This is a genomic window from Streptomyces echinatus (assembly GCF_014203595.1).
In the GTDB taxonomy this organism is placed as follows: domain Bacteria; phylum Actinomycetota; class Actinomycetes; order Streptomycetales; family Streptomycetaceae; genus Streptomyces; species Streptomyces echinatus.
The window spans coordinates 226,645-339,741 of sequence record NZ_JACHJK010000009.1; the positions used below are offsets into that span (position 1 = coordinate 226,645).

Annotated in this window: 105 protein-coding genes, 1 tRNA gene and 4 pseudogenes (2 of these 110 cut by a window edge); 40 read left to right on the top strand and 70 right to left on the bottom strand. The window is 72.8% G+C overall.

The window, feature by feature from the left end:
* The 4 genes from FHS34_RS25260 to FHS34_RS25275 all read right to left on the bottom strand — a co-directional run.
* Positions 1–440 carry the 5' portion of a class I SAM-dependent methyltransferase gene (locus FHS34_RS25260; protein ID WP_184969636.1) on the bottom strand. It extends 547 nt beyond the left edge of the window, so the window shows 440 of its 987 coding nt (coding positions 1–440); its start codon is at positions 438–440; its stop codon lies beyond the left edge, outside the window.
* Between the two features lie 305 nt (positions 441–745).
* Positions 746–1,927: a glycosyltransferase family 4 protein gene (locus FHS34_RS25265; protein WP_184969327.1), complete on the bottom strand. Its 1,182-nt coding sequence runs from the start codon at positions 1,925–1,927 to the stop codon at positions 746–748.
* Positions 1,924–2,322, bottom strand: coding sequence for a 6-pyruvoyl trahydropterin synthase family protein (locus FHS34_RS25270; protein WP_184969329.1), 399 nt, complete (start codon positions 2,320–2,322; stop codon positions 1,924–1,926). Before FHS34_RS25270 ends, FHS34_RS25265 begins: the two co-directional genes overlap by 4 nt.
* A 125-nt stretch (positions 2,323–2,447) precedes the next feature.
* Positions 2,448–3,422 (bottom strand): zinc-dependent alcohol dehydrogenase, encoded by a 975-nt coding sequence (locus tag FHS34_RS25275; protein WP_184969331.1) that lies wholly within the window; start codon positions 3,420–3,422, stop codon positions 2,448–2,450.
* A 107-nt stretch (positions 3,423–3,529) separates the two neighbouring features.
* Between FHS34_RS25275 and FHS34_RS25280 the strand changes: the two genes are divergently transcribed.
* On the top strand, positions 3,530–4,303 hold the full coding sequence (locus FHS34_RS25280; protein ID WP_184969333.1) for a CDP-alcohol phosphatidyltransferase family protein: 774 nt from the start codon (positions 3,530–3,532) through the stop codon (positions 4,301–4,303).
* 133 nt (positions 4,304–4,436) lie between these two features.
* Here the strand turns inward: FHS34_RS25280 and FHS34_RS25285 are convergent, their stop codons facing one another.
* The 19 genes from FHS34_RS25285 to FHS34_RS25375 all read right to left on the bottom strand — a co-directional run bounded on the left by FHS34_RS25285 (position 4,437) and on the right by FHS34_RS25375 (position 27,502).
* Positions 4,437–4,664: a hypothetical protein gene (locus FHS34_RS25285; RefSeq protein ID WP_184969654.1), complete on the bottom strand. Its 228-nt coding sequence runs from the start codon at positions 4,662–4,664 to the stop codon at positions 4,437–4,439.
* 133 nt (positions 4,665–4,797) lie between these two features.
* A complete protein-coding gene (locus tag FHS34_RS25290) occupies positions 4,798–6,033 on the bottom strand; it encodes a L,D-transpeptidase (protein ID WP_225817728.1) in 1,236 nt (411 codons plus the stop codon).
* 187 nt (positions 6,034–6,220) lie between these two features.
* Complete coding sequence (locus tag FHS34_RS25295; RefSeq protein ID WP_184969335.1) at positions 6,221–8,137, bottom strand: discoidin domain-containing protein; 1,917 nt, start codon at positions 8,135–8,137, stop codon at positions 6,221–6,223.
* Positions 8,138–8,350: 213 nt separating this feature from the next.
* A complete protein-coding gene (locus tag FHS34_RS25300; RefSeq protein ID WP_184969337.1) occupies positions 8,351–9,715 on the bottom strand; it encodes a GH1 family beta-glucosidase in 1,365 nt (454 codons plus the stop codon).
* Between the two features lie 29 nt (positions 9,716–9,744).
* Positions 9,745–10,584 (bottom strand): carbohydrate ABC transporter permease, encoded by an 840-nt coding sequence (locus FHS34_RS25305; protein ID WP_184969639.1) that lies wholly within the window; start codon positions 10,582–10,584, stop codon positions 9,745–9,747.
* A gap of 34 nt (positions 10,585–10,618) precedes the next feature.
* Complete coding sequence (locus FHS34_RS25310) at positions 10,619–11,605, bottom strand: carbohydrate ABC transporter permease (RefSeq protein WP_184969338.1); 987 nt, start codon at positions 11,603–11,605, stop codon at positions 10,619–10,621.
* An 8-nt stretch (positions 11,606–11,613) separates the two neighbouring features.
* Positions 11,614–12,930 (bottom strand): ABC transporter substrate-binding protein, encoded by a 1,317-nt coding sequence (locus FHS34_RS25315; protein WP_184969340.1) that lies wholly within the window; start codon positions 12,928–12,930, stop codon positions 11,614–11,616.
* A gap of 175 nt (positions 12,931–13,105) precedes the next feature.
* Entirely contained in the window at positions 13,106–14,119 is a 1,014-nt protein-coding gene (locus FHS34_RS25320; protein ID WP_372478615.1) for an MFS transporter, read from the bottom strand.
* A 210-nt stretch (positions 14,120–14,329) separates the two neighbouring features.
* Positions 14,330–14,851: a TetR family transcriptional regulator C-terminal domain-containing protein gene (locus FHS34_RS25325; RefSeq protein WP_184969344.1), complete on the bottom strand. Its 522-nt coding sequence runs from the start codon at positions 14,849–14,851 to the stop codon at positions 14,330–14,332.
* Positions 14,852–15,040: 189 nt separating this feature from the next.
* Entirely contained in the window at positions 15,041–17,092 is a 2,052-nt protein-coding gene (gene fusA / locus FHS34_RS25330; protein WP_184969346.1) for an elongation factor G, read from the bottom strand.
* A gap of 360 nt (positions 17,093–17,452) precedes the next feature.
* Entirely contained in the window at positions 17,453–18,736 is a 1,284-nt protein-coding gene (locus FHS34_RS25335) for an MFS transporter (protein WP_184969348.1), read from the bottom strand.
* 208 nt (positions 18,737–18,944) lie between these two features.
* On the bottom strand, positions 18,945–20,039 hold the full coding sequence (locus FHS34_RS25340) for a polysaccharide deacetylase family protein (protein ID WP_184969350.1): 1,095 nt from the start codon (positions 20,037–20,039) through the stop codon (positions 18,945–18,947).
* Positions 20,036–21,412 (bottom strand): condensation domain-containing protein, encoded by a 1,377-nt coding sequence (locus FHS34_RS25345; protein WP_184969352.1) that lies wholly within the window; start codon positions 21,410–21,412, stop codon positions 20,036–20,038. The genes FHS34_RS25340 and FHS34_RS25345 overlap by 4 nt, the downstream gene beginning before the upstream one ends.
* A gap of 161 nt (positions 21,413–21,573) precedes the next feature.
* Positions 21,574–22,713 carry an acyl-CoA dehydrogenase family protein gene (locus tag FHS34_RS25350; RefSeq protein WP_184969354.1) on the bottom strand — a complete coding sequence of 380 codons (1,140 nt, stop codon included), beginning with the start codon at positions 22,711–22,713 and terminating at the stop codon, positions 21,574–21,576.
* A gap of 136 nt (positions 22,714–22,849) precedes the next feature.
* Complete coding sequence (locus FHS34_RS25355; RefSeq protein ID WP_184969356.1) at positions 22,850–23,599, bottom strand: class II aldolase/adducin family protein; 750 nt, start codon at positions 23,597–23,599, stop codon at positions 22,850–22,852.
* Complete coding sequence (locus FHS34_RS25360) at positions 23,596–24,312, bottom strand: dihydrodipicolinate reductase C-terminal domain-containing protein (protein WP_184969358.1); 717 nt, start codon at positions 24,310–24,312, stop codon at positions 23,596–23,598. Before FHS34_RS25360 ends, FHS34_RS25355 begins: the two co-directional genes overlap by 4 nt.
* A complete protein-coding gene (locus FHS34_RS25365; protein ID WP_184969360.1) occupies positions 24,305–24,568 on the bottom strand; it encodes a phosphopantetheine-binding protein in 264 nt (87 codons plus the stop codon). The genes FHS34_RS25360 and FHS34_RS25365 overlap by 8 nt, the downstream gene beginning before the upstream one ends.
* 28 nt (positions 24,569–24,596) lie before the next feature.
* Complete coding sequence (locus FHS34_RS25370; RefSeq protein ID WP_184969362.1) at positions 24,597–26,036, bottom strand: class I adenylate-forming enzyme family protein; 1,440 nt, start codon at positions 26,034–26,036, stop codon at positions 24,597–24,599.
* A gap of 5 nt (positions 26,037–26,041) precedes the next feature.
* The gene (locus FHS34_RS25375; RefSeq protein WP_184969364.1) at positions 26,042–27,502 is read right to left on the bottom strand and encodes a nitroreductase family protein; all 1,461 of its coding nucleotides are present in this window, start codon (positions 27,500–27,502) and stop codon (positions 26,042–26,044) included.
* An 835-nt stretch (positions 27,503–28,337) separates the two neighbouring features.
* Between FHS34_RS25375 and FHS34_RS25380 the strand changes: the two genes are divergently transcribed.
* The 8 genes from FHS34_RS25380 (at position 28,338) to FHS34_RS42705 (ending at position 34,325) form a co-directional block, all read left to right on the top strand.
* A complete protein-coding gene (locus tag FHS34_RS25380) occupies positions 28,338–28,547 on the top strand; it encodes a hypothetical protein (RefSeq protein WP_078870908.1) in 210 nt (69 codons plus the stop codon).
* On the top strand, positions 28,531–29,043 hold the full coding sequence (locus FHS34_RS25385; protein ID WP_184969366.1) for a DUF6879 family protein: 513 nt from the start codon (positions 28,531–28,533) through the stop codon (positions 29,041–29,043). The genes FHS34_RS25380 and FHS34_RS25385 overlap by 17 nt, the downstream gene beginning before the upstream one ends.
* The gene (locus FHS34_RS25390) at positions 29,040–29,873 is read left to right on the top strand and encodes a helix-turn-helix domain-containing protein (RefSeq protein WP_184969368.1); all 834 of its coding nucleotides are present in this window, start codon (positions 29,040–29,042) and stop codon (positions 29,871–29,873) included. Before FHS34_RS25385 ends, FHS34_RS25390 begins: the two co-directional genes overlap by 4 nt.
* Before the next feature lie 552 nt (positions 29,874–30,425).
* A complete protein-coding gene (locus tag FHS34_RS25395) occupies positions 30,426–30,563 on the top strand; it encodes a hypothetical protein (RefSeq protein WP_169748831.1) in 138 nt (45 codons plus the stop codon).
* A 14-nt stretch (positions 30,564–30,577) separates the two neighbouring features.
* Entirely contained in the window at positions 30,578–31,765 is a 1,188-nt protein-coding gene (locus FHS34_RS25400; protein ID WP_184969370.1) for a cupin domain-containing protein, read from the top strand.
* 29 nt (positions 31,766–31,794) lie between these two features.
* Positions 31,795–32,667 (top strand): aldo/keto reductase, encoded by an 873-nt coding sequence (locus tag FHS34_RS25405; protein ID WP_225817730.1) that lies wholly within the window; start codon positions 31,795–31,797, stop codon positions 32,665–32,667.
* The gene (locus tag FHS34_RS25410) at positions 32,648–33,502 is read left to right on the top strand and encodes a hypothetical protein (protein ID WP_184969374.1); all 855 of its coding nucleotides are present in this window, start codon (positions 32,648–32,650) and stop codon (positions 33,500–33,502) included. The genes FHS34_RS25405 and FHS34_RS25410 overlap by 20 nt, the downstream gene beginning before the upstream one ends.
* A 37-nt stretch (positions 33,503–33,539) precedes the next feature.
* Positions 33,540–34,325 (top strand): site-specific integrase, encoded by a 786-nt coding sequence (locus FHS34_RS42705; protein WP_225817731.1) that lies wholly within the window; start codon positions 33,540–33,542, stop codon positions 34,323–34,325.
* On the opposite strand, the gene FHS34_RS25420 is transcribed toward FHS34_RS42705, so the two are convergent.
* The 3 genes from FHS34_RS25420 to FHS34_RS25430 all read right to left on the bottom strand — a co-directional run bounded on the left by FHS34_RS25420 (position 34,304) and on the right by FHS34_RS25430 (position 36,407).
* Positions 34,304–34,391 (bottom strand) — tRNA-Leu (locus FHS34_RS25420). The genes FHS34_RS42705 and FHS34_RS25420 overlap by 22 nt on opposite strands.
* 207 nt (positions 34,392–34,598) lie before the next feature.
* Positions 34,599–35,276 (bottom strand): GntR family transcriptional regulator, encoded by a 678-nt coding sequence (locus FHS34_RS25425; protein ID WP_184969376.1) that lies wholly within the window; start codon positions 35,274–35,276, stop codon positions 34,599–34,601.
* 183 nt (positions 35,277–35,459) lie between these two features.
* Positions 35,460–36,407 (bottom strand): beta-ketoacyl-ACP synthase III, encoded by a 948-nt coding sequence (locus FHS34_RS25430; protein WP_184969377.1) that lies wholly within the window; start codon positions 36,405–36,407, stop codon positions 35,460–35,462.
* Between the two features lie 246 nt (positions 36,408–36,653).
* Here FHS34_RS25430 and FHS34_RS42710 point away from each other — a divergent pair.
* Together FHS34_RS42710 and fdhD are read left to right on the top strand one after the other, a co-directional pair.
* A pseudogene (locus FHS34_RS42710) lies at positions 36,654–36,794 on the top strand (2Fe-2S iron-sulfur cluster-binding protein); the annotation flags it as partial.
* Positions 36,795–36,801: 7 nt separating this feature from the next.
* Positions 36,802–37,650, top strand: a complete 849-nt coding sequence (fdhD, locus tag FHS34_RS25440) for a formate dehydrogenase accessory sulfurtransferase FdhD (protein ID WP_184969381.1) — start codon at positions 36,802–36,804, stop codon at positions 37,648–37,650.
* A gap of 65 nt (positions 37,651–37,715) precedes the next feature.
* Here the strand turns inward: fdhD and FHS34_RS25445 are convergent, their stop codons facing one another.
* Both FHS34_RS25445 and FHS34_RS25450 read right to left on the bottom strand, forming a co-directional pair.
* Entirely contained in the window at positions 37,716–38,237 is a 522-nt protein-coding gene (locus FHS34_RS25445; RefSeq protein WP_184969382.1) for an isochorismatase family protein, read from the bottom strand.
* Positions 38,238–38,256: 19 nt separating this feature from the next.
* A complete protein-coding gene (locus FHS34_RS25450; protein WP_184969384.1) occupies positions 38,257–38,694 on the bottom strand; it encodes a MarR family winged helix-turn-helix transcriptional regulator in 438 nt (145 codons plus the stop codon).
* A gap of 127 nt (positions 38,695–38,821) precedes the next feature.
* Here FHS34_RS25450 and FHS34_RS25455 point away from each other — a divergent pair, with 127 nt between their 5' ends.
* Positions 38,822–39,739: a quinone oxidoreductase family protein gene (locus tag FHS34_RS25455; RefSeq protein ID WP_184969386.1), complete on the top strand. Its 918-nt coding sequence runs from the start codon at positions 38,822–38,824 to the stop codon at positions 39,737–39,739.
* Between the two features lie 111 nt (positions 39,740–39,850).
* Positions 39,851–41,728 carry an exo-alpha-sialidase gene (locus tag FHS34_RS25460; RefSeq protein WP_184969388.1) on the top strand — a complete coding sequence of 626 codons (1,878 nt, stop codon included), beginning with the start codon at positions 39,851–39,853 and terminating at the stop codon, positions 41,726–41,728.
* Here FHS34_RS25460 and FHS34_RS25465 read toward each other — a convergent pair.
* On the bottom strand, positions 41,678–42,763 hold the full coding sequence (locus FHS34_RS25465; protein ID WP_372478616.1) for a bile acid:sodium symporter family protein: 1,086 nt from the start codon (positions 42,761–42,763) through the stop codon (positions 41,678–41,680). The two genes, FHS34_RS25460 and FHS34_RS25465, sit on opposite strands and share 51 nt — an antisense overlap.
* A 141-nt stretch (positions 42,764–42,904) precedes the next feature.
* Between FHS34_RS25465 and FHS34_RS25470 the strand changes: the two genes are divergently transcribed.
* Positions 42,905–43,774: a LysR substrate-binding domain-containing protein gene (locus tag FHS34_RS25470; RefSeq protein ID WP_184969390.1), complete on the top strand. Its 870-nt coding sequence runs from the start codon at positions 42,905–42,907 to the stop codon at positions 43,772–43,774.
* A 41-nt stretch (positions 43,775–43,815) separates the two neighbouring features.
* Here the strand turns inward: FHS34_RS25470 and FHS34_RS25475 are convergent, their stop codons facing one another.
* Positions 43,816–44,793, bottom strand: coding sequence for an Lrp/AsnC family transcriptional regulator (locus tag FHS34_RS25475; protein WP_184969391.1), 978 nt, complete (start codon positions 44,791–44,793; stop codon positions 43,816–43,818).
* A 112-nt stretch (positions 44,794–44,905) separates the two neighbouring features.
* Between FHS34_RS25475 and FHS34_RS25480 the strand changes: the two genes are divergently transcribed.
* The 3 genes from FHS34_RS25480 (at position 44,906) to FHS34_RS25490 (ending at position 49,617) form a co-directional block, all read left to right on the top strand.
* Positions 44,906–46,411 (top strand): MFS transporter, encoded by a 1,506-nt coding sequence (locus FHS34_RS25480; protein ID WP_184969393.1) that lies wholly within the window; start codon positions 44,906–44,908, stop codon positions 46,409–46,411.
* Between the two features lie 394 nt (positions 46,412–46,805).
* Positions 46,806–48,632, top strand: a complete 1,827-nt coding sequence (locus FHS34_RS25485) for an AMP-dependent synthetase/ligase (protein ID WP_184969395.1) — start codon at positions 46,806–46,808, stop codon at positions 48,630–48,632.
* Positions 48,633–48,780: 148 nt separating this feature from the next.
* Positions 48,781–49,617, top strand: coding sequence for an aldo/keto reductase (locus tag FHS34_RS25490; RefSeq protein ID WP_184969397.1), 837 nt, complete (start codon positions 48,781–48,783; stop codon positions 49,615–49,617).
* Between the two features lie 170 nt (positions 49,618–49,787).
* Here FHS34_RS25490 and FHS34_RS25495 read toward each other — a convergent pair whose 3' ends face one another.
* Entirely contained in the window at positions 49,788–50,399 is a 612-nt protein-coding gene (locus tag FHS34_RS25495; protein ID WP_184969399.1) for a hypothetical protein, read from the bottom strand.
* 204 nt (positions 50,400–50,603) lie between these two features.
* Between FHS34_RS25495 and FHS34_RS25500 the strand changes: the two genes are divergently transcribed.
* Entirely contained in the window at positions 50,604–51,299 is a 696-nt protein-coding gene (locus FHS34_RS25500; RefSeq protein WP_184969402.1) for a glycoside hydrolase family 75 protein, read from the top strand.
* Positions 51,300–51,551: 252 nt separating this feature from the next.
* Here the strand turns inward: FHS34_RS25500 and FHS34_RS25505 are convergent.
* The 4 genes and pseudogenes from FHS34_RS25505 to FHS34_RS25520 all read right to left on the bottom strand — a co-directional run.
* Positions 51,552–52,130 (bottom strand): annotated as a pseudogene (locus tag FHS34_RS25505) (glycoside hydrolase family 6 protein); the annotation flags it as partial.
* A 110-nt stretch (positions 52,131–52,240) separates the two neighbouring features.
* Positions 52,241–52,927: a hypothetical protein gene (locus FHS34_RS43505; RefSeq protein ID WP_184969404.1), complete on the bottom strand. Its 687-nt coding sequence runs from the start codon at positions 52,925–52,927 to the stop codon at positions 52,241–52,243.
* 178 nt (positions 52,928–53,105) lie between these two features.
* The gene (locus FHS34_RS25515; RefSeq protein ID WP_184969406.1) at positions 53,106–53,882 is read right to left on the bottom strand and encodes a class I SAM-dependent methyltransferase; all 777 of its coding nucleotides are present in this window, start codon (positions 53,880–53,882) and stop codon (positions 53,106–53,108) included.
* Positions 53,883–53,887: 5 nt separating this feature from the next.
* The gene (locus tag FHS34_RS25520; RefSeq protein ID WP_184969408.1) at positions 53,888–54,193 is read right to left on the bottom strand and encodes a 4a-hydroxytetrahydrobiopterin dehydratase; all 306 of its coding nucleotides are present in this window, start codon (positions 54,191–54,193) and stop codon (positions 53,888–53,890) included.
* Between the two features lie 266 nt (positions 54,194–54,459).
* On the opposite strand from FHS34_RS25520, the gene FHS34_RS25525 reads away from it, so the two are divergent.
* The 5 genes and pseudogenes from FHS34_RS25525 (at position 54,460) to FHS34_RS25545 (ending at position 57,475) form a co-directional block, all read left to right on the top strand.
* Positions 54,460–55,281, top strand: coding sequence for a helix-turn-helix domain-containing protein (locus FHS34_RS25525; protein WP_184969410.1), 822 nt, complete (start codon positions 54,460–54,462; stop codon positions 55,279–55,281).
* A 98-nt stretch (positions 55,282–55,379) separates the two neighbouring features.
* The gene (locus tag FHS34_RS25530) at positions 55,380–56,243 is read left to right on the top strand and encodes a Sco1979 family transcriptional regulator (protein ID WP_184969412.1); all 864 of its coding nucleotides are present in this window, start codon (positions 55,380–55,382) and stop codon (positions 56,241–56,243) included.
* A 349-nt stretch (positions 56,244–56,592) separates the two neighbouring features.
* A pseudogene (gene narY, locus FHS34_RS25535) lies at positions 56,593–56,763 on the top strand (nitrate reductase subunit beta); the annotation flags it as partial.
* Positions 56,763–57,257, top strand: a complete 495-nt coding sequence (gene narJ / locus FHS34_RS25540) for a nitrate reductase molybdenum cofactor assembly chaperone (protein ID WP_184969414.1) — start codon at positions 56,763–56,765, stop codon at positions 57,255–57,257. The pseudogene narY and the gene narJ, both read left to right, overlap by 1 nt.
* Positions 57,254–57,475 carry a hypothetical protein gene (locus FHS34_RS25545; protein WP_184969416.1) on the top strand — a complete coding sequence of 74 codons (222 nt, stop codon included), beginning with the start codon at positions 57,254–57,256 and terminating at the stop codon, positions 57,473–57,475. The genes narJ and FHS34_RS25545 overlap by 4 nt, the downstream gene beginning before the upstream one ends.
* Here the strand turns inward: FHS34_RS25545 and FHS34_RS25550 are convergent.
* The 3 genes from FHS34_RS25550 to FHS34_RS25560 form a co-directional block, all read right to left on the bottom strand.
* Positions 57,450–57,875 (bottom strand): OsmC family protein, encoded by a 426-nt coding sequence (locus tag FHS34_RS25550; protein ID WP_184969417.1) that lies wholly within the window; start codon positions 57,873–57,875, stop codon positions 57,450–57,452. The genes FHS34_RS25545 and FHS34_RS25550 overlap by 26 nt on opposite strands.
* A 175-nt stretch (positions 57,876–58,050) precedes the next feature.
* Complete coding sequence (locus FHS34_RS25555) at positions 58,051–60,150, bottom strand: phage holin family protein (protein ID WP_184969419.1); 2,100 nt, start codon at positions 60,148–60,150, stop codon at positions 58,051–58,053.
* 136 nt (positions 60,151–60,286) lie between these two features.
* Complete coding sequence (locus tag FHS34_RS25560; protein ID WP_184969421.1) at positions 60,287–60,718, bottom strand: hypothetical protein; 432 nt, start codon at positions 60,716–60,718, stop codon at positions 60,287–60,289.
* Positions 60,719–60,802: 84 nt separating this feature from the next.
* Here FHS34_RS25560 and FHS34_RS25565 point away from each other — a divergent pair, with 84 nt between their 5' ends.
* Together FHS34_RS25565 and FHS34_RS25570 are read left to right on the top strand one after the other, a co-directional pair.
* Complete coding sequence (locus tag FHS34_RS25565; RefSeq protein WP_184969423.1) at positions 60,803–61,576, top strand: MBL fold metallo-hydrolase; 774 nt, start codon at positions 60,803–60,805, stop codon at positions 61,574–61,576.
* A complete protein-coding gene (locus FHS34_RS25570) occupies positions 61,573–62,202 on the top strand; it encodes a DedA family protein (RefSeq protein ID WP_184969425.1) in 630 nt (209 codons plus the stop codon). The genes FHS34_RS25565 and FHS34_RS25570 overlap by 4 nt, the downstream gene beginning before the upstream one ends.
* 81 nt (positions 62,203–62,283) lie before the next feature.
* Here FHS34_RS25570 and FHS34_RS25575 read toward each other — a convergent pair whose 3' ends face one another.
* The 3 genes from FHS34_RS25575 to FHS34_RS25585 form a co-directional block, all read right to left on the bottom strand.
* A complete protein-coding gene (locus FHS34_RS25575) occupies positions 62,284–63,345 on the bottom strand; it encodes an MBL fold metallo-hydrolase (RefSeq protein ID WP_184969427.1) in 1,062 nt (353 codons plus the stop codon).
* Positions 63,342–64,613, bottom strand: coding sequence for an aminotransferase class I/II-fold pyridoxal phosphate-dependent enzyme (locus FHS34_RS25580; protein WP_184969429.1), 1,272 nt, complete (start codon positions 64,611–64,613; stop codon positions 63,342–63,344). The genes FHS34_RS25575 and FHS34_RS25580 overlap by 4 nt, the downstream gene beginning before the upstream one ends.
* 212 nt (positions 64,614–64,825) lie before the next feature.
* Positions 64,826–65,617: a hypothetical protein gene (locus FHS34_RS25585; protein WP_184969431.1), complete on the bottom strand. Its 792-nt coding sequence runs from the start codon at positions 65,615–65,617 to the stop codon at positions 64,826–64,828.
* Positions 65,618–65,947: 330 nt separating this feature from the next.
* On the opposite strand from FHS34_RS25585, the gene FHS34_RS25590 reads away from it, so the two are divergent.
* From FHS34_RS25590 to FHS34_RS25600, 3 genes are all read left to right on the top strand, one after another.
* Positions 65,948–67,744 (top strand): thiamine pyrophosphate-requiring protein, encoded by a 1,797-nt coding sequence (locus FHS34_RS25590; protein WP_184969433.1) that lies wholly within the window; start codon positions 65,948–65,950, stop codon positions 67,742–67,744.
* 73 nt (positions 67,745–67,817) lie between these two features.
* Positions 67,818–68,195 (top strand): DUF2795 domain-containing protein, encoded by a 378-nt coding sequence (locus tag FHS34_RS25595; RefSeq protein ID WP_184969435.1) that lies wholly within the window; start codon positions 67,818–67,820, stop codon positions 68,193–68,195.
* An 85-nt stretch (positions 68,196–68,280) separates the two neighbouring features.
* Positions 68,281–68,823 carry a type 1 glutamine amidotransferase domain-containing protein gene (locus FHS34_RS25600; RefSeq protein WP_184969437.1) on the top strand — a complete coding sequence of 181 codons (543 nt, stop codon included), beginning with the start codon at positions 68,281–68,283 and terminating at the stop codon, positions 68,821–68,823.
* Positions 68,824–68,963: 140 nt separating this feature from the next.
* Here FHS34_RS25600 and FHS34_RS25605 read toward each other — a convergent pair whose 3' ends face one another.
* The 3 genes from FHS34_RS25605 to FHS34_RS25615 form a co-directional block, all read right to left on the bottom strand.
* Positions 68,964–69,251, bottom strand: a complete 288-nt coding sequence (locus FHS34_RS25605; protein ID WP_184969439.1) for a DUF6158 family protein — start codon at positions 69,249–69,251, stop codon at positions 68,964–68,966.
* Between the two features lie 139 nt (positions 69,252–69,390).
* Positions 69,391–71,010, bottom strand: a complete 1,620-nt coding sequence (locus tag FHS34_RS25610) for an ABC-F family ATP-binding cassette domain-containing protein (RefSeq protein ID WP_184969441.1) — start codon at positions 71,008–71,010, stop codon at positions 69,391–69,393.
* Positions 71,011–71,202: 192 nt separating this feature from the next.
* Complete coding sequence (locus tag FHS34_RS25615; protein ID WP_184969444.1) at positions 71,203–71,859, bottom strand: histidine phosphatase family protein; 657 nt, start codon at positions 71,857–71,859, stop codon at positions 71,203–71,205.
* An 81-nt stretch (positions 71,860–71,940) separates the two neighbouring features.
* Here FHS34_RS25615 and FHS34_RS25620 point away from each other — a divergent pair, with 81 nt between their 5' ends.
* On the top strand, positions 71,941–73,434 hold the full coding sequence (locus FHS34_RS25620; protein WP_184969446.1) for a bifunctional phosphatase PAP2/diacylglycerol kinase family protein: 1,494 nt from the start codon (positions 71,941–71,943) through the stop codon (positions 73,432–73,434).
* Between the two features lie 151 nt (positions 73,435–73,585).
* On the top strand, positions 73,586–74,407 hold the full coding sequence (locus FHS34_RS25625; RefSeq protein ID WP_184969448.1) for a methyltransferase domain-containing protein: 822 nt from the start codon (positions 73,586–73,588) through the stop codon (positions 74,405–74,407).
* A 58-nt stretch (positions 74,408–74,465) separates the two neighbouring features.
* On the opposite strand, the gene FHS34_RS25630 is transcribed toward FHS34_RS25625, so the two are convergent.
* The 13 genes and pseudogenes from FHS34_RS25630 to FHS34_RS25690 all read right to left on the bottom strand — a co-directional run bounded on the left by FHS34_RS25630 (position 74,466) and on the right by FHS34_RS25690 (position 84,101).
* Entirely contained in the window at positions 74,466–74,747 is a 282-nt protein-coding gene (locus FHS34_RS25630) for a gas vesicle protein K (protein WP_184969450.1), read from the bottom strand.
* Positions 74,744–74,932: a gas vesicle protein gene (locus FHS34_RS25635; protein ID WP_184969452.1), complete on the bottom strand. Its 189-nt coding sequence runs from the start codon at positions 74,930–74,932 to the stop codon at positions 74,744–74,746. Before FHS34_RS25635 ends, FHS34_RS25630 begins: the two co-directional genes overlap by 4 nt.
* Complete coding sequence (locus FHS34_RS25640; RefSeq protein WP_184969454.1) at positions 74,929–75,705, bottom strand: GvpL/GvpF family gas vesicle protein; 777 nt, start codon at positions 75,703–75,705, stop codon at positions 74,929–74,931. The genes FHS34_RS25635 and FHS34_RS25640 overlap by 4 nt, the downstream gene beginning before the upstream one ends.
* Complete coding sequence (locus tag FHS34_RS25645; protein WP_184969456.1) at positions 75,702–76,052, bottom strand: gas vesicle protein; 351 nt, start codon at positions 76,050–76,052, stop codon at positions 75,702–75,704. The genes FHS34_RS25640 and FHS34_RS25645 overlap by 4 nt, the downstream gene beginning before the upstream one ends.
* Complete coding sequence (locus FHS34_RS25650; protein WP_184969458.1) at positions 76,049–77,260, bottom strand: SRPBCC family protein; 1,212 nt, start codon at positions 77,258–77,260, stop codon at positions 76,049–76,051. Before FHS34_RS25650 ends, FHS34_RS25645 begins: the two co-directional genes overlap by 4 nt.
* Complete coding sequence (locus FHS34_RS25655; protein ID WP_184969460.1) at positions 77,257–77,937, bottom strand: DNA primase; 681 nt, start codon at positions 77,935–77,937, stop codon at positions 77,257–77,259. The genes FHS34_RS25650 and FHS34_RS25655 overlap by 4 nt, the downstream gene beginning before the upstream one ends.
* A complete protein-coding gene (locus tag FHS34_RS25660) occupies positions 77,934–78,197 on the bottom strand; it encodes a gas vesicle protein GvpG (protein WP_184969462.1) in 264 nt (87 codons plus the stop codon). Before FHS34_RS25660 ends, FHS34_RS25655 begins: the two co-directional genes overlap by 4 nt.
* Positions 78,198–78,227: 30 nt before the next feature.
* Positions 78,228–78,998, bottom strand: a complete 771-nt coding sequence (locus FHS34_RS25665; protein ID WP_184969464.1) for a GvpL/GvpF family gas vesicle protein — start codon at positions 78,996–78,998, stop codon at positions 78,228–78,230.
* Positions 78,995–79,420 carry a gas vesicle structural protein GvpA gene (locus FHS34_RS25670; protein WP_184969466.1) on the bottom strand — a complete coding sequence of 142 codons (426 nt, stop codon included), beginning with the start codon at positions 79,418–79,420 and terminating at the stop codon, positions 78,995–78,997. Before FHS34_RS25670 ends, FHS34_RS25665 begins: the two co-directional genes overlap by 4 nt.
* 65 nt (positions 79,421–79,485) lie before the next feature.
* On the bottom strand, positions 79,486–79,863 hold the full coding sequence (locus tag FHS34_RS25675; protein ID WP_184969468.1) for a gas vesicle protein GvpO: 378 nt from the start codon (positions 79,861–79,863) through the stop codon (positions 79,486–79,488).
* Positions 79,864–79,967: 104 nt separating this feature from the next.
* Positions 79,968–80,676, bottom strand: a pseudogene (gene ligD / locus FHS34_RS25680) (non-homologous end-joining DNA ligase LigD).
* Positions 80,673–82,520, bottom strand: coding sequence for a transketolase (locus tag FHS34_RS25685; RefSeq protein WP_184969470.1), 1,848 nt, complete (start codon positions 82,518–82,520; stop codon positions 80,673–80,675). The pseudogene ligD and the gene FHS34_RS25685 overlap by 4 nt, the downstream one beginning before the upstream one ends.
* Positions 82,521–82,553: 33 nt before the next feature.
* A complete protein-coding gene (locus FHS34_RS25690; RefSeq protein WP_184969472.1) occupies positions 82,554–84,101 on the bottom strand; it encodes an NAD(P)/FAD-dependent oxidoreductase in 1,548 nt (515 codons plus the stop codon).
* Between the two features lie 215 nt (positions 84,102–84,316).
* Here FHS34_RS25690 and FHS34_RS25695 point away from each other — a divergent pair, with 215 nt between their 5' ends.
* On the top strand, positions 84,317–85,273 hold the full coding sequence (locus FHS34_RS25695) for an LLM class F420-dependent oxidoreductase (protein ID WP_184969474.1): 957 nt from the start codon (positions 84,317–84,319) through the stop codon (positions 85,271–85,273).
* A gap of 94 nt (positions 85,274–85,367) precedes the next feature.
* Here the strand turns inward: FHS34_RS25695 and FHS34_RS25700 are convergent, their stop codons facing one another.
* Entirely contained in the window at positions 85,368–85,814 is a 447-nt protein-coding gene (locus FHS34_RS25700; RefSeq protein ID WP_184969476.1) for a phage holin family protein, read from the bottom strand.
* 80 nt (positions 85,815–85,894) lie between these two features.
* On the opposite strand from FHS34_RS25700, the gene FHS34_RS25705 reads away from it, so the two are divergent.
* Positions 85,895–86,245, top strand: coding sequence for a VOC family protein (locus FHS34_RS25705; protein ID WP_184969478.1), 351 nt, complete (start codon positions 85,895–85,897; stop codon positions 86,243–86,245).
* Positions 86,246–86,251: 6 nt separating this feature from the next.
* On the opposite strand, the gene FHS34_RS25710 is transcribed toward FHS34_RS25705, so the two are convergent.
* From FHS34_RS25710 to FHS34_RS25760, 11 genes are all read right to left on the bottom strand, one after another.
* On the bottom strand, positions 86,252–88,213 hold the full coding sequence (locus FHS34_RS25710) for a DUF5107 domain-containing protein (protein WP_184969480.1): 1,962 nt from the start codon (positions 88,211–88,213) through the stop codon (positions 86,252–86,254).
* Positions 88,214–88,253: 40 nt separating this feature from the next.
* Positions 88,254–89,153: an arginase family protein gene (locus FHS34_RS25715; protein WP_184969482.1), complete on the bottom strand. Its 900-nt coding sequence runs from the start codon at positions 89,151–89,153 to the stop codon at positions 88,254–88,256.
* Positions 89,154–89,177: 24 nt separating this feature from the next.
* On the bottom strand, positions 89,178–89,729 hold the full coding sequence (locus FHS34_RS25720) for a GNAT family N-acetyltransferase (RefSeq protein WP_184969484.1): 552 nt from the start codon (positions 89,727–89,729) through the stop codon (positions 89,178–89,180).
* A gap of 62 nt (positions 89,730–89,791) precedes the next feature.
* Entirely contained in the window at positions 89,792–90,715 is a 924-nt protein-coding gene (locus tag FHS34_RS25725; protein ID WP_184969486.1) for a S66 peptidase family protein, read from the bottom strand.
* Positions 90,712–92,667 (bottom strand): S9 family peptidase, encoded by a 1,956-nt coding sequence (locus FHS34_RS25730; RefSeq protein WP_184969489.1) that lies wholly within the window; start codon positions 92,665–92,667, stop codon positions 90,712–90,714. Before FHS34_RS25730 ends, FHS34_RS25725 begins: the two co-directional genes overlap by 4 nt.
* Before the next feature lie 14 nt (positions 92,668–92,681).
* The gene (locus FHS34_RS25735) at positions 92,682–93,986 is read right to left on the bottom strand and encodes a M20/M25/M40 family metallo-hydrolase (protein WP_184969490.1); all 1,305 of its coding nucleotides are present in this window, start codon (positions 93,984–93,986) and stop codon (positions 92,682–92,684) included.
* Positions 93,979–94,812, bottom strand: a complete 834-nt coding sequence (locus FHS34_RS25740) for a M55 family metallopeptidase (protein ID WP_184969492.1) — start codon at positions 94,810–94,812, stop codon at positions 93,979–93,981. The genes FHS34_RS25735 and FHS34_RS25740 overlap by 8 nt, the downstream gene beginning before the upstream one ends.
* A gap of 72 nt (positions 94,813–94,884) precedes the next feature.
* A complete protein-coding gene (locus FHS34_RS25745) occupies positions 94,885–95,604 on the bottom strand; it encodes a class I SAM-dependent methyltransferase (RefSeq protein WP_184969494.1) in 720 nt (239 codons plus the stop codon).
* A gap of 79 nt (positions 95,605–95,683) precedes the next feature.
* Complete coding sequence (locus FHS34_RS25750; protein ID WP_184969496.1) at positions 95,684–98,143, bottom strand: ATP-binding SpoIIE family protein phosphatase; 2,460 nt, start codon at positions 98,141–98,143, stop codon at positions 95,684–95,686.
* A gap of 153 nt (positions 98,144–98,296) precedes the next feature.
* Complete coding sequence (locus FHS34_RS25755; protein WP_184969499.1) at positions 98,297–100,738, bottom strand: MFS transporter; 2,442 nt, start codon at positions 100,736–100,738, stop codon at positions 98,297–98,299.
* Between the two features lie 162 nt (positions 100,739–100,900).
* Entirely contained in the window at positions 100,901–101,344 is a 444-nt protein-coding gene (locus tag FHS34_RS25760) for an SRPBCC family protein (RefSeq protein WP_184969501.1), read from the bottom strand.
* Positions 101,345–101,479: 135 nt separating this feature from the next.
* On the opposite strand from FHS34_RS25760, the gene FHS34_RS25765 reads away from it, so the two are divergent.
* The 3 genes from FHS34_RS25765 to FHS34_RS25775 all read left to right on the top strand — a co-directional run bounded on the left by FHS34_RS25765 (position 101,480) and on the right by FHS34_RS25775 (position 104,851).
* Positions 101,480–102,523: an Rv2578c family radical SAM protein gene (locus FHS34_RS25765; RefSeq protein WP_184969503.1), complete on the top strand. Its 1,044-nt coding sequence runs from the start codon at positions 101,480–101,482 to the stop codon at positions 102,521–102,523.
* Positions 102,524–102,672: 149 nt separating this feature from the next.
* A complete protein-coding gene (locus FHS34_RS25770; RefSeq protein WP_184969505.1) occupies positions 102,673–104,235 on the top strand; it encodes an alpha/beta hydrolase in 1,563 nt (520 codons plus the stop codon).
* A 91-nt stretch (positions 104,236–104,326) separates the two neighbouring features.
* Positions 104,327–104,851: a GNAT family N-acetyltransferase gene (locus tag FHS34_RS25775; RefSeq protein WP_184969506.1), complete on the top strand. Its 525-nt coding sequence runs from the start codon at positions 104,327–104,329 to the stop codon at positions 104,849–104,851.
* A 7-nt stretch (positions 104,852–104,858) separates the two neighbouring features.
* Here the strand turns inward: FHS34_RS25775 and FHS34_RS25780 are convergent, their stop codons facing one another.
* The gene (locus FHS34_RS25780; protein WP_184969508.1) at positions 104,859–105,440 is read right to left on the bottom strand and encodes an adenylosuccinate lyase; all 582 of its coding nucleotides are present in this window, start codon (positions 105,438–105,440) and stop codon (positions 104,859–104,861) included.
* 407 nt (positions 105,441–105,847) lie between these two features.
* Here FHS34_RS25780 and FHS34_RS25785 point away from each other — a divergent pair, with 407 nt between their 5' ends.
* The 5 genes from FHS34_RS25785 to FHS34_RS25805 all read left to right on the top strand — a co-directional run.
* On the top strand, positions 105,848–107,653 hold the full coding sequence (locus FHS34_RS25785) for a 3-hydroxyacyl-CoA dehydrogenase family protein (protein ID WP_184969510.1): 1,806 nt from the start codon (positions 105,848–105,850) through the stop codon (positions 107,651–107,653).
* 118 nt (positions 107,654–107,771) lie between these two features.
* Positions 107,772–108,611 (top strand): TetR family transcriptional regulator, encoded by an 840-nt coding sequence (locus tag FHS34_RS25790; protein ID WP_184969512.1) that lies wholly within the window; start codon positions 107,772–107,774, stop codon positions 108,609–108,611.
* A 427-nt stretch (positions 108,612–109,038) separates the two neighbouring features.
* Positions 109,039–110,376 (top strand): crotonyl-CoA carboxylase/reductase, encoded by a 1,338-nt coding sequence (gene ccrA / locus FHS34_RS25795; protein ID WP_184969642.1) that lies wholly within the window; start codon positions 109,039–109,041, stop codon positions 110,374–110,376.
* A gap of 17 nt (positions 110,377–110,393) precedes the next feature.
* Positions 110,394–112,442 carry an ethylmalonyl-CoA mutase gene (locus FHS34_RS25800; protein WP_184969514.1) on the top strand — a complete coding sequence of 683 codons (2,049 nt, stop codon included), beginning with the start codon at positions 110,394–110,396 and terminating at the stop codon, positions 112,440–112,442.
* A protein-coding gene (locus tag FHS34_RS25805; protein ID WP_184969516.1) for an HpcH/HpaI aldolase/citrate lyase family protein crosses the window boundary here: on the top strand, positions 112,439–113,097 show its 5' portion. Its footprint extends 304 nt past the window's final position; only the first 659 of its 963 coding nucleotides appear in the window; the start codon lies at positions 112,439–112,441; the stop codon falls past the right edge of the window. Before FHS34_RS25800 ends, FHS34_RS25805 begins: the two co-directional genes overlap by 4 nt.

Below are 113,097 nucleotides of genomic sequence, written 5' to 3' on the forward strand. Positions count from 1 at the left end.
ACCCCGCTGCCGTCGGCCGCGGAGCGCGGGGAGGCCACGGCGGCGAAGTGCAGCAGGTAGGGGTCGCGGTCGTGCAGCACCCAGTGCTGGGCACCGTCCAGACGGGGCGCGAGCCAGCGGCCCATCGAGCCGGTGCCGCAGCCCAGGTCGTGCACGACCAGCCCGCCCGGCCGGCCCGGCAGATCGGCCAGCCGGATCCGCAACGGGTCGAGCAGATCCTGCGCGCGGGCCACCGCGTCGGCGGCCTCCCGCAGTTGCAGCCACTCGGGCGCGTACCGCGGCGGCTCCTCGGGGCCGCCGTCGCGCAGCCGCAGGGTGGCCCGCTCACCGGTGGGGGCGACGGGTCCGGCTCCGGCGATGACCGGTACGGCGGAACCGTCGGCCCCGGAGTCGGCCCCGGAGACGGTCCCGGAGTCGGCGGCGGAGTCCGTCCCGGCGATGCCCGGTGCGGCGACCCGGTCGGCGACCGAACCGCCCCCGGCCGCGGCGGCACCGTCGGCACCCGCACCGGTCTCGGCCGCCGTCCCGGAACCGGAGCGGCCGTTCCGGTCCCCCGCCCCGGCGGGGCCCGCCGCACCGGACTCCCCGCCCGGGCCCCCCGTACCCACACGCATGTCCACGTCCACGGCCGGCACCTCCTCGTTCGCCGCGCTCGCGGCCCTCCGTACGGACTCCCCCTCACCGGGGCCGGGCTGAGCCGGGATCAGCCCACCCGGCCGGACCGCGACCTCCGGACTCCGCTCGCTCATGCCGTCCTCCTCGGGGGTTCCGGAAGCCGCTGGAGGACCGCCGCCAGGCTGCGCGCCGTGGTCGCCCAGCCGTCGAGCGCGGCGCGGCGGCCCCGGGCCGCGGCCTTGAGGCGGCGGCGTACGTCGGGTTCGCCGAACCAGCCGCGCAGTTCGGCGGCGAGCGCGGCGGGGTCCTCCGGCGGGACGAGGATGCCGGGCACCCCGCCGTCCGGCGCACGGCCGACCGCCTCGGGCAGGCCGCCCACGTCGGTCGCGAGGACCGGGATGCCGCGGGCCAGCGCCTCGGTCACCGCCATGCCGTAGGTCTCGGCGTAGGAGGTGAGGACCATCAGGTCGGCCGTGGCGTAGGCGGCGTCGAGGTCGGCGCCGGACCGCGGGCCGGTCAGGCGCAGCCGGTCGGTGAGGCCGTACCGGGCGATCAGCTCGCGGAGGTGGGCCACGTACGCGGGGTCGTGGCCGAGGCCGCCGACGCACTCGCAGACCCACGGCAGGTCCCGGACCGAGGCGAGCGCCTCCACCAGCCGGTGCTGGCCCTTGCGCGGGGTCACGGCGGCCACGCACAGCAGCCGGGAGACGCCGTCGGTGCCGGGCGCGAGGGGCGCGATGTCGGCGCCGGGGGCGGCCACATGCACCCGGTCGGGTGCGAGCCCGTGGTGGGAGACGAGCCGGCGCACCGCCCAGTCGCTGGTGGCGATCACCGCGGGGACGGCGCGCAGCACCGTCCGCTCGCGGGTGTCCAGGTCGGCGGCGACGGCCGGGTCCAGGCCGGTCTCGTCGCCGAGCGGCAGATGGACGAGGACCGCGAGGCGCAGCCGCCCGGCCTCGGGTAGGACGGTCTCCGGGACGCCGCAGGCGACGATGCCGTCGAGGAGGACGACCGAGTCGTCCGGGAGGTCCCGCAGCGTGCGGGCGAGCTCCTCGCGGGCGGCGCCGTCCGGGCGCGGCCAGCCGCCGGGTACGGCGTGCCGGGCGACCTGCCAGCCGAAGCCGGGCAGGTCCAGGCAGATCCGGCGGTCGTAGGCGTTGCCGCCGCTCGGCGCGGCCGGGTCGTCGACACCGCCCGGCATCACGAAGTGCACGGTGCGCAGGGACATGGGGGTGAGTCCGGCGTTCTCGGCGGGGATCGGCTGCACGGGCACGTAGGTGAGGCGTGCCCGCTCCACGGTCAGGTCGGTCACAGGCCACGCTCGTAACTCGCCCAGGCGATGTGCGACTCGTGCAGGGTGACCGACACCCCCGACAGGCCCTTGGCCCCCTCCCCCAGGACGCCCTTGTGGACGCGTTCCACGAGCCGGTCGGCGATGACCTTGGCGAGGAACTCGGTGGAGGTGTTGACGCCGGCGAACTCGGGTTCGTCGTCGAGGTTGCGGTAGTTCAGCTCGGCGGTGATGGCGCCCAGCTCCTGCGTGGCCAGACCGATGTCGACCACGATGTTGTCCTCGTCCAACTGCTCGCGGCGGAACGTCGCGTCCACGAGGAACGTGGCGCCGTGCAGTCGCTGCGCGGGCCCGAACACCTCGCCGCGGAAGCTGTGGGCGATCATGATGTGATCGCGGACGGTGATGCTGAACAACGGACGACCCTCCAGGTGCGGCGCGTCTGGTCCCCCCGCCCTTGCCCGCAGGGGGATGCCGTGTAGTACGGCTCTTCGCTTCCCCCTGTTCAGCCGTGTCTCACTCTTTTCTCAGGTCAGGCCGTCTACGGGTACCGGACCCGGTGACACAGGGCGGGGATCTCGCCGGATGCCAGCCGGGGCAGGACGGAGGGGAGTTCCTCGAAGGCGCTCTCCGAGGTGATGAGGGCGTCCAGCGCGGGGTCGGCGAGCAGGTCCAGGGCGAGCGCCATCCGGTCGGCGTAGCCGCGGCCGGCCCGGGCGGCCGGGGAGACGGTGCCGACCTGGCTGCTGCGCACGGTGAGCCGGCGGGAGTGGAACGCCTCGCCGAGCGGCAGGGCCACGGTCCGGTCGCCGTACCAGCTCATCTCGACGACGGTGCCCTCCGGGGCGAGCAGCTGCAGGGCCCGGGCGAGGCCGACCTCGCTGGCGCTGGCGTGCACGACGAGGTCGCGGTCGCCGAGGGCGTCGGCGGGCGCGGCGAAGTCGACGCCGAGCGCCTCGGCGGTCTTCGCCCGGGCCGGGTCGGCGTCGACCAACTGCAGCCGGACGCCCGGGAAGCGGGCGAGCAGCGCGGCGACCGCGCAGCCGACCATGCCGCCGCCGATCACCGTGATCCGGTCGCCGATCAGCGGCGCCGCGTCCCACAGGGCGTTCACGGCGGTCTCGACGGTGCCGGCGAGCACGGCCCGTTCGGCGGGCACGCGCTCGGGCACCACGGTGACGGCGCTCACCGGAACGACGTAACGGCTCTGGTGCGGATACAGGCAGAAGACCGTACGGCCCAGCAGGGCCGCCGGGCCCTCCTCCACCACGCCGACGCTGAGGTAGCCGTACTTGACCGGTCCGGGGAAGTCGCCCTCCTGGAACGGCGCCCGCATCACGGCGTGCTGGCTCTCGGGCACCCCGCCGCGGAAGACGAGCGTCTCCGTTCCCCGGCTGACTCCGGAGTACAGGGCGCGCACCAGGACCTCGTCCTCGGCGGGCGCCGCGAGGGTGACGTCGCGCAGCTCTCCGTGGCCGGGTGAGCGGAGCCAGAACGCGCGGGCCGACCGGTTCATCGGCATCCTCCTGAACGATCGGGAAGTTGTTCACGTACCGAGTTGTGCACAGGCCGCGCACAGTACGCGGCGTTGATCGACTCTGTCACTCGTCCGGAGGGTGTGCGGTGGCCCTGAACAACACGTATGAGGCGAGGCTCCAGCAGGAGACCGCGGTGGGAGCGGGCGTGCAGATCCTGCTGCTGGCCCTGCTCGGCCCGGCGATCGGCATGGGGCCGGCCGGCTGGCTGACGGGGCTCGCCTTCGCGTTCGCCACCTGGGCGGTCCTCTCCCGCGCCCTGCACCGGTCCCGGCTGCGCTCCTTCGGCCCCGCGAACCGGGTCACGCTCGGCCGGGCCACCCTGGTCGGCGGGGTGACCGCGCTGGTCGCGGACTCCTTCCGGAGCGCGCCGCCGGTGACGCTCCTGGTCTCCCTGACCGCGGTGGCCCTGCTGCTGGACGGGGTGGACGGCAAGGTGGCCCGCCGCACCGGAACGTCGAGCGCGCTCGGCGCCCGTTTCGACATGGAGGTCGACGCGTTCCTGATCCTGGTGCTCAGCGTTTATGTGTCGACACAGCTCGGGCCGTGGGTGCTGCTGATCGGCGGCATGCGCTACGCGTTCGTCGCCGCGGCCCGGGTCGCGCCCTGGCTGACCGCCCCGCTGCCGCCGTCCTTCGCCCGCAAGACCGTCGCCGCGATCCAGGGCGTCTGCCTGCTCGTCGCGGGAGCGGAGCTGCTGCCCGGCCCGGCGAACCTGGCGATCACACTCCTGGCCCTGGGCTCCCTGGTGTGGTCGTTCGGCCGGGACGTGCTGTGGCTTTGGCGGAACTCCCGTGTGCCGGCGCGGGTACCGGCCGAGCAGCCGCGGCAGCTGCTGGAACTGGAGCTGGCGGCGCGCTGAGCGCGGACGGCGGGAGGGCCCGGACCGGCGAACGGTCCGGGCCCTCGCGCACGCGGGGAGCGCGCCGTCGCGGTCCCCGCCGCCCTTCCTCCCCGGCCGGCACCGAAACGGGCCGGCGAGGGCTGGCGGCGGACTACATCCTGCGGATGAACCCCAACACCGGTACCTGCCCGGCGTTCAGCAGCCGCCGGGACGCCGAGATCACCCTCGGCATCCACCGCCGGGTGCCGGTGTTCGTGCACGAGTCGCGCGCGGACGGCAGGGGCGTGACCCAGCCCAGTTCGTGCCGGCTCACCAGATCCACGGGCAGCGCCTCGGCGCCGTGCACCGCGCCGAGCAGGGCGCCGGTGAAACAGGCCACGGACCCACCGCCGTAAACCTCGGCAGACACCGGAGAACGCCCCGCTTCCATGCGCCAGGCGGCGGCCGGCATGGTGTCGGCCGCCGCCTGGCGGAAGGGATTCATGTTCGGATGCGTGGAACGGAGCCTCGCATCAGTTGGCCGCGCTGCCCGCGACCCACTCGCCCCACGGCATGTTCCAGTCGCTGAGGCCGTTGTCCGGGGCCAGCGTGGTCTTGTCGTCGGAGTTCTTGACGATCACGACGTCACCGATCATCGAGTGGTCGAAGAACCACGCCGCGGGCTGCTTGCTGTCGCCGCCGCCCTTGACGTCCTTCAGCCCCACGCAGCCGTGGCTGGTGTTGGCCTTGCCGAAGATCGAGTCGGCGCCCCAGTAGTTGCCGTGGATGAACGTGCCCGAGTCGGACAGGCGCATGGCGTGCGGTACGGCCGCGATGTTGTACGAGGGCTTGCCGTCCTTCTCCGTGATGTTGACGCTCGCGGCGTCCATACGGATGTGCCGGAACTTCTCGGAGATGACCATCTGGCCGTTGTACGTCGGGTGCTCGGGGCTGCCGGACGAGATCGGTATGGTCTTGATCTTCTTGCCGTCCCGCACGACGGTCATCCGCTTCGTCTTGGCGTCGACCGTGCTGATCTGGCTCCGGCCGATCTTGAACGTGACCGTCTTCCGGACACCGTCGAGGTTCAGCCGGACGGTGACGGTGGAGCCGGGCTTCCAGTACTGCTCGGGGCGGAAGTCCAGGCGGCCGTCGCCCAGCCAGTGGCCGACGACGCGCTGGCCGCTGCTGGAGCTGACCTGGATCTCCGACTGCACGGCGGCCTTGTCGGTGACCGCCTTGTCGAAGGTGAACGTCACCGGCATGCCCACGCCGACGGTCGAGCCGTCCTGGGGAGAGAGGTGCCCGATGAAGTCGTTCGCCGGGGAGACCGTGGCTATCGTGGCGTTCTCGGTCGCGGAGCGGCCCTTGGCGTCCTCGGCCTCCGCGGCGACCTGGTACGTGGTGGCCCGCTTCAGCGGACTGTCCGGCTTCCACGATGTGCCGTCCGCGGACAGCGTGCCCGGGATCTCGGCGCCGGTCGCGACGGCGGTCATGGTGACCCTGGTGAGCTTTCCGTTACTGACGGTGACCCTGACGGGGTCGTCGATCGCGACGCCGCGGGCGCTCCGCCCGGACGTGATCGTCACATGGGCATCGGAAGCGTCCTGGGCGGCCGGCTGAGCCACTGGAGCAGGCGTTCCGCTTGTGGCGTCGGTGTCGCCGGTGGCGGCGTTACCGGTGCCGGCGAGGGCCGTAACCGCGAGCACGCCGCCGACAACACCGGCCGCGACCGTCAGCTTGGTCTGCCGTTTGCGCGCCGTGTTCAAACGCTTCTCCCTACCCTTGGGTTCCCGAGTGCCTACAGATGGTTGCTTAAGGAACACAACCAGCCGTTCCCGTCATTTATACCCACTTGCATGACCTAAATGGGGCAATAGTGGTGAAGGCCACCTGCCGCCGAGGGCGGGGCGGTGACCCATGAGCCGCCCGCCCGCCGCCCCGGGGGCGCGCCCGTCAGCCCTTCTGCTCCACCCGCACCCAGTCCACCTCCGCCTGCACTCCCCCGCCCGCGATCCGGTCCACGCTGGACTGCGGCAGGCCCCAGTAGGGGGCGGTGACCTTGTTCCAGCCGGCCGGGTAGGCGCCGCCGAGGGCGAGGTTCAGGATGACGTACTGGTCGTGGTCGTAGACCCATTGACCGCGGGTGGACTCCAGCTTGTCGCGGGTCGTCTCCTGGACCAGGCGGTCGTCGACGTGGAAGCGCAGCGCCGTCGGGGTCCATTCGACGGCGTAGGTGTGCCACTGGTCGGCCGTGCCGCCGTTCGGATAGGTCTGGCGCGCACCGATGTTGCCGTCGGCCGAGTAACCGGGGCCGTGCAGGGCCGTGCTGGTCCAGTCCGGGTAGCCGATGTTCTCCATGATGTCGGTCTCGCCGGAGGCGGGCCAGGAGACGGCGGGGTCGTCGACGTCGCTGCCGAGCAGCCAGAAGGCCGGCCAGAAGCCGTCGCCGACCGGCAGTTTCATCCGGGCGCTGACCTTGCCGTACCTGAAGTCGAAGTGGGTGTGGGTGTCGACGCGGCCGGAGGTGAAGTCGTAGGTGCCGCCGCCCGCCCGGGTGCAGCCCTTGCAGTACTTCGCCTTCAGGAGCAGGGTGCCGTTCTGCGTGCTGATGTTGTCGGTGGAGTCCGTGTACGCCTGGGACTCGCCGTTGACCGGGCCCATCTCCGTGCCGGTGCGCACCACCCGCCACTTGGAGCGGTCGAGGGCGGCGCCGGTGAAGTCGTCGAAGAAGGTGGTGCGGTAGCCGCCCGGCTGGTCGGCGGGGAGGGCTCGGTAGGCGGCGGAGGCGCTGCCGCCCGTGCCCCACACCTCGAACTCGTAGAGCGAGTAGCCGAACTGGGCGGTGGCGGGTGCCGGGTTGTAGAAGGAGCGGCGTTCCTTGCCGACCATGCGGACGTAGCGGCCGGTCGCGGGTGACGGGAGCCTGACCGAGTCGTGTACGCCGGCCGCGTCGCCCGGCGCCTTGACGTTGCCGCGGCGGGCGGCGATGTCGGCGGCCGACGGCTCGTAGACCGTGCGCCAGGTGCTGTTGTCGTCGGACACCTGGAGCAGGTAGTCGACCGCGTAGGCCGACTCCCAGTACAGGTCGACCGTGTCGATGACCGACCGGCCGCCGAGGTCCACCGACACCCACCGGTCCTTGTTCCAGTCGCTCGACCAGCGGCTGGTGTCCCCCTTGAGGTCGGCGGGCCGGCCGCCGTCCGTGAGGAACGCCGGTGAGTGCCCCGCGTCCTGGTAGTAGTTCGCGTAGGCCGGGTGGTTCAGGGCGAGGTTGGTGCGGGTGGTGGACGCGGGGGCCGGTTCGCCGCCGTAGACCTTGAGGCTCCACAGCGAGTAGCCGTAGGGGGTGGCGCGTTCCAGGCCGCGCAGGCGGACGTAGCGGCCGGTGACCTCCCGCGGATAGGCGTGCGCGGTGACCGGGCCTCCGGTGCCGGCGGTCTCGGTGTAGAACGGCGTCCAGTCGGTGCCGTTCGTCGAGACCTCCAGGACGTAGCGCCTGCCGTAGGCCGCCTCCCAGTCGAGGACGACCCGGTCGACCCGGATCACGGAGCCGAGGTCGACGCGGATCCAGGCGTCGTCGGCGAAGTCGCTGGACCAGCGGGTGGCGCCGTTGCCGTCGAGGGCGAGGCCGGGGGCGGTGCCGGCGTTCTCGCTGCCGGAGGCGGTGACGGCGGCCGGGTTCGCCGCGTACGCGGCGGCGGCGCGGTCGGTGTCCCAGCCGGCGGCCGCGGAGGCGGGAGCCGGGGCCGCGTGCGCGGGAGCCGGGGCCGCGGAGGCGGGCGCGGAGAGCACCGGGCCCGTGCACAGCAGGGCCGTGGCGGCGAGGGCGGCGAGCGGGGTGCGGGGGTTGTGGGAGGCACGGGAAGGCATGCGGCTCTCCTTGTGGGGCGGAGGTGCACGGGCGGTGCAGCGGCGCGCGGTTCTGTCGTGCTCATGACAGGCAGATGCTCATGACCTGCAGATGCTCATGACCTGCAGCGGAGCCACGGCCCCGCGGCGGTCACGGCTCGGGGCCCTCGGGGGTGGTGCGGGCCGGTGGACACGGCTCCCCGCGCGTGTCCACCGGCCCGGTCCGGGCCGGGCTCAGGCGGCCCGGCGGCCCTGGCCGCGGTGGACACGGACGATGTCCGCGTACCGGCGGCCGCTGCCCTTGATCGTGCGGACCTGCGTCCGGTAGTCGACGTGGACCAGGCCGAACCGCTTGTCGTAGCCGTACGCCCACTCGAAGTTGTCCAGCAGGGACCAGGCGAAGTAGCCGGCCAGCGGGGCGCCCTTGCGCACGGCCGAGGCGCAGGCCGCGAGGTGGCGTTCCAGGTAGTCCTGGCGCTCGGGGTCCTCGACGCTGCCGTCGGGGCGGACCACGTCCGGGAAGGCGGAGCCGTTCTCCGTGACGTAGAGCCGGCGGGCGCCGTACTCCTCGGTGAGCCGGAGCAGCAGCGTCTCGATACCGGACGCGTCGATCTCCCAGTCCATGCCGGTGCGGACGACACCCTCACGGCGGACCGACCGGACGTGGGGCGCCGGGCCGTCGGGGTCGTCGGCGACGTAGGCCGGGAAGTAGTAGTTGAGGCCGAGCCAGTCCAGCGGGGTGGCGATCGTCTCCAGGTCGCCCGCCCGCTCGGGGAGTTCGACGCCGTAGACCTCGCGCATGTCGGCGGGGAAGCCGCGGCCGTGCACCGGGTCGAGCCACCAGCGGTTGACGTGCCCGTCGTGCCGGCGGGCCGCCGCCCGGTCCTCGGGACGGCCGGTGGCGGCGTACACCGTGGAGAGGTTGTTGACGATGCCGACTTGCGCGTCGGGAGCGGCGGCGCGGATCGCCTGCGCGGCCAGGCCGTGGCCGAGGAGCAGGTGGTAGGAGGCGCGTACGGCGGCCGTCAGGTCGGTCCAGCCGGGGGCCATGGTGCCCTCCAGATGGCCGATCCAGGCCGAGCAGGAGGGCTCGTTGAGGGTCGTCCAGAGCTTCACGCGGTCGCCGAGCCGGGCGGCGACGGCCGAGGCGTACTCGGCCAGGGCGAGGGCGGTGTCCCGCTCCGGCCAGCCGCCGCGGTCCTGGAGCGCCTGCGGCAGGTCCCAGTGGTAGAGGGTGACGGACGGGGTGATGCCCGCCTCCAGCAGGGCGTCCACCAGCTCGTCGTAGAAGGCGAGCCCCTTGGGGTTCACCGGTCCGGTGCCGCCGGGGATCACGCGGGGCCAGGCCACGGACAGGCGGTAGCCGTTGACGCCGAGTTGCCGCATCAGGCCGATGTCCTCGCGCCAGCGATGGTAGTGGTCGCAGGCGACGTCGCCGTTGTCCCCGTTCGCGGTCTTCCCCGGGGTGTGGGAGAACGTGTCCCAGATCGAGGGCGAACGGCCGTCCTCGGCAACGGCTCCCTCGATCTGGTACGCCGCTGTGGCCGTGCCCCACAGGAAGTCGTGCGGGAGGGCGGCGAGATCGATGCGTTCGGACACGGAGGTTCCTTCGTGATCAGGGGTGGTGGTCACTTGACGGCGCCCGCCGTCAGGCCCGCGACGAGATAGCGCTGGAGCAGCAGGAAGCCGGCCACCACGGGCACGCTGACGACCAGCGAGGCGGCCATGATCTGGTTCCAGTAGACGTCGCTGAGGGTGGAGTAGCCCTGGAGGCCCACGGCGAGGGTGCGGGTGGTGTCGTTGGTCATGACGGACGCGAAGAGCACCTCGCCCCACGCGGTCATGAAGGCGTAGACGGCGACCGCGACGATGCCGGGGACCGCGGCCGGTACGACGATCCTGAGCAGGGCGCCGAACGGGCCGCAGCCGTCCACCAGCGCCGCCTCGTCCAGATCGCGCGGTACCGAGTCGAAGTAGCCGATCAGCATCCAGATGGAGAACGGCAGCGAGAAGGTGAGATAGGTGAGGATCAGGCCGCCGCGGGAGCCGAACAGGGCGATGCCGGTGGCGTTGCCGATGTTGACGTAGATCAGGAACAGCGGGAGGAGGAAGAGGATGCCCGGGAACATCTGCGTCGACAGCACGGTCACCGTGAAGACGCGCTTGCCGCGGAAGTCGTAGCGGCTGACGGCGTAGGCCGCGAACACGGCGATGACGACCGAGGCGATCGTCGCCGCGCCGGCCACGATGAGCGAGTTCACGAAGTACTTCGCGAGCGGGACCGTCGACCAGATGTCGATGTACGGGCGGACGGTCAGACCGCTCGGCAGCCAGCGGAACTTGCCGGTGACGTCCGCGAGCGGCTTCAGCGAGCTGGAGACCATCACGTACACCGGGATCAGCACGAACCCGGTGAGCAGGGTGAGGAAGATCCGCCGGGACCACAGGAACGACCGGGGCGGGGCCATCGGCGAGCGGGTGCCGGGCACCGGCGAGCGGGTGCTAGACATCGGCGGCCCTCCGTCCGCGTGAGGTGAACAGCAGGTACAGGCCCGTGACGACGAGCAGGAAGAGCAGCAGCAGGACGGACATGGCGGAGCCGGTGCCGAAGTTCCAGGTCACGAAGGAGGCCTGGTAGATGTGGACGGAGATGAGGTCGGCTGCCTCGGGGGCGGACTTGCCGAACAGCACGTACGGCGTGTTGAAGTCGTTGAACGTCCACAGGAACAGCACGAGGACCAGGACCTGGTTGACCGGGCGCAGCGAGGGCAGGGTGATGCGGCGGATCTGCTGCCACGTCCCGGCGCCGTCCAGCGCGGCGGCCTCGTACAGCTCCCGGGGGATGTTCTGCAGTCCGGCCGTCACGATGAGGAAGGCGAACGGCCAGCCCTTCCAGACCGAGACGGTCAGCAGGGCGTAGAAGCTGTTGTCGCCGATCAGCCAGAAGGAGGGCTCGCCGGTGAGGTGCAGCTGGTCGTGCAGGACGTGGTTCACCAGGCCGTTGTCGTGCTGGAACATGAACACCCAGGTGATGACGGCCGTGTAGACGGGCAGCGCGTACGGCACCAGGAAGAGCGCCCTGAGCAGGCCGCGGCCGCGGAAGGTGTCCTGCATGAAGACCGCGGCGGCGGTGCCGATCAGCCAGCACAGGCCGACCGAGAGCAGGGTGAAGCCGACGGTGACGAAGAAGGAGTGCAGCAGGGCCTCGCCGACGGGGGCGTCGAAGTCCACCGAGACCTGGTAGTTGCCGAGGCCGGACCAGGGGGCGGTGCCCCAGTCACGGATGTAGAACTGGGTGAGTTCCTTGAAGCTCATCACGGTGCCGATGGCCATCGGCACCAGATGGACGAGGAGTTCGAGCAGCAGGGCGGGCAGGAGCAGCAGGTAGGGCAGGGAGACGCGGCGCAGCCGCCCGGTGCGGCGGCGGGGTTCGCGCGCCGCACCGGGGGCCGCCCGGCGCACCGGCTCCTTGAAGGCGGTGGTCGTCATCTTCCGGATCACGCCGCCGGCATCTGCTGCTGGGCCTTCTGCAGCTTCGCCTCGACCGAGTCGGCGGTCACCGCGCGCCCGGCTGCGGCATCGGCGAAGAGGGCCTTGACCGCCGTGCCGACCGCCGTCTCGAACTGCGACTCGGACGCGACCTGCGGCAGGGCGGCCGCGCTGACGGCGAGGGTGTCCTTCAGCACCGCGGTGGCCGGGGTGCCGAACGCGGCGTCCGCCTGCGCCGACTTGACCGGCGGGATGGAGCTGTAGGCCGTGTTGAGGATCTTCTGTTCCTCGTCGGAGGTCATGAACTTCACGAACCGCGTGGCGCCGTCGAGGTTGTCGGTGTTCTTGAAGACGGCCATGTTGATGCCCATGACCGCGGAGTTGACCTGGGTGCCGCTGCCGGGCTTTCCGGAGATCACCGGGACCGGCGCGATGCCGTAGGCGTCCTCGCTCATGCCCTGGGACTTGAGGTTGGCGGCGGCCGACTGCCACAGCAGCATCGCCAGCTTTCCCTTGGCGAAATCGCTCACCGACTGGTTCTGCGCGTACTCGGCGTCGCCGGTGGGGATGGCCTTGTCCTTGGCCATCAGGTCGACGTAACTCTTGACCGCCTCGACCACCTTGGGGCTGGTGAAGTCGGGCTTGCCGTCGGCGGTGAAGAAGTCGGCGCCGTGCTGCTTGGCGAAGACGAAGACGTGGTGGATGTTCTCCGACAGGTTCGAACCCTCGGCGCCGAGCGCGGACTTGCCCTTGGCCTGGATCTTCTTGCTGTCGGCCGTCAGCTCGGCCCAGGTGGCCGGGGGCCTCGCGATGCCGGCCTCGGCGAAGATCTTCTTGTTGTAGTAGAGCGCGTACGCCATCGAGTACAGCGGGATCGCCGCCGGGTCCTTGCCCTGGGCGCCGGTCGAGCCGAGCGCGGTGTCGGCGAACCGGTCCCTGCCGCCGATCCTGGCGAAGTTCTTCGCGTCCCAGGGCAGCAGCGCGCCGGTCGCCTGCAGGGAGGCGCTCCAGGTGTTGCCGATGTTCAGCACGTCCGGCCCCTGGCCCGAGGTGGTGGCGGTCAGGATCCGGTTGAGCAGGTCCGACCAGGGCACGACCTCCAGCTCCACCTTGATGCCGGTCTGCTTCTCGAACTTGTCGAGCTCGGGCTGGAGGACCTTCTTGTCCACCGCGACGCTGGCGCCCTGGTTGGAGGCCCAGTATGTGAGCGTCTTCGGGGAGTCGTTCGACCCGCCGCCGGTGGACGATCCGCCTCCGCAGGCCGTGGCCGCGAGGGCGAGTGACAGGGTGACGGCGCCTACGGCCGCGGCTCGGATGCTGCGCATGGCTCCCGGTGTCCCTTCGGGGATTGCACTCATGACTTAATTTAGGACGTGAGTTAATCCGTACGAGGGGCGGTCGTCAAGGGATTCGACAGCCCGATCCGGTCCGGACCGGCCGCGGGTGCCAGTCCGGGGCCGAGCTCACCCCGGCCCCCGGGCGCCTTTCCGTGGTGCCGGGTCAGCCCCGGCGGACCGTCTCGCGGACCTCCGGTGCCGCGGCGCCGTGGGCCACGGGGGTTCCGCCCCGCCGCGCCGGCCCGCCGGTGCGGCGCAGTTCGGGCAGGACCGTGAGCAGGCCCAGGGCGGCCAGGGCGGCGCCGAGCCAGAGCGGGGCGCGCAGGCCCCGGGCGTCGAGGGCCACGGCGCCGAGCGAGGAGCCGACGATGACGCCGAGCGTGATGAACGAGGTGTGGACGCTGTTGACCAGCGGGCCGGCGTTGCCTGCGCGCTGGACCCTGGTGGCCATCGCCGGGTTCATGGTGACGCCCACCAGACCGATGCCCAGCAGGCAGACCACCGCGGGGACGGGCGCGTCGGCGAGCACCGCGAAGCCGCCGAGGAAGAGCAGGTTGAGCAGCAGGCCCACGGCGAGGACCGGCACGGCGTACCGGTCGGCGAGCCGGCCGACGACCGCGGTGGCGGCGCCGTAGGCGATCAGCAGCAGCGGAACGGTGGCCGCCGGGAAGCCGGTGAGGCCGGTGAGGATGGGGTTGAAGTAGCTGAAGGCGGCGAAGGTGGCTCCGATGACCAGCGTGCTGGTGGCCGGCGCCCGCCACAGCCGGGGCCGCGCGAAGACCCCGGCCTCGGCGCGCAGGCCGCCGCTCGGGGCGGGGCCGAGCCATGGCACGCCGGCCGCGGTGGCCGCGCCGGCGGCCAGGGCGAGCACCGAGACGGCCCAGAACGCGGCGCGCCAGCCGAGCCGTTCGCCGATCAGGGTGGACAGCGGCAGGCCGAGCAGGGTGCCGAGCATCAGGCCGTTCAGTGCCACGGCGACGGCCCGGCCCCGGATCTCGGGCCGGGTGAGGCGGGCGCACAGCGAGAGGGCGACGCCGAAGAAGGCCTGGGAGGCGACGCCGGTGACGATGCGGGCGGTCAGCATGACGCCGTAGCCGGTCGCGGTGGCGGCGAGGACGTTGCCGGCCAGGAAGACGGCGAGGAGCACGAGGAGGGCGGTGCGGGGCGGGAGCCTCATCACGGCCACGGTGAGCACCGGCCCGCCGAGCGCCATGGCGGCGGCGCGGCGTGATGCGTTTTAGATCGCTCGGTTCAAAAAGCGGGCAGCCGGACGCCGGGTGAAGTCGCCGCCCGGCGGGCGGAAGGGACCGGCCGGATGGACGGGAACAGAGGGATGGAGGCCGGCGGACGGGACAGTCGGACGGCCCCGGTCAGGTGACTGGACGGGTCAGGTGGTCAGGGCGTCCAGGGCGATCGCCGCGACGGACTCCAGGGCGGCACGGTCGGCACCGCCCTGCGCGGAGACCCGCAGGCCCGCGACGGTGGCGTTGAGGAACCGGGCCAGGTCTCCGGCGTCCCGGGGCGAGGTGATGCTGCCGTCGCGCCGGCCGGCCTCGACCGTCGCGCGCAGCGCCGCCAGCCGGAGAGCCGTGTCGCGCTCCAGGATCCCGGCCGCGACGGCGTCCCGGCCCGCCAGTTCGACCGTCGTGTTCACGGAGAGACAGCCCAGGCTCCGGCCCGCCGGCCGGTTCCCCGCGTCGCCGTCGAGCACCAGGACGAACAGGGCCCGGATGCGGTCGGCGCCGCTGCGCGCGGGATCCTCCAGCACGGCCAGCTGGGCCTCGTTCATGGTGGTCAGATAGCGGTGCAGGGCGCGCTGGAACAGCTCGTGCTTGCTCTTGAAGGTGTTGTAGATGTGCATCGCCGCGTCCAGGGCCCGCTCCTCGTCGAACGTCCTCGGTCGGGCCATGGGGGAAACCTAGCCGTTTTGGACCGGTCGTCACAATATGGCGCCGGTGCGGTCGGCGTCTTCCGGGAACGGCCCGCACCACGGGCCGGGGTGGCTCGTGGTGCGGGCCGGCGCGGAACCCTCACCGGCACCGGTGTCGGTGCCGTGCCGGTGCGATGCCGTGCCGGTGCGGTGCCGGGGGCGTGCCCCTTACCGGACCGGTGCCGGTGCCGGTGCGTAGCCGGCAGGCCGGGTGGTGAAGGTGCCCCGGCCCTGGGTGCGCCCGCGCAACCGGGTGGCGTAGCCGAACAGTTCGGCCAGCGGCACGGTCGCGGTCAGTACGGCCGCGCCGCCGCGGGTCTCCGAACCGCCGACCCGGCCGCGCCGGGCGGCCAGGTCCCCGAGGACCCCGCCGACCGCGTCCTCCGGCACGGTCACCGTGACCTCGGCGACCGGTTCGAGCAGCACCGGCGTGCACGCCCGCAGGGCCTCGCGCAGGCCGAGCCGGCCCGCGGTGCGGAACGCCGTGTCGGAGGAGTCCTTCACATGCGTGGAGCCGTCGGTGAGCGTGACCCGCAGCCCGGTCACCGGATGACCGGCGAGCGGTCCCTCGGCGAGGGCGTCCCGGCACCCGGCCTCCACCGCGCGCACGTACTCCTGCGGCACCCGCCCGCCGACCACGGCGGACCGGAACTCGAAGCCGGTGACGCCCGGTTCGGGACCGAGCGGCTCCACGTCCAGGACGACATGCGCGAACTGCCCTGCCCCGCCGTCCTGTTTGACGTGCCGGTACACGAAGCCGCGCACACCGGCGGCGACCGTCTCGCGGTGGGCGACCCGCGGGCGGCCCACGGCCACCTCCGGTCCGCCGTCACGGCGGATCTTCTCCACCGCGACCTCCAGGTGGAGTTCGCCCATGCCGGACAGCACCGTCTGTCCCGTCTCGGCGTCGGTGCGCACCACCAGCGAGGGGTCCTCCTCCGCGAGCCGGGCGAGAGCCGCCGCGAGCCGGCCGGTGTCCGTGCCGCGCCGCGCCTCGACCGCCACGGACACCACCGGTTCCGCGGCCACCGGCGGCTCCAGCAGCAGCGGGGCACCGGGGTCGCACAGCGTGGCGCCGGTCCGCGCCGACTTCACGCCGACGAGCGCGACGATGTCACCCGCGACCGCCCGGTCCAGCTGGACGTGCCGGTCCGCCATGACCCGCAGGATCCGCGCCACCCGCTCGGTACGTCCGCCGCCCGGGTCCCGCACCACGTCGCCCTTCCCGACCGTGCCCGAGTAGACGCGCACATAGGCCAGGCGCCCGGTGGCAGTCGCGTTCACCTTGAACACGAGCCCCGCGAACGGGCCTTCGGGATCGGCGGCCCGTCGCTGCTCGGCACCGCCGTGGACACCGCGTACGGCGGGTACGTCCAGCGGCGACGGCAGGTAGGCCACCACCGCGTCCAGCAGCGGTTCGATGCCGCGGTTGCGGTAGGCGGAGCCGCACAGCACGACCACGCCGTCGCCGCTGCGGGTGAGGTCGCGCAGGGCCGCGGTGAGGGTCGCGGCCGAGAGGGTCTCGCGGTCGCAGAACTCCTCCAGCGCGGCCGGATGCCGTTCGGCGACCGCCTCCTCCAGCGCCCGCCGGCGCCGGACCGCTTCCTCCCGCAGTTCCCCGGGCACCGCGCCGGCCACGGCCGTGCCGTCCCCGTCGCCCCACACCAGGGACCGCATCCGCACCAGGTCCACCACACCGGTGAAGCCGTCCTCGGCGCCGATCGGCAACTGGACGACGAGCGGGGCGGGATGGAGCCGGTCGCGGATCGAGCCGACCGCCCGGTCGAGGTCGGCGCCCGCGCGGTCCAGCTTGTTGACGAACGCGATTCTCGGGACGCCGTGCCGGTCGGCCTGCCGCCACACCGACTCGCTCTGCGGTTCGACCCCGGCGACGGCGTCGAACACGGCGACCGCCCCGTCCAGGACGCGCAGGGAGCGCTCGACCTCGTCGGCGAAGTCGACATGGCCGGGGGTGTCGATGAGGTTGACGCGATGGCCGTCCCAGGCGCAGCTGACCGCGGCGGCGAAGATGGTGATGCCACGGTCGCGTTCCTGCGGGTCGAAGTCGGTGACGGTGGTGCCGTCGTGCACCTCGCCCCGCTTGTGGGTGGTGCCCGTCGCGTACAGGATCCGCTCGGTGACGGTGGTCTTGCCGGCGTCGACGTGGGCGAGGATGCCGAGGTTGCGGACGGCGGCGAGGGTGTCGATGTGCGTGCGCACGGCCCGGTGCCTTTCGGGAAGTGGTGCTGGAGAAGGGCAGCGCGATTCCCCGTGTGCCGGTGGGGCGGACGGTACGGCGGCGGCCGGACGGTGCCGGGCGGAGCGCCGGGGTCAGCGGGGCGTCACGGGCATCCGGTGCCGGCCGCGCAGCGGACACCGGACGGCCGAGGACACCAGGATCACCTCGTACCGGGAACGGGGAGCGACGACAGCGGTGCGTGCGCGCACGGCCGGGCTCCCCTCTGTGTCGGTCGACAGGCGCCGCCCCAGGGTGGTGACGGCGCTCGGTGCAGGGCGAGTCTAGGAAACGGACCGGAGGACGGGTACCGGTTTTCCGCCGGGCCCGTCCGGCCGCACCGGTCAGGCGCGGTCCGGTATCCGGCCCAGGGTGCGGATCGGGTGGACGGTCAGCAGGGCGGCGGCGGTGAGGAGGGCGACCACGACGCCCACCTCCAGCACCCGGTCGGTGCCGAACGCCCCGACGGCCGGACCGGCCAGCGCGCTGCCGACCGGGAACATGCCGACGGACCCGGCGACCTCGTAGGCGTGGACGCGGTTGAGCACCTCGCCCGGCACCTGGGTCTGCACGGTGGTGGCCCACATGACGCCCCAGAAGGTGATGCCGACGCCGACCACGACCTGGGCGGCGGCGAGCAGCCAGACCGGCCAGTCGAGGACGATGCCGAGCGGGTAGAGCGGGTAGGCGAGCATCGCCACCGCCCCGGCGGCGAGCGGCCGTACCGGCTTGTACCGGATCGCCAGCACCCCGCCGGCCACGGTGCCCGCGCCGAACGCGCAGTTGAGCAGGCCGAAGGCGGTGGCACCGTGCGCGGGCACGATCACCCCGGCGGCGACCGACAGCTGCGGCCCCCAGGAGAGCACGGCGAAGAACATCCAGATCACGATCACGCCCCACAGCCAGTTGCGGCTGCGGAACTCGTGCCAGCCGACCACCAGGTTGTGCCACAGGCTGTCGCCGGCCGGCGGGGCGGGCACCGCGCCGAGCCGGAGCGCGAACAGGCAGAAGGCGCTGGTCCCGTAGGCGACGGCGGAGATCACCATCACCCAGCCGGTGGCGCCGACTCCGACCAGCACACCGGCCAGCGCCGGGCCGCCCAGCGCGGTGAGCGCCTCGGAGATGCGCAGCACCCCGTTGGCCCCCTGCACGTCCCGGGCCACCAGGGGGACGGTCGAGGAGGCACCGGGCTGGAACATCGCGTTGGCGGTGCCGGCCACCATCAGCAGCGCGTACAGGTGCCAGAGACGGTCGATGCCGTGGATGAAGAGGACGGAGAGCAGCACGTGGGTGGTGAGGTTGGCCAGGTCGGAGGCGATCATCATCCGGCGGGCGGTGAAGCGGTCGGCGAGTACCCCGCCGAACAGCACCAGCCCGGCGAAGGGGCCGACCAGGAAGGCCATCGAGTACCCCGCGGTGCTCACGCCGTACCCGGCGCTGAGTAGTCCGGCCGAGACCGCGACCGGCAGCATGGCCCAGCCGAGCAGGCCCGCGCTGCGGGCGGTGAAGTAGTACTGGAAGTTACGGGACCAGATCGCCGGTTCCCCGGCCGGCGGCGCGTCGGCGGGCCGGTCCGGGTGCTGCGAAGACGTCACCGCCGCAGTGGGTTCTGCCGAGCGATCCTTCATGACGATTCCATGCTCCAGCCGTAGATCGTGATCTTCGTGGTCGGGTGCCGCCCGCGGTGGCTCCCGGGGCGCGGACGCGAACGCGCCGGCTGTGCGCTCCGCGCGGGGGGGGCGAAGCGGGTCGCGGCGAGTCACGAGCCGGTGGGCGCGGCCGGCGGTGCGCGGACGCCTCGGCTCCGGCTGACCGGTCCGGCCGGGGCCGGGCCGGTCAGCCGGGGGTGGCCGCGGGGCGGGGGCCGGCCCCGGGGCGGGGGTCGGCCCTGGGTCGGGCGGACGGTGCGCGCAGTTCTCCCACGGTGACCGGTTCCAGGCCGCGTTCGAGCAGGCCCTCCACGATCGACGGAAGGGCCTGCACGGTCTGGCCGCGGTCGCCGGCGCCCTCGTGCATCAGCACCACCGAGCCCGGCCCGGCGCCCTCCAGTACGGTCGCGGCGATCCGCTCCGGCCCCGGCCTGGCCCAGTCGCGGGAGTCCACGTCCCACAGCGTCATGGTGGTCGGATGCCCCGCGAGGGCGGCCAGCACCTCCGGGGTCAGCGCTCCGTACGGCGGCCGGAACAGTTCCGGAGTCTCGCCGGTCACCCGGGCCACCGCGTCCGTCGTCCGGTCGAGCTGCTCCCGCAGCTGATCCGGTGTCAGGTCGGGCAGGAAGGGATGCGACCAGGAGTGGTTGCCGACTTCATGGCCGGCCGCGGCGATCCGGCGCACCTCGTCGGGCAGCGCCGCGACATGGTGGCCGACGCAGAAGAAGGTCGCCCGGACGCCGTAGCGGTCCAGGATCTCCAGGATCCGCCGGGTGTGCACCGGATCGGGGCCGTCGTCGAAGGTGAGGGCGACCCGCGGGGTGTCCCGGCGGCCGTGCTCGAAGCAGCGTCCGGCCGCCGTCAGCTCCGCCCGGACCGGCTCGCTGCGCCGCACGCCGTCGAAGTACTCGTCGGCGCGGCCGGTCAGGGTGCCCCCCTCGGCGGTCACCCGGGCCAGCGCGCCGGGTGTGCGCCGGGCCTGTTCCGCCAGCCGGTGTGCGGCGACGGAGCCGAACCGCGGCCGGGCCGGCAGCAGCCAGGGGTCGGCGCGGTAGACCTCCAGGCCGGCCGCCGTCATCGGCCCGTCCAGCAGGCCGTTGGTGCTGTCGAACACCGCGGCGAGCGGCTGCTCCCGGCCCAGCTCCGCGAGCCAGGCGATGAGTTCGGCGACCCGGTCCGCGCTCCAGCGGCTGGGCTCCGTCACCCGGCGTCCCGCGCCGTCGAGGACCTCGACCCGGTAGCCCGTGTCCGTCCAGGCGATTCCGGCGTATCTCATGGTCATGCGTCCTCCCGGGCGACGGCCTCGGCGACGATCAGGCCCTCGACCCCGCGCAGGAACCGCTCCATGCCGTCGCGGGTGAGGACGGCCGGGTCGGCGGTCATGCAGAGTTCCAGGGCGCCGGGGGCGGTCAGCACGTCGACGGCCACCGAGACGTTCGCCCGGGGCAGGAACTCCGTGGGCCAGCTCAGTTCGGTCCGGCCGGTCAGCTCGCCCAGCGCGGACCGCGGCCGTTCGACGGTGTCGAACGGTCCGATGCCCGGGTCCCGCGTGTCGTTCCACCAGCACGAGTGGTCGGCGGCCTCGCCGCGCTCGACCAGCCGCGCGACCTCCCGGTCCAGCGCCCACTTGTCGTATCCGGCGTGGCGGAACGCGGTGAACGAGACGGACCGGGTCCGCCGCACCGCGTCCTCGAAGTCCTTGTCCGCGTCCCGGAGGAGGAACACGGCTTCCTGCGCCATGGTGCTGACCGACTCGGAGGCGGCCGGCTGGAACCGGTTGCTGACCACCACCTGGAACAGCACGTCGCTGCTCCCGGACATCCTGGCCAGCTGGTGGGAGGCCGCCCCCAGCAGCACCGCGGCATCGCTCACCCCCAGTTCCGCCGCCACCCGCTCGACGGCGACCGCCAGCGCGGGAGAGCGCAGCAGCGCGTTGGGGAACAGCCGGCCCGGGTCGGTCGCCGCGAGTTCCGGCGCCGCGGGGTCCAGGAAGATCCGCCGGGGGCCGGCGGTCAGCCGCTCGCACCAGTGCTGCCGGGCCGCCTCGTCCCGGCGCCGGCCGAGCGGCGACGACTGGACCGCCGCGGCCTGAAGCGGCTGCAGGGCGGGGCGGGCCGCCAGCAGCGACTCGGCGGACTCCCCCGCTTCGATCAGCTCCAGGTCGCGGAGCATCCGGCCCTCCCCCCACAGGTCCATCGCGGTGTGCGAGGCCGCCAGCACCAGCCGGTGGACCAGCCCCTCGCACTCCACGAGCCCGACCCGGAACGGCCACTCCCGCGCGTGGTCGAAGGGGCGCCCCGCCAACTCCTCCATCAGGGCCTCACCGACCGCCGGGGCCTCGGCCGCGGCGCACGTGCGGACCCGCGCCGGCAGCTCGCCCGTCCCGTCGACGACCTGTTCCAGACCGTCCTCGCCGTGCGGCAGGAGCCTGGTGCGCAGGCTGTCGTGCATCCGGAGCAGCTCCGTCAGGTCCGCGAGCACGCGGGAGGCGGGGCGGGGCGGGGTGAGGGGGAGGTCGAGCCGCAGGTTGTACCTGGGGGCGTCGTCACCGAGCCGCGTGACGACACCCCAGATCGCCCGCTGCCCCCAGGTGGCCGGGCCGGTCCCGGCCCTCGCGGAGTCCAGTCTGATGGTCCGCTCCTCGACCGTGGTCATCGTGTTTCCGAACCTTTCCTCGCGTTGCCTCGTACGCCGTCGGCCGGCATCGGGCCGGACACGCCGAGACGGCTGGGGTCTTTCGTCTGGATCGGGCCGGATCGGGCCGGGGCAGGGCGCGGTGCGGGCCCGCGAGTGCGGCGTGATCCGGGCGAGGGGCGCTAGTCCAGGCCCTGTGAGATGACCAGGCGCTGGATCTGGTTGGTGCCTTCCACGATCTGCAGCAGCTTGGCCTCGCGCATCCAGCGCTCCACCGGATGGTCGGCGACGTATCCGGCGCCGCCGAGGACCTGCACGGCGTCGGTGGTCACCTTCATCGCCACGTCGGTGGCGAACAGCTTCGCCTTCGCCGCCTCCAGCGAGTACGGCCGGCCGGCGTCCTTCAGGCGGGCGGCCGCCAGGGTGAGCGCCCGTGCCGCGGCGATCTGCGTGGCCATGTCGGCCAGCAGGAAGCCGATCCCCTGGAAGGAGATGATCCGCTGCCCGAACTGCCGGCGTTCCCTGGCGTACCGCACGGCGTAGTCGGCGGCGGCCTGGGCGATGCCGACGGCGCAGGCCGCGATGCCCAGCCGGCCGCAGTCCAGCGCGCCCATCGCGATCAGGAAGCCCTTGCCCTCGCGTCCGATCAGCCGCTCGGCCGGCACCCGGACGTCCTCGAAGCCGACCTGGGCGGTGGGGTTGGACCAGACGCCCAGCTTCCGCTCCGGCTCGTGCACCACCATGCCCGGGGTGCCGCCGGGGACCACGAGACAGGACAGCCCCCGGGCTCCCGGGCCGCCGGTACGGCTGAACACGTTGTAGAAGTCGGCGTGTCCGGCGTGGGTGACCCAGGACTTGGTGCCCGTGACGCGGTAGCCGTCGTCCTCCCGCACCGCCCGGGTGGTGAGCGAGGCCGCGTCCGAACCGGCCTCCGCCTCCGACAGGCAGTACGCGCCGAGGAGTTCGCCGCTCAGCATGCCGGGCAGCAGTTCCTCGCGCTGGGCCGGGGTGCCGTAGGTGGCGGTGCCGAAGCAGGCGAGGTTGTGCACGTTGACCGCCTCGGCCACTCCGAACCAGTGGTAGGCGATCTCCTCCAGCGCCTGGAGGTAGACCTCGTACGGCTGACCGCCGCCGCCGTACTCCTCGGGGTACGGCAGGCTCAGCAGGCCGGCCTTGCCCAGGGTGCGCACGATCTCCCGGGGGAACTCGTGGGCCGCTTCGAACGCCTCGACACCGGGCGCGAGTTCACCGGCCGCGATCTCCCGGACCAGGCCGAGCAGATCGGCCGCCTCCTCCGTGGGCAGGATGCGCTGGACCTTCAACGGACGACCTCCGTGGGTGTCGGATGTGGTGGGCTGAGCGGGCGGGCCGTGGCCTCGCCCGGCGGGGGCACGACGGTCCGCCCGCCGGCGGGGGCGGCGGGTCCTTCCGCCGGTGGAGACCGTGCGGGTGACGTGGTCAGCCACGGCCCCAGTCGGCGGTCTCCGGCCAGTGCCGGCCCACCCGGCGTACGGCGTAGTCCCAGTACGAGCGGACGGAGAGGTCGGCGTAGATGAAGTCCTGCTTCGCGGCGACGTCCTGGTCGGTGGACCAGGTGTACGGGACGCCGGTGCTCTCGGCGGTCAGCTGAAGGCGGCAGGCCCGTTCCAGTACCTGGGCGAACACGGAGGCGTGCCGCACGCTCTTGCCGACGATCACTCCACCGTGGTTGCGCAGCAGGACGGCCGGGTGGTCACCGAGATCCTTGGCGATGAGGTCGCCGGTCCCGATGTCCAGCACGGTGTTGCTGGTCTCGGTGAACAGGCCGATCCGGTCGCGGAAGTAGGCGCCGTCGTGCGAGACCGGGCGCATCCGCAGGTCGGTGGCGCCGAACAGCAGGGTGTACGGCGCATGGCTGTGGACGATGCCGTTGACGTCCGGGCGGGCCCGGTAGATGGCCTGGTGCAGTGGCAGTTCCGGGGGTGCCGGCGGCGGTGCGGGCAGCGTGTGGTCCACCGGGCAGCGGACCACGTCCTGCGGGGCCGCCTCGTCGAACCCGACCAGCGCGCCCTTGATGAAGAACTCGTCCCGGCCGGGTATCCGGGCGGAGATCTGGCCCTGGTTGAAGTCGTCGTGGCCGTCGAGGGAGAGCATCCGGGCGCCGATCGCCACCTGGAGGACGAGCCGGCGTTCGGCCGGGTTCAGCGGCTGCGGTTCGTCGGTGCTCATGTCGTGCTCCTCGTTGTCAGGTCGTCGTAGACGGTCCGCATGGTGACGAGGCCGGGGGACGCGGCGCGCGCCCAGCCGGCGGCGGCCAGGGCGCCCCGTGCCGGCACCGTCCAGCTGCCGACGTGGTGCCGCACGTGCAACGACTCGCCGTCCCAGGTGTGGGTCAACTCGTGCTCGCTGACCGGCAGTCCGGACCGCTCGTCGGCGATGTCGGCCACCGCGCGGCCGCTCGCCGCGGCCCAGGTGTCCGCGAGCGCCAGCGCGGTGGCGCTCGGCCGGTGTGCCTTGCCGAGCGGGTGCCGCTCCCGGACGGTGGTGGCCGCGGCGAACCGGCCCGTGGTGAGGGCGGCGGTGAACTCGGCGATGCGCGCCTGGAGGTAGTGGGCGAAGGAGAGGTTGGTGGCCCGGACCACCGGCACCGTGCCGGCCAGCTCCTCCAGTGCCTTCCACTGGGTGTCCGTCAGATTGGAGACGCAGGCGACGAGTGCCACCCGATGCGTGGCGCAGTAGTCGAGGACGTCGGGGTGCGCCTCGGGGGCGCTGGCGTCGACGAGCACGTCGGGTACCGCCTCGGCGGACCAGCCGCCACTGCGGGTGGCGGTGAGGCAGACCCGTGTGCCGTCGGCCCGGCAGACCGTCGTCAGGGCCGAGCCGAGCCGCCCGAGGCCGACGATCCCGATGGTGGGACCGTCGCTCGCGGGTGTGTCAGGCATCGGCGACCGCTCCGCCGGCGACCACCAGGGCCGTGACGCTGTCGATGGTCTCGTAGTGCTCGATGGCCGCCTCCGGGTCCAGGTAGACGCCGACCTCGTTCTCGATGCTGTCGATCAGGCGCATGTAGGAGAGCGAGGTGTAGCCGACGTCGCGCAGGGAGTAGCCGGTGGCGGCGAGTTCGTCGGCGGTGACGCTGCCGTCCCCCGCCGCGATGGCGAGGTCGAGGATCTTGCTGCGGAGAGCGCTGCTGTCCATGAGGAATTCCTGTGGGTCGAAGGGAGGTTCAGTTGCTCTGGGGGGTGCTGAGCAGGCGCCGCAGGCGCTCGATGGACGGCTTGCCGATCGAGTTCGCCGGTATCCGGTCCACCAGGCGGAGGATTCCGGGCACTTTGAACGAAGGGAGTGTCGCCGCGCAGTGCGTGCGCAGGGACTGCGCGGTGACGCCGGCTTCGACGGCGACGACGGCGGCGAGGGCCGGTTCGCCGTGCTGGTTCTCCGCCTCGAAGGCGACCGCGTCCAGCACCCCGGGGGCCGTGCGCAGCACGTCGACGATCTCGATCGGGTCGATCTTGCGCCCGCCCACGTTGACCAGCCTGCTCGTGCGCCCGGTCAGGTGGAGCGCGCCGTCGAGCAGCCGGCCCTGGTCGCCGGTGTGGTAGTAGCCCTCGTCGTCGACACGCTTCTCGAACAGGCCGGGGGCGTTGAGGTAGCGCGAGCCCATCGACTCGCTGCGGACCCGGATGCCGCGCTCCTCCGCGAGCAGGTGCACACCGGGCAAGGGGGCTCCGAGTCCGCTGCCGTCCCCGTCGGGGGCGTACGTCAGCGGCCCGGTCTCGGCGACCCCGTAGTAGTTGTGGATCGGCACGCCGGTGAGGCGGGTGAACTCCTCGCGGACGGTCTCGCGCAGCGGAGCGCCGGAGGAGATCGCGGTGCGGACGGTGGCGAAGCCCTCCTCGGGGGAACGCCGCACGATCGACTCGTAGAGCGCCGGGAAGGCGACGAGACGGGTGGCGGCGGTGTTCTCCAGCAGCCGTACGACCCGGGAGGCGGTGGGCAGCCCGTGCGACAGGTGGAGCGAGGCGCCCGGCAGGAAGGCCGCCAGCAGCGAGGTGTTGAAGGCCAGGCCGTTGGAGAGCGCGGCGAAGCAGGCGATCCGGTCCTCGGCCGTGAGACCGGTGCCCTTCGCCCAGTTGGCGGCCGCCGCGGAGACGGCCGCGCCGGAGAACTCGATGCAGTTGGGCCGGCCGGTGGAGCCCGACGTGAACCGGCACACCTCGGTGTCGTCCAGCAGCGGCGGACGGGGGGTGTCGTAGGGGCGTACGCGGCTGACCGTGAGGTAGCCGAACTCGCCGTCGTCGGTGAGGGTCTCGGCCGCGACCGCCCGGACGTCGGCGCTCGGGGCGTGGATCAGCAGATCCAGCCCGCAGTCCTCGGCGATCCGGGAGAGTTCGTACGGGCCGAAGGCGGAGTCGGCCAGGAAGGGCACCGCTCCGGCGAACAGCGTCGCCAGGTATCCGACGACGTACTCGACGGAGTTGGTGGCGTACAGCCCCACCCGCAGGGGCTCGCCCCGCTCGCCGTACCGGGTGAGCCTGTCCGCCGCGGCGCGGGCCCGGCCGGCGAGTTCGGCGTAGCCGAGACAGCCGTCGGCGTCGGTGACGGCGACGCGGTCGCCGTGGCGGGCGAGGACCTCGGTGAGGAGTTCGGGAAGGACGGTGCGCATCGGGATCACCGCTCGTTCTGGGCGTGCGCCGTGGCAAGCCGGTCGAACTTGATGCCCGAGTCGTCCGGGCGGCCGAGGAGCAGGGCGTACAGGACCTCTTCGTCCTCCGGCAGCCCCGCCAGGGTGCGCCACAGTGGCGCGTCGAATCCACCGATGGCGGTCACCCCGACCCCGGCGCGGTGCGCGCCCAGGTAGAGCAGCTGGCCCAGGGCGCCGCAGCGGAAGGCGAGCTCCCGCAGGTTCTCGGCGCCGGGGGTCGAGCCGGCCCCGGCGAGCGAGGTGCGCGGCACGTGCAGCAGCAGGACGGCGGCGGCGCCGGCGAGGGCTCGTTGCTGCATGCAGGCACGGGCCACCTCGTCGGTGGAGGGCAGCGGCCCCGGGTGCCGCTCGCCGGTGTGCAGCCGGTACACCCCGGCCTGCCCGGGTTCCGTCGCCGACCGCAGGACCAGGGTCGCGGACAGCGGCGAGGGGTCGGGGAGATCGGTCTCCAGCGGCGTCGACAGAGCCGAGACCGCCTGCCGGACGGCGGTGGCGGGGACGGGTTCGCCGGTGAACGCCTTGCTGGAGGCCCGGGTTCCGATCAGGTCCGGCCAGGTGGAGGGGTCGCCCAGTCCGCCGCGGTCTCCGGGCGCGTTCCGGCCGGTGCGGACTCGTGTGAGGGGTGCGGGTACGGTCCGCGGGGCCGGGGAGCCGGAGTGCTCGGTCCACCCGGCGAGGGAGTCCCAGCAGGTGCTCTCCAGCCATGAGCGCCAGACGGGCCCGCGCAGCTCCCGGTCGGTGTCGTCATGCACGGTCCAGCGGGTCCAGGACTCGTCGGCGGGGCCGGCCGCTATCAGGTTCGCCGAGTAGATTTCCCGGCAGTTCTCGCCCGCCTTCAGTAATTCGGAGAGGGATTCCCTGGGGAATCGCAGCCGTAGCGCCCCCGCCGCGCCACGGCTGACTGCGGCGAGTTGCAGATTTCCCGCCGCATGCCCCGCATCCAGTTGGGTGTACAAGTATCCCCGGTCTCCGTATTTGCGCATGGAAAGCCACGGTCGGGTGAGCGTGATCACCAGCGCCCCGCCGTTTTCCGGGACGGACAGCGTGGAGGCGTCCAGTGCGGCGGTGACGCGGGCACCGACGGCCACTCGGGCACAGGTACGGCGGTCGGCGTCGACACGGAAGGCCGCCGGCGCGCCGTTCTCCATGGCGAGAACGGCGAACTCGTACGGGTACACGGCTCCGGCCGACGGTACCGCCCGCGCCACGTACGAACCGCAGGACCGGTTGGCGCGGCTGGTCAGCACGCCCTCTTCCAGCAGGGACAGGGCAAGACGGAGACCGGGGGCCACGACGGGCCCGGCGGGCGGCTCGGGCGAGGCCGCCGGCAGCGCCACCCGGGCCCACAGGTCGGCCGTGCGCCCCGGGGAATCACGCTCGGGCACCGCGACGGGAACGGCTCTCGGGGTGGTGAGATTTCCTTGCACGTCTGACGCGAACCTCCTGTTGCCTGACAGTCCACAGGCTGCTCGTGAGGGCGGCATTGACCTCGGCACTGATGGTGCGGACCTGATGCATCAACGTGGGGGGCATAGCATTTGCTCTCGCAATGATCGCCTGATCGGACTTCCGATTGTCCGATGACTGAGACCGATGCGGCCTCGGATCGCGAGACGAGCGATTGAGCTTTTGACGCCAAGACACGGCACATATCCGAGGGAATGTCTCACATCATGAGAACACATGATCGGTTACGGCCATCGCCAGCATGCCAAGCGCCCGAGTATTGGTCAAGACCAATGAAACAAGGCTGCTTAATCAATCCGACCAACGGAATGAACGTAATGAATCGGACATCGTGCGGCGTGAGCGGCCCGGCGCGATCGGGGAAAGCAAAAAGACCCCTGATGAACAGGGGTCTTTGCTGGTGTCCGAGGGGGGACTTGAACTCTCCTCTCGGGCACCAGCCCACAACCGCTCTGACCTGGGGAAACGCCCGTCGACAGGCTTGATTTCGGCGGGCGTTTCTCCTGTTCTTTCCTGCTGCTTCAGGCCCTCTCGGGCCCCTGTTGGTCATGCGTTGGTCACGTGACCAACCCTCCTCGGCGTCCGTCCCTGGTCAGGCTTCCTGGACCGCGCCACGGGGCTACGCCCAGTCTGCACGGGCGCGTACGTGACCGCGTACCGGGGGTGGCCGGGGCGGTTGGGGACCTGTTTATGCAAGGACACGCATAGTCGCGTTCACGCATAGACGCGTAGCGCCACCCCCTCTACTGTCGGTGGGCAGGCGGCCCAACCGGGGCCAGAGCAAGGGGGTTTGGCATGTCCGAACGTTCGGCACTCACCCGGCTCACGGGCAACGGCAACGGCGAGTGCGGAGAGAAGGACTGCCCGAACGTGTACCGCACCGCCACGGGATCGTTCGTCGTACAGGGCGATGTGTCCAACGCCTTCACCCCGCCCTCCGGGGAAGGGCTCGTGGAAATCCCGGAGGCGGTTCTAAGGGAGGCATTCCGTGCACTTGGATGGTGACGCGTGGAATGACTGCTTCGATTCCATGGAGCGTGAGGCGTGGCGGCTGGAAACGCTGCCCGTCTACACCATGCCCCAGGAAGCGGAGAAGCTGAAGCGCTTCCTCGCCGGAGAGGAATCCCCCGACGATTACACGTCGGCCTGGATGGACGAGGTTCGACAATGGGCCTCGGAAGGGAAGAGTGTCGGCAGGGTGCACGTCGTGACCCGCCCGCTCTCGGACTACCTCCGGTTCGAGTTCGAGTATTACTACCGGCACCACGTGAAGGCGGGCGAGGATATCCGCATTCTCGACCTCACCGACCGAGAGAACCCGGGGCTTCCGGATCGGGACTTCTGGATGTTCGATGAGTCCAAGGTGGTCCTGATGAACTACCGGGAGGACGGGACGCAGATAAACCGGGAACTGTACGAGGGTGACCCTGAGCCGTATCGGCAGTGGAAGCGGATTGCCGTTGCCGAGTCGGTTCCATTCCTGGAGTACGTGAGCGAGTGACGTTGGACCCTGAACAGTTGGGGCAGCCGAAGCAAGAATTGGCCGCCCTGCTGAAAGAACTACGCAAGCGAGCCGGCCTCACTGGGGACCGGCTCGCTCGGCGTTGCAACATGTCCCAGTCGAAGATCAGTCGAATCGAGAACGGGAAAGTGCAACCGAGCCTGCTCGACCTGGAGAGAATCCTCCGGGCTGTCGTTGCTCCGCCCGAGGTCATCGAGGAGGTCATTGCCCTCGCGAGGCTGGCCAATACCGAGTGGCAAGACCTGCGCTCGCTGCGCCGTAGAGGACTGGAAAAGAAGCAGACCGAACTTGCCGCGCTTGAATCCTCCTCTACCGAGTTCCGTTTCTTCCTGCTCTCGATGATTACTGGACTGCTCTCCACCCCCGAGTACATCCGGGCCAGCCTCGCCCATTCCCCGGCCGATGTCACTAAGACGATCGCGAGGAAGCTGGAGCGGCAGGAGGTCCTTTACGACACGAAGAAGCGGTTCACCTTCATCCTCACCGAACAGGCCGTGAGGTGGCCACTCCTGCCCCCGGCCGCGATGGCGATGCAGATTGACCGGCTGGCCTCACTGACCCACCTACCGAATGTGAAGCTCGGTGTCATCCCAATCGCGGGATATAAGCCCATGGCTCCGATGGACACCTTCACTGTCTACGACAACACCCTGGCCACTGTGGAGAACACCACTGGTGTCGTGATCCTGAGAGATCCGCGCGACATCGAAATGCATTTGGAACTGTTCTCGACACTGGAGGGGTACGCACTGTTCGGGGCCGAAGCGCGAGCCTTGTTGACGGAGTGGGCTGCCGCCTGCCGTTCATGATCTTTAGTCCATGACGGGAAAGAACTACACAGCCGCCGCTTTCTGGGCCAATGATTTCCCCCATGACAGCGGCCGAGCGAAACGAAGAGCGGGTGCGTTACGGCGTAGGTCGGGGGCTGGAGTACTGGCGGACGTTCGGCCCTGATGGTGGTGTGCGCTCGTGACGGGGCGCATGACTCTGCGGGTGTCGTACGACGGCGGCCGGACGTACGGCCCGGTGCGTGAGGTGCAGGTGGAGCCGCGCAATGCGGTGATCCTGGGTTCGCCGACCAAGTACCCGCCGTGCGGGTGCCCTCGGTGCACGGGCCGCAGTTCGTTGCCTGCCAGCGCTCTCCGCCCCGTGGCGGCGGAGCCGAAGGTGACGTGATGCGTCGCTTGGGCCACTGGGTACTGCGCCACTTTGGCCGGTACGCGGGGCCGCTCTACCCGGCCGCGATCCTCGGCGGCTGTGCCCTGGTTCTCGCCGTGGCTCTTTGGTAACCGCATTGGCCGCTGTCCCTGATGCTTCCCGCCGGATTCCCGGTGGGAGTTCCCGAGAAGAGAGGTAGTCCGATGGTGGAAGAGAACACCACTTCGGTGGCCCCCGAGGGGGGTGGCCTGCTCGTCGCGAAGCGGAAGATCGTGGCCGCACGCACCCGTGCCGAGCAGGAGTCTGACGTCAGCAGTGGCCGTTCCGACGGCAACGACTGACGGGAGCGCCCACGGTGCTTGATGCAGCCTCGTGGGCGGGGCGTCTGGGCGGGGACACGTTCCTCGCCCAGACGTACCACCGCTCCTACGCGCACTTCCCCGGAGCCGCCGACACGGCGGGCCTGTTCTCCTGGGACGACCTGAACCGGATCATTGCCACGCAGCGGCTGGAGCCGCCCCGGCTGCGCCTGTCGGTCGACGGGGAGATGGTCCCGCTCCACCGCTACGCGATCCCGACCACGAACCGCCGAGCGGTCACCTGGTCCCGTATCCAGCCGTCCGACTTCCACGCTCAGCTCAGAGACGGGGCGTCGCTGGTGCTCGGTGCGGTGGAGAAGATCCACCCCGCTGTGGAGGCGGCTGCTGAGGGGCTGGAACGCTTCCTGGGAACTTCCGTGCAGGCCAACGTGTACGCCTCGTGGACCGAGCGGGAGGGCTTCGGCCGGCACTGGGATGACCACGATGTGGTGGTGGTCCAACTGCACGGCTCGAAGCGGTGGCGCCTGTGGGGGATGACCCGTGAGGCGCCCACCTTCCGGGACGTGGAGTCGCCGGAGGAGCCGGAGGGCGACCCGATGGCGGACCTGGTTCTGTCCCCGGGTGACGTGCTCTACCTGCCGCGCGGTTGGTGGCACGCGGTCACCGCTGACCAGGGGACGGAATCCCTTCACCTGACGTTCGGCATGGTCCCGCACACGGGGGCTGACCTGATGCTGTGGGTCGTCGATCAGCTCCGGGCGTCCCTCGGGCTGTGCAGGGACATCCCGCGCTTCGGCTCGCTGGCGGAACAGTCGGACTTCATCGACGCCGTGCGCCGTGAGGTGGCCGACATGATGGCGGACCCCCGCCTCGTGGAGCGGTGGGCGGAGTCGATCGACACGACGGACCTGGGCCACGCGATTCCGTCCCTACCCTACGTGGGCGGACTCCCCGCCCAGCGGGACATCACGGTCAAGCTCACCACTCCGAGGGGCCGCCTGACGGCGGACCGCGAACAGGGCACAGTCACCTTCTCGGCGGCCGGTACCGCGTGGGACTTCGCCGAGTCCGCCGCTCCCGCGCTGGGCACGCTGCTGACCAACCAGCCGACCACGCTGGGCGAACTCGCCGACTCCACCGGGCTGGAGGTCAAGGAGGTGGCCGAACTGGTCTCCGTCCTCATCGACGGCCACGCCGTTGCAGTCGTGGGGACGGCGCTGTGACCGCCGCGCTCTGCCTGGGGACATACCGCGTGCGTGCCGTCAGTCAGGCGGCACGCACCGCCCTGGCCGCCGGTAGCCCCTGGGTGGACACGGCACCCCACTACGCCCACGGTCGGGCGCAGGAGGAACTGCGCCCGGTTCTCGGGGAGTACCCGACCGTGCGGGTAGCCACGAAGACGGGGTTCTTCACGGAGGAACAAGGCCGCACCGCCCTGGCTGAGGGCGTGCTCACCCGGGGAGAGGCGGCCGGTAGGCACAGCCTTGAGCGGGGCTTCGTCCGCTGGCAGACGGAGCGGTCGTTGGCCGCGCTCGGGCGCGTGGACCTGGTGTTCGTGCACAACCCCGAGCACCACGGGCACGGCCTTGACCGTGCCGTTCTGCACGGGCGTGTACGGGAAGCCTTCACGGCGCTGGAAGAGTTCAGCCATGCGGGCAGGATCGGCGGGTACGGCGTCGCCACCTGGTCGGGCCTGACCTCCGGAGCGCTCAGCGTGCCCGACTTGCTCACGCTCGCCCGGCAGGCGGCCGGTTCCGCCGAGCACCACTTCACGGCCTTGCAGATGCCCGTCAGCCTGATCATGGATGCCCCGATCACACAGGCCCTGAACGGCGGCGGACCACTGGTACAAGCGAAGGACGCGGGGCTGATCACCTTCGGCTCCGCTCCCCTGCACGGCGGCGAACTCCTCGACGCCATGACATCCGCACTGGTGAACCTCATCCGCCCCGGCCTGTCAGCCGCAGCCGCTGCCCTGCTGGCCGCCGGCTCGTGCCCCGGCCTCGATGCCGTCCTCACCTCCGCGAGCACCCGCGAGCACTGGGACGATGTGGCCAAGGCTCTGGCTGCGCCGCTGACGGCCCAGGAACTCAGGAGGGTGACGGATGAACTCGCCGGTGAATGAGGAGGTGCAGGCCCTGATGGAGGCCGCCCACGACCGGGCGGCCAAGGCACTGGGCCTCACCTGCACGGGGCCGCTGGCGTGGGGCTTCCTCGGTGTCACTCTCGGACGCCGAGCGGGGGACCGGTGGCTACGGGTGAGCCGGACGGCGAAGAGGCACGCGGGCAGGAAGGCAGGGGAAGGCATCGTCGGTGCCTCGGAACTGGTGCCTGACGGCGTGCCCCGCCCCCACCTGTACGCGGTGCATGACTGGACTGACGGCGAGTGGGCCTTCGAGTCGGAAGTCCTGGACTACCTCACGCAACCCATCGTGTCCCCCGACCGGGCCGACATCGACCACGACCCGGGGTTGCCTGACGAGTGGTGGGCGGACCTTCGCCAAGCCCTTGCCCTCCTCGCTGAAGCGGAGGGAGTGAAGGCAACCGTGCGGGACGGGTGGATCGAACGAGCCTTCCCCCAGTTCCTCGGCATCCCTGCCCCCGCCAAGGTGGAGCGGGTGACCGGTCACGGTGACCTTCACTGGGGCAATCTCACCGCCGCGCCCCTGTGCCTGCTGGACTGGGAGCGGTGGGGACGGGTGCCCTTCGGCTATGACGCGGGACTCCTCCACGCCAACAGCCTGCTTGTTCCCGACGTAGCCGCCCGCATTCGCAAGGAGTTCGCGCCGATCCTCGACACCCCCGCCGGCCGAATCGGGGAACTCGCGGCCCTGGCCGAGATGCTGCAAGCCGTAGCCCGTGGCTGGTATCCCGACCTTGCGCCCCGCCTTGTCGCCCGCGCGGAGACGCTCACTGGAGTTCGCCCGCCCGTCCCTGTGCACTCGGAGGTGAGCGCCTGACTGCGCCCCTGTGCGCCTGTCTCAGGCGCTCTCACCGATGTGCCGGTACAAGGAGGTATGGGAGCCGTGCGGCAACCGGGCGTGCGACGACGGGCGGACCCACCACTGTCTTCGGGACGCCCCGCTGTGGACCGCCTACGCGGCCACCTCATGCCGCCGCAGTGAAGTGCTGGGGTGGAAGTGGTCGTTCATCCACTGGGATGAGTGCGCCATCGAACTGGCCTGGGTCGTGGTCGAAGAGGGCAACACCTACCGGCTGCGGAAGCCCACCAAGGACGGCGACGACAACGCGATCATCTACGTAGACCAAGCCCTGATGAACGTCCTGAAGTGGCAGAAGGAACGCCAGGACGCGGAGCGGGAACGCCTCGGGGATCTCTGGGTGGACCATGACCTTGTGTCCGCCCGCGACGGCTTCAAGCTGTACCGGGGTGAGGCGGGCGGACCACAGGACCCCGAGAAGGTGTCGGCCCGCTGGCGGACGGCACGCAACCGTCTGCACCTGCCGGAGAACTTCCGGCTGCACGACTGGCGGGCATCGAAGATCACGAACGATCTCGACAACCACGAGAACCCGGTAGAGGTCTCGGCCAACGCCCGGCACCACTCGCCGGGCTACACCATGGCGCGGTACGGCAGGCGTCGCGCCGAGGGGGCGAAGAAGCTGGCCGCTTCCAGCGCTGCCCGTATCGGCCTGTCATCCCTGGCTCTGACCAGGAAGTTCGCTCGGCTGTTGGTCACGTGGTTGGTCACGCCACAGCCGGAGAAACAGAAAAACCCCAGATCAACTGGGGTCTCTACTGGTGTCCGAGGGGGGACTTGAACCCCCACGCCCGATAAAGGGCACTAGCACCTCAAGCTAGCGCGTCTGCCATTCCGCCACCCGGACCAGGTGTCTGTCGCCCGACCGGGTGTTCCCCGCGGCGACATGGACAACAATACCAAGGTTTCGGAGTGCGTTTCACCTGCGTATCCGCCCCGTGGGTGGCGCCCGGGGCCGGACCGGCCGCCACGCCGCCCCCGGCCCACGGACCGCGAGATTCCGTGCACCTGGCGTAAGGGGGACCGCTTCGCTCCGGTGTCCGGCGAACGCCGCTCAGGCCGCGCCGCGCCCGTGGCGGGACCGCCGGGTGTGCTCGGTGTGCTCACGCATCAGCCCGGTGGCGCGCCGCTCGTCACGGGCGGCGATCGCGGTGATCAGCTCTCGGTGTTCGATCCAGGACTGACGGCCGCGCCGGCGGGCCACCGGGGTGCAGCACCAGCGCGCGCGGCGGTCGACCTGGGCCGCGAGCCGGGCGAGAACCGTGTTGCCGGCCATTTCCGCCACCTTGGCGTGGAAGGCCGCGTCGAGGGCGACCGCGCGTTCCACGTCCTCGGCCGCGACCGCCTTCTCACCCTCGGCGCACAGCTCCTCCAGGACGGCGATGCCGGCGCTGTCGGCGTGGGCGGCGGCCAGCCGGGCCGCCTCGGCCTCCAGCAGGGTGCGGACCGAGAGCAGCTGGTCGGCCTCCGTCTCGGTCGGCTCGTGCACGAACGCGCCCTGGGCGGGCCGCAGATCGACCCAGCCCTCGGTGTTGAGCCGCTGCAGTGCCTCGCGCACGGGCTGCCGGGAGACCCCGAGGTGCCCGGCGAGTTCGCTCTCGACGAGGTGCTGACCGGGCCGCAGGGCGCGGGTGGTGATGAGTTCCAGCAGCGCCTCGTACACACGCTCGCGCAGCGGCCCGGGCCGTTCCAGTCCGGGCACGGCCCCCCGCGGCAGTCCGGTCGGCAGCATCGCGGTCCCTCCTGGGCGGGTCCGCACGCGTGGCCGCCGGACGCCCGGTGTCGATGTCCTTCGTCTCCCACGGTGCACGGGATCCGGGGCGGGGGTGCGCGGAAGCCCGGAAATCGGGCGGCAGGCCGCGGTCGAGCGCCCGGCGGCGGCCCGGCGGCGTACGGCCGGGCGTCCCTGGGCGCTTCAGGGGCAGCGCACGACCTGCCCGGCGTACGACAGGTTGCCGCCGAACCCGAACAGCAGCACCGGATCGCCGGTGCTGAGCGCTCCCTTTTCGACCAGCTTGGAGAAGGCGAGCGGGACGCTGGCGGCCGAGGTGTTGCCGGACTCCGCGACATCGCGGGCGATCACCGCGTTGACGGCGCCGAGCTTCTCGGCCAGCGGCTCGATGATCCGCAGGTTGGCCTGGTGCAGGACGACCCCGGCGAGGTCCTCGGGCGCCACCCCGGCCTTCTCGCAGACCCGGCGGGCGATGGCCGGCAGCCGGGTGGTGGCCCAGCGGTACACGCTCTGCCCCTCCTGCGCGAACCGAGGCGGGGTGCCCTCGATCCGTACCGCGTGCCCCATCTCCGGCACCGATCCCCACAGCACCGGCCCGATGCCCGGGTCCTCCCGCGGGCCGCACGACTCGACCACGGCGGCCCCGGCCCCGTCGCCGACGAGGACGCACGTGGTGCGGTCGCTCCAGTCGGTGACGTCGGACATCTTGTCGGCGCCGATGACCAGGGCCCGGGTGGCCGCGCCGGCCCGGAGGGTGTGGTCGGCCGTCGCCAGGGCGTGGGTGAACCCGGCGCAGACGACGTTGACGTCCATCGCGGCGGGCTGCGGGATGCCGAGCCGGGCCGCGACCCGGGCGGCGGTGTTCGGGGAGCGGTCGATGGCGGTGGAGGTGGCGACGAGGACCAGGTCGATGTCACCGGGGGTGAGGCCGGCCGAGGCGAGGGCCTTGGCGGCCGCGTGCGCGGCCAGCTCGTCCACGGGCTCGTCGGGGCCGGCGATGTGCCGGGTCAGGATGCCCACCCGGCTGCGGATCCACTCGTCACTGGTGTCGACCATGTCCGCCAGCTCGTCGTTGGTGAGCACCTGGGCGGGCTGGTAGTGACCGATGGCGGCGATGCGCGTGCCGTTCATGCGGGGGGTCCCCTCGTTGCCGTGCGTAGCGGGTCCTCAGTCTGGTCAGTGACCGACGGGTACGGCGGCAGGTGATGCCACAGGAATCGCGCGCCGGGTTTGTCGGCTCCTGTCAGACCCTCGGACGTCCGCGTATCCGCACCTCGACGTCCGCCGGGGCCGGAGTGGGGCCGTGCCCCGCCCCGTCCCCGTACCCGCCGCCGGACCGCGGCTCGGGCGGCCGGGCCCCGGCCCCGCTCCCACCGTGGGGTGGGCTGCGGCCGCGCGCTCCATGTGCAGGACAATGAGAGCGTGTGGGTCACCTCGCCGCACGACGACCCGGTGATCCACGGCGACTTCCGCATCAAGGGCCGTTTCGGCTGCCAGCACGTAGAGAACCGGGGCTGATCAGAACATGGGACGAGTCACGGAACGACGCAAGGTCCTGCGCATCCGGGACGGGGCGGTCTCCACCCGGCCGGACACGCTCGTCGCCGAGGAACCCCTGGAGATCCGGCTGAACGGCAAGCCGCTCGCGATCACCATGCGCACCCCCGGCGACGACTTCGCGCTGGCGGCGGGATTCCTGGTGAGCGAGGGTGTGCTGGGCTCCGCGTCCGACCTGCGGAACATCGTCTACTGCGCGGGGGCGACGGCGGACGGGGCGAACACCTACAACGTGGTCGACGTGAGCACCACGCCCGGTGTCGCCCTCCCGGACTTCACCCTGGAGCGGAACGTCTACACCTCGTCCTCGTGCGGACTGTGCGGCAAGGCGAGCCTGGACGCCGTACGGACGACCGCGCGCTGGCCGATCGCCGACACTCCCCCGCTCCGGCTCACCCCCGGGCTGCTGGCGGCCCTCCCCGACCGGCTGCGCGCGGCCCAGCGGGTCTTCGACCGGACCGGTGGCCTGCACGCGGCGGCCCTGTTCGACGAGGACGGCGAGCTGCTGGACACCCGGGAGGACGTGGGCCGGCACAACGCGGTCGACAAACTGGTCGGGCGGGCGCTGCGGGACGACGCGCTGCCGCTGTCCCGGACCATCCTCATGGTCTCCGGCCGGGCCTCCTTCGAGCTGGCGCAGAAGGCGGTCATGGCGGGCATACCGGTGCTCGCGGCAGTGTCGGCGCCGTCGTCGCTGGCGGTGGACCTGGCCGCGGAGACCGGTCTGACCCTGGTGGGCTTCCTGCGGGGCAGCTCGATGAACGTGTACGCGGGCGAGCACCGGATCGCCCTGCGGGAGGCGGCCGCCCAGGGCTGACGCCCCCGCGGCAGGGCGGCGGGGGGCCCGGCCGGGAGCGCCTCCTGTTCGTCCCTCGGGGCGGGTCAGGCGAAGGTGAGGCCGGCCGCTGTCGTCACCGTGCCCAGCCTCGGGAAGTCCAGCCGTACCGAGGCCTCGTGCTCGGCGGCGGTGAACGCGGCCATGGTGTCCTCGGCGAAGACGAGGTCGTAGCCGAGGTCGGCGGCGGCGCGGGCGGTGGACTCCACACCGAGGTTGGTGGCGATGCCGCCGAGGACCAGGGTGGTGATGCCGCGTTCCCGCAGCCGCTCGTCCAGACCGGTGCCCTGGAAGGCGCCGAGTGTCCGCTTGACCACCTCCAGGTCGCCGTCCTCGCGCAGGCCGGCCACCAGTCCGCTGCCGGGCGGCTGTTCGGCGACGGCGGGACGCTCGACGCGCACCAGCACGACGAGGGCGCCGGCCCGGCGGAAGGCGGTCGCCAACTCCTGGGAGTTCGCCAGCGCTTCGGTGCCCTTGCGGGGTTCCAGGGGCAGCGCGACGATGCGGTCCATCAGGTCGACGAGGACGAGGGCGGTGCGCTGCGGATCGAGTACGGGAGCTGCGGTCATGACGGAACGTTAGCCGCCGTCAGCCGTCCGTGCCGGAAATCCGGATCAACAGGCCCGTGAACTGATCGCGTTCGGCGGCCGACAGCGGGGCGAGCAGCCGGTCGTTGGCCTCGCGGGCGGCTTCCTCGCAGCGCCCGAGGAGACGGGCGCCGTCGTCGGTGAGGGTGACGGCGTTCTTGCGCCGGTCGCGGGGGTCGGGGGCACGGTCGACCAGGCCGGCGGACTGGAGGGCGTTGAGGATGCCGACCACGTCCTTGGGGTCGAGGCTCACGCTGCGGCCGAGGTCGGCCTGGGCGACCGGGGCGAGGTCGTGGACGGCGGAGAGGACGACGTGGTGCCACATCTTGAGCCCCTCGGCCGCGAGCGCGTCGGCGACCAGGGCGCGGCCCCGCGCGGCGGCCCGGCCGAGGAGCCAGCTGGGCAGGGAACGGATCGCGAGCAGGGGTGCTTCGTCCATGGCGGCAGCCTAGCCGAAGAATCATTGGACTTCCCAACGACCTTCCCCTACCGTTGGGGCTCCCAACGAATTCATGGGTGTTCCCAACGATCGGCGGGCCGGGCACACCCGGCCCCTGGAGGTTTCGATGCGTCGTGTCCGGTACGAGTCCACCGGTGGCCCCCTGTTCCTGGAGGAGGCCCCCGTCCCCGCGCCCGGCCCCGGGGAACTGCTGGTGCGCTGCGAGGCCGTCGGCGTCACCCTGCCGATGGTCCGCAAGGTGACCGAGGCAGCGGAGCCGGTCCCGCTGGGCGGTGAGATCGCTGGCGAGGTGGTGGCGGCCGGCCCGGGTGTGACCCGCTTCCGCGCCGGCGACCGGGTGGCCGGACTGTGCTTCGGGTACGGGTACGCCGAGTTCGCCGTGTTGCACGAGACCATGACCACGCCGGTGCCGGACGACGCCGACGCCGTGACCGCGATCGCGCTGGTGCGCAGCGGGCTGGTGGCGCTCGGGGCGCTGGACGCGGCGCGCCTCGCACCGGGAGAGTCGGTCCTCGTCACGTCCGCGGCGAGCGGCGTCGGGCATCTCGCGGTGCAGCTGGCGCGGGCCCGGGGCGCCGGGCGGGTGCTGGGGGCCGTGTCGGGGCCGGACAAGGCGGACTTCGTCCGCTCCCTGGGGGCGGACGACTGCGTCCTCTACGGCGACGACGACTGGGGAGAGCCCGTGGACTGCGTCCTGGACGCCGTCGGCGGCGACCTGCTCACCCCCGCCCTCGCCGCACTCGCCCCGCACGGCCGCCTGGTCGCCTACAGCTCGGGCGGCGGCACGGTCCGGGCGTACGACCTGCTGGTGGGCGCCAAGTCGGTGATCGGCTTCCAGATGGCGCTGATCGCCCGCGGCCGGCCGGAGCTGTACGAGCGGTGGCGGCAGGAGCTGTGGCAGCTGTTCGCCGAGGGCGCGCTGAAGCCCGCCGTGCACGGGGAGTTCGCCCTGGAGGACGTGGCGGCGGCCCACGCGGCGGTCACCGGCCGGACCAACCTCGGAAAGGTCGTCCTGCGCCCGTGACTGCACGCTTCTTGTGAGCCGCGCACCCCCCAACTACCGTCGATGGGACGCACGTTGGACGTGGGATGTCCGGATGACCAGATGTCCGGCCGATGAAGGGCAGGTCGCACCGTGCCGTCATGTCTTCGCGCCCGTCTCAGATCCGTTCTCGCCGCTGCCGCCGTCGCCACGGCCGGTCTGCTCGCACCGTTCGTCCCCGCCCACCCGGCACACGCCGGACCGGCGGCCGGATCCCCGCAGTTCGAACAGCAGGTGCTGTTCAAGGCCTCCCAGGACCCCGGGTACGCGTGCTTCCGCATCCCGGCGGTCGTCCGGACCACCGAGGGCACGCTGCTGGCGTTCGCCGAGGGCCGCGTCCTCAACTGCGGGGACGCGGCCGACATCGACATCGTGCTCAAACGCTCCACCGACGGCGGCCGCACCTGGGGTCCGCTCCAGGTGGTCAACGAGGGCGCCGGCGACACCCACGGCAACCCGGCCCCGGTCGTCGACCGCTCCACCGGCCGTGTCTGGCTCGCGGAGACGTACAACACCGGCCGTACGGACAGCGCCGGCTGCCCGGTCCCCTGCGACCGCACCCCGCATCTGCAGTACAGCGACGACGACGGCGGCACCTGGTCCCCGCCGCGCGATCTGAGCCCCGAGATCCTGCCCGCCGACTGGAACTCCTGGTACGCCACCGGGCCCGTGCACGGCATCCAGCTCACCCACGGCCGCTACGCGGGACGCCTGGTCTTCGGGGTCAACACCGAGACCTGGGACGGCAGCAGGATCTCCGCCAACCACGCGGCCCTGATCGTCAGCGACGACCACGGCGGCCACTGGCGGATCGGCGCCACCGACACCTGGCCCATCGCCGACGACGGAACCTTCCGGCAGAAGCCCTCCGAACTCACCCTCACCGAACGGACCGACGGCTCGGTCCTGGTCAGCGGCCGGGAACAGGACGGCACCGACCTCGGGCACCGCACCCAGGCGGTCAGCCGCGACGGCGGCACCGGCTTCACCGCGCCCTTCCGCGACCTGCCGGACCTGTACACGCCGCAGGTGCAGGGTTCGATGCTGCGGCTGGGCGACCGCATCCTGCTCGCCTGCCCGGGCGACCCCGACCGGCGCCGCACGATGATGATCCGCTCCTCCTACGACGGCGGCCGGACCTGGGACAGCGTGGACCGGGGCACCGTCGTCACCACGGACTGGTCCGGCTACTCCGACCTGGTGCGGATCGGCTCGGCCACGATCGGCCTGCTGTACGAGGGCGGGGCGGTGGACGCCCGCGACGAGATCCGCTTCGCCCGCTTCACCGAGGACTGGCTGGCGCCCCGCCGGGGCCCCGATCCGGTCACCCCCGACCTCGCCCGGCACGCCCGCCCGGCGGCGGTGCTCGGCGACCCGGAGGAGACGGACGGGGTGTCCGGCGGCGCGCTGGAGTTCGACGGCACCGCCGACGCCGTCCGCCTGCCGTACCGTTCCGGGCTCCCCCTGGGCACGGCGGACTTCACGGTGTCGCTGTGGTTCCGGTACACGGCGGCGGCCGGGGAGCAGCCGTTCCTGTGGATGGGCGGGATCGGCAGCAGCCAGCCGCAGGTGTGGCTGCGCGGGGAGCCGGCGAGCAGTCGCGTCCAGGCGCTGATCACCGTGCGGAACGGGGCCGCCGCACCGCGGACCGCGTCCGTGCGCACGGCCTCCGCGTACAACGACGGCCGGTGGCACCACGCCGTGCTCCGCCGGGGCGGCGGGCGGCTGGCGCTGTCCGTCGACGGTACGGAGACCTCGGCGGCGGACGTGCCGGGCTCGGTCAGCCGTAACTCGCCCTTCGGCGTCCACGTGGGTCAGCGCCTGGACAGCCGCGCCTCGCTCACCGGCGCGCTGGACGAGGTGCGGGTGTGGGACCGGGCGCTCACCGACGAGGAGCTGACGGACCCGGACGTGCTGCGGTCACCGCAGGACACGGTCCTGTGGCTGCCCCTGGACCGGGTGCGCGGCTGACCCCTCGGACGGGTTCCCCGTCCCCCCGGACGCGTCCGCCGTCTCCTCCGGCGCGTCCGGAGCCGCCTCCGGATCGCGGGCCCGCCGCTTGGCGATGACCGCGCACACCATCAGCTGCATCTGGTGGAAGAGCATCAGCGGCAGGACGGCCAGGGAGGCATGGCCGGCGAAGAGGACGCTCGCCATCGGCAGCCCGGAGGCGAGGGATTTCTTCGACCCGGCGAACTGGATGGCGATCCGGTCCTCCCGGCCGAAGCCGAGCGCCCTGGCGCCGTACCAGGTCAGGACCAGCATCACGGCCAGCAGGACGGCCTCGACGCCGAGCAGCCCGGCCAGCCGCACGGGACTGACCTGGTGCCAGATGCCCTGGTTCATGCCCTCGCTGAAGGCGGTGTAGACGACCAGCAGGATGGAGCCCCGGTCGACGAGGCCGAGAACCTTCTTGTGCCGGGTGACGAAGGAGCCGATCCAGCGCCGCAGCACCTGACCGGCGAGGAACGGCACCAGCAGCTGGAGCACGATCTTCACCAGCGAGTCCGTGGAGAACCCGACGTCGTCGCCGCCGAGCAGGACGGCCGCGAGCAGCGGTGTGACGACGATGCCGACCAGGGAGGAGAAGGACCCGGCGCAGATCGCCGCGGGCACGTTGCCGCGGGCGATCGAGGTGAACGCGATGGACGACTGGATCGTGGACGGCACCAGCGTCAGGAACAGCAGGCCCTGGTAGAGGGGCTGGGTCAGCAGGGCGGGCACCAGCCCGCGCGCGGCGAGCCCGAACACCGGGAAGAGGACGAAGGTGCAGATCAGGACGGTGCTGTGGAGCCGCCAGTGCTTCAGTCCGTCCAGCGCCTCCCGGGTGGACAGCCGGGCGCCGTAGAGGAAGAAGAGGAAGGCGATCGCGGCCGTGGAGGCGCCCGAGGCGACGTCGGCCGCCGTACCCCGGGCCGGGAGCAGCGCGGCGAGACCCACCGTCCCGAGCAGCACCACGATGTACGGGTCGATCGGCATCCAACTCGGCCAGCGCAGGCGTTTCACGGTGCTCCGATTGCTGTGTGCGTCGTACGGTCCGGGGCCGTGGGGGCCCCTTCCATCGTCCTCCGCGGGCTGCCGATCGGGAATCCCGCACACCGCTCTGACTGCCATCACGTTCCATGATGACCCGCTAGGCTCGGGCGTGTGTACGAGCCGACGCAGCTGCGCACCTTCCTGGCGGTCGCCCAGACGCTGAGCTTCACGCAGGCCGCCCGGCGGCTGGGACTGCGCCAGTCCACGGTGAGCCAGCATGTGCGCAGGCTGGAGGACGCGGTCGGCCGGCAGCTGTTCTCCCGGGACACCCATTCGGTGGAGCTGACCGAGGACGGCGAGGCGATGCTGGGCTTCGCCCGCCGGATGCTGGAGGTGCACGAGCAGGCGACGGCGTTCTTCACCGGCACGCGCGTGCGGGGCAGGCTGCGGTTCGGCGCCTCGGAGGACTTCGTCCTGACCCGGCTGCCGGAGATCCTGGAAGGCTTCCGCTACGACCACCCCGAGGTCGACTTGGAACTGACGGTGGAGCTGTCCGGCACCCTGCACGAGCGGCTGGCCGCCGGGAAGCTCGACCTGGTGCTGGCCAAGCGGCGCCCGGAGGATCCCCGCGGTGAGCTGGTCTGGCGCGACGACCTCGTGTGGATCGGCGCCGAACGGCTCCGGCTGGATCCGGACCGACCTGTTCCGCTCATCGTGTACCCGCCGCCGGGGATCACCCGGGCCCGCGCGCTGGAGGTCCTGGAGCGGCAGGGCCGTGAGTGGCGGATCGCGTGCACGAGCGGCAGCCTGAACGGGCTGATCGCCGCGGCCCGCGCCGGCCTCGGGGTGATGGCCCACTCCCGGCGGCTGATCCCGCCGGGCCTGCTCCGGCTGCCCGAGCGCGCCGCCCTCCCCGATCTGGGCAAGGTCGACTTCGTGCTGGTCCACGGCCGCAACCGGGGCCCGGCCGAGGGGGCCGCCAACGCGCTGGCGGCGGCGGTCCTGGCGGGAGGAGAGCGGCTGCGGCGGAGCGGCGGCTGAGACCGGCGGGCCCCGGGCGCCCCCGACACCGGGCCGGCCGCTCACCGCCCCGGGCGGTAGGTCAGCTGCTTGACCCGGCGCAGGAAGGGGGTCGCCTCCACGTGCTGGACCCCCTCCAGACGGCCCAGGGGTCCGCTCAGGTAGGCGTACAGGGCCGCGGTGTCACGGACCACGGCGGTGACGACGATGTGGGAGGGGCCGGCGGTGGCGGACGCGAAGGCGATCTCGTCGTGGGTGGCGAGGGTCCGGCCGACGGAGTCCAGGGCGCCCGGGGCCGTGGTGATCCACAGGATGGCCGCCCGGGGGTAGCCGAGGATCCCGCAGTCGTACTCGATGTCGACGTACACCGCGCCGGAGGCGATCAGGGCGGCCAGGCGGCGCTTGACCGCGGACTCGGAGCGGCCGGTGGCGCGCTGGAGTTCGGGGTAGGTGGCGCGGCCGTCGCGTTCGAGGGCGGCGAGCAGCGGGGCGTCGTCGGGCTCCAGGCGGGCCGGGCCGGGCTCGGGCAGGTCGGGGCGCAGGGCGGCGATCTGCTCCTCGCGGAGCGCCCGGAACTTGGGCAGCCAGCCGACCGGGCCGCCGTAGAAGCGGTGCAGGAGCTGCAGGGCGCGGATCTCGACGACGCTCGGGGTACGGGGCAGTTTGCCGAGCAGCAGGTCGTCGTGGTCGCCGGGGCTGCGCGGCCGGGTGATGCAGGCGATCTCCGTGCCGCCGGAGACCAGCCCTATCCAGTGGGTGTCGGGGCGCCGGGCGAGCGCGTCGGCGATGACGGCGGCGCCGTCGGGCGCACAGCGCAGCCGCAGCATCCACTGGTCCTGGCCGAGGCGTACGGCGTCGCGGAGGACGACGACACGGAGGCCGCCCTCGGCGCACAGGCGGCGGTAGCGGCGGGCGATCGTCCGGTCGGAGACGCCGAGGACGTCGGCGATCCGGCTGAAGGGGGCCCGGCCGTCGACCTCCAGGGCGGACAGCAGCTGCAGGTCCAGCAGATCAAAGGTGTCGGATTCCATCCGCAGCATGGCGTCCCCCGTCGGATTCCGTCGCACACGGCTTCCCGTGACGCCCGATCGGCCGTCACAGGGTCATCGTACGCAGCGATACGCAGCCCGTTCGTACAGGGGAGTTGAGGACATGCGTAGCTGGGGGACGCTCACGGCCGTGTGCCTGGGCACGTTCATGCTGTTGCTGGATGTGACCATCGTGGTGGTGGCGCTACCGGACATGGCGGGCTCGCTGCACGCCTCGCTGGGCGATCTGCAGTGGGTGGTCGACGGGTACGCGCTGGCACTGGCCGCGCTGCTGCTCGGGGCGGGCGCCGCGGCCGACATCCTCGGGCGGCGCCGCGTGCACGTGATAGGCGTGGCCCTGTTCGCGGCGGCCAGCCTGCTGTGCGGGCTGGCGTCGGGGCCGGAGCTGCTGGTGGCGGCGCGGGCGCTGCAGGGCATCGGCGGAGCGGCGATGTTCGCGACCACCCTGCCGTTGCTGGCCTCCGTCTACCAGGGGCGGCAGCGCTCCGCCGCGCTCGGTGTGTGGGGTGCGGTCAGCGGTGGCGCGGCGGCGGTGGGGCCGGTGCTGGGCGGGCTGATCGCGGAGGGGCCGGGCTGGCGGTGGATCTTCTATGTGAACCTGCCGGTGAGCGTCGTGGCGGTGTGGCTGACGCTGCGGGCGGTCCCCGAGTCGCGCGGGCCGCGCGGGATGCGGGTCGACTGGGCGGGTACGGCGTCCTTCGCGCTGTTCGCTGGCGGGGCGACCTATGCCGTCGTGCGCGCCGGTGAGGACGGCTGGACGGCGCCCGCCACGCTGACCGCGTTCGCCGCGGCCGCGCTCGCCCTCGCGGCGTTCGTGCTGGTGGAGCGGCGGGCGGCGCATCCGCTGCTGGATCTGTCGCTGCTGCGCCGCCCGGCGTTCGTCGGGACGATGCTGGGCGCGTTCGCCTTCAACGGGGTGGCGTTCGGCGGGATCGCCTATCTGTCGATATGGATGCAGACGCTGCTCGGCATGTCGCCGGTGCGCGCCGGACTGACACTGCTGCCGCTGACGGCGGTCTCCATGGTGGTCGCGGTGCTGGTCGGCCGGCTGCTGCACGGGGTGCCGGCCTGGCTGACCGTGGGCGGCGGGCTGCTGCTGATCGCCTCGGGCACCCTGTGCCAGGCGGTGCTGGACGCGGGCTCGGACTGGACGGCGCTGGTGCCCGGCTTCGTGCTGGTCGGCGTGGGCACCGGGTTCGTGGCGCCGACGGTGGCCGGGGCGGCGCTGGCGGCGGTGCCGGCGGAGCGGTCCGGGATGGCGGGCGGTGCGGTGAACACGGTCCGGCAGCTGGGGTACGCACTCGGGGTGGCCGTCTTCGGCACCGTGCTCACCTCGCGGATGACCGGCCGGCTGCCGGACGGCGCGGCGCGGGCGCTGGCCGGCGGCGGTGCCGGAGCGCTGCGCGGCGCGTTCCCCGAGCACACCCTGCGCGCCGCGTTCGCCTCGGGGCTCGACGGCGCGCTGGTGGTGGCGGGCCTGGCCGGGACGGTGGCGGGCGCCCTGGTGCTGGTACTGGTGCGGGCGGGCCGGCCGGTACACCGGAAGACCTCCGGCGCGGCGCCGGAGAAGAAGACGGCGGCGGCTGAGGCGACGGCGGCCCGCGGCTGAGACGGCGGCGGCCCTGCACGGCGGCGGTCTGCGGCCCATCGGCGGGGGCCCGCCGCCCGAGCGGTGGTGTGCCGCGGCCGAGGCGGCGGCGACCGGCGGCAGCGGCGTCCGGGGCGGTCACGGAGCGGGGCTCCGGGGCCGCCCCGGTGGCGTGAGCCCCGGTAATCGGCGCGTATGGATTCGGTGGAGATTACGGCACCGAAACTTACTGACCCGTCAGTATTGTGTCCGGCCCTTCCCCATGTGCGGGCATTTCCCGGTCACCGTCCGGGAAAAACGTGAGGTTTGCTCGGTTTCCACCCCCTCCCGTGGGCCGGGCACGTTGGGGTAGCTTTCACCGCGCTGTGCGGTACGCGGACCAACGGCACTGAGGTGCGAGAGACGGGGAGCGAGGTTGCGCGAGTTCACCAACCCTCCGCTGGCGTCGCCGCCGCCGGTGGGCGGTCTGGCAGACGTCGTCTTCGAGCATGCCCGGACCGACCCCCTGCACATCGCGCTCGGCCGCAAGGACGACACCGGACAGTGGCGGGACGTCACCGCCACCGAGTTCCGCGACGAGGTCCTCGCGCTCGCCAAGGGCCTGCTCGCCCGTGGCATCCGCTTCGGCGACCGGGTCGCGATCATGTCCCGCACCCGCTACGAGTGGACCCTCTTCGACTTCGCCCTGTGGACCATCGGCGCCCAGGTGGTGCCCGTCTACCCGACCTCCTCCGCCGAGCAGTGCTTCTGGATGCTGTACGACGCCGAGGTGTCCGCGGCGATCGTGGAGCACGAGGACCACGCGATGACCATCGCCACCGTCATCGACCGGCTGCCGCAGCTGCGCGAGCTGTGGCAGCTGGACGCCGGCTGCGTGCGGGAGCTGTACGACGCCGGGGCGCACCTGGACGACGAGGTGGTGCACCGGCACCGGGAGGCGGTCACCCCGGACTCGGTCGCCACGATCATCTACACCTCCGGCACCACCGGCCGCCCCAAGGGCTGTGTCCTCTCGCACGCCAACTTCATGTTCGAGGCGGACACGATGATCGAGCGGTGGCAGCCGGTGTTCCACACCAAGAAGGACGACGCGGCGTCCACGCTGCTGTTCCTGCCGCTCGCGCACGTCTTCGGGCGGATGGTGGAGGTCGCCGCGATCCGCGGCCGGGTCCGCTTCGGGCACCAGCCGCAGCTGCACGCCGCCGCCCTGCTGCCCGACCTGGCGGCGTTCCGGCCGACGTTCATCCTCGCGGTGCCCTACATCTTCGAGAAGGTGTTCAACGCGGCCCGCCGCAAGGCCGAGAAGGAGGGCAAGGCGGGGCCGTTCGAGAAGGCCGTCGACATCGCCGTGAAGTACGCGGAGGCGGTGGAGGCGAAGGCGTGGGGGACCGGACCCGGCCCGTCGGCGGGGCTGCGGATGCAGCACCAGCTCTTCGACAAGCTCGTCTACGGGAAGGTCCGCGCCGCGATGGGCGGCCGTATCCGCAACGCGATGTCCGGCGGATCGGCGATGGACCGCCGGCTGGGGCTGTTCTTCGCGGGCGCGGGCGTGCAGATCTACGAGGGCTACGGCCTGACCGAGTCGACGGCCGCGGCGACCGCCAACCCGCCCGAGCGGACCCGCTACGGCACCGTGGGCCAGGCCATCCCGGGCGTGACCGTGCACATCGCCGACGACGGGGAGATCTGGCTGCGCGGCGGCAACGTCTTCCAGGGCTACCTCAACAACCCGAAGGCCACCGACGAGACCCTGCACGACGGCTGGCTCGCCACCGGTGACCTAGGTGCGCTGGACGAGGACGGCTATCTGACCATCACCGGCCGCAAGAAGGAGATCCTGGTGACCTCCGGCGGCAAGAGCGTCTCCCCGGGCGTGCTGGAGGAACGGGTCCGCGAGCACCCGCTGGTCAACCAGTGCATCTTGGTCGGCAACGACCGCCCCTACATCGCCGCCCTGGTCACGCTGGACCAGGAGGCGGTCGAACACTGGCTGCAGATGCGCGCCAAGCCGAGGATGACCCCGGCCGACCTGGTGCGCGACGCCGATCTGGAGACGGAGGTGCGGCGGGCGGTGGTCGCCGCCAACACCCTTGTCTCCCAGGCCGAGGCGATCCGCACCTTCCGCATCCTGGCCCAGCCGTTCACCGAGGAACACGGTCTGCTGACGCCGTCGCTGAAGCTGAAGCGGAAGGCGATCGAGAAGGCGTACGGGAACGAGGTGGAGGCCCTCTACCGGACCTGACGTTCCCCTCGTCGCGCCGTGGGCCCGTCCGCCCGGACCGCTGACGGGCCGATCAGTCGGAACGGATTCCGCAGACAGGAATGCGGGGCGGGCCGTGATCGTTGACGATGGGAGTACCACCTGTAGACAACCGAAGGATCAAAGGCTCGTGAGCAGCAAGGTCCCCCCGATCATCCTCAACAACGGCGTCGAGATGCCCCAGCTGGGCTTCGGCGTCTGGCAGGTGCCTGACGACGAGGCCGAGCGGGCCGTCGCCACGGCGCTGGAGGCCGGATACCGCAGCATCGACACCGCCGCGATCTACGGCAACGAAGAGGGCACCGGCAAGGCCATCGCAGCCTCAGGCCTGCCCCGCGAGGACATCTTCGTCACCACCAAGATCTGGAACAGCGACCAGGGCTACGACTCCACGCTGCGCGCCTTCGACGCGTCGCTCGAGAAGCTGGGACTCGACCACGTCGACCTGTACCTGATCCACTGGCCGCTGCCGTCCCGGGACAAGTACACCGACACCTACAAGGCGCTCGAGAAGCTGCACGCCGACGGCCGCGTACGGGCGATCGGTGTCTCCAACTTCCTGCCCGAGCACCTGCGGCGGCTGCTCGCCGAGACCTCGGTCGTCCCGGCGGTCAACCAGATCGAGCTGCACCCGCATCTGCAGCAGCACGAGGCGCGGGAGTTCCACGCGGAGCAGGGCATCGCCACCGAGGCCTGGTCCCCGCTCGGCCAGGGCAAGGGCCTGCTGGAGGTGCCGGCGGTCGTCGCGATCGCACGGAAGCACGACCGCACCCCGGCCCAGGTGGTGCTGCGCTGGCACATCCAGCTGGGCAACGTGGTGATCCCGAAGTCCGTGACGCCGTCCCGGATCAAGGAGAACATCGAGGTGTTCGACTTCAGCCTGGACACCGAGGACCTCGCGGCGATCAGCGCGCTCAACGAGGACCGGCGTCTGGGGCCCGACCCCGCCACCTTCGACATGGGCTGACCCCCGCCCGGGGCCGGTGCCCCGGTCCGGCGCGGCCGTACGTCCCGCCCACCGGCGGGACGTACGGCCGTGTGCCGTTTCCGGGACCGCGCACCGGCCGGGCGGTCCGGGCGCGGCGAAGCCGCGGCACCCGCGCGGAACGGTCCAACGGGACTTCCGCCCGGCGCGGTTCAGTCGAAGCGCACGTCCGCGTACACCACCTCGAGCTCCTCCAGGCCGACCACGTCCATCTGCGCCTTCGCCGACGCCTCGTGCCGCACGGCGGCCACGGCCGCGCGCGAGGCGGTCAGCGAGGCGCGGTCGACGAACAGGACCCCGGCCACGCCCAGCCCCCGCTCGCGGTCGATCAGCAGGTATGTCCAGGCCAGCCCCGGAAGCGGCTCGACCCTCGGCACCACCGTGGCCCGGAAGGTGTCGACGACCAGATCCGCGTCCCGCGGGTCGAACTCCATTCTGGCGGCGCGCAGTCCGCCGCCCTGGCGCGGGTGCTCGACCTGGTGGAACACCGCGGCCTCGTAGTTGGCGACCGACACCGTGCCGGCGAACGGCTCCAGGAGCCCCCCGCGCCGCTCGCGCATCACGTCGTCGCTGTTGCGCCGCGCCCCCTCGGTCTCCCACCAGCTCACCGCGAGGAGTTTGCCGAGTTCCCGGTCCGCGAACACACCCGCTCCGCGGTACCCGGGGCGTTCCTCCAGCAGGTCCCGTCCCCCGCTGTTCAGCGACCGGACGGCCGCGTCGAGCAGGGCCGGATCACCGGTCGCATACACCGCGCGTACGAACATGAGCCTCGCCTCCGGGGACGGTGACCGCAGACAAAGCCGGACAAAAACCACCCATCCGGCTCAACCAGTCTCTCCAGCGACCGAAATCACCGCAATACGCGCGCGTTTCAGCCGTTCGCAACCCTGGGGTTGACGAGGGCATGCCGACAGCGTCACGGTGGACCGCACCCGGTAAGGAAACTTTCCTAACAGAAGGGCCCCCACATGCGCCTTCGCACCCTGACCCTCGCCGCGGCCTCCGGCACCGCCCTGCTCGCCGCCGGTCTCCTCCCCGCCCACGCCTCGGCCACGGACTCCCCCAGGTCCGCGCAGGAGGGCACGGTGAGCGCGGCCGACCTGCTCGCCAAGGTGACGTCCTGTTCGCAGATCTCCAACGGCAAGTACAAGACCGACGACGAGACGTCGGCCACGGTCCCTGTGTGCGGCAAGAACGGCGCGGTGTTCTGGAAGGCCGACATGGACGTCGACTGCGACGGCCAGCGCACCACCAACTGCAACGAGGACCGCGACCCCTGGTACCAGGACGACACCGCGTTCCACCAGTCCGACGGCAAGCCGCTGAAGGCGGAGACCCTGCCCTACGTCGTCGTGCCCAGCTCCAGCAGCATCTGGAACTACTCGGGCGCCGGCATCAAGGGCGGCGGTGTCGTCGCCGTCGTCTACAACAACAAGGTCGAGTACGCCGTCGTCGGCGACACCGGCCCCACGAAGATCATAGGCGAGGCCTCGTACGCCACCGCCAAGGCGCTCGGCATCGACCCCGACCCGGAGACCGGCGGCACCGATTCGGGCGTGACCTACATCCTGTTCAAGAACTCCAAGGTCTCCCCCATCGAGAGCCACAGCGCCGCGGTCTCCCTCGGGGACCAGCTGGCCAAGCAGTTCCTCGCGAACAACTGACGCCCGTCACACGGCAGTCGGGCTGACCCGGCGGACGGAGGACGGGCGCGTACGCGCGGCCGGGGCGCCGCCGGGCCGGTGTCCGTGGCCGTTGCCGTGGACGTGCCGGTGCCCGCCGCGGCGGCGGTCGTGCTGGTCGTGCGCCATGGTGGTCGGCCTCTCGTCCGGGTGCCGTCAGCGTGCGACGGCACCCGGCCCGCGGGCCGCTTCTGTTGCCGATGCGGCAAACGGGACCCGGCCACCTCCGCCGGGTCAGGACAGCGGCGGGTAGGAGTTCTGCATCAGCTGCCTGAACCGGGCGGAGAACCAGTGCCCGGCCCGCGGCGAGCCCGGCAGGGCGCCCGTGGGGTTGTCGCCGTTGCGGGCGTTGCCGCCGTAGGTGGGGTCGCACATCCGGTCGAAGTCCTTGCCCTCGTCGTTGTCGACGGCGGGGCTGGCCCCGTGCGACTCCCCCGGGGGCTTCACCCACACGTAGGCGTCGATGCCGGCCGCCGGGGCGGCGGTCGGCCGTTCGCCGAGGCCGGCTCCGCTCTGGTTGCACCAGTTGCCGGCGTGGATGCGCCGGTCGACGCGGCCGCCGTTGACATAGTCGTCGACGGAGGTCAGCGGCCCGGCCCCGGTGGGCCGGGCGGAGCCGCCCCAGCCGTTGCGCGAGGTGTCGATCAGCACGCCGAGGCCGGAGTCGAACCCGGCCGCGACGAGCTTGTCCCGCAGCGCCTGCGCGAAGGACCGCTCGTCCACGTACTGGTTCCAGTCGACCCACTTCGACTGGCGCACGGTCTGCCCGTGCACGCTGTCGGTGACCTTGAGGTACGGCTCCTTGGTGGGGCGGTTCCGGGCCCAGGCGGACATCGCCCCGGCCATGGGCTCGTACGCGGAGCTCCTGGAATAGGCCGGCGGGGCGGGGGCGCCGTGCAGGATCCGCGCCCCCGTGCGGTCCGCTACCTGACGTTTCCGGTGAAGATCGCCGCGTCCGAGTCGAAGTCGGGGGTGACCTCGATCTGGATCAGCTTCTCGCCCTTGGGGAGTTCACAGCCCCAGGGCACGTCGAGCGAGCGGCCGGCGAGGAGCTTGGTCTCCGGCCCGCCCTCCAGGCCCGCGTCGGAGTCGAAGACCGAGCCGGAGCTCTTGCCCTGCCGGCCGTAGGAGCAGTTGACGGTGAGCTGCGTGGCGTCGAGGGGCTTGCTTCCAGCGTTCTTGAGCCGGACGGTGAACTGGAGGTAGGGCGTGTTCTCGGGGTCGGCGTACTCGCCGGTCACGGCCCGCTTGAGCCCCGTGAGACTCACCTCGGTGCCCGGGTCGTAGACGACGGTGTCGTCCAGCGCGTAGACCCCGTCCTCGTCGGCCTCGGCGGTCTCCGTGTCCTCGGCGGCCGGCGTGGCCTCGGCGTCGGCCGGGGCGGCGCCGTCGTCCGCGGCGGCGGTCTTCGTGACGGTGACGGTGGGCGCCGGATCGGCTTCGGTGCCACCGGTGACGCCCACCGTGACCAGGGACGAGACCACGGCCGCCGCCACGGCCGCCACCGCGGCGACGAGGGCGGTGCGGGGCTTGTTAGGCGGCATCGGCGGGGGCGGAGGGACCGCCGGTCCGTGGCCCGGCATGGGCGGTGGTGTGATGTCGGTGCTCATGGTCCCCCCTCGGGTGTGCTGTTGAGACTTAAATGATCACCCCCCGAAACGGAATGTGAAGCCCCTGTAATGAAATCGTGTCCATAGGTGCCCAGGGCTACGACCTCGGCATACGCACACGGCGGAGCGGGGCCGCGTCGTCCGGCGTACCCCGAAAGAGGCCGGGCAGGGCGGCCGTTCAGTCGTCGCCGCCCGCCGCCGAGCCGCCGTCCTCGCCCGCCACGGGCTTCCGGAAGGCCCGTACGCCGAAGCGCGGGTCGGGCCGGGGGCGGTCCTGGTCCGGGAGGCCGGCCAGGCGGGCGGCGAACTCCTCGGTGCGGGGCTCACCGGGCGGCAGCAGCGTGAACCAGCCGCGGCGCAGGTCGGCGATGGTCTCGCGGGGGCTGCGGCCCTGTCCGGCGCCGCGGAAGACGGCGTGCCCGGCGGGCCGGAGCCCGTGCCCGGTGGCGTGCGCGGTGACGGTGCCGGCGGCGTCGGCCGCGGGGCGGCGCGGGCGGCCGGCGAGGACGACGTCGATGTCGCTGCCGACGTCGTGTCCGGCGGCCTTGTCGACGGTGGTCACGTACACCCCGCCGGGCCGCAGTACGCGGGCGCACTCGGCGATCACCGCGCCCACGTCGTCGGCCAGCAGGTGCAGCAGCCAGATCGTGGTGACCGCGTCGAACGAGCCGTCGGGGAAGGGCAGCCGGCGGCTGTCGGCCCGCACGACCGCGCCGGGCAGCCGCGCCGAGGCCATGCGGACCATGGCGGGGGTGAGGTCCGCACCGGTCACCCGCAGCCCCGGGCGCGCGTCGGCGAACAGCCGGGTGACCAGCCCGGTGCCGCAGGCGACATCGAGAAGGCGGCCCGCGCCTCCGGGGATCAGACCGAGGACGGCCTGAGCGGCGGCCTCGGCACGAGCCTCGCCGCCGCGGGAGGCGTCATAGCGGCCGGCTTCCTTCTCGTAGTCGAGCACATCGCTCAGTGTGCTCCGTGGCCTGGGGCGATGTCCTCCACCTTGCGGGCGAGGGAGAAGTCCATCTCGGTGAGGACGCCGCCCGCGCTGTGGGTGTTCACGCCGAGGGAGACGGTGTTGTAGCCGAGGGTGAGGTCGGAGTGGTGGTCCAGCTCGTCCTGGATCCCGGCGATGTGCACGACCAGCGCCGCCGCCGCGAAGTGCGAGCCGAGCCGGTAGGTGCGGGTGAGGCGGTCGCCGTCCACGGACCAGCCGGGCAGTTCCGCCAGCCGGTCCTCGATCTCCTTCTGCGACAGCGGTTCGACGGCCATGGCCGGCGCTCCCTTCGTGTCATGACGGTTCGGCACGCGCCCCCGTGGAGGAGGCTCCCCGTCGAGGGCCCGCGCCGGATACGGGTTCAGCGTGCCACGCCGGCGCCGAACGCGACGTGCCGACGCGTCGGCGGCGGACGGCGCGCGACCGCGCCCGGCGCGCACCCGTCCGGCGGCTCCGGTGCGGGTCCATCCTCCAACCAGGCGTGTCCGGCCGGTGGTTGCGGCCGCCGGGTGTGCCGACCGGTACCGGTAGGGTCGACGGTATGACGATCGTCGCGTCCGAACCCACCGCGGCCCCCACCGGCAAGGGAGTCGGCCCGCTGCTGCGTGCCTGGCGCGAGCGGCGCAAGATCTCCCAGCTGGAGCTGGCCCTGCGCGCCGATTCCTCCGCGCGGCACATCAGCTTCGTCGAGACCGGCAGGTCCCGGCCGAGCGAGGAGATGGTGCTGCGCCTCGCCGAACGGCTCGACGTGCCGGTGCGCGAGCGCAACGCCCTGCTGCTGGCGGCCGGTTACGCCCCGCACTATCCGGAGACACCGCTGGACGACCCGGCGCTGCAGGCACTGCGCGACGGCATGGAGCGGCTCATCCGGGGCTACGAGCCCTACCCCGCGCTGGTCGTCGACGCCGGTTACACGGTCGTCGCCGCGAACCGGGGCATCGCCATGCTCCTGGAGGGCGTGCCGGAGAAGCTGATGACCCCGGCGCCGAACGCGATGCGGCTGACGCTGCACCCGGAGGGGATGGCGCCGCGCATCCGCAACCTGCGGGAGTGGCGCGGGCACCTGCTGGCCCAGATGGAGCGGGAGATCGCCCTGCACCGCTCGGACCGGCTCCGCGCCCTGTACGAGGAGGTGGCGGCCTACCCGGTGCCCGAGGAGCCGCCCGGTACCGCACCGGCCGAGCCCGTGCCGTACTTCGCGCTGCCGCTGCACATCGAGCACGCCGGCCACACCCTGTCGTTCGTGTCCTCGATCTCCACGTTCAACACGCCGATGGACGTGACCGTCGCGGAACTGGCCATCGAGACGTTCCTGCCGGCGGACCGGGCGACCGCCAAGTACCTGCACACCGTGGCTGGTTGAGTTCGCACCGGCCGGGTTCGTCGCCTCGGTCACGTGTGCGGGACGGCGACCCGTGACAGACTGCTCCCCGCGTATCGGCGCGTAGGGGAGGGCGTGGCGTGAGTGAGCGGCGGGCTGCGCCCACCGTGGGCCAGGTGGTGCTCGGCAAGCGGTTGCAGGAGCTGCGGGAGGCGGCGGGGCTCGGCCGCGACGAGGCAGCCCGGGTCCTCAGGGTGGCGTCGGCGACCGTGCGGCGGATGGAGATGGCCGAGGTCGCGCTGAAGATCCCCTACGTGCAGGTGCTGCTGACCACCTACGGGGTGGCCGAGGAGGAGGCCGACGCGTTCGTCCGGCTGGCCGAGGAGGCGAACCAGCCGGGCTGGTGGCAGCGGTTCCACGACGTCCTGCCGGACTGGTTCAGCCTGTACGTCAGCCTGGAGGGCGCCGCGCGGATCATACGCTCCTACGAGCCGCACTTCGTGCCCGGCCTGCTGCAGACGGAGGACTACGCGCGTGCGGTGATGGAGGCGGGGACGATCGGGCAGACCTCGCCCGAGTCGGTGGAGCGGCATGTGTCGCTGCGCATGGAGCGGCAGCGGCTGCTGGAGCGGGAGGACCCGCCCCACCTGTGGGTGATCATGGACGAGACGGTGCTCAGGCGTCCGGTGAGCATGCGGCCCGAGGTGCTGCGGGACCAGCTGGACCGGCTGCTGGAGTACGCCGTCCGCGACCGGGTGACGCTGCAGATCGCCGAGTTCGCGGCGGGCCCGCATCCGGGGACGTACGCGCCGTTCACGCTGTTCCGGTTCGCCGAGCCGGAGCTGCCGGACATGGTGTTCACGGAGTACCTGACCGGCGCCCTGTACCTGGACTCGCGCCGGGAGGTGGCCGCGCACCTGGAGGTGCTGGACCACATGACGGCCCGGGCCGCCTCCGCCCAGCGGACGCTGAGGCTGCTGCGGGAGCACCGCGAGAGCCTCTGACCGCGGATCGCCGCGGCCGGCGCCCGGTGACCCGTACGGGTCCCCGGACAGGTGGGTTCCCGGGGCCGCCCCTAGGTTCGGAGTACGGGGCGACCGAGGGAGCGCTCGTGACCGACACGCGGACACCGCCGAGAGAGCCCGGCGCGGCCCTGCTGGCGGCCTGCCGCCTCTTCCGGCCGGGGACGCCCACGCACCCGGTGCCGGCCTGGGCCGGCCTCCGATACGGCCCGGAGCGGCTGGTGTCGCACGCGGCCGGCGCAGGCCCGCACCGGCTTCGACACGTTCAAGGCGCTCGCGGACCGGCTCAGCGAGCTGGCGGTGGACCACCTGGACGTCAGCAGGGACCTCGTGGTCCGCGCTGCCCGGGGGGTGCAGCCTCGACTACGCGGGCGGCCCCGGCATGGGCGGCGACGGGCCGTTCGGCCGGGACTCCGGCCGCGGGAACCTTCCGCTGGTGTCCGTGGAGAACTTTCATCTGCTGCGCCGACGGCAGACGACCGACGACGCGAAGGAGGCCTGATGCCCTCGGACGCGGTGCTCTACCAGGCGGCGGCCCTCTGCCTGACCTACCCGGACGACGACTTCATCGCCCGGCTGCCGCTGCTGCGCCAGGCCGCCCCGCAGCTGCGCGAGTTCACCGACCACGCGGCCGTCACCCCACCCCAGGAACTGGCCGCCCACTACGTGCGGGTCTTCGACTTCCGCAACCGGCACAGCCTGTACCTGAGCTGGTGGCACGACGGCGACACCCGGCGGCGCGGGATGTCCCTGGTCCGCGTCAAGGAGCTGTACCGCCGGCACGGCCTGGAGTTCAGCGGCGAGGAGCTGCCGGACTTCCTGCCGGCGGTGCTGGAGTTCACCGCGCGGACCGGCGACACCAGCCTGCTCACCGAGTACCGCGACGGCCTGGAACAGCTGCGTGCGCGGCTCACCGACTACGGCACCCCGTACGCGGGCGTCCTGGACGCGGTGTGCGCCACCCTGCCGACCACACTCGCCGGGGTACGCCGATGACCGGCCTCCTCCGGGGCGCCCTGCCCTGCATCGCCGTCGCCCTGCCGGTGGCCGGGCTGGTCCGGCGCTACCTGTTCGTGCTCGCCGGCCATGTGGTGGGCCTGTTCGTGCCGGCGGCGGGGAGCGGCTCGGCGGCTGACACTCCGGGCGGGGCGGTGCCGCGCCCCCGGCGGGACGCGGCACCCGCGCGCGTCAGGCCAGTTCGGCCGTCAGCGTGATGGTCGTACCCGTCAGGGCCTGGCTGACCGGGCAGTTCTTCTTGGCGTCCTCGGCGGCGGAGGCGAAGCCCTCCGCGTCCAGGCCGGGCACCTCGCCGCGCACGGTGAGGTGGATGCCGGTGATGCCCTCGCCCGGCTGGAAGGTGACGTCCGCCTTGGTCTCCAGCCGGGTGGGCGGGGTGCCCGCGCCGGCCAGCCCGTGCGAGAGGGCCATGGAGAAGCAGCTGGAGTGGGCGGCGGCGATCAGCTCCTCGGGGCTGGTCTTGCCGTTCGCCTGCTCGGCGCGCGACGGCCACGACACCGGCTGCTGGCCGATGCCGGAGGAGTCGAAGGTGACGACACCGTTGCCTTCGAGCAGATTGCCTTCCCAGACGGTGTGCGCGGTGCGCGTGGTTGCCACGTTGCTTCCTTTCGCGAGTGTCGCGGTACCCGGGGTTCCCGAGTCTCCCTATCCGATCACATCCGGGCTCGCCGCACTCCGAAGACCGGCCCACGCGGAGTGAACGGAAGGTGACTTCCCCGTCCGGCCGGACCGGCACGGTACGGGGGTGCGACGGTACGGGCGCGGCCGGAGCTCAGGCCGCCCGCTCCTCCTCCACATCCGTGCCGAGCGGCACCTGCGGGCCGTCCAGCTCGCCCAGCCAGCGGCGCAGGACGCGGTGGACGTGCTCGGCGCCGGCCGGCTCGGCGCCGTCCTCGGCCGGCGGCGACAGCTCCCGCGGCGAGAGCAGGAACGGGCGGGACTGGGCGCCGCCGAGCCCGCCGTGGGAGCCGATCTGCTCCTCGAAGGCGAGCACTTCGCCGTCGGCGGGGTCGTGGGCGGAGTTCACCATGATGTCCGCAGTGTGCGGGAAGGAGTGGGTGCGGCGGACGGCGTCGGCGGCGCCGGGCCCGAAGCGGGCCAGCGGTCCGGACTCGTCGTCCAGCTCGGCCAGCGGGATCTCGGCGCCGTACGCCCCGAGCACCACCCCGCCGTGCTCCTCGCTGCGCACCAGCAGGAAGCCGATGCCGGGGTGGTTGGCAAGGGTGGTGAGCAGGGCGGGGTGGCGGGCGTCGATCTCCTCCTTGGTCATGCGGTGCGGCACGTCGGGGAAGGAGACCAGGCCGAGGTTGCCGGAGGCCAGCACGATCGGTTCGGGCCGGCGGGCGGGCCGGTCGCGGGCGTCCCTCTCCTCCACGGGCCGGCGCAGCGCCGCGCGGACGGCGGCGCGGGCCTCGGCGCCGCTGCGCGTCCGCTCGGCGCGGCGGGGGACGTGCAGTCCGCAGCCGGCCCGGACGAGGTCGCCGAGGGTGAGACCGTAGCGGGCCCGGAAGGTCTCGCCGGGGCTCTGCCCGTGGTCGGAGAGGACGACGATCCGGTAGGGGCGCGGGGCGTGTTCGGCGACACGTTCGAGGAGGGCGAGGCAGCGGTCGAGGCGCTGGAGCACCTTCTCGGCGTCGCGGCTGCGCGGTCCGGAGTGGTGGGCGACCTCGTCGTAGGCGACGAGGTCGGCGTAGACGGCGGTGCGGCCGGCGAGCAGGTCGCCCATGACCGCGGCGACGACGACGTCCCGTTCGACGACGGTGGCGAAGGCGCGGACGAAGGGGTAGAGGCCGCCCCGGCCGACGCGCGGGCGCTGTCCCCGCAGGCGGGCGCGGGTGGACTGGCCGATCTCGCGGGCCACCTCGGCGACGAAGGAGAGCGCGGTGCGGACGGCGTTCGCCGGGTCGCAGAAGTAGGCGAAGTAGCCGGCGCGGGAACGGTTCGCCCCCCTGCGGCGGCGGGTGGCTATCGACAGGACGAGGGCCTGTTCGCCGGCGCCGCCGCTGAAGAGGTTGCCGCGGCTGGCGCCGTCGACGGAGAGCAGTCCGCCGTCCCCGGTGCGCAGCATGGCGCGACGCTGCAGCTCGACCGCGCTCGTCGGCCGGTTGCACACCATCACCTCGCCCCGGTCCTTCTCGTACCAGCGGAAGGCGGGCACGTCGAAGGTGCTGCCGTGCAGGATGCCGAGCTGGCTGGCGCCGGTCTGGCTGGACCAGTCGGTGCGCCAGGGCGTGAGGCGGTGGGTCGGCGGTGTCCCGCCGTCGGCCGGCCGCGGGCCGTCGGCCGTCGCCAGCCAGCGGGCGACCGTCGGCATCAGGCCCCTGCGGACCGCGTCCGTGAGAACGTCGTGGCCGACCCCGTCGAGCTGGACGCAGACCAGGCCCGGGGTGGTGGGGCAGGGCGGGCGGACCCGGCGGCCGCGGGTGGCCAGGCGGTGCAGGCGCCGCCGGTAGGTCTCGTCGTCGCGTACGGCGAGGGCAGCGCCGGTGGCGGAGGCGACGGCGGACATCACGGCGGCGACGATGACGGCCGTCTCGGGGGCGGCCTCGCCGCGGCCCGAGGGGTTGATGCGCAGGGCGAGCAGCAGCAGGGAGCCGTTGAGGAAGAAGACCAGCAGGCCGAGGACGAGGGCGGGGACGAGCAGCAGCAGGCGGACCAGGAGCGGCCAGACCACGGCGGACAGGACGCCGAAGGCACCGGCGCCGCAGGCGGCGGTGACGGCGATACGGGTGGCGCTGTCACCGTCGGCGGACTGGAGCTGGAAGTCGGGCAGGAGCGCGGCCAGGACCAGCATGGTGACCGTGGAGACCGCCCATACGGTGACGCTCCGTCCGATCTGACTGGCGATCCGCCGCCACCGCACGCCTCGCACGCCCCCCACACCTCACGTCCCCGACCTCCCTCCGCGCGGAAGAGGGCCCCTCTCGCTTCGCCGGCCCGGTCGGGCCCGGCTCCACCTTGTCATACGAGGCGTCGTCCGCCCGGGCGGGCCGGGGAGCCCGCCGGGGTCACCGTCCGTCGTAGCCGGCCGTCGGCATCGACAGGCGCCGGTGCACCTGGGCCTTCATCTGTGCGTCGTACGACGGCTCGGCCCGCCCCACCGTCTCCACGCGCACGCCCCGGCGCGCGCACTCGGCGGTGAACTCCTCCACCGACGACAGGGCTCTGCGCAGCACCCGCAGGCTGGGTGCGACGAACACGTCCACGCCGGGGCGCACCCCGTCCCAGAGCGCGCAGTGGTCGAAGCGCAGTCCGCCGACGAGCAGTTCCCGGGCCACCACGTAGCCGCGCTCGGCGGCCCAGCGGGCGCACATGGCGTGCTGGCTGCGCGAGTCCACCAGGAAGGGGTCGGCCTCCAGCTCCTCCAGGGGTGTCAGGCTCGCGATCGCGGTGACCCGCACCACGGCGAGCGCGCCGAAGGCACCCCGCGGCTGTCCCATGGCGTCCCCCTCACCTCCGGGTTTCGCCGCCGACCCTACTCCTGCCCGTAGGCTTCGGGGAGTCGCGTGAAGGAGGCGAAGAGGGTGCCGTTGGAGATCACCTGGTGGGGTCACGCAACCTGCACCGTGGAGGATGCGAACGTCCGGGTGCTCACCGATCCCCTGTTCGCCCGCCGGCTGGCGCACCTGCGCCGCCGCCGGGGTGCCGTGCCCCCGGCCGAGGCCCGCCGGGCCGACGTGACGCTGGTGTCCCATCTCCATGCCGATCATCTGCATCTGCCGTCGCTGGCCCGCCTCGACCCGGGCACGCGCCTGCTCGTGCCCCGGGGCGCACCACGGGCGGTGCCCGGACTGCGCCGGCTGCGAGAGCTGCGGATCACCGAGGTGGCTCCCGGGGACGAGGTGCGGATCGGCGAGGTGCTGATCCGGGTGGTGCCGGCGCTGCACGACGGCCGGCGGCTGCCGGTGGGCCCGCGGCGCTCCCCGGCGCTGGGCTATGTCGTGGAGGGTGAGGCGCGCACCTACTTCGCCGGGGACACCGGGCTGTTCGACGCGATGGCCGAGCGGGTCGGGCCGGTGGACGCGGCGCTGCTGCCGGTGGGCGGCTGGGGACCGTATCTCGGGGAGGGGCATCTGGACGCGGGACGCGCCGCGCGGGCACTGGCCCGGCTGGCGCCGCGGGCCGCGGTGCCGGTGCACTACGGGACGTACTGGCCGATCGGCATGGAGGCGGTGCGCCCGCACGAGTTCCACGCGCCGGGCGACGAGTTCGTGCGGCTGGCGGCCGTGGCGGCGCCGCTCGTCGCGGTGCACAAGCTGGAGCACGGGGAGAGTGTGCGGCTGGAGGTCGCGCGGTGACGTGGCTGGCCGAGGCGTCGAGAACCGTGACGACCGAGTCCACGCCGCACGCGGTCGGGGCGGTCGGGTATCCCTCGCTGTTCCTGCTGGTGTTCCTCGGGGCGCTGGTGCCGGTCGTGCCGACGGGGGCGCTGGTGAGTTCGGCGGCGGTGGTCGCCGTGCATCGGACGGCGCCGTTCGCCCTGGCGCTGGTGTTCCTGACGGCCTCGTCGGCCGCGTTCCTCGGGGACATCGCCCTGTACTGGCTGGGGCGGCGCGGGTTGCGGTCGAAGAACGGGTCGCGGTGGCTGGAGGCGATACGGTCGCGGGCACCGGAGGAGCGGCTGGCGCAGGCGCGCGGGAAGCTGACCGAGCACGGGATCGCGGTGCTGGTCCTCTCCCGGCTGGTGCCGGCCGGCCGCATACCGGTGATGCTGGCGTGTCTGATGGCCCAGTGGCCGCTGCGCAGGTTCGCGCGGGGGAACCTGCCCGCGTGCCTCGCCTGGGCGGCCACTTATCAGGTGATCGGCATTCTGGGGGGTTCGTTGTTCAGTGAGCCGTGGGAAGGGGTCGTGGTGGCGGTCGCGCTGACCGTCGTCGTCAGTGCGGCGCCGGGGGTGTGGCGGCGGGTCCGGGCGGCCGGCTGAGGTCCGCCGGAGCGGGGCGGTGCGCCGGCTCGCGGGCCGGCTCGCGTTCCCGCGGCGGAGCCGCACGGTCCTTCAGGGCGCCTACCGGTCCAGGACGCGGGAGCCGCCCACCGGTAGATCCCACAGGTCCGCACGCTCCAGGCCCGCCTTCTCCCAGGCCGCCCGCACCCGGGTGAGCGGTTCCAGGAGCGGCTCCGCGGAGAGGATGAAGGTGCCCCAGTGCATGGGGGCCATTCGGCGGGCGCCGAGGTCGAGGGTGGCCTGGACCGCCTCGTCGGGATCGCAGTGGACGTCGCTGAGCCACCAGCGGGGGTCGTAGGCGCCGATGGGCATCAGGGCGAGGTCGATGCCGGGGTAGCGGCGGCCGACACGGGAGAACCAGTGGCCGTAGCCGGTGTCGCCGGCGAAGTACAGGCGCTGTCCGTCGGGTGCGGTGAGGACCCAGCCGCCCCACAGGCTGTGGCAGGTGTCGTTGAGGGTGCGCTTGGACCAGTGGTGGGCGGGCACGAAGTCGAAGCGGGTCCCGGCGAGTTCGGCGCCCTCCCACCAGTCCAGTTCGGTGACGACGGTGAACCGGCGCCGGCGGAACCAGCGGCCGAGGCCCGCGGGCGCGAACACCGGGGTGTCGCGCGGGAGCCGGCGCAGGGTGGGGGCGTCCAGATGGTCGTAGTGGTTGTGGCTGATGACGACGGCGTCGACGCGGGGCAGGGCGTCCCAGGGCACGCCCACCGGCGTGACGCGGGCCGGGGTGCCGAGGATGCGCCGGGACCAGACGGGGTCGGTGAGGACGGTCAGTCCGCCGAGCCGGACGATCCAGCTGGCGTGTCCCGCCCAGGTGACGGCGAGGGTGCGGGCGTCGGCGCGGGGCAGCGGCGCCGGTTCGAACGGCAGGCGGGCGATGTCGGCGAGGCCTTCGGGGCCGGGGCGTACGGCGCCTTCGCGGGCGAAGCGGGCGAGGGCCCTGAGGCCGGGCAGGGGCGCGGTGAGCCGGTCGTGGAACGTGCGGGGCCAGACCCGGTGTTCACCGAGGGGGCGGGGTCGGGCCAGCGGCGGATACGGGGGCGCGAGGGGGGTCGGCGCAGGGGGTTCGCCGGCTGTCGTGGTCGTCGTGGCCGGGGCGGGCTCATGCGTCTGCTGCGTCATCGAGGAGACTCCCATCGCTGAGCGTCGTCGCGGAGATCGTCGAAGGCCGACCTCAAGGAGATCAACGCGCGTTGCACGTGCGGCAGTTCCAACGGCGCGGGGGACGTGAGGCATTCCGTGCGCTCCTCGTCCGTGCCGCCCAGCAGCGGCCCGGTGGCGAGCCGCACGCGCAGCGCCCCGAGGTCGTCGCCGAAGCGGTGGCCGCCGGGCGCGGGCATGCCGAGCCGGGTGGTGAGCAGGTCCTCCAGTTCCTGTGCGTCACCGACGCCTTGGGCGGCGAGAAGTTCGCGCAGCGGCCCGAGGTCGGCGTACAGGTGGCGGCCGGCCTGCGGCGGCCGGGCGAGCGCGCCGCCGGCGACGACGGCGGCGTGCGCCGCGGCGGCCACGCGCGCGTGCAACCGCACGGTGGCCTCGCGGCGCTCGGCGAGGGGCGCGGGTTCGTCGAGGGCGTAGCCGGCGGCGGCGGCGACCGGGGCGGCGATCCGGGCGCCGAGGGCGGTGAGGATGTCGAGCACGCGCGCGTGGAGCCGGCGTCCGCCGCCGGTGGCGGGGAAGCGGGCGACGGCGGCGGGCCAGCCGGGGGGCAGCAGGGCGCCGGCCAGGTCGGTGACGACGGTGACGTGGTCGGGCCGCATCTCGGCGGGGCTGACCAGGACGGTCTCGTGCGGGGCGTGCACGGTGTCGCGCCAGGTCTCGTCGCTGACCAGGTGCAGGCCCTCGGCGGTGGCGGCCTCGACGGTCTCGTGCAGGAGTTCGGGCGGGGCGACGGTGGCGGTCGGGTCGTCGGCGACGGACAGCACCAGCAGCCGTGGCTCGCCGCCCTCGGCGCGGACCCGGCGGACCGTTTCGAGCAGGGCGTAGGGGTCGGGGACGCCGCCGCTCTCGGCCGGGGTCGGCACGTGGAAGACGGGCCGGCCGAGGAGTCGCGCGTAGGGGGCCCACCAGGCGGCGCAGGGGCGGGGCACGAGGACGTCGACACCGTCCCCGGCGAGCGCGGCGGTCAGGGCGAGCAGCAGGGCGGGGGCGCCGGGGCCCGCGGCCACCTGGTCGGGGCCGCAGGGCAGTCCGCGGCGGGTCCAGTAGCCGCAGGCGGCCTCCAGGAGGGCGGGGGCGCCGCCGACGGGCTGGGCGTCGGCACGGCCGGCCGCGGCGGTGAGCACGGCGGAGAGTTCGGGGAGCACGGGGAGGCCGTCGCCGGGGAGGGGCGGGCCGTAGCGGACGGGGCCGTGGTCCTCGCCCCGCTCCTCCCCGGGGTGCGTCCGCCGCATGTCCGCCTCCGCGCAGTCCGTCGTGCCGTGCCGGCCGGTCCGGGCCTCGCCGCGTGCGGTCCGGGCCGGTCTGTCGTCGTCTGTGGTCCGTGCCGTCCGGTGTGTCGCGCCGGATGCGCGACGGCTGGTGCGGACGGGGTCCTCGGCGGTGCCCTCGGGAGGGTATGTACCCGCCGGCGGCCGCTCCATGGCGGTGCCGCGGGGCGACGGGGTCACATCCCGGTGGACCGGCCTCCCGGGGCACGCAGGCGGCCGTACACCCGGTAGCCGGCTCCCGCGCAGGCGGCGGCGATCAGGGCACCGCCGGCGGCGAGTGCCGGAACCGAGTCGTCGAAGGTGCCTCCCTGTCCCGCGTCCACTCCGTGCTGGACGGCGGCGTGACCGTCCGCGCAGGACGCGCCGTGGGACTCCGCGCACCCGTGATCGTCGTGCCCTCCGGCATCCCGGCCACCGCTGTCGCGCCCGGAACCGTCCTGCCCCGAGCCGTCGTGCCCGGAAGCGTCCTGCCCGGAGCCGTCGCGCCCAGCACCGTCCTGGGAGCCGCTGTCGCGCCCGGTGCTGTCCCGGCCGGCGGCGTCTTCACCGGCACCGTCCTGAACGGCGCCCTCCCTCCCGCCCGGATCCTGCCCGCCCCCCGCCTGACCGGCACCGTCCCACCCGCCGGCCTCCTGACCCGCACCGTCCTGCCCGGCACCGTCCTGCCCGGCACCGTCGCGCCCGGCGACGTCGCCTCCATTGCCGTCGCGCCCCGTGGTGTCCGGCACGCCCCCCTCGCAGGGCTCCCCTTCCGGTGAGCCGGCGCCGAGGGGGCCCGGCACCGCCCCGCCGAGGGGGTCGCAGGGCACGGGGGCGGTGCCGGGGCCGGCCTCGGCGACCGGGCCGGGTGGCACGGCGCCGTCGGTGGAGGGCACGGGCGCGGCGGTGCCGGCGGACGCGGGCCCGGCGAGGGCGAGCACGGCACCGGCGGCGAGGACGGCGGACAGGGCGCGGGCGGTGCGGCGCATGGGAGCGGCTCCTCGTCGGGCTGCGGCGGGACGGTCGGACGGCCGTACACCGGCGCACCGGTACGACGGCGACGCCGCGCGGCACCCGGGTACGGGGGCACGCGTCGTGCCCTCGCTGTCATCACAGCCCGCGCGGGGCCGTACCGCGCGCGGCCGGAGCCCATTCGCGGGACGCGTGGGGCCGGCCGGGTGACGGCGCAGGCGACGGGCCCCCGGGGCTCCGCCGTCCGCACCCCGGGCGGGCCCCGGAGGTTTTCCGTCCCCCTCGCAGGTGACTCGGTATGGGCTGACCGGATCGTCCGCTTCGCACTGCACCGGGGAGGTCTCTCGATGAGCACCAAGGTCTCGGACCACATCCTTGAGCGCCTGCGCGCTTGGGGCGTGGAACAGGTTTTCGGCTATCCGGGCGACGGCATCAACGGGTTGCTCGCAGCCTGGGGCCGCGCCGAGGACCAGCCGCGGTTCATCCAGTCCCGGCACGAGGAGATGTCCGCCTTCGAGGCGGTCGGGTACGCGAAGTTCTCCGGCCGGATCGGAGTGTGCGCGGCGACGTCCGGGCCCGGGGCCATCCACCTGCTGAACGGCCTGTACGACGCCAAGCTGGACCATGTGCCGGTGCTGGCGATCGTCGGCCAGACCGACCGGACCGCGATGGGCGGCTCCTACCAGCAGGAAGTGGACCTGCACACGCTGTACAAGGACGTCGCCTCGGAGTTCGTGGAGACGGTGACGGTACCCGAGCAGCTGCCGAACGTACTGGACCGGGCGATCCGGACGGCGTACGCCCGGCGCTGCCCGACCGCGCTGATCATCCCGGGTGACGTGCAGGAACTGGACTACTCGCCGCCGACGCACGAGTTCAAGATGGTGCCCTCCAGCCTGGGCATGAGCGACTACACCGCGACACCGACGGACGAGGCGCTGCGCCGGGCGGCGGATGTGCTGAACGCGGGCGACAAGGTGGCCGTCCTCGTCGGCCAGGGCGCGGCGGGCGCGGTCGTGGAGGTGCGGGAGATCGCCGAGCTGCTCGGCGCCGGGGTGGCGAAGGCGCTGCTCGGCAAGGACGTGCTGAGCGACGAACTGCCCTATGTGACCGGGCCGATCGGTCTGCTGGGCAGCCGGCCGTCGTACGAGCTGATGCGGGACTGCGACACGCTCCTGACGATCGGTTCGTCGTTCCCGTACACGCAGTTCATGCCGGACTTCGGCAAGGCGCGCGGGGTCCAGATCGACATCGACCCCCACATGATCGGCATGCGCTATCCGTACGAGGTGAATCTGGTCGGGGACGCGCAGGCCACGCTGCGGCGGCTGATCCCGTTGCTGGACGGCGACCGGGGCGGCCGCGAGTGGTACGACACGGTGTGCGCCAACGTGAAGCGCTGGCACGAGACGATGGAGCGGCGGGCCGGTCTGAAGGCCGACCCGATCAACCCGGAGCACGTGGCCCGGGCGCTGGATCCGCTGCTGCCGGACAACGCGATCCTGACCTCGGACTCCGGTTCGGTCGCCAACTGGTACGCGCGGCACATCTCGATGCGGCCGGGCATGCGCGGGTCGCTGTCCGGGACGCTGGCGACGATGGGCCCCGGTGTGCCGTACGCGATCGGGGCGAAGTTCGCGCACCCGGACCGGCCGGTGTTCGCGCTCGTCGGGGACGGGGCCATGCAGATGAACGGCCTGGCGGAGATGATCACGGCGGCGAAGTACCGCGACCGCTGGTCGGATCCGCGGCTGGTGGTGGCCGTGTGGAACAACCAGGACCTGAACCAGGTGACGTGGGAGATGCGGGCGATGGAGGGCGCTCCGTCGTTCCTGCCCTCCCAGTCGATCCCGGACGTGCAGTACGCGGAGTTCGCCCGCTCCCTCGGGCTGACCGGCATCCGGGTGGAGAAGCCGGAGGACGTGGAGGCGGGCTGGCGGGCCGCCCTGGAGGCGGACGGGCCGGTGGTGATCGAGTTCCTCACCGACCCGGCCGTGCCGCCGATCCCGCCGCACGCCACCTGGGAGCAGATGGAAGCGACGGCCGCGTCGGTCCTGAAGGGCGACGCGGACCGCGGCTCGATGATCAAACAGGGGCTGAAGGCGAAGGTCCAGGAGTTCCTGCCGGGCCGGCAGAAGCAGTAGCCGTGCGCGGACCCGGTGTCGGACCGACGGCACCGGGTACGTGGTGCGGACCTTCGACCCTCTGGAGGGAGACATGCAGCGAGGCAGTGACCGGCTGAGCGTCCATCGGGACGACGAGATGAAGCACGAGCTGAAGGGCCTGCTGCGGTCCGGGCATCCGACACGTGCCGAGGAGTGGCACGATCCGGAGCCGGCCGCGGACGACGACCCGGAGGTCTGGAGCGGACCGGTCGGTGGTCTGGGATCCCCGGCGACGCTGGAGCGGACCCGGCTGGAGCTGGCCCGGCACCTGGGTCGGCACGCCTTCCCCGCGAAGCCGGGCGAGCTGGCCCGGGCGCTGCGCCGGGGCAACGCGCCCGGCGGGCTGGTCGACGCGGTGGCCGGGCTGCGGCACGGCGGCCGGTACGACAACGTCCAGCAGTTGGCGGAGGCGCTGACGGGCGGTGCGTGAGACGGGGCCGGGTACCCGGGAACGCCCGGGACGGCTCGGTCGACGTGGGCGACGCCCTCCATAAACTGAAAGGAAGCTGAGGATCATGCGTATCGCGTTTCTGGTGGCCCCCGAAGGCGTCGAGCAGGTCGAGCTGACCGAGCCGTGGAAGGCGGCCGCGGACGCCGGGCACGAGCCGGTCCTGGTGTCGACCGAGTCCGGGAAGATCCAGGCGTTCAATCATCTGGACAAGGCGGACACGTTCCCCGTGGACGAGGTGGTGGGTGAGACGTCGGCCGGGTCGTTCGGCGGTCTGGTGCTGCCGGGCGGGGTCGCCAACCCGGACTTCCTGCGTATGGACGAGAAGGCCGTCGCGTTCGTGAAGGACTTCTTCGAGCAGGGCCGTCCGGTCGCCGCGATCTGCCACGCCCCGTGGACGCTGGTGGAGGCGGACGTCGTGAGCGGCCGGGTGCTCACCTCCTGGCCGAGCCTGCGGACGGACATCCGCAACGCCGGCGGCACCTGGGTGGACGAGCAGGTGAAGATCTGCGACCACGGGTCCAACCAGCTGGTCACCAGCCGCAAGCCGGACGATCTGCGGGCGTTCTGCGACGCGTTCCTGCACGTGTTCGCCGGCGAAACCGGCTGACCGGGCCCCGAGGCGCGTGAGGGCCGGCCCGTCACGGGCCGGCCCTCACGCGTGTGCCGCGGGCCGGGGTCCTGACCACCCGCGCGCGCGTGCCGCCGGTCGGAGTGCCGGCGTGCGCGGAGACCCCCGGGGGCCGCCGGTCAGGTTCCCGACGTGCGCGGAGTCGCCGCCTCGCCGCAGTGGCGCTCGCGGGCGCCCTCGCGGGTGCGGCCCGCGCTCACCAGACGGCGCGGGTTGCGGCGCAGATACTCGCCCTCCAGCTGTGCCATCCGCTCGTTGTGGGCCCGCAGTGCGTCGTTCGAGCCGTACAGGAGTGTGTCGTGGCGCGTGCGGTGGATCGTCTCCAGCTCCTTCATGAGCTGCTGGTCGTCCAGCCGGCTGGGGTCGACTCCGGTCATGGTGGTGCCCCGCTCGTCGTGTTCGTTCATGGGCTACGGGTACCCGCCCGGCACGCACTCCCCCGAGCGATTTCCGGGAGGAATCCATGGAGCTCGCGTTCCTGAGTCCACTGTACGAACATCCGGGGTCCCGGGCCTCCGCATCCGGGGGTGCGAGGCGGACGTGGGCTCACCGGGCCCGCTCGACGCGCCGTTCGTCCCAGACCGGCTCCGGGGTCTCGCGGACCCGGCCGTCGCTGCCGAAGACCAGGAAACGGTCGAAGGAGCGGGCGAACCAGCGGTCGTGGGTGACCGCGAGAACCGTGCCCTCGAACGCCTCCAGCCCCTCCTGAAGGGCCTCGGCCGACTCCAGGTCGAGGTTGTCGGTGGGCTCGTCCAGGAGCAGCGCGGTGACGCCGGCCAGTTCCAGCAGCAGGATCTGGAAGCGGGCCTGCTGCCCGCCGGAGAGCCGGTCGAAGGTCTGCTCGGCCTGCTGGGTGAGTTCGTAGCGGCGCAGCCGGGACATGGCCGCGCCCCGGTCCTGGGCGTGCTCCTTCCACAGGATGTCCAGGAGGGTGCGCCCCCGCAGCTCGGGGTGGGCGTGGGTCTGCGCGAAGTGGCCGGGTACGACCCGGGCGCCCAGCTTCCACTCCCCCGTGTGCGTGACGTCCTCACCGGCGAGCAGCCGGAGGAAGTGGGACTTGCCGGAGCCGTTGGAGCCGAGGACGGCGACCCGTTCGCCGTAGAAGACCTCCAGGTCGAACGGCTTCATCAGGCCGGTCAGTTCGAGTCCCTGGCAGGTGACCGCCCGTACGCCGGTGCGGCCGCCCTTCAGCCGCATGGTGATGTCCTGCTCGCGGGGCGGCTCGGGCGGGGGGCCGGCCTCCTCGAACTTGCGCAGGCGGGTCTGCGCGGCCGCGTACCGGGACGCCATCTCGTGGCTGACGGCGGCGGCCTGACGGAGGTTCAGGACCAGCTTCTTCAGCTGGGCGTGCTTCTCGTCCCAGCGGCGGCGCAGCTCCTCGAAGCGGGCGAAGCGTTCGCGGCGGGCGTCGTGGTAGGTGGCGAAGCCGCCGCCGTGCACCCAGGCGTCCGCGCCGGCCGGTCCCGGCTCGACGGAGACGATCTTCTCGGCGGCGCGGGCGAGGAGTTCGCGGTCGTGGGAGACGAACAGGACCGTCTTGCGGGTCTCCTTGAGCTGCTGTTCCAGCCACCGCTTGCCGGGCACGTCGAGATAGTTGTCCGGCTCGTCCAGCAGCAGCACCTCGTCGGTGCCGCGCAGCAGCGCCTCCAGCACGAGCCGTTTCTGCTCGCCGCCGGAGAGGGTGCGCACCTGCCGCCACTGGGCCCGCTCGTAGGGCATGCCCAGTGCGGCCGTGGTGCACATGTCCCACAGGGTCTCGGCCTCGTAGCCGCGGACCTCGGCCCAGTCCGAGAGTGCCTGCGCGTACTGCAGCTGGGCCGCCTCGTCGTCGACGGTCATGAGGGCGTGCTCGGCCCGGTCGACCGCTTCCGCCGCCTGGCGGATGCGGGGCGGGGCGACGGAGACGAGCAGGTCCCGCACGGTCGTCTCGTCCCGTACGGAGCCGACGAACTGGCGCATCACGCCGAGGCCGCCGCTGACGGTGACGGTGCCGCCGTGCGGTTTGAGCTCACCGGAGATCAGCCGCAGCAAGGTGGTCTTGCCGGCGCCGTTCGGGCCGACCAGGGCGACGGCGGCACCCTCTCCGACCCGGAAGGAGACATCGCCGAGCAGCGTCCTCCCGTCGGGGAGGTGGTACTCGAGGTGCGCGGCTTCCAGATGTCCCATGGGGAGGCATTCTCCGGGGCGCCCGGGGCCCGGGGCAAACGCATATGTGGTGGCACCCGGCGACCGCGGCCCCCGACGCCCGCGGCGGCGGGGCGCCCGCGCCCGAGCGGCCCCTCGTACGGTTCCGCGCCACGGCGGACCCGGGCGGCCGGGGCGGACCCGGGCGGCCGGGACGGCCGCCCGGCAGACGCGTCACCCGGCCGCGCCCAGCGCCTCTCCCGCGGGACCGCCCTCACCGGCGGGTTCCACCACGGCCCCCTCCCAGGTCAGGGCCTGCCAGCCGGCGGACGGGGACCCCTCCAGGATCACCACGCCGGTGTTCTCCAGCGGGCGGGCCGCGGCGAAGGCGACGCCGACGTTGCCGGCGCGGGCGGCGGTCCACACACGGATGGCGGCGCCGTGGCTGATCATGACGACGGCCCGGGCGCCGCTCGCGGCGGCCTCGGCGATCACCGCGTCGTACCGGGCGAGGGCCTCCTCGCCGCTCTCCCCTCCGGGCATGCGCAGGGCGGTGTCCCCGGCCGCCCACGCGAACACCGTGCGCAGGTACCGCTCGCCCTCGGGGGTGTGCCCGGGCACCATCTCCAGGTCCCCGGCGGACAGCTCGCGGATGCCGTCACGGACGACGACGTCCAGGCCGCGGGCGGCGGCTAGCGGGGCGGCCGTCCGCTGGGTGCGGATCAGCGTGGAGGCGTAGAGGGCCTCGATGTCCTCGCCGGCGAGCGCCTCGGGCAGGGCCGCGGCCTGGGCCTCGCCGAGCGGGGTCAGTCCCGGCCCGGGTACGGCGGTGTCCAGCAGGTGGTCCACGTTGGACGGGGTCTGGCCGTGCCGGACGAGGAGCAGGCGCATCCGGGGGTACTCCCTCCCGTGCCGGGGGGACGCCGGCGCTCGGGGACACAAGAAGCGGGCACTTCAGGGTAACCGCACCCCATGAGCCCAGACCTGGACCTGACTCCCCTGCAGACCGGCCGCAGCGCCCTGCGCCGGCTGCTCGACCTCGACTCCGGCGTGTTCGAGGCGGCCGCCGCCCGGCACTGGCCCGGAGCCGAGCGGGTGCTGCCCCGCCTGAGCCGCAGCGCGAACCACGGGGTGCTGTGGTTCGCCACGGCGGCCGCGATGGCCGCGAGCCGCACCCCGCGGGCCCGCCGCGCCGCCGTACGGGGAGTGGCCTCCCTCGCCCTGGCCTCACTGACGATCAACACCATCGGCAAGCGCTCCGTGCGCCGGGCGCGGCCGGTGCTGGACCCGGTGCCGCTGGTGCGGCAGCTGAAGCGGCAGCCGATCACCACCTCGTTCCCGTCCGGGCACGCCGCGTCGGCGGCCGCGTTCGCGACCGGGGTCGCGCTGGAGTCCCCGGCGTGGGGCGCGGTGGTGGCGCCGGTGGCGTTCTCGGTGGCGGCCTCCCGGGTCTACACCGGGGTGCACTTCCCGAGCGATGTGCTGGCCGGGGCGGCGCTCGGCGCGGGCGCCGCCTTTCTGGTGCGGCGCCTGGTGCCCACCCGGGCGCAGCTGCGGGGGCCGGTGCGGCCGCGCGCCGAGGTGCCGGCGCTGCCCGAGGGCGAGGGCCTGGTGATGGTCGCCAACCAGGGCTCGGGCACCGCGGACCGGGTGCGGGCGCTGCAGGCCGCGCTACCGAAGGCGGAGATCGTCGAGTGCCCCCCGGAGGAGGTCGCGGACGCGCTGGCGAAGGCGGCGTCCCGGGCGCGGGTGCTCGGGGTGTGCGGCGGCGACGGCACCGTGAACACGGCCGCCGAGCTCGCCCTGCGCCACGACGTGCCGCTCGCGGTGCTGCCCGGCGGCACCCTCAACCACTTCGCCTACGACCTGGGAGTGGAGGACGAACGCGATCTGGCCCGGGCGATCCGGCACGGCGAGGCGGTCCGGGTGGACGCGGGCCGCTTCGTCACCGCGGACGGCTCGGGGCTGTTCCTGAACACGCTGAGCCTGGGCGTCTATCCGGAGCTGGTGCGGGAGCGGGAGCGCTGGTCGCACCGGATCGGCGGCTGGCCGGCGGGGGTGCTCGGCGCGCTGCGCGTGCTGCACGCCGACCGGCATCCGCTGGAGGTGGACCTGGGCGGTGAACGGCGCCCGCTGTGGCTGCTGTTCGTCGGCAGTGGCGTCTACCACCGCATGGGGCTGTCGCCCGGCCGTCGTACCGATCTGGCGGACGGACTGCTGGACGTGCGGGTGGTGCACGGCAGCCGCCGGCCGGCGCTCAGGCTGCTGGCAGCGGCGGCGGCCGGCCCGTTGACCCGCTCTCCCGCGCACGCGGCGGTCCAGGTGAACCGGCTGCGTCTGACGGGCCTCGCGCCCGGCACCCCGCTGGCCTACGACGGCGAGGTCACGTCGGTGTCGGGCGAGGTACGGCTGGAGAAGCTGCCGGAGGCCCTGACCGTGTACCGCCCGCAGAACACCAGCGCCTGACACACGGCGTCCGGCACATCACGCCTGACACATCGTCAGTCCATATTGCAAAACGCATATCTCATCATTCGGCACCCGCGCGTACCGTGACGCGTACCGCGGGGGTGTCGCCCGGCACCGGGCCCGCGGTACGACGAGAAGGGGCCGAGCCATGCCGGAAGCACAGGAGACCGCCGTCTACACGCACGGGCACCACGAGTCGGTGCTGCGTTCGCACACCTGGCGGACCGCCGCCAACTCCGCGGCCTACCTGCTCGGTTCCCTGAAGCCCCATATGAAGGTCCTGGACATCGGCTGCGGTCCGGGCACCATCACCGCCGACCTCGCGGAACTGGTCCCGGACGGCCATGTCACCGGGGTCGACCGGGCGCCGGGCGTGCTGGAGCAGGCCAGGGCGACCGCCGTCGGCCGCGGCCTGGCCAACGTCGACTTCGCGGTCGCCGACGTGCACGCCCTGGACTACCCGGACGACACCTTCTGCGTGGTCCACGCCCATCAGGTGCTGCAGCACGTGGGCGACCCGGTACGAGCGCTGCGCGAGATGCGCCGGGTGACGAGGCCGGGCGGGTTCATCGCCGCCCGGGACGCGGACTACGCGGCGATGACCTGGTATCCGTCGGTGCCGGGCCTGGACGACTGGCTGGACCTGTACGAGCGGGTGGCCCGCGCAGGCGGCGGCGAGCCCGACGCCGGGCGCCGGCTGAAGGCGTGGGCGCGGGCCGCCGGGCTGACCGATGTCACCGCCACCGCCGGCACCTGGACCTTCACCACCCCCGAGGAGCGTGCCTGGTGGAGCGGCCTGTGGGCGGACCGCACCCTGGTTTCCGCCTACGCGGAGCGGGCCACGGCGGGTGGGCACGCGACACCGGATCAGCTGCGGGCCGTGTCCGAGGCGTGGCGGGAGTGGGGCCGGCACCAGGACGGCTGGTTCGCGGTCCTGCACGGGGAGATCCTGTGCCGTAAGGAGGCCTGATCGGGAGTTCCCGGGCCACCGCGCCGGCAGGGTGCGGGGGACGGCCGGTGGCGTGAGCTCACTCGCGGGGAAGCAGCGGTCCGAGCGGGCCGAGGTCCAGGTTCAGGTCCTCGGGGCGCAGCCCGTAGCGGTCGCGCAGCTCGGCCATGCGCTCCTCCAGGAGCATCAGGGTGAGCCCGATCCGCTCCTCCTGCTCCTCGGTCAGCGTGCCGGTGTCGAAGCGGCGCACGGCCTGCCGTTCCATGAGCTGGCGCAGCAGCTCGACCACGGTCAGCACCAGTTTCACCAGGTCACGCTCGACCGTGTCGGGTTCCAGGTCGAGCCGCTTGCGCGCGCTCACACGACCTCCTCGAAGGGTGAGGGGACCGCTTCGTTCACCGAACTGATCAGCGCGTTCAGGTCGATGCGGACCAGGTCGACGTCCGCGATCCGCAGGGTGATGTCGCCGGTGATGACGACTCCGCCGGCCAGCAGCCGGTCGAGCAGATCGACGAGTGCGATCTCGCGTCGTTCGACGACGGTCACGATGCGGCCTCCCCCGTGAACGAATAGGCGGCCCACGGGCCGGTGAGTTCCACCCGGAGCCCGGCTGCCTCGTCCTTCGTACGGTCCACCAGTTCCACGAATTCCTCGGAGTGCTTCCGGGACACCAGATAGGCCGCGTTGAGCACGTTCTGGCCCCGCGCGCCGGAGAGCGCGGCGTTCTGCGCGGGGTGCAGCCGGAATTCCTCGGCGCGCTCGGCGAGGCGCTCGTGCAGTCCGTGGGCGAACCGTTCGGCCCGCTGCCACTGTTCCTCGCGCGCGTGGCTGCTCTCCCGCCGGCGGCGCAGGTAGTCCCGCCCGCTCGCGGGCCGCGCCGGGGAGGGAGCCGGCTCGGCGGACTCCGCGGACTCGGCGGTCTCGGTCTCCACGTACACCTTCACGCCCCACTCCACCCGGTCGTGCAGCCGGTCGAGCAGGGACCGGAAGTGCTCCTCGCGGGCCTCGATCATCGTGCGTACCGCGCTGTCGTCGCGGAAGACGGTCGCGAGCCGCAGCGGCAGCGGGGTGGTGACCGTGGTGAGCGCGTCGACCACGCCCTCGTGGGCGCGGGCGGTCGCGGCCAGCCAGTCGAGGTCCTCCAGATGCGCCTTCAGCGCCTCTTCGCAGAAGTCCGCCTCCGGGACCGTACTGACCACCGCGACCAGCCCGTGGTGGTGCAGCAGCGCCGGCGGGGCGCCCCCGATGCCCGTCAGCTCGGCCTGCAGGGGCGTTCCGAAGGGGCGGCATACGGCGTACACGTACCGCAGTCCGGTCATGGTGCCTCCTTCGGAGCGCGAGTGCGGCGGCCCGGTTCCAGTGCCAGTTCCTCCAGCCGGGCCAGCCGTTCGCGCAACTCGGCGTTCTCCCGGGTCAGCTCGTCCCGGCGGGCCCGGGAGGAAAGGGCAGGATCGGTCTCCCACCAGTCGATGCCCATCTCCTTGGCCTTGTCGACCGAGGCGACGATGAGCCGCAGTTTGACGGTGAGGAGCTCGATGTCGAGAAGGTTGATCCTGATGTCCCCCGCGATGACGACACCCTTGTCGAGGACGCGTTCGAGGATGTCGGCGAGGTTCGCCCCCGACCCCTGTCCGTAGGGCTCGGGAAAGCGGCTGGGCGTCGTCATCGACGGCCCCCGCGCCCGGCGTACTCGGGTTCTTCCTCCTCGTACTCGGCGCCCTCCTCTTCCTCCTCAGGCTCCTCGCCTTCCTCGTCGCCTTCGGCCTCGTCCTCGTAGGAGCCCTCTTCCTCCTCCTCGGGTTCTTCCTCCTCTTCGGGCTCCTCTTCCTCGTCCTCGTAGGTGTCCGCCTCGTCCTCGTAGGGTTCCTCTCCCCCTTCCTCCTGCTCTCCCTCTTCCTCCGGCTCTTCGGCTTCGCCCTCCTGCTCTTCGGCTTCGCCCTCCTGCTCCTCGGCTTCGCCCTCCTGCTCCTCGGCTTCGCCCTCCTGCTCCTCCTCGGCCACCGCGTCCTCATGGCTGCGGACCACTTCGCCGTCGCGGATCTCGCCGCGCCAGCTGTCCTCCGCCTCGCCCTTGAGGGTGATGAAGCGGGCGAAGTGCTTCAGGTCCAGCCTGGCCCGGCGGCCCTGGGCGCGCCAGATGTTGCCGGTCTTCTCGAAGAGGCCGGTCGGGTAGTACTCGATGACCAGCAGCACCCGGGTGAGGTTCTCCTCCAGCTTGTGGAAGGAGACGACGCCCTTGGTGGTGCCCTTGGCGCCCTCCGACGTCCACTGGATGCGGTAGTCGGGTATCTGCTCGGTCGTCTTCGCCTTCCAGCTGCGGCTGGACCAGAAGATCTTCGCCTGCCAGTCGGAGTGGGTGTCGTCGGAGCGGCTGGCGCTCTTGACGCCCTTGGCGAAGCTGCTGAAGCTCTGGTACTGGGTCCACTGGTCGTAGGCGGTGCGTTGCGGGACGCCGACGTCGATGGACTCCATGATGACGGTGGGCTTCTTGCCCGCGCCGCCCTTTTTGCCCTTGCTGCCCCCGAGGCTTCTGACGGCGTTCATCACCTTGTCCTTGACTCCGGAGCCGCCCAGCTCGATCGCGGAGCGCAAGGGGCCCTTGCCCTCGGCGAGCTTGCGGCCGCCCTCCAGCGCCAGCTTGGCGAAGCCGGGGCTCTTGCCCTCGGCGATGTCGTTCAGCTTGCCGGTGGTCTCGCCGAGCTTGCGGCCGAGCCCGGTCAGCATCTTCGTGGCCTGCGCGGACAGATACTCCTGTGCCTCCGCCTTCAGCCGGTCGGCGGCCTCGCTGTGGGCGAGGTCGGACAGCGGGTTGCCCTGGGCCGCGCCCTTGGCCTTGCCCGCCGCCGAGCCCGCGGATCCGAGGGTCTCGGTCATCGGTCATCGCCGCCCTTCGGCCGGCCGCCGGTGGCACGCTGGGCGGCACCGCCGGCCGAGGCCGTCTTCTTCGCGGCCGTCTTGCGGGCCGCGCTCGTCTTCTTGGCCGCCGCCTTCTTCGCGGGAGCCGTCTTCTTGGCCGCGGCCTTCGTGGCGGAGGGCTTCTTCCCCGCCGCCTTCCCGGCCGGCCCCTTGCGGCGCGGCTCGTTCTCCCGGGCCCCGCCGTCGTCGCGGTCGCCCCGGTCGTCGCCGTCGTCGCCGCGGTCCTCGTCCTCCTGGCCGGCGGACTCCTCGTAGGCGTCCTCGTCGCCCTGTTCGTCGTCCTCCCCGTCGGACTCCCCGTCGGAACCGGACGGCAGCACGCCGGAGAGCTGGTCGCGCACCTGGGAGGTGCGGCCGTGCAGCCGGTCGGCGAGCGCGTTCATCTGCCGCTCGGCCATCGCACCGGTGGCGGCCTTGCCGACACCTCGCAGGTCCTGCCGCAGCTGGTCCCCGATCTCCTTGAACTGGGGGTTGTTCTTCAGCTGCTGGTTCACCACGTCCGCGAGCATCTTCGGACTGAGGTTCATCTTCTTGCCGGCCACCAGGGAGCCGACCGCGAGCGCCATTTTCAGCTTCTTCGTGCGCCCGAGCAGATATCCGGCCCCTACGGCGAGGCCCATCGCAGTTCGGTTCATCGTCCCGTTCCGTTGCCTTTGGTTTCGCCGGAGCGCAGGGCGATCTCCAGCCGGTCGAGCAGTTCGTCCTCGCGCCGGTCGAACTCCTCCTCGGTGATCTCGCCCGCCTCCAGGTCCTCTTCGAGGCGGGCGAGTTCGGCCCGTACGGTGGCGGGGTCGTAGTAGATCCGTTCCGCCTCGCGGAGCACCTGCCTGATGGCCCACGCGCTGCCCCGCACGGGTGCGAACGGCAGCAAGAGCACTTCGCCGATCAGTCCCACGGTGGTCTCCTTCCGCTCGGGCCGGGAGCGCTACTGCGCGCCGGCGTCCGCGCCGGCCGCCCGTCCGGCGGGCTGGGCCGGGCCGGGCTCGACGAAGCTGTACGGCGGCAGCGGGCCGTTGACCCGCAGATCGAGATGAGGGTGGTCCTTGCGGACCTGCTCGACGGTGCCCAGGAAGCGCTCGGCCGAGTCCCTCGGGACCAGGAACGACACGTTCAGCAGCCAGCCGGTGGACTCGGGGCCCACGCTGACGGCCGCGGTGTCCGGTGCCAGCAGGCTCTCCACCCGGCCGGCGTCCTCCGTCTCCTTGGCCTTGACGGCGGCGGCGACCATCTCGCCGAGACGGATCTTGTCGTCGTAGCCGCCTCCGCCGGAACGGCGGTTGGCCTCGGCGAGGGCACGCACCTCCGCGTTCTCGGCCATCACCAGATGCAGGACGGCCTCTTCGACATGGGTGGCCTTGACGTTGTACTCGACCTTGCCCTCCAGCTCCCGCAGCCGCTCCGCGTAGTGCTCCGCCCGCTCGCTGAGCACCTGGGCGACGGAGTCGTCGTCGGGGGCCACGCTGCCGAAGCGCATGGGCAGGACACAGCCGGCGGCGCCGGCCTCGGCGAGCACGTTCTGGTGCGCGAGCAGGTCCCGGCGCTTGGGGCGCAGATCCTCCGGGGAGTCACTGACCACGGCGGCCAGCTCACCCGCCGTGAGGACGCGCACCGTGCGGGCCGGCTCCCCCACACCCGCCATGCCCTCGGGCAGCGCGGGGTGCGACCGGGCGGTGATGCCGTAGACGTAGGTGCTCACTCCTGCTCCTCCTTACGGCGCGCCGGAGCCTTCCGGGCGCGTGGCCGGGACTCGGTCTCCTCCCCTTCCTGGCGGGCCTGGTTGAAGGCGTCGGAGATGGTCTGCGCGGCGCCGGACAGCGCGCCCTTGGACTTGCCGCGGGCGCCGGACTCGGTGACGTCGCCGACGATCTCGGGGAGTCCCGGGCTCTTGCGCGGGCCTGCCTCCAGGTCGAGGCGGTTGCACGCCTCGGCAAAACGCAGGTAGGTGTCGACGCTGGCCACCACGACGCGCACATCGATCTTCAGGATCTCGATGCCGACCAGGGAGACGCGCACGAACGCGTCGATCACGAGCCCGCGGTCCAGGACCAGCTCGAGTACGTCGTAGAGGCCGCTGCTGCCGCCTCCGCCTCCGGTCTGCTGTGCCGGAACTACAGTCATGCCGACGATTCCTCCTCGTGCGTATTCGGGGCACGCTCTGTGCGGGCGGGGTCACGGACGGTGGCTCAGCGGCCACCGCGCGGATCTGCCCTCCCCCGCTCGTAGCGGCGGACGCGGCGGTATCCGGTCAGCTGGCCCCGCAGGTCCAGTTCGACCTGGTAGCTCGCCATCAGGCTCATGGTGTCGGGGACCCTCTCCAGTTCGAGGACCTCCATCTCCAGTGCCCAGCCGTCCTCGGTCTGCTCGAACAGGGACACCGACTCCGGTGCGAGGCCGGTGAGTTCCGCGAGCTGGGCGCGCGCCTGGCGCAGCACCTCCATGGGAGCCGGACGGTCGTCGTCCGCCGCGTGCCTGTCTGTGGTGTTCTCTGTCTCTTGTGGCTCCTGGGAATCTTGTGATTCCCGTGAACCCTGTGAATGTGAAGTGTTTTTTGCGTTCGACATGGCCACCTCTCCCCTGCGTGTGGCCGCCACATCCTTGGCCAAACCTCAGGAGCGGAGCGCGTGTGACGGGAACGCCGTCGCCCCTGGTCGGAGGGGTACGTGGGTCAGCCACGCAGTGCCGCGAGGCGGCTCCGGGGCCCCTTCAGGGAGCGGCCGCGGCTCGGCACACCGGCCCAGGGACCGGTGCGTGCCGGGTCCACGGCGTCCGAAAGGGTCCAGCGACGGGCGTCGACGCCGGGATCGTCCACCTGTTCCCAGGTTAGAGGCACCGCCACGGGCGCGCCCGGGCGGACGCGGACGGCATAGGGGGCGACGGCGGTCTGGGCGTAGGCGTTGCGCTGCACGTCGAGGTACAGGCGGTCGCCGCGGTCCTGTCTGCGGGCGGCGGTGGTGAGCCGGTCCGGGTGCCGTGCCGCGGCGAACCCGGCCACGTCGAGGGCGAACGCCCGTACCTCGTCGAAGTCCTGGCGGCCGTCGAGCGGGACGACGAGGTGCAGTCCGCGCGAGCCGGTGGTCATCGGGGCCGCGGGCAGGCCGAGTTCGCCGAGCAGCTCGCGCAGCCGGGCGGCGGCCTCCCGGACGGCCGAGAAGTCGTCCCCGGGGTCCCCGCGGGCCCAGGCAGCGCTCCAGCATCAGCGGACGGCCCCGCAGGTGCGGCAGCAGATACGGGGCGACAGCCCGGTAGTAGTCGGCGAGGTCGCCCTTGGTGTACTCCTTCGCACCCCCGCCGCCGGGGAAGAGCACCTTCCCCGGCCGCTGGATCCGGACCGTGCGGCGGCCCGCGCGAATGGCCCGCGCGCCGCCGCCGCTCATCGCACGACCGCCTCCTCGATCAGCAGACGGGCCGCCGCCGCGATGGCCACGGCGTCGATGCCGGCCGCGTGCAGCTGCTCGTCGGGGGCGGCCGAGCCCGGCATGGTGCGCACCGCGAGCCGGACCAGGCGGGGCACCGGCCGCCCGTCGCCGAACGCCTCCGCGACGGCGTCCCCGAGACCGCCCTCGGGGTGGTGGTCCTCCACCGTGAGCAGGCAGCCGGTCTCCTCGGCCGCCCGGCGCAGGGTCTCGGCGTCGACGGGCTTGACGGAGTACAGGTCGATGACCCGCACCGCGATGCCGTCCTCCGCGAGCCGGTCGGCGGCGGCCAGCGCCTCGAACACGGTCACCCCGGCCGCGACGACCGTCAGCCGGTCGTCCTCGCCGGCGCGCAGCGTCTTGCTGCCGCCGACCGGGAACTCCTCGTCGGGACCGTAGATCACCGGGGTCTTGCCGCGTGAGGTGCGCAGATAGCGGATTCCGTCCAGGCCGGCCATGGTGGCGACCAGCCGGGCGGTCTGGTTGGCGTCGCACGGGTACAGCACCGTGGAGCCGTACACGGAGCGGAACGTCGCCAGGTCCTCCAGGCCCATCTGGGAGGGCCCGTCCTGGCCGATGGAGACACCGGCGTGCGAGCCGACCAGGTTGATCCCGGAGCCGCTGATGGACGCCATGCGCACGAAATCGTGGGCGCGGGTGAGGAACGCGGCGAAGGTGGAGGCGTACGGCACCCAGCCGCGCGCGGCGATGCCGACGGCCGTGGCGACGAGCTGCTGCTCGGCGATGTAGCACTCGAAGAACCGGTCGGGGTGGGCCTTGGCGAACTCCTCGGTCCGGGTGGAGTCGCCGACCTCGCCGTCCAGGGCGACGACGTCCCCGCGGGCGGTGCCGAGCGCGGCGAGGGCCGTGCCGAAGGCGTCCCTGGTCGCGGCCTCTTCGCCCTGGTCGTAACGCGGCAGCTGGACGACCTCGGTGGTGAGCGAGCGCAGCGCGGCGGCGGCCTGCGGCTCGGAGACGCGCACGCGCAGGTCGCGCTGCCCGCCGAGTTCGGCGACGGCCTCCTCCGCCTCCGGCAGCGGTTTGCCGTGCAGTCCCTCGCGGTCCTCGACGGAGGCCACGCCCTTGCCCTTGAGGGTGCGGGCGAGGATCACGGTGGGCTGCCCGGTGGTGGACAGCGCCTCCCCGTAGGCCCGGTCGATCGCGTCGACGTCGTGTCCGTCGATCTCGATGGTGTGCCAGTCGAAGGCCTGGAAACGGCGGGCGTAGGCGTCCAGGTCGTGGCCGTGCCGGGTGGGGCCGCGCTGGCCGAGCCGGTTGACGTCCACGACGGCGATCAGGTTGTCCAGGTTCTCGTATCCGGCGTGTTCGGCGGCCTCCCACACCGAGCCCTCCGCCAGCTCGCTGTCGCCGCACAGCACCCACACCCGGTAGCCGGTCCGGTCCAGGCGCTTGCCGGCGAGGGCGATGCCGACACCGACCGGCAGGCCCTGGCCGAGGGATCCGGTGGCCGTCTCCACCCAGGGCAGCCGGCGGGGTGTCGGATGGCCCTCCAGCCGGCTGCCGAGCTTGCGGAAGGTGACCAGCTCGCCGTCCTCGACGGCGCCGGCCGCCTTGTACGCGGCGTACAGCAGCGGGGAGGCGTGCCCCTTGGAGAGCACGAAGCGGTCGTTGGCGGGGTGTTCGGGGCGCTCGAAGTCGTAGCGCAGGTGGTGCGCGAGCAGGACGGCCAGCAGATCGGCGGCGGACATCGAGGACGTCGGGTGCCCGGATCCCGCGGCGGCGGACGCCCGTACGCTGTCCACGCGCAACTGCTGTCCCAGTTCGGCGAGTTCGTCGGTGTTCATGAGTCTCCTCGGTCTCCTTGCGCTCGGTGGCGCTCAGTCGGGGGTGTCCGCGGCGTCGGGGGTGTCGGTGCGCTTGACGGGACCGGGGGCCGGGTGGTCCGGCCCGCCCTTCGCCGGCTCCCCGCCGGGCTGGTTCTTCGCGGGCTCACCGCCGGGCTGGTTCTTCGCGGGCTCACCGCCCGGCTGGTTCTTCGCGGGCTCGTCGGTCCGCCGGTTCCGGTGCTCGTCGTGTGTCATGGGTTCGTCTCCTGCGGGTGCGGGCGGTCGCTCCGGGCCGCCCGGTACCCGCGCCAGCTCCGGTGATGCCGTGTCCAGCGGGACCGACCACGCCCGTACGAGGCCCAACTGGACGCCCTGGCGCGGGAGCAGGGCGTCCAGCAGCCAGTCGGCGGCGACCCGGACGCGGTTGCCGGGCAGCGCGGCCAGGTGGTAGCCGCGGGTGACCGCGCCCGCCGCCGGGCCGGACAGCGGCACGCCGAACGGGTTCGCGGCGGCCTGGACACCGCCGAGGTCGACGGCGAAGCCGAGGTCGCGGTGGCGGTACGGGCGCCGGCGCCGGCCGAGGCCGAGCGAGGCGGCCGCGTTCTCCCCGGCCACCCGGCCCTGCCGCCAGGCGTGCTGGGCCGTCATGGGCGTGAACTTGCCCGGATTCTCCAGGTCGGGCACGGCGGCGGCGTCCCCGCAGGCGAAGACCTCGGCGCGGCCCGGCAGTTGCAGGTACGGGTCGACGATCAGCCGCCCGCGTTCCAACGGCTGTTTGACGGCCTCCACCAGCGGATCGGGCCGTACCCCCACACACCACACCAGGGTCCGGGTCGCCACGAACCGCCCGTCGGTGAGCAGCACCCCGCCCCGGGTGGCCTCCCGCACCGACGTGCCCATCCGCACCTCGACGCCGCGCGACCTCAGCACCCGGTCGGCCGTGCGGGACAGCCGCTCGTCCAACTCCGGCAGCACGCGCGGCGCCACGTCCAGCAGGATCCAGCGGGGGCGCAGGCCGCGCGGCAGCGGGTGACGGCGGGCCAGCCGGTCGGTGAGCATCTGCAGCTGCGCGGCCACCTCGGTCCCCGTGTAGCCGGCGCCGACCACCACGAAGGTGCACCGGGCGGCGCAGCTCTCCGGGTCCTCCTCGGCGGAGGCCAGTTCCACCTGCCGGGTCACGTGGTCGCGCAGGTACAGCGCCTCGGGCAGGCCGCGGAAGCCGTGCGCGTGCTCGGCGACGCCGGGGATCGGCAGCAGCTTGTTGACACTGCCGACGGCCAGCACCAGCCGCTCGTAGCCGAGGCTGCCGGAGCCGCCTTCGGGGCCGCTGTAGTGGACGGTATGACCGTCCAGGCCGATGTGCTCCGCCTCGCCGAGCACCAGGCGCACCCCGCGCAGCGTGCCGGGCAGCGACACGGTGACCCGGCGGGCCTCCAGGACGCCGGCGGCGACCTGGGGCAGCAGCGGCAGATACAGGAAGTAGTCGGTCGGGTTGAGCAACGTGATCTCGGCACGGTTCCGGGTGAGGCGGGCCAGCGTGCGGGCAGCCCGGTACCCGGCGAAACCGGCGCCGACGATCACGACACGAGGTCGGCTCACGGTGCGCCTCCGGCGGTGTGGCTCGTCCGAGGCCTTCCGCGTAACCGGGGCGGGGGCACCCAAACGCCGGGCGGGTCACCCGTACGCCGGTCCGAGCACCCGAACGCCGCCCCCGTCCTGCCCTCCCGCGGCGGCGTTTCGCCCGGTCGCGCACGGTTACCCGGGCCGGGTCCGGATCCCACCACACCCGATCACGCCCGCGCGGAGGTCTTCCCATGCCCGAGTACGGCTATTTCCTGTCGGCCGAGGAACACGGCCCCGCGGCCCTCGTCGAGCAGGCCCGGATGGCCGAGCAGGCCGGCTTCCAGGCGCTGTGGATCTCCGACCACTATCACCCGTGGAACGACGCGCAGGGGCAGAGCCCGTTCGTGTGGTCGGTCATCGGAGCGCTGTCGGAGGCCGTCTCGCTGCCCATCGAGACGGCCGTGACCTGCCCGACCGTGCGGATGCACCCGGCGGTCGTGGCGCAGGCCGCAGCGACCGCGTCGGTGATGACCGAGGGCCGTTTCCGGCTCGGGGTCGGCACCGGTGAGGCGCTCAACGAGCACATCCTCGGCGACCGCTGGCCTCCGGCTCATGTGCGGATGGAGATGCTGGAGGAGGCGATCCAGGTGATGCGCCGGCTGTTCACCGGCGAGGAGGTCAACCACCAGGGCACCCACTACACGGTGGAGAACGCCCGCCTCTACACCGTCCCCGACGAGCCCGTCCCGATCGACGTCTCCGGCTTCGGCCCGAAGGCGACCTCGCTGGCCGCGCGGGTGGGCGACGGCTACATCACGATGATGCCGGAGGAGGAGATGGTGACCCGGTACCGCAAGGGCGGGGGCGGGGCCAAGCCGGTCAGCGGCGGAACGAAGGTCTGCTACGGGACGGACCGCGAGGAGTGCGTCCGTACGGTGCACGGGCTCTGGTACAACGAGCTGCTGCCCGGTGAGATGGGGCAGGTGCTGCCCTCGCCACGGCACTTCGAGCAGCTGCGGGAGCTGGTCACCGAGGACATGGTGCGGGAGCGGGTCGTCTGCGGGGACGATGCGGAGCGGCATGCCGAGGCGCTGCGGGAGTTCACGGACGCCGGGTTCGACCGGGTGTACGTGAACCAGATCGGGCCGGATCAGCAGGGGTTCTTCGACTTCTACCGCACGAAGGTGCTGCCGCGGCTCGCCGGGTGATTGGGGGGCGGTGTGTGGGGGCCGGTGGGTCGTGGCTTGGCGCGCAGTTCCCCGCGCTCCTGGGGTGGCTGGGCCGGGCGGCGGTCGGGAGTTGTCAGGCTCGGTGGTGGGGGATGTCCGGAGGGGTGTCCGGGCGGGGCGGGGCGGTGGAGGGCATCGGGGGGTAGGGGGTGCCGAGGCCGCTCGGCGGGGCTGCCGGGGCGGTGCCGCCGAGGACATGGTGCGGTTCGTGCGGTCCGTGCCGGTGGTGCCCGGAGTGGGCCATGCCGCGCAGCAGGTAGGCCACGGCCCCGAGGGCGGCCGCGGTGATCAGGGCCGCGGCCCAGCCCGGCAGGCCGATCGCCAGGGCGAGGCCCACGGCGAGGGCCACCGCGGCGCCCGCGTACAGGGCGACGGCGCCGGACGCGGCGTACAGCATGGCGGTGCGCCGTTGCTTGCGGGACTGCTCGCGCAGTTCGTCACGCACCGTCTCGCGCGCCACCTGAGCCAGCTCTTCGACCAGGTGCCTGTCCAGATGTTCCAGGTGATCAGAACCGTTCATACCGTGCGGGTACCCGCCCGTCACGGCGGGTAACGCGAGGACGCTGCGCCCCGCGGGCGGCCCCAACTAGGCTCGGTCGCATGGAGATTCTGGGCGCCTCGCTGCGCATCTGCGTCGACGACCTCGAAGCCGCGATCCCGTTCTACGAGCGTCTGTCAGGCGGCAGAGCGCTGCGTTTCCGGCGCGGCGGCGTGGAGGTCGCCGCGGTCGGCTCCTTCCTGCTGATGAGCGGCCCGGAGGAGGAGCTGGAGATCCTGCGCAAGGTGGCCGCGACGATCGCCGTCAAGGACGTGGACGAGGCCCACCGGCTGCTCACCGAGCTGGGGGCCCGGGTCGTCGCCGGGCCGGTGCCGACGCCGGCGGGCCGCAATCTGCTGGCGGTGCACCCGGACGGGTCGGTCTTCGAGTACGTGGACCAGCGCGGCGGCTGAGCCCGCTCAGCCGGTGTCCGGCCGCATCCGGAAGTCGTAGCGGGCGGGCAGCGGCTCGTCGGTGAGGCGGTTCCACAGCCGGCCCACGTCTTCGGCGCCCTCCCGCAGGTCGGCGACCTCGAAGCCGGCGTCGAAGACGGCCCGCGCCTCGGCGCGCCGGCCCTCGGCGAGCAGCAGCTCGGCGAGGAGCAGCCGGAAGCGGCCCCGCAGGCGGACGGCGGCGGGCAGCCGCTCCCACACCGAGCGCGCCTGAGCGGTCCGCCGGACCCGGAGCAGCGCTTCGAGGGTCTCCCGGCCGAGCGCGGCCACGGCGGCCGTCCGGGTGCCGTCGTCGTCGTGCCCGTCCCGGCACAGATCGCGGAAGGCGTCCGCGTACCGCTCGGCGGCCCGCTCATGGTGGCCGGCCTCCTGGTCCGCGACGGCCAGGCAGCGCAGCGGCGGCCAGGGCTCGGGCGCCCGGCGCAGCGCGCGTTCCCAGCTGCGGACGGCCTGGGCGCGGTCGCCCGCGTGCCACTGGGCGACGCCGAGGTGGTACTCGGTGTGCGCCGTGGCGGGGGCGGTCTCCAGCAGGTCCCGCCAGGGCGGGGAGACCGGCGTCGGGCCGGGCGGCCGGCCCGGCCGCGGTTCCGGCAGGACCCCGGTGCGCAGCAGTTGCCGCCAGGGCTCCTGCGCGGCGCCGAGGGTGGACTCGGGGAACGGCGTACCGGGCAGTTCGAGACCCGTGCGCAGCACTTCGAGGGCTCCCCAGCCGGAGCCGGCGGCGAGCGCCGTCCCGGGCTCGGTGTCGGCGTACGGCTTCCAGGCCGCGTAGGCCTCGTCCACGCGGGCGCGGGGCAGGGCGGCCGCCAGCCGCTGCTCCGCCGCCCCGACGACGTCCGTCCACTCGCCGGTGGAGGGCGTGTCCAGCGGACCGTACGCCTCCAGCCAGGACACCTCGCTCTGGGCCGGCAGCGGGACGTGTTCGAGCTGGGTGCGGGCGAGCCCGGCCTGGATCTCGCAGTAGCCGCCGGTACCGGGTGCGGTCAGCCACTGCTGCCAGCGCCGGCCGCCGGGGCCGCTGCCCCACACGAAGAGCTTGCGGCCGCGCAGCACGTCGGTGGAGGTCTGGACCAGCCCGTGCCCGTCGGCGTCCAGCGCGGCGATCCAGCGGCGGCGGCCGTCGGGCACCTCGTAGAAGTAGTCGGCGGCGTAACGGCTGTTGAGCGGGTAGGTGCGGTCGATGCCGTCGTACGACGGGACGGGCACCCGGCTCAGCCGGCGTTCATAGCCGAAGTGCCAGGCCTCCTCGGCCGGGACCAGGACGCGGCGGTCCTCGGGCACGGCGATGTTGGACCACCAGTAGACGGGCGCGGGCCGCTCGTGCGGGTTGCGGATCCGTACCCCGGCGTAGAGGAAGCCGGAGCCCTCCGGCAGCCACAGGTCGACCTGGAAGGGCAGGTCGCGCAGCCTCTCCCACTCCCACAGCCGCAGCATCTCTCCCCCGTCCGGGGCGGGGACGCGCGCGGCGTGCAGGGGCTCGCAGGAGAGGGTGGTGTGGCCGGTGGCGCCGATGTTCCATTCGATGCCACCGGAGTACCAGGCGCCGTTGAGGGCGAAGTCGGCCGGCTGGAACACCGGGTTTCGGTAGAGGAGTTCGCGTCCCGTGGGCAGGTGGACCAGGGAGACGATCCGGCCGCCCAGACCCGGCAGGACGGTGGCGCGCAGCCGGTCGTTCTCGATCACCAGCGCGTCGAGGGCGCGGGGCGCGCGGGTTCTGCCGTACCCGTCCCGGACGCGTGCCGGCAGCAGGCTGCGCAGCGGCTCGTGGCCGAGTTGCCGGGCCATGTCCGCGGGCAGGTCCGTCCGTTCCCGGCCGTCGATGCGATGGACCTCGTCGAGCGGGCGCAGTGCGGGCAGCGGGTTGTCGGGTCCCAGCTCCGCGGCCGGGAGCGTCAGCACCTCACGTCGGATCCTAGTCACGATGACCATGGAACCCGGCGACGCGGGACTCGGCCAGGGGAGCTGCCGGTCAGGATTGCGCAAAGGCGTCCACGACCAGGCCGGCCAGGAGCGCGCCCGCCGTGCCGTCGGGGTCGAGGTCGGGGTCGTAGATGGTGACGTTGAAGCCGACGCAGCGCGGTGAGGCCAGCAACGGGCGCAGCAGGGGCACGAGTTCACCGGGCAGCAGGCCGCCCGGGTCGGGGCTGTCGACGGCCGGCATCACGGAGGGGTCGAGGACGTCGGCGTCCAGGTGGACCCAGAAGCCGTCGAGGTGCGGCGCCGAGAGGGTCTCCAGGGTGGCCCGGGCGACGGCGCCGGCGCCCCGCTCGCGGAGGTCGCCCACGGTGGTGACGGGCATCTTCAGCGCGGCGAGTTCGGCCAGGTCCTCCGTGAACTCGTCGCGTATCCCGAGGAACCGCACATCCTCGTCCCTGAGGTAGGGCCTGAGCCCCTCCAGGTTCGTCAGGTCCTCCTGGCCCCGCCCGGTGGCGAGGGCGACCTCCTCGCCGCCCGCCGCGCCGATCCGGTCGGAGTTGCCCGGGTGCCGGAAGTCGTGCGAGGCGTCGACGGCGGCCAGCCCGTACCGGCCGAGGCGGCGCAGCGCGAGCGAGGCGCCGAGCTGGATGGAGCAGTCCCCGCCGAGGACCACGGGGAAGTCCCCGGCCCGCACATGGCCCTCGATGCGGTCGGCGAGCCTGACGGTGTACGCGGCGAGGGCGGCGGCGTTGAAGACTCCGTCACCCTCCCGCCAGTCACCGCGGTCGTAGCGCGGCGGCACGACCACCCCGCCCTCCCGTGCGCCGAGCCGCCGCAGGATCCCCTGCTCCCGCAGGGCTCCGGCGAGCTTGTAGCAGCCCGGCACGGTGCCGGGGGCGGGTGGGCGCAGGCCCAGGTTGGAGGGGGCGTCGAGGACGACGAGTTCGCGCACGCGGTTCTCCCGGGAGGGTGAGGATCAGTGGCCGGACCGCATCTCGGCGGTCAGTGCCCAGCGTTCGTGGTCGCGCCAGGCACCGTCAACGAAGATCATTTTCGGGGAGAAGCCCTCCCGGCGGAAGCCGGCCCCGCGGGCGAGGGCGACGGAGGCGGCGTTGCCGGGCTGGGCGTTGATCTCCAGCCGGTGCAGGCCGAGCGGCCCGAAGGCGTACCCGATCACCAGCTCCAGGCCTTCGCGCATCAGGCCCCGTCCGGCCGCGTGCGCGAAGGCGCCGTAGCCGAGGGCGCCGCTCTGGAAGCCGCCCCGCACGATGTTGTTGATGTTGATGAAGCCGGCGATGGCCCCGCCGTCCTTCTCGCACACCAGGAAACCGGCCCGGGCCGGATCCTCGATCAGCGAGCCGGCGTAGTCGGCGTACGCCTTGTCGCTGTCGGGCGGGAAGAGCCACGGCCGGTGCAGGTCCCGGCTCTCCCCGGCTCGCGCGGTAAACTCGGGGCCGTCTTCGAGGGTGAAGGGGCGGATGGCGACGCGGGGGCCGGTGGCGAGCCGGCCGGACGGAGGGTGCGGCATCCGGCCAGCCTACGGCGTGCCCGCCCGCGGCGCCGCCGGATGAGCCGCCGCGGGGTGGAACGTCAGCGCAGGGCCGGCTCGTCCAGCGTCAGTGTGCCCGCGTCCGTGTCGAGTTCGGCGGCCAGTCCGAACGGGATCGTCAGGGCCCCTTCGCAGTGCCCGAACCCGACGTTCTCCGCGACCGGCACCCCGAGTCCGCCGAGCCGGTCGGCCAGCAGGGGCCGCAGTCCGGCGTAGTCCGCGCAGTCCTCCCAGGAGCCGAGGAGCACCCCGCTCACCCCGTCGAGCCAGCCGGAGCGCAGGAGTTGGGTGAGGTACCGGTCCAGCCGGTACGTCTCCTCGCCCACGTCCTCCAGACAGAGCAGTCCGCCGCGCGCCGAGGGCCGGGCGTGCGGGGTGCCGCGTTCCGCGGCGAGCAGGCACAGACAGCCGCCGAGGGTGACGCCCCGGGCCCGGCCGGGCACCAGGGCCGTGCCGCCGGTGGCGACGGTGCGCACGGTCTCGGGGGCGAAGAGCGTGGCCCGCAGGTGCTCCTGGGCCCGGGTGTTCTTGACGAAGTCGATGCCGGCCGCCATCGGCCCGTGCAGGGTGGCGAGTCCGAGGCGGGTGGCGAAGGCCTCGTGCAGGGCGGTGATGTCGCTGAAGCCGACGAAGACCTTGGGCCCGGCCGCGCGCAGCGCGTCCCAGTCGAGCAGGTCGGCCATGCGCTGCACGCCGTAGCCGCCGCGGGCGCAGAGCACCGCGTCCACGGCGGGGTCGCACCAGGCGCGCTGGAAGTCGGCGGCCCGGTCGGCGTCCGTGCCGGCCAGGTAGCCGAAGTCGGGGTGCCGGTTCAGGACATGGGCCCCCACCACCGGGTCGAGGTCCCAGCCGCGCAGCACGTCGAGTCCCGCCTGCAGCCGCTCCTCGGGCACCGGCCCGCTGGGGGCGACGACGGCCACCCGGGCGCCGGGCGCCAGCCGGTGCGGCCGTACGAGTTCCTTCACGGGGTCAGTTCCACCTTCGGGGTGCGCGGTGTCGGCTCCAGTCCGAACACCTGGGTGTACAGCGACAGTTCGGCCTCCAGGGCGCGCACCATGGTCTCGGCGCGCCGGAACCCGTGGCCCTCGCCCTCGAACGTGAGGTAGGCGTGTGGCACGCCCCGGCCCGCGATCCGGGCGAGGAAGCGTTCGCACTGGGCGGGCGGGCAGATGACGTCGTCCAGGCCCTGGAGCAGCAGGAAGGGCACGGTGAGCCGGTCGGCGTGCGCGGTCGGGGAGCGCTCGGCGTACCGGGCCGGCACCTCGGCGAGCGGGCCGATCAGCGACTCCAGGTAGCGGGACTCGAAGTCGTGGGTCTCCCCCGGGCCCCAGCTGGCGAGGTCGAGCACCGGGTAGACGATGGTGCCGCAGGCGTAGACGTCGGTCGTGGTCAGGGAGGCGGCGGTGGTCCAGCCGCCCGCGCTGCCGCCGCGGATGGCCAGCCGGTCGGGGTCGGCGGTGCCCTCGTCGGCGAGGGCACGGGCGACGGCCGCGCAGTCCTCGACGTCGACCACGCCCCACTGCTCGCGCAGCCGCTCGCGGTAGGCCCGGCCGTATCCGGTGGAGCCGCCGTAGTTCACCTCGGCGACCCCGATGCCCCGCGAGGTGAAGTAGGCGATGGCCAGGTCCAGTACGAGCGGCACCCGGCTGGTGGGGCCGCCGTGCGCCCAGATCACGTACGGCGGCAGCTCGCCGTCGGGCGCGGCGCGTCCGGGGTGGTGCGGCGGATAGACGTGGGCGTGCACCTCGCGGCCGTCCGGGCCGCAGAAGGTGCGCATCTGCGGCTCCGGGTAGTAGGCGGGGTCGACGGGGTCCTGGTGGCGGGCGCCGATCACCCGGGCCCGGCCCGTCGCGGTGTCCAGTTCGACCACTTCGTACGCGGTGCGGGGGCTGGCGCCGACGGCGACGACGCGTGCGCCGTGCGCCGCGAGGGTGGCGCCGCATTCCGTCCACGGGCCGGCGGCGTCGACGATCTCGCCGGACTCCGGGTCGAGTATGCCGAGCACGGCCGGCCCCCGGCCGTGCACGACCGCGAGCAGTCCGTTGTCCAGCGGCGCGAACCAGCGCAGGCCCAGCTTCCACAGGGGCCCGCCGAACTCCTCCTCGCGCGGGCACAGCGGGGTGCCGTCGCGGTAGAGGTTCCACCAGCCGCTGCGGTCGCTCGCGTACAGCAGGCTGCCGTCCGCCGCCCACTCGGCCTGGGCGACGGCCTCGTCCGGTCCGCCGGCGACCGTCCGGACGCCCGTCGGCCGGCCGTCGTCGCCGATGTCGGCGACCAGCAGCTCGGTCCCGTCCCAGGGCATCCGCGGATGGTCCCAGCCCAGCCAGGCGGCCCGGCGGCCGTCGGGCGACAGCCGGGCGCCGGTGACGAACCGGTGCCGGGGCGCGACGAGTTCCCGTACGGCGTCCCGGTCGTCGGCGGCCGAACCGTCCAGCGGCACGGCGGCCAGGAGCCTGCGCACGTCGTCGGGGCCGTCCCCGGTGAACTCCTCCAGCACGCACCACACCTCACCGCGGGCGAGGTCCACCCGGGGCTCCGCCCAGCGCAGCCCGCCGCCCGCCGGTGACACCGGGGTGAGCGGCCGGGGTTCGCCGCCGGGTTCGTACCGGTAGAGCCGCTGGTCGGCGTAGTTCGCGAAGACGATGAGGGGCCGGCCGTCGTGGAGCACCCCGGTCCAGGGCCGGCCGCCGTACTCGATGACCCTGCTGCGCACGTTCCAGGGCGCGGGCAGCACCGACTCCTCGGCGCCGTCGGACCGCCGCCGCACCAGGGCCTGCCGGCCGCCCTCGGCCGGCCGGGGCTCGGTCCACCAGATCTCGTCGCCGACGAAGCCCACCCAGTCCGGGCGGCCGTCGTGCGCGGCGGCGAGCGCGGCGTCGATGGGCGACGGCCACGATCCGTACGGCGCTCTCAGCATCTCTCCCCCACTGTCTAGGCCGTGCGCAGGAAGCGGTCCAGGACGCGGACCCCGAAGTGCAGCGCCTCCACGGGCACCCGCTCGTCCACCCCGTGGAACAGCGCCTGGTAGTCGAGGTCCGCGGGCAGCTTCAACGGTGAGAAACCGTAGCCGGTGATGCCGAGCCGGGAGAACTGCTTGGCGTCCGTGCCGCCCGACATGCAGTACGGCACCACATGCCCGCCGGGCGCGAACTCCTCCACCGCCGCCCGCATCCTGCCGAACAGCGGGGCGTCCACCGGCGCCTCCAGGGCCACTTCCTTGTGCGCGTACTCCCAGTGCACGTCCGGCCCGGTCAGCTTGTCCAGCGTGGCGGCGAACTCCTCCTCGGTGCCCGCCAGGAAGCGCCCGTCCACATACGCGACCGCCTCGCCGGGTACCACGTTGACCTTGTAACCGGCTTCCAGCATGGTCGGGTTGGCGCTGTTGCGGACGGTCGCCTCGACCAGCCGGGCGGCCGGGCCCAGCTTCTCCAGCAGGGTGTCCACGTCGGCGGAGCCGGGCTCGATGCCGTACAGGACGGCGAGGGCGTCGAGAGCGGCCCGGACGGTCGGGGTGAGCCGGAGCGGCCACGCGTGCTCGCCGATGCGGGTGACGGCGGCGGCGAGACGGGTCACCGCGTTCTCCAGGTTCACCTTGGAGCCGTGCCCGGCCCGGCCGCGCGCGGTGAGCTTCAGCCAGGCGGTGCCCCGCTCCCCGGCCGCGATCGGGTAGATCTCGCGGCCGGAGCCGTCGTGGAAGGTGAAGGCGCCGGACTCGCCGATGGCCTCGGTGCAGCCCTCGAAGAGTTCGGGGTGCCGGTCGGCGAGGAATCCGGAGCCGTCCTCGGCGCTGGCCTCCTCGTCCGCGGTGAACGCGATGACGAGGTCGCGGCGGGGCGCCACGCCCTGCCGGGCCCAGGACCTGACGACCGCGAGGATCATCGCGTCCATGTTCTTCATGTCGACGGCGCCGCGGCCCCACACCACGCCGTCCCGGACCTCGCCGGAGAACGGGTGCACACGCCAGTCGGCGGCCTCGGCCGGCACCACGTCGAGGTGGCCGTGGACCAGCAGGGCGTCGGCGGACGGGTCGGTGCCCGCGATCCGGGCCACCACGTTGGTGCGGCCCTGGGTCCGCTCCAGCAGCAGGGGCTCCAGGCCCGCCCGGGCCAGGCGTTCAGCCGCGTACTCGGCGGCGGGCCGCTCCCGGCAGTCGCCACCGCCCCGGTTGGCGGTGTCGATGCGGATCAGGCCGGAGGTGAACTCCACCACCTCGTCCAGGGCCAGCTGGTCAGCCATACTGCTCCTCCACGGCGGCAGAGACGATCGTGGTGACCGCCTTGAACGTCCTGATCCCCTCGTACATCGTGGCGCTCGTGTACGCCACCTTCCGCTCACCGATCCGCGCCACCCCGGGGACGACGGTGGCGGACAGGGCCAGGTGTTCGGCGTCGAACTCGACGGCGACCGTGAACGGACCGGCCGCCACCGGTTCGTGACGGACCGCCAGCGCCGCGGCCTGCTTGGCCGCCGCACGGATGTCGGCCGCGGTACGGCCCGGGGTCCGGCACACCGCCGCGTACCGCGACACATGGTCCTTGACGGCGACCTTCGGTGCCTCGGGGGCGTAGCCGAGGGCGTCCTCGCAGGCCAGGTCGTCACCGGTGAAGAGGACGACGGGGACGCCGTACTCGGCGACGACGTGCGCGTTGAGCAGACCCTCACTGGCGCGGACGTCGTTCAGCCAGACCCCCGTGATCTGGTTGGCGAGATAGGTGTGGGCGAGGACGCCCTCCATGCCGGCGCCGGTGTGGTAGCCGACGAACGCGATCCCGTCGACGTCGCCGTGCTGGACGCCCTCGACCATGGACAGCGTCTTGTGCCGGCCGGTGATCATCTCCACGCGCTCGTCGAGCCGCTCCAGGAGCAGGTTGCGCATGGACCAGTGGGCCTCGTTGACCAGTACGCGCTCCGCCCCGCCGTCGAAGAAGCCCTCGGCGGCGGCGTTCACGTCCGAGGTGAACAGGGACCGGCAGCGCTCCCACTGCGGCGTCCCCGGCAGTACGTCGCCGGGCCACGTGACGCCCGTGGCACCCTCCATGTCGGCACTGATGAGGATCTTCATGCTGCGTCACGTTACGCGCCGAGTGGCGGACAGGCCACGACCCCGGCGGCGCCCGTTCCGGCGGCGGACGGGTCAGGCCCCCGCGAGGACGAACCAGTGGGCCGGCAGGTCGATACGGGTGCCGTCCCCGAGGTGCTCGGTCTGCGGCAGGACCGTCTCGCCGTCGGCCAGGACGGTGAGGCCGGCCTCGCCGAGCAGGCGCGGGATCTCCTCGTCGGAGGCGTCGGCGGGCTTCAGCCCGTGGTGGAAGACGCGCTGGAGCTTGGGCCCCGGGCCGCCCGGCTCGGACGCGGCGCGCCGCAGGACGTCCCGGGCGCCGGAGGTCAGCTCGACCACGAAGGCCCGGCCGTGGGTGCCGATGATCCGGGCGACGGCGGCGGCCACCGCGGGGCGCGCCTCGGGTTCGCTCTGGTGGATGACGGCCCGCATGTAGACGTGGGCGTCGCCGAGCCGCTCGTGCAGGGCGTGCACGGCGTCGGTGTCGGTGAGGTCGAGCTGCTGGAACTCGACCGGGTCGCCGTTCGCGGCCCGGCGGGCGTGCTCGACGGCCGCGTGCGAGAGGTCGACGCCGACGGCGCGGGCGAACCGGGTGGCCAGGTAACGGGTCTGGGTGCCGTTGCCGCAGCCGAGGTCGACGATCGCGCGGTCCGCGTCCGCGTAGGGCAACAGCAGTTCGCTGTGCGGTACGGCGCTCAGGGCGGGGTCGGCGTCCCATATCGCCTCGCCCCGGCCGTCCGCGGTCTCCCGCCAGTAACTCTCCCAATTGCTGCGGTACTTGTCGGACACGTTCATGCGATCTCCCCACGGTCTTCGGTTCCGTGATCGGAATACCGTGGGGACCCGCGGTGGGGCAAGGGCCGGGTGGCCACCTTCACGAGATATGGAAGCTCTGTTCGAACCAGACGGTCTTGCGGTGGCCGCTGGCGCTGGCGCCCCACTCCCGGGCCAGCCGGCTGACCACGCGCAGGCCACGGCCCGATTCGTCGCCGGGACCGGCGGCGATCATGGCGGGCAGGGCGGGCTCGTCATCGGTGACCTCGAACAGCAGGGCGTCGGTGCGGACGACCCGCAGGCCGATCCGGTCGCCCTCGGAGTGCCGGACGGCGTTGGTGACGACCTCGCTGACCAGCAGTTCGGCCGTCTCGACCGCGTGCGGCAGGCCCCAGTCCAGAAGCCGTTCGCGGACCAGCCGGCGGGCCCGGCCCACCTCGCGCGGGTCGGCGTCCAGCCGCCAGTCGGCGACGTGGTCGTCGGGGATGCCGTTGAGACGGGCCATGAGCAGGGCGACGTCGTCCTTGCGTCCGCCGTGGGTGTTCAGCGCGCGGATGATGGTGTCGCAGGCGTCGTCCATCGAGGCCGCGGGGTGTGCGGCGGACTCGCAGAGCGCGGCGAGGCCCTCGCCGATGTCGCTGCCGCGCACCTCGACCAGGCCGTCGGTGCACAGCACCAGCCGGTCGCCGGGAGCGACCCTGACCCGGACGGCCTCGAAGGGGACGCCGCCGACGCCGATCGGGGCCCCGGTGGGCAGGTCGAGAAGTTCGCTGCCGCCGTCCTCGGCGCGCACCAGCACGGGCGGGATGTGGCCGGCGTTGGCGAGGGTGAGTTCCCCGCGGATCGGGTCGTAGACCGCGTACAGGCAGGTGGCGAGGTAGTTGTCGCCGAGCCTGCGGGCCAGGTCGTCCAGGTTGCGCAGAAGCTGGGCGGGCGGGGTCTCCATGGCCGCCATGGTCTGCACGGCGGTGCGCAACTGGCCCATCATCGCGGCCGAGTTGAGGCCGTGTCCCATGACGTCGCCGACCACGAGGGCGGTGCGGGAGCCGGGGAGCTTGATGGTGTCGAACCAGTCGCCGCCGATCCGGCCGAGCCGGGTGCCGGGCAGATAGCGGGTGGCGATGTCGCAGCCGGCCATCCGCGGGGTGACCTGCGGCAGCATGCTGTCCTGGAGGGTGTCGGCGACGTTCTCCTGGTAGGTGTACATGCGGGCGTTGTCGAGCACGAGGCCCGCGCGGGCGGCGAGTTCGGCGCCGGTGGTGCGGTCCATGTCGTCGAACTGCTCGCGGTCGGGTCGGCGCATCAGCACCATGAAGCCGAGGACGACGTTGCGTGCCTTGAGCGGGACGATCAGCAGGGACCGGCCGCCGATCAGCGGGCGCAGGTCGCGCTTCTCGAACTCGCCGGAGATGCGCTCGCTCAGCTCCTCGGTGACCTTCGGGACGACGACCGGTTCACCGGTGACCATGCACTGGTAGAACGGGGTGTGCTCGGGGAAGGCGAAGGACTCGCCGACCGGCACGGTGTCGTCCCAGCGGCCGGGTTCGTCGTTGTGCTCGACCCATACGCGGAACATCACGGTGTGCGCGTCCGGCGGCCCGTCCGGGAACCCCTCGCCCGCCAGCACCGCGGCGCGCAGGTGGGTGCCCGCGAAGTCCGCGAACCGGGGCACGGCCGCGCGGGTGACCTCGCGGATGGTCTCCCCGAGGTCCAGGGAGGAGCCGATGCCGGAGCTGACCTCGTTGAGGAACTCCAGGCGCTCGCGGACGGCGGCGTACTCCAGGTCCTGTTCGGCGCCGGCCGGGACCAGGACGGTGGCCGACCGCTGCTGCGGGACGACGGCCTCGGCGCGGGCCCGGCCCGGGCGGCGCGGCACGCCCCAGTACGGGGTGACGGGCACTCGGTCGAACTGGCTGAACTCCAGCACCGGATAGCCGAGTTCCAGGACCTGCGCGACGATGCGGGCGCTGAGCCCCGGGCCCATGTTGGGCAGGATGTCGGGCAGGCGCCGTTCGAGTTCCTCGGAGGCGGGCAGTTCGGTGTGGCGGGCGAAGCCGGGCGAGATGCGCTCGGCGGTCTCGTCGTCGTAGCCCCGTTCGTCGCGCAGCCGGGTGGCGTCGGCGGCGAGCACGAGCAGCCGGGAGGGGTCCGGGCCGACCAGCGGGTAGGCCCACCACAGCACGTCGAGCCGCTCGGCGCCGGGCTGCTGCCCGGGCGGGTGGAGTCGGGCGCGGCCGGCCGTGGCGTAGCCGGTGTGCCCGCCGAGCGACGACTCCAGGTCGGGGCCGGGCCCGTCGTACGAGACGTACGCGTCGAGCGCGGCCCGGCCCTGCGGGTCGTGCGGGTCGTCGGGCAGGGTGCCGGAGACCGGCAGCAGGTCCGCCGCGGGACGGCCGACGGCGTCCTCCCTGTCCACGTCGAACAGGCGCCGCGCGCCGCTGCTCCAGTGGGACACCAGACCGGCGCGGTCGACGACGACTACGGCCAGCGGAATCCGGCCCGCGGCGGTTTCGCCGATGCCGCGCCCGGGAGGTGTGTCCCGCTCGCTGCCACGGTCCATGGCCCCGGCCCTTTCTCCCCACGGCTGTCCGCAAACGATCTGTGCCGCCCGTCACTACGGTACGGCGGCGGCCGGTCGCGATGTGTGGCAATCCCCGAATTGGTGTCACCGGATGCCACCGGCGCGCCGCCCGGCGCGCGGCGTGCGCTCCGGTCAGTCCTCGTGCCCCAGCTGGAGGTCCCGCTCGGTGCGGCCACCGCCCGCGACCTGCAGCACCGTGGCGACCGGCGGGTAACCCGCGGCGATGACGGTGTACTCGCCGGAGGAGAGGTCGACGAACCGGAACGTTCCGTCGGCGCCGGTGGTGAGGGTGTCGACGACGTTGCCCGCGGCGTCGAGCAGGGTCACCCGGGCGTCCTCCACGGCGCGTCCGCCGCTGGCCCGGACGGTCCCCTTGAGCACGGCCCCGCCCGCGAGTTCGATGTCCTGCCGGGTCTCCCGGGAGGCCTGCACGGTGACCGGAAGCGCGGCGGGCCGGAACGCGGGGGCACTGGCGGCGAGGGTGTACTCGCCGGCGACCAGTTCCGTGATCACGTACCCGCCCTCGCGGCCGCTGCGGGTGGTGGCGACGACCTCGCCGTGCACGTTGGTGAGGGTGACGGTGGCGTCCCGGACGGGGCTGCCGTCGGCGGTGAACACGCCTCCGGCGAGGCGGCCGGCGCCGCCGAGGACGACGTCGAGTTCGACGGGGCGTTCACCGACGGTGACGGAGACCGCCTGCGGCTGGTGTCCGCCGGCGGCGGCGATCAGCACGTACGCCCCGGAGCCGGGCGTGCTGAGCGCGTACCGCCCGTCCTCGCCGCTGGCGCCGCGGCCGATCTGCTGTCCGGCGACGTCGATGAGGGTGAGCGCCGCGCGGGGCACCACGGTGCCGTCGGGGTGCTGCACGGTGCCGCAGACGGGGATTCCGGCGGCGTACGAGCGGGGCGGTGCGCAGGTGCCCCCGGCGGAGGGCTGGAGGCGGGCCCCTGGGATGGCGACGTTCACCGGCGTGGTCTCCTGGTCGGTGGCGGGGGCGTTGTGGGACACCAGTGGTTTCTCCTTGAGGAAGAAGGCGATGACCAGGCCGAGGACGAGCACCGGGACGAGGTAGAGGAAGATCCGGGGCATCGCGTCGGCGTAGGCGCGGATGTAGGCGTCGCGCAGCGCCGGAGGCAGCGCGTGGACGAGCTGCGGGGTGATCGAGTCGGGGTCGGGCAGTCCGGCGGCCGCCCGCGGGGGCAGCTCCTCGCGCAGGGAGCCGGCGAGCCGGTCGGCGAAGAGGGTGCCGAAGACCGCGGCGCCGACGCTGCCGCCGATCTGCCGGAAGTAGTTGTTGGCGCTGGTGGCGCTGCCGAGGTCGGCGGGGCGCACGGAGTTCTGCACGGCAAGGACGAGGACCGGCATCACCAGGCCGATGCCGGCACCGAGGACGGCCATCCAGATGCTGTAGTGCAGCCGGGGCGTGTCCGTCTGGAGCCGGGACAGCAGCCACATGCCGACGGCGGAGACGGCCCCGCCGAGCACGGGGAAGACCTTGTAGCGGCCGGTGTGGCTGATGAGCTGGCCGCCGATGACCGAGGCGCCGACGATCCCGGCCATCATGGGCAGCATCAGCAGCCCGGACTCGGTGGCGCTGGCCCCGTCGACCATCTGCAGGAAGGTCGGCAGATAGCTGGCGGCGCCGAACAGGGCGACGCCGATCACCAGGCCGACCAGTCCGCTGACGTTGAAGACGGAGTCGCGGAACAGCCGGAGCGGGATGAGGGGTTCGGCGGCGAAGCGCTCGGCGACCAGGAAGAGCACGGTGGCGGCGAGGGCGCCCGCGCCGAGGCCGAGGATCGGCCGGGAGTCCCACGCGTATTCGGTGCCGCCCCAGCTGGTGAGCAGGACCAGGCAGGTGGAGGCGGCGGCGAGCAGCAGCGCGCCGAGGACGTCGAGCCGGGCGCGGGTACGCGGCCTGGGCAGTTTCAGCACGACCGTGACGACAGCCAGGGTGAGCAGGCCGAAGGGGACGTTGATGTAGAAGCACCAGCGCCAGGAGAGGTGGTCGGTGAAGTAGCCGCCGAGCAGCGGGCCGGCGACGGAGGCGAGGCCGAAGGCGGCGCCGATGAGGCCCATGTACCGGCCGCGCTCCCGGGGCGGCACGATGTCGGCGATGATCGCCTGCACGCCGATCATGAGCCCGCCCGCGCCGACGCCCTGCACCGCGCGGTAGGCGATCAGCTGGTCCATGGTCCCGGCCCGGCCGGCCAGCGCGGAGCCGACGACGAAGACCGCGATGGCGAACTGGAAGACGCCCTTGCGGCCGACCAGATCGCCGAGTTTGCCGTACAGGGGCAGGCCGATGGTGGAGGTGAGCAGATAGGCGGTGATCGCCCAGGACATCCTGTCGAGGCCGTGCAGTTCGCCGACGACCTTCGGCAGGGCGGTGGCGACGATCATCTGGTCCAGGGCGGCCAGCAACAGCGCCAGCATCAGCCCGAAGAACACCAACCGGACCCGGCGGCCGCCGAGTTCGGCGGCCGGCGCGGGGGGCGGCGGCGCGGTGGCCGTCTCCTCGCCCACCGCCGGTGCCACGACCGGCTCGTGTTCCACCAGAGTCGTCCCGCCCACGGACCGCTCCCCTCGTCACACCTGATCACATTTCCCGCGTAAGGCGACAACTGCGAACAACTGCGGCGAGTTACGGCACCATCCGCTCCGGGGCGGAGATCCACTCGAACCGGTGAAGGGGTCAACCAGCCGTCAACGCCCTTCCACCGGCGGCCCCTTGGGCTACTTCTCGACCTCGGCGGCGAGGTTGGCGAGCAGGGCGTCGTAGATCCGGCCGAGCCCCTTGGGCGCGAAGGTCCGCTCGAAGAAGCCGCCGATGCCGCCGGCGCCCGTCCAGGTGGTGGTGACGACCACGCGGGAGCTGCCCTCGCCGGCGGGGGTGACGCGCCAGGTGGTGACCATGGAGGAGTTGCGGTCCTTCTCGACCAGCTCGCCGTCGGTGGGCTCGGCGACCTCCAGGAGGCAGTCGCGCACCCGCTTGCTGGTGGCCTGGAGCTTCCAGTGGACGACGGTGCCCTCGCCGTCGCCGCCCTCGCGCACCTCGTACTCGCTGAAGTGCTCGGGCAGCAGCCTCTGCCGCGTGCCGCGGTAGTCGGCGAGGGCGTCGAACACCTTCTCCGCGTCCGCCGCGACGACCCGCTCCGTAGTGGCCTCGACCTGCGCCATTGCGTTCCTCCAGGACCTGATTGCTCGGGGTTGGGGCAAGCCAACCACCCCGGCGCCCGGCCGCCCAAATCGGGGATCACACGATCATGGGAACAAGTGTTCTATTCTATGCGCCGGCGCTAGCAAGGAGGTCTCATGCGCTGGGAGAACCTCACGGACGAGAACGAACACGGCCGGGCCGCCGACGCCGCGCTGTTCGGCGCGGACGCCGTGACCGTCCGTACGTTCGACACGCCCGAGTTCCGCGGCATCACCTTCCACGAGGTGCGGGCGCGGTCGGTGCTGAACCGGGTGCCGGGCGCCTCGCGGATGCCGTTCGAATGGACCGTGAATCCCTACCGGGGCTGCTCGCACGCGTGCGTGTACTGCTTCGCGAGGAAGACGCACAGCTATCTGGACCTCGACACCGGCATCGGCTTCGACACCCAGATCGTGGTCAAGGTGAACGCGCCCGAGGTGCTGCGCCGCCAGCTGGGCTCGCGCCGCTGGCAGGGCGACCACGTGGCGATGGGCACGAACGTCGACTGCTACCAGCGCGCCGAGGGCCGCTACCGGCTGACGCCGGGCATCATCTCCGCGCTCACCGACCACGCGAACCCGTTCTCGATCCTCACCAAGGGCACCCTGATCCTGCGCGACCTGGACCTGCTGGTCCGGGCGTCCGAGGTGACGGACGTGGGCATCTCGGTCTCCGTCGGCTTCCTGGACACGGAGCTGTGGCGCACGGTGGAGCCGGGCACGCCCGCGCCCGAGCGCCGGCTGGACGTGGTGCGCGCCCTCGGGGAGCACGGCATCGGCTGCGGGGTGCTCATGGCGCCGGTGATCCCGTTCCTGAGCGACCAGCCGGACCGGTTGCGGGAGACGGTGCGGGCCGTCGCGGCAGCCGGGGCCACCTCGGTCACCCCCCTGGTGCTGCACCTGCGCCCGGGGGCCCGCGAGTGGTTCATGGCCTGGCTCGGGCGGCACCATCCGTACCTGGTGCGCCGGTACGAGCGGCTGTACGCGGAGGGCGCCTACGCGCCCAGGTGGTACCAGCGCCGGATCACCCGTCAGGTGCACGAGCTGGCGCAGGAGTACGGCATCGGGCCCACGCGCGCGGGGCAGGCCCGCCGGATCCGCCCGGCCGGGCCGGAGCGGGCCGCCGCCGGAGCGGAGCCGGTCCAGCTCAGCCTCATGTGAGCGCGTCCGAGGGCGTTAGGGCGCATCCCACGGCCCAATTGGGTCAAGTATCGCCGCAACACGTTCTTCGGTGCCCCGACTCCGGGACGATCCGGCGAGAGCCGTGAGCCTCGCGGTTCACCGAACCCCTCCGTCCCGGGAGGACCTGTATGAGAAGACGCGCAGCCGCGCTGTGCGCAGCCGCCGCCGTGCTGGCGGGCTCGCTCGCCGCCGTTCCCGCCCGGGCGGCCGGCACCGCCGCCGTGCCGGAGCCCGCCTGGAAGAAGTGCGGCACCCGCGACTACCCCGCGCTCCAGTGCGCCTCCGTGCAGGTGCCGCTGGACCACGCGCACCCGTCGGGGCGGCGGATCACGCTCGCCCTGTCCCGCGTTCCGCACACCGCGCGGTCCTTCGAGGGGCCGCTGCTGGTCAACCCGGGCGGTCCCGGCGGCAGCGGTCTGACGCTCGCCGGGTTCGTCGCCTCGGCGCTGCCGAAGAGCGTGGCGGCCCGGTACGACGTCATCGGCTTCGACCCGCGCGGCGTCGGCCGCAGCCGGCCCGCCCTGTCCTGCGCGCCCGGGCACTTCGCGCCGGGGCGCCCGGACTCCGTGCCGGCCACTCCCGAGCTGGAGCGGGCGAACGTCGACCGCGCGCAGTCCTTCGCGGCCGCCTGCGGCCGGAAGTACGCCGACGTCCTGCCGTACATGGACACCGTCAGCGCGGCCCGCGACCTGGACACCGTGCGCCAGGCCCTCGGCGCGCCGCGGATCAGCTACTTCGGGTACTCCTACGGCACCTACCTGGGCGCGGTGTACGCGAAGCTGTACCCGGAGCGGATCCACCGCCTGGTGCTGGACTCGATCGTCGACCCGACCGGTGTCTGGTACCGGGACAACCTCGGCCAGGACTACGCCTTCGACGACCGCCACCGCGCCCTGATGGCCTGGATCGCGCGGCACGACGACGACTACCGGCTCGGCACGGATCCGGGAAGGATCGAGGCCCGCTGGTACGCGATGCGGGCGGCGCTGGCGAGGAAGCCGGCCGGGGGCAAGGTCGGGGCGGCGGAGCTGGAGGACACCTTCATGCCCGGCGGCTACTACAACGGCTACTGGCCCTACCTCGCCGAGGCGTTCGCGGCCTACGTCCACCGCGGGGCGACGGGCGCGCTGGTGGAGGCCTACGAGAACTTCGCCGCCGTGGACGGCTCGGGCGACAACGGCTACAGCGTCTACACCGCGGTGCAGTGCCGTGACGCCGTCTGGCCGCGCGACTGGGACAGGTGGCGCGCGGACACCTGGGAGGTCTACGCGAAGGCTCCGCTGATGGCGTGGAACAACACCTGGTACAACGCGCCCTGCGCGTTCTGGCCGACGGCCCCGCTGCGCCGGGTGAACATCGCCAACGGCAAGCTGCCGCCGGCCCTGCTCCTCCAGGCGACCGACGACGCCGCCACCCCGTACGCCGGCGGTGTCACGGTGCACCGGCTGCTGGCCCGCTCCAGCCTGGTGGTCGAGCAGGGCGGCGGCAACCACGGCGTCACGCTGAGCGGCAACACGTGCCTGGACGGATACCTGGCCGCCTATCTGGCCGACGGCGGGGTGCCGCGGGGCGCCGGGCCGGCCGACGCGGTCTGCGCCAGGTCGCCGGACCCGAAGCCGCTGACGGCGAAGGCGGCACGGGCGTCGTCCCGCGGCTCGACCCTGCACCGGCTGCTGGGCTTCCGCCGCTAGCGGAGCCACGGTGGCGCACGGGAGGCCGCCCTTCGGCCCGCGGTCCGATATTCGCGGGCGGAGCCGGAGGGCGGTTCTCTAGGGTTCCGTCATGGACGATCCGTACACGCTCATACGCCCCATGACGCTCGCCGACTGCGACCGCGTCTCCGAGATCCGGGTCCGCGGCTGGCAGCACGCCTACCGGGGGCTGGTACCGCAGACGTACCTGGACGGGCTCAGTGTGCCGGCCGACGCGGAACGGCGGCGGGCCCGGTTCGGACAGGGCGACGGCTCCGTGGTGAGCCTGGTCGCCGAGCGGGACGGCACGGTGCTCGGCTGGGCGGCGACCGGGCCCTACCGGGACGGTGAGGAGCGCACCGGGGACGCCGAGCTGTACGCGATCTACATCGACCCGGAGCACCGGGGCGGCGGGATCGGGCGGGCGCTGCTCGCCGCGGCGGTGGAGCGGTGCACGGCGTGTCCGCGCATGCTCCTGTGGGTCCTGAAGGGCAACGCGTCCGCCCGCCGCTTCTACGAGCGCGCCGGATTCCGGGCCGACGGGGCCGAGGAGCCCTTCGAGGCGGACGGTGTACCCGTGCCCGAGGTGCGTTACGCCCGGAGCCTGCGCGGCTGACCGGCCGTCACCCCGGCTGCCGCTGCGGTATGCGGGCCAGCGCGTGCACCGCCGCCTCGGCGAGCGCCGGATGCGCCAGCGCCTCGTTCAGCACCCGCCGGGCGCGGGGGTCGCCGAGCGCGCCCAGGCCCTCCACACAGGCGAGGGCGACCCGCCGGTAGGGGTCGTGCGGGCGCAGTCGCCGCTCCAGGGTGGTGATCAGCGCGGGTACCGACTCCGGGGCGCGCAGGGCGGCCAGCAGCCGTACCGGGTGCAGGGCGTAGGCGACGCGGAGTTCGTTGGTGGCGAGGGCGGCGGCGGCCCGGGCCGTGCGCGGGTCGCCGAGGCGGGCGAGGGCGTGCGCGGCGGAGGCGCAGCGGGGCGGGTCGCGGTGGTTGAGCAGCAGCACCAGGGCCTCGAAGGCGCGCCGGTCGCCCGCGCGGCCGAGGCGGAACGCGGCCAGTTCCCTGGCCCACAGCGGCTGTCCGGGCGCGGTGAGCACCTCCGCCAGTTCGTCGTGGTCGTCGGTGGCCAGCAGGCGGTCGAACGCCGCCGAGCCGCCCGACTCCCGCCGTAAGCGTTCCGTGAGCGATCGCAACTCTTCGTCCACGAGGTCCAGCGTAGAGGGGTCGCGCCGACGGAGGGAGCTACATCACAAAGTCCGGGGACTAGCGCGCTCGTTACCCGCCGGTTAAGCTCATACGAGCGAGTAACCCTCTCGCATTCCACCGGCGACGGTTTGGTGACGCAGCCGCCGCCGGGGACACCTTCCGCACCCTCGGGCCGCGGGAGAGTCTGTCGGTTCGGTACACCGTGTGTACCGCAGTACGACCCGGCTTCGGGACAGAGCCGGTCGGAAGATCCGCCGTTCCCGGGCGTGTGCGCGTCCGTGGCACCGGCAGCACCGGGCGTGTGCGCTCGCAGCCCGGCAACACCCGCACTTTTCCTCGCACCGTGGTGCGCCCTCGGCGCACCCGGCGCGTTCCTCGTCGTCACCCTCATTCCTGGAGTCCCGCGATGGCCACTCCCCTGTCCGACACCCCTCTGTCCCCGCTCAAGACGATCGCCGTCATCGGCCTCGGCACCATGGGCACCGGTATCACCGAGGTCCTCGCCAGGGCCGGCCGCGAGGTGATCGGCATCGACATCGGCGAGGCCCAGACCGCGAAGGCGCTCGCCGCCCTGGAGGCCGCCACGGCCCGGGCCGTGGAACGCGGCCGGCTCACCGAGGAGGAGCGTGCCGGGGCGCTGGCCCGGGTGCGCACCGCCACCGACCTCTCCGCGGCGGCCGACGCCGACCTCGTCATCGAGGTGGTCCCGGAGTCGTACGAGATCAAGCACCAGATCTTCCGGGAGCTGGACGGCATCGTCCGCCCGGAGACGATCCTCGCGACCGGCACCAACGCCCTGTCCGTGACCCGGCTGGCCGCCGACTCGGCCCGCCCCGAGCGCGTGCTCGGCCTGCACTTCTTCAACCCGGCGCCGGCGATGAAGCTGGTCGAGGTGGTCTCCTCGGTGCTGACCGCGCCGGGGGCCGTCGCCGCCGTCACCGACCTGGCGATCGAGCTGGGCAAGGAGCCGGTCGCGGTCGGCGACCGCCCGGGCTTCGTCGCGGACGGGCTGCTCTTCGGCTACCTGAACCAGGCCGCCGCGATGTACGAGGCCCGGTACGCCTCCCGCGAGGACATCGACGCCGCCATGCGGCTCGGCTGCGGCCTGCCGATGGGCCCGCTCGCGCTGCTGGACCTGATCGGCGTCGACACGGCGCGTACGGTCCTGGAGGCCATGTACGCCGAGTCCCGGGACCGGCTGCACGCCCCTGCCCCGGTCCTCAAGCAGCTCAGCGAGGCGGGTCTGACGGGCCGCAAGGCCGGGCGGGGTTTCTACACGTACGAGGCGCCGGGCAGCGGCACGGTGGTGCCGGACGCGCTCACCCCGGCGGAGGGCGCCGCGGCCGCCGCGGGCCGCGAGGTCCGCTCGGTCGGTGTCGCGGGCTCCGGGACCATGGCCTCCGGTATCGCCGAGGTGTTCGCCAAGGCGGGCTACGAGGTCGTGCTGGCCGCCCGCAGCGAGGAGAAGGCCCAGACGGCCAAGGCCCGCATCGGCAAGTCCCTGGCCCGGTCCGTGGACAAGGGCCGGCTGACCGCGGAGGCCGCCGCGCAGATCCTGGACCGGATCGCCCCGGCCGGTTCCTACGACGCCTTCGCCGACGTCGACCTGGCCGTCGAGGCGGTCGCCGAGGACCTGGAGGTCAAGCGGCAACTGTTCGCGACGCTGGACAAGGTCTGCAAGCCGGGCGCGGTCCTGGCCACCACCACGTCGTCGCTGCCCGTCGTGGCCTGCGCCCGCGCCACCTCGCGCCCGCAGGACGTGATCGGCATGCACTTCTTCAACCCGGCGCCGGCCATGAAGCTGGTCGAGGTCGTGCGCACGGTGCTGACCGCGGACGACGTGCACGCGACGGTCCGCGAGGTCTGCGGCCGGATCAGGAAGCACGCGGTGGACTGCGGGGACCGCGCGGGCTTCATCGTGAACGCGCTGCTCTTCCCGTACCTCAACAACGCGATCAAGATGGTGCAGGAGCACTACGCCTCGCTCGACGAGATCGACGCGGCGATGAAGCTCGGCGGCGGCTACCCGATGGGCCCGTTCGAACTGCTGGACGTGGTCGGGCTGGACGTCTCGCTGGCGATCGAGAAGGTGCTGCACCGCGAGTTCCGCGACCCGGGTCTCGCCCCGGCCCCGCTGCTGGAGCATCTGGTGGCCGCGGGCTGCCTCGGCCGCAAGACCGGCCGCGGCTTCCGCGAGTATGCCCGCCGCTGACGGCGGCGGTGACTGGTTCCGGACGGAGCCGGACTGGGGCGGACTGCTCGACCCGGCCGGTGTCCCCCTGCCCCCCGCGGGCGGGGGACACCCCGGACCCGCGCACCGAGCTGCGCACATGCAGTACGTTCGGGTCATGTCCCAGCCCGCCAGGTCCTCACGTACACCAGTTACGCCCGACGCGCCGGAAAGTGCCGCAGGCAGCCGCGCCGCCGCCCAGCGGCTCAAAATGCGCCGAGAACTGGCGGCAGCAGCCATGGAGCTGTTCGCGACCAAGGGGTACGAAGCCACCACCGTCGACGAGATCGCCGCCGCCGCCGGGGTCGCCCGGCGCACCTTCTTCCGCCACTTCCGCTCCAAGGAAGAGGCGATCTTCCCGGACCACGACGACACCCTGATCCGCGCGGAGGCGGTGCTCAACGCCGCTCCCGCCCACGAGCACCCGCTCGACACCGTGTGCCGTGGCATCAAGGAGGTCATGAAGATGTACGCGGCGCGGCCGGAGATCTCGGTCGCCCGCTACAAGCTCACGCGCGAGGTGCCCACCCTGCGCGAGGCCGAGATCGCCTCCGTGGCCCGCTACGAGCGCCTGTTCACCCGCTATCTGCTCGGTCACTTCGACGAGCACGCGCACGCCGACGACGCCAACGACGACCCGCTGCTGGCCGAGGTCGCCGCCTCGGCCGTGGTCACCGCCCACAACCACGTCCTCAGGCGCTGGCTCCGGGCGGGCGGCCAGGGCGACGTGGAGGCCCAGCTGGACCACGCCTTCGCCATCGTGCGCAAGACCTTCGGCAGCGGCATCGGGGCCGGCCGCGGCCCCGCCTCCGGGCCGGCCGCCGCGACCCCGCCGGCCACGGCCTCCGCGCACGGCGAGGTGCTGGTGACGGTCGCCCGGACCGACGCCCCGCTGGAGGAGGTCATGCGGACCATCGAGGAGGCGCTGAAGGAGCGCTGACGGTTCGCTTCCGCTGTGAGGACGGCCACCCTTCGGGGTGGCCGTTTTGGCGTGTCCGGGGCTGTTTTCTCAGGGATTTCAGAGGCTGTTCGATCGATCATCGCTCATTTGTTACGTAAAGATTTCATCTGAGAGGAAGTTCTGGCACTCAGTGCCTTGTCACCTGACACGCGGTGTCATACGTTGAAGGTGTCCGGGCGGCCGGCGAGCAGAGACCACTCGTTCGCCGGCTGTCCCCGCAAGCCACGGCCTGCGCGCCCGGACGCCTGCGTCACAGGCAACCTCCCGCGCCACAAAGCGCTGCCGAAGCACCACCCGGCCGAACCGACGGCACACCTCAAAACCCTCAGCAGCACTCATCGCAGCACCGACGAATCCCCAGCGCCCCTCCCTCAGGGCGCTCACCGCCGGAGGCAACACCGTGACCGTGAAGGACATCCTGGACGCGATCCAGTCGAAGGACGCCACGTCCGCCGACTTCGCCGCTCTGCCGCTCCCCGACTCGTACCGCGCGATCACCGTGCACAAGGACGAGACGGAGATGTTCGCGGGCCTCGAGACCCGCGACAAGGACCCGCGCAAGTCGATCCACCTCGACGAGGTGCCCGTGCCGGAGCTCGGCCCGGGCGAGGCCCTGGTGGCCGTCATGGCCTCCTCGGTCAACTACAACTCGGTGTGGACCTCGATCTTCGAGCCGCTGTCCACCTTCGGGTTCCTGGAGCGCTACGGCCGCACCAACGAGCTGGCCAAGCGGCACGACCTGCCGTACCACATCATCGGCTCCGACCTCGCGGGCGTCGTCCTGCGCACCGGCCCGGGTGTCAACGCCTGGAAGCCGGGCGACGAGGTCGTCGCCCACTGCCTCTCCGTCGAGCTGGAGTCCTCGGACGGCCATAACGACACGATGCTCGACCCCGAGCAGCGCATCTGGGGCTTCGAGACCAACTTCGGCGGCCTCGCCGAGATCGCGCTCGTCAAGTCCAACCAGCTGATGCCGAAGCCGGACCACCTCAGCTGGGAGGAGGCCGCGGCCCCGGGCCTGGTCAACTCCACCGCGTACCGCCAGCTGGTGTCCCGCAACGGCGCCGGCATGAAGCAGGGCGACAACGTCCTGATCTGGGGCGCGAGCGGCGGACTCGGCTCCTACGCCACCCAGTTCGCCCTCGCCGGCGGCGCCAACCCGATCTGTGTCGTCTCCAGCGACCAGAAGGCGGACATCTGCCGCTCGATGGGCGCCGAGGCGATCATCGACCGCAGCGCCGAGGGCTACAAGTTCTGGAAGGACGAGCAGACCCAGGACCCGAAGGAGTGGAAGCGCTTCGGCAAGCGCATCCGCGAGCTCACCGGCGGCGAGGACATCGACATCGTCTTCGAGCACCCCGGCCGCGAGACCTTCGGCGCGAGCGTCTTCGTCACCCGCAAGGGCGGCACGATCACCACCTGCGCCTCGACCTCGGGCTACATGCACGAGTACGACAACCGCTACCTGTGGATGTCGCTGAAGCGCATCATCGGCTCCCACTTCGCGAACTACCGCGAGGCCTGGGAGGCCAACCGGCTCATCGCCAAGGGCAAGATCCACCCGACCCTGTCGAAGACCTACTCCCTCGAGGACACCGGCCAGGCGGCCTACGACGTCCACCGCAACCTGCACCAGGGCAAGGTCGGCGTGCTGTGCCTGGCGCCCGAGGAAGGCCTGGGCGTGCGCGACGAGGAGATGCGCGCCAAGCACATCGACGCCATCAACCGCTTCCGCAACATCTGAGACACCCGGGGTCATAGATGACTGAGCGTCAGTCCGCCGAAGGCAGGCGGGAGAAGGACCGGCCGTGGCTCATGCGCACGTACGCCGGCCACTCCACGGCCGAGGCGTCCAACGAGCTGTACCGGCGCAACCTCGCCAAGGGCCAGACCGGTCTGTCGGTGGCGTTCGACCTGCCGACCCAGACCGGCTACGACTCCGACCACATCCTCGCCCGCGGCGAGGTCGGCCGGGTCGGCGTGCCCGTCGCGCACCTCGGTGACATGCGCCGGCTGTTCCAGGACATCCCCCTGGAGCAGATGAACACCTCGATGACGATCAACGCCACCGCCATGTGGCTGCTGGCGCTCTACCAGGTCGTCGCCGAGGAGCAGGGCGCGGACATCACCAAGCTCCAGGGCACGACCCAGAACGACATCGTCAAGGAGTACCTGTCCCGCGGGACGCACGTCTTCCCGCCCGGACCGAGCCTCCGCCTGACGACGGACATGATCGCGTACACGGTCTCCCACATCCCGAAGTGGAACCCGATCAACATCTGCAGCTACCACCTGCAGGAGGCCGGGGCCACGCCGGTGCAGGAGATCGCGTACGCGATGTCCACCGCGATCGCCGTCCTCGACGCCGTGCGCGACTCCGGCCAGGTGCCGCAGGAGCGCATGGGCGACGTGGTCGCCCGGATCTCCTTCTTCGTGAACGCGGGCGTCCGCTTCGTCGAGGAGATGTGCAAGATGCGGGCGTTCGGCCGCATCTGGGACAAGATCACGCAAGAGCGGTACGGCATCGAGAACCCCAAGCAGCGCCGGTTCCGCTACGGCGTCCAGGTGAACTCGCTCGGCCTGACCGAGGCGCAGCCGGAGAACAACGTCCAGCGGATCGTGCTGGAGATGCTCGCGGTGACCCTCTCGAAGGACGCACGCGCGCGTGCCGTGCAGCTGCCCGCCTGGAACGAGGCGCTCGGCCTGCCCCGGCCCTGGGACCAGCAGTGGTCGCTGCGCATCCAGCAGGTCCTCGCCTACGAGAGCGACCTGCTGGAGTACGAGGACATCTTCGAGGGCTCGAAGGTGATCGAGGCGAAGGTGGACCAGCTGGTCGGGGACGTCCTCGCGGAGATCGACCGCATCCAGGAGATGGGCGGCGCGATGGCCGCCGTGGAGTCCGGCTACCTGAAGTCGCAGCTGGTCGCCTCGCACGCCGAGCGCCGGGCCCGGATCGAGTCCGGCCAGGAGAAGATCATCGGCGTCAACATCTTCGAGGGCACCGAGCCCAACCCGCTGACCGCCGACCTGGACACCGCGATCCAGACGGTGGACCCGGCGGTCGAGAACCGGGTCATCGAGTCGCTCCAGCGCTGGCGGGACACCCGCTACCAGCCGCCCTTCAACCACCCGCGCCCCTGCAAGGCGCTGGAGCGGCTGAAGGAGGCGGCCAAGGGCACCGGCAACCTCATGGAGGCCACGCTGGAGTGCGCCCGCGCAGGGGTCACCACCGGCGAGTGGGCGGGCGCCCTGCGCGAGGTGTTCGGCGAGTACCGGGCGCCCACCGGGGTCTCCTCGGCGCCGGTCGCCGTGCCCGCCGAGGCCGGCTCGGCCCTCGCCGAGGTCCGCGCCAAGGTGGACGCCACCGCGCGCGACCTGGGGGTCGGCAAGCTGCGCTTCCTGGTCGGCAAGCCGGGCCTGGACGGGCACTCCAACGGCGCCGAGCAGATCGCCGTCCGTGCGCGCGACGCCGGCTTCGAGGTGGTCTACCAGGGCATCCGGCTCACCCCGGAGCAGATCGTGGACGCGGCCCTGGCGGAGGACGTCCACGCGGTCGGCCTGTCGATCCTGTCCGGCTCGCACGCCCAGCTGGTCCCTGACGTGCTGGAGCGGCTGCGTGTGGCCGGTGCCACAGATATACCGGTGATCGCAGGTGGCATCATCCCGAACGGTGACGCCGAACAGCTCAGGGCCGCCGGCGTGGCCGCGGTGTTCACCCCGAAGGACTTCGACATCACCGGGATCATCGGCCGCATCGCCGACGAGATCCGGAAAGCGAACAAGCTCGACCCCCTGGAGGTCCCCGCATGACGACCGTCAACCGCCTTCGCCCGCGGCGCTCGTGCCTGGCCGTACCCGGCTCGAACCCGCGCTTCCTCGAGAAGGCGCAGGGCCTCGCGGCGGACCAGGTCTTCCTCGACCTGGAGGACGCGTGCGCGCCGCTCGCCAAGCCCGAGGCGCGGCACACCATCGTCAAGTTCCTGAACGAGGGTGACTGGACGGGCAAGACGCGGGTGGTCCGCGTCAACGACTGGACGACCGAGTGGACGTACCGCGACGTCGTGACCGTCGTCGAGGGCGCCGGCCAGAACCTCGACTGCATCATGCTGCCGAAGGTGCAGACGGCCCAGCAGGTCGTCGCCCTGGACCTGCTGCTGACGCAGATCGAGAAGACCATGGGCTTCGAGGTCGGCAAGATCGGCATCGAGGCGCAGATCGAGAACGCGCAGGGCCTGAACAACGTCAACGAGATCGCGCAGGCCTCCCCGCGCGTCGAGACGATCATCTTCGGCCCGGCCGACTTCATGGCGTCCATCAACATGAAGTCGCTGGTCGTGGGCGAGCAGCCGCCCGGCTACCCGGCGGACGCCTACCACTACATCCTGATGAAGATCCTGATGGCCGCCCGCGCCAACAACCTCCAGGCGATCGACGGCCCCTACCTGCAGATCCGCAACGTCGAGGG

Coding starts and splice junctions, on each gene's coding strand:
- FHS34_RS25275 (WP_184969331.1), bottom strand. CDS start 3,422: ATGAACCGGTCGGCCCGCGCGTTCTGGCTCCGCTCACCCGGCCACGGA.
- FHS34_RS25295 (WP_184969335.1), bottom strand. CDS start 8,137: ATGCCTTCCCGTGCCTCCCACAACCCCCGCACCCCGCTCGCCGCCCTC.
- FHS34_RS25305 (WP_184969639.1), bottom strand. CDS start 10,584: ATGGCCCCGCCCCGGTCGTTCCTGTGGTCCCGGCGGATCTTCCTCACC.
- FHS34_RS25310 (WP_184969338.1), bottom strand. CDS start 11,605: ATGACGACCACCGCCTTCAAGGAGCCGGTGCGCCGGGCGGCCCCCGGT.
- FHS34_RS25315 (WP_184969340.1), bottom strand. CDS start 12,930: ATGCGCAGCATCCGAGCCGCGGCCGTAGGCGCCGTCACCCTGTCACTC.
- FHS34_RS25320 (WP_372478615.1), bottom strand. CDS start 14,119: ATGAGGCTCCCGCCCCGCACCGCCCTCCTCGTGCTCCTCGCCGTCTTC.
- FHS34_RS25325 (WP_184969344.1), bottom strand. CDS start 14,851: ATGGCCCGACCGAGGACGTTCGACGAGGAGCGGGCCCTGGACGCGGCG.
- FHS34_RS25335 (WP_184969348.1), bottom strand. CDS start 18,736: ATGAAGGATCGCTCGGCAGAACCCACTGCGGCGGTGACGTCTTCGCAG.
- FHS34_RS25340 (WP_184969350.1), bottom strand. CDS start 20,039: ATGACCATGAGATACGCCGGAATCGCCTGGACGGACACGGGCTACCGG.
- FHS34_RS25345 (WP_184969352.1), bottom strand. CDS start 21,412: ATGACCACGGTCGAGGAGCGGACCATCAGACTGGACTCCGCGAGGGCC.
- FHS34_RS25355 (WP_184969356.1), bottom strand. CDS start 23,599: ATGAGCACCGACGAACCGCAGCCGCTGAACCCGGCCGAACGCCGGCTC.
- FHS34_RS25360 (WP_184969358.1), bottom strand. CDS start 24,312: ATGCCTGACACACCCGCGAGCGACGGTCCCACCATCGGGATCGTCGGC.
- FHS34_RS25365 (WP_184969360.1), bottom strand. CDS start 24,568: ATGGACAGCAGCGCTCTCCGCAGCAAGATCCTCGACCTCGCCATCGCG.
- FHS34_RS25370 (WP_184969362.1), bottom strand. CDS start 26,036: ATGCGCACCGTCCTTCCCGAACTCCTCACCGAGGTCCTCGCCCGCCAC.
- FHS34_RS25380 (WP_078870908.1), top strand. CDS start 28,338: ATGTCCGAACGTTCGGCACTCACCCGGCTCACGGGCAACGGCAACGGC.
- FHS34_RS25395 (WP_169748831.1), top strand. CDS start 30,426: ATGGTGGAAGAGAACACCACTTCGGTGGCCCCCGAGGGGGGTGGCCTG.
- FHS34_RS25410 (WP_184969374.1), top strand. CDS start 32,648: ATGAACTCGCCGGTGAATGAGGAGGTGCAGGCCCTGATGGAGGCCGCC.
- FHS34_RS42705 (WP_225817731.1), top strand. CDS start 33,540: ATGTGCCGGTACAAGGAGGTATGGGAGCCGTGCGGCAACCGGGCGTGC.
- FHS34_RS25425 (WP_184969376.1), bottom strand. CDS start 35,276: ATGCTGCCGACCGGACTGCCGCGGGGGGCCGTGCCCGGACTGGAACGG.
- FHS34_RS25430 (WP_184969377.1), bottom strand. CDS start 36,407: ATGAACGGCACGCGCATCGCCGCCATCGGTCACTACCAGCCCGCCCAG.
- fdhD (WP_184969381.1), top strand. CDS start 36,802: ATGGGACGAGTCACGGAACGACGCAAGGTCCTGCGCATCCGGGACGGG.
- FHS34_RS25445 (WP_184969382.1), bottom strand. CDS start 38,237: ATGACCGCAGCTCCCGTACTCGATCCGCAGCGCACCGCCCTCGTCCTC.
- FHS34_RS25450 (WP_184969384.1), bottom strand. CDS start 38,694: ATGGACGAAGCACCCCTGCTCGCGATCCGTTCCCTGCCCAGCTGGCTC.
- FHS34_RS25455 (WP_184969386.1), top strand. CDS start 38,822: ATGCGTCGTGTCCGGTACGAGTCCACCGGTGGCCCCCTGTTCCTGGAG.
- FHS34_RS25475 (WP_184969391.1), bottom strand. CDS start 44,793: ATGCTGCGGATGGAATCCGACACCTTTGATCTGCTGGACCTGCAGCTG.
- FHS34_RS25480 (WP_184969393.1), top strand. CDS start 44,906: ATGCGTAGCTGGGGGACGCTCACGGCCGTGTGCCTGGGCACGTTCATG.
- FHS34_RS25495 (WP_184969399.1), bottom strand. CDS start 50,399: ATGTTCGTACGCGCGGTGTATGCGACCGGTGATCCGGCCCTGCTCGAC.
- FHS34_RS25500 (WP_184969402.1), top strand. CDS start 50,604: ATGCGCCTTCGCACCCTGACCCTCGCCGCGGCCTCCGGCACCGCCCTG.
- FHS34_RS43505 (WP_184969404.1), bottom strand. CDS start 52,927: ATGAGCACCGACATCACACCACCGCCCATGCCGGGCCACGGACCGGCG.
- FHS34_RS25520 (WP_184969408.1), bottom strand. CDS start 54,193: ATGGCCGTCGAACCGCTGTCGCAGAAGGAGATCGAGGACCGGCTGGCG.
- FHS34_RS25525 (WP_184969410.1), top strand. CDS start 54,460: ATGACGATCGTCGCGTCCGAACCCACCGCGGCCCCCACCGGCAAGGGA.
- narJ (WP_184969414.1), top strand. CDS start 56,763: ATGCCCTCGGACGCGGTGCTCTACCAGGCGGCGGCCCTCTGCCTGACC.
- FHS34_RS25545 (WP_184969416.1), top strand. CDS start 57,254: ATGACCGGCCTCCTCCGGGGCGCCCTGCCCTGCATCGCCGTCGCCCTG.
- FHS34_RS25560 (WP_184969421.1), bottom strand. CDS start 60,718: ATGGGACAGCCGCGGGGTGCCTTCGGCGCGCTCGCCGTGGTGCGGGTC.
- FHS34_RS25575 (WP_184969427.1), bottom strand. CDS start 63,345: ATGACGCAGCAGACGCATGAGCCCGCCCCGGCCACGACGACCACGACA.
- FHS34_RS25580 (WP_184969429.1), bottom strand. CDS start 64,613: ATGCGGCGGACGCACCCCGGGGAGGAGCGGGGCGAGGACCACGGCCCC.
- FHS34_RS25585 (WP_184969431.1), bottom strand. CDS start 65,617: ATGCGCCGCACCGCCCGCGCCCTGTCCGCCGTCCTCGCCGCCGGTGCC.
- FHS34_RS25590 (WP_184969433.1), top strand. CDS start 65,948: ATGAGCACCAAGGTCTCGGACCACATCCTTGAGCGCCTGCGCGCTTGG.
- FHS34_RS25595 (WP_184969435.1), top strand. CDS start 67,818: ATGCAGCGAGGCAGTGACCGGCTGAGCGTCCATCGGGACGACGAGATG.
- FHS34_RS25600 (WP_184969437.1), top strand. CDS start 68,281: ATGCGTATCGCGTTTCTGGTGGCCCCCGAAGGCGTCGAGCAGGTCGAG.
- FHS34_RS25605 (WP_184969439.1), bottom strand. CDS start 69,251: ATGAACGAACACGACGAGCGGGGCACCACCATGACCGGAGTCGACCCC.
- FHS34_RS25610 (WP_184969441.1), bottom strand. CDS start 71,010: ATGGGACATCTGGAAGCCGCGCACCTCGAGTACCACCTCCCCGACGGG.
- FHS34_RS25615 (WP_184969444.1), bottom strand. CDS start 71,859: ATGCGCCTGCTCCTCGTCCGGCACGGCCAGACCCCGTCCAACGTGGAC.
- FHS34_RS25620 (WP_184969446.1), top strand. CDS start 71,941: ATGAGCCCAGACCTGGACCTGACTCCCCTGCAGACCGGCCGCAGCGCC.
- FHS34_RS25625 (WP_184969448.1), top strand. CDS start 73,586: ATGCCGGAAGCACAGGAGACCGCCGTCTACACGCACGGGCACCACGAG.
- FHS34_RS25640 (WP_184969454.1), bottom strand. CDS start 75,705: ATGACCGGACTGCGGTACGTGTACGCCGTATGCCGCCCCTTCGGAACG.
- FHS34_RS25645 (WP_184969456.1), bottom strand. CDS start 76,052: ATGACGACGCCCAGCCGCTTTCCCGAGCCCTACGGACAGGGGTCGGGG.
- FHS34_RS25650 (WP_184969458.1), bottom strand. CDS start 77,260: ATGACCGAGACCCTCGGATCCGCGGGCTCGGCGGCGGGCAAGGCCAAG.
- FHS34_RS25655 (WP_184969460.1), bottom strand. CDS start 77,937: ATGAACCGAACTGCGATGGGCCTCGCCGTAGGGGCCGGATATCTGCTC.
- FHS34_RS25670 (WP_184969466.1), bottom strand. CDS start 79,420: ATGACTGTAGTTCCGGCACAGCAGACCGGAGGCGGAGGCGGCAGCAGC.
- FHS34_RS25675 (WP_184969468.1), bottom strand. CDS start 79,863: ATGTCGAACGCAAAAAACACTTCACATTCACAGGGTTCACGGGAATCA.
- FHS34_RS25685 (WP_184969470.1), bottom strand. CDS start 82,520: ATGAACACCGACGAACTCGCCGAACTGGGACAGCAGTTGCGCGTGGAC.
- FHS34_RS25695 (WP_184969474.1), top strand. CDS start 84,317: ATGCCCGAGTACGGCTATTTCCTGTCGGCCGAGGAACACGGCCCCGCG.
- FHS34_RS25700 (WP_184969476.1), bottom strand. CDS start 85,814: ATGAACGGTTCTGATCACCTGGAACATCTGGACAGGCACCTGGTCGAA.
- FHS34_RS25705 (WP_184969478.1), top strand. CDS start 85,895: ATGGAGATTCTGGGCGCCTCGCTGCGCATCTGCGTCGACGACCTCGAA.
- FHS34_RS25710 (WP_184969480.1), bottom strand. CDS start 88,213: ATGGTCATCGTGACTAGGATCCGACGTGAGGTGCTGACGCTCCCGGCC.
- FHS34_RS25720 (WP_184969484.1), bottom strand. CDS start 89,729: ATGCCGCACCCTCCGTCCGGCCGGCTCGCCACCGGCCCCCGCGTCGCC.
- FHS34_RS25730 (WP_184969489.1), bottom strand. CDS start 92,667: ATGCTGAGAGCGCCGTACGGATCGTGGCCGTCGCCCATCGACGCCGCG.
- FHS34_RS25735 (WP_184969490.1), bottom strand. CDS start 93,986: ATGGCTGACCAGCTGGCCCTGGACGAGGTGGTGGAGTTCACCTCCGGC.
- FHS34_RS25740 (WP_184969492.1), bottom strand. CDS start 94,812: ATGAAGATCCTCATCAGTGCCGACATGGAGGGTGCCACGGGCGTCACG.
- FHS34_RS25745 (WP_184969494.1), bottom strand. CDS start 95,604: ATGAACGTGTCCGACAAGTACCGCAGCAATTGGGAGAGTTACTGGCGG.
- FHS34_RS25750 (WP_184969496.1), bottom strand. CDS start 98,143: ATGGACCGTGGCAGCGAGCGGGACACACCTCCCGGGCGCGGCATCGGC.
- FHS34_RS25760 (WP_184969501.1), bottom strand. CDS start 101,344: ATGGCGCAGGTCGAGGCCACTACGGAGCGGGTCGTCGCGGCGGACGCG.
- FHS34_RS25765 (WP_184969503.1), top strand. CDS start 101,480: ATGCGCTGGGAGAACCTCACGGACGAGAACGAACACGGCCGGGCCGCC.
- FHS34_RS25770 (WP_184969505.1), top strand. CDS start 102,673: ATGAGAAGACGCGCAGCCGCGCTGTGCGCAGCCGCCGCCGTGCTGGCG.
- FHS34_RS25775 (WP_184969506.1), top strand. CDS start 104,327: ATGGACGATCCGTACACGCTCATACGCCCCATGACGCTCGCCGACTGC.
- FHS34_RS25785 (WP_184969510.1), top strand. CDS start 105,848: ATGGCCACTCCCCTGTCCGACACCCCTCTGTCCCCGCTCAAGACGATC.
- FHS34_RS25790 (WP_184969512.1), top strand. CDS start 107,772: ATGCAGTACGTTCGGGTCATGTCCCAGCCCGCCAGGTCCTCACGTACA.
- FHS34_RS25800 (WP_184969514.1), top strand. CDS start 110,394: ATGACTGAGCGTCAGTCCGCCGAAGGCAGGCGGGAGAAGGACCGGCCG.